Source organism: Vibrio sp. ZF 223 (assembly GCF_003050585.1).
Taxonomy (GTDB): domain Bacteria; phylum Pseudomonadota; class Gammaproteobacteria; order Enterobacterales; family Vibrionaceae; genus Vibrio; species Vibrio crassostreae.
The window spans coordinates 461,372-576,714 of record NZ_PIGB01000002.1 but is presented as its reverse complement, the minus strand read 5'-3'; the positions used below and the strand labels follow the sequence as shown (position 1 = coordinate 576,714).

The following is a 115,343-nucleotide window of genomic DNA, read 5'->3' as shown; positions in this document are numbered from 1 at the left end:
GCTCAAGTACCTATCGATGGCTCGATTTCACCATCAAATCAAAAATGAAATAAAGTTCCCCAATACGACACACCAATAGTGAAAACTTGAAAACCAGTAATAAGTACTGACAGCCGTTCGGGAAAATGGAATGCTTTTAACACACCGATTACATTTTCCCCGTCCATTAAAAAGGTGTCATTATGAAGAAATACGTTCCAATCTTAATTGCTCTTAGTACGGTATCTTCTATGAGCTATGCGGCCACCAGCGAAGATGCTGTTGACTACTTACAAATGCGTAAAGGCGTGGCTTACCAAGTAAACCACTCAAAACCCTTTACCGGTCAATTTGAAGAGAAGTTCGATAACGGCCAAGTCGCGACCCAAGCTCAATTTTCTGACGGCCTAGAACTGGGTCAAGAAACCAACTGGTATCCGAACGGCCAAGTTGCTTCTAAAGTGAATTACGTTAAAGGTGAATTACAAGGCAAAGCAGAAACCTGGTATCCCAACGGCCAGAAGAAAGCCGAGCTCAACTATAAAGACAATGAGCTGTCAGGTGTTGCTTCTCGATGGTATCCAAATGGCGAACAAAGCCTGACCGCTGAATACAGCGACGGACAAAAAGATGGTCTGGTAACGGACTATTACCCTAACGGCAATAAGGCAAGCCAAGCGAAATTCGATGAAGGCGAAGTGGCGAATGGAAAACTAACGCGCTGGAACCTTAACGGAGACAAGGTTGAAGAACTGACCTTTAAAGACCACAAAATCACGTCTAAACAAGTTTGGATGCCGACAGAAAGCTAAATACAAACGGATGAGTGCTCGTGTGACAAAGCACAAGTACTCATCTTCTTTAATCTCAGGTAAGCACCGCATTCTCCATTAACAAGATCTATCGACCTCATCTCCGCCCCCTTCTTCTTCCGGTTCCTTTTACGCTCTAAATAATCACTAATAACAAAACAATCATCAATAGTCATTGAAATAATAAATATTTAACTTGTTAATAATCATTTTATAAAATACTGTTAGCAAACGTTTCCGTTGCGAGTCAGATCTCAATTATCGACCCGTATGCTATCTACACGCAAATAAGAGAAACACGATTATAAATACGTTGTTGAGTCATTTTGTTTTGCTTTGGTGCCCGCCTATGAAAATTAAAACCTCCCTTTTGAGCCTTACTTGCTTGTCGATTATTTCGTTATTGGTTGTTGTGTCATTCACAGAACTGGCCAATCTAAAACTGATCAAACTTGAGAAAACGCTGATCAAAGTAAAGTCACTCGAAGTCTCTATGCTTCAGCTCAATCGAACAGAGTTAGAGTTTCTAATAAGCCACGATAAAACGCTCAAGTCGGTATTTGTCCAAGAGTACTCTCACTTTCAACAACTGATGGGCAGTTTCTCTGTCTTGCTTAAAGAGTCTGATATCGCAGTCCCAGAGTTAGAAAAGCTGACACTTGAAGTAAATCAATACAACAAAGATTTTTCGTTAATGGTCGATGCCATCGACCGCAACCCAGCCAAGGTCGCTGAACTCAAATCAGAAATGAAAATGCTGTTTGAAGATATCATCTCTATATTCATCAACGTTGAAGGCAGATTAGAACAGCAAGTCGAATCGATTCAGCAAACCATTACGACCTTCATTGTAAGCTCCATTATTACCGTCGCTGCATTATTAATGCTGCTATCTTTCGGCATCTCATCTCGCATAGCAAAGAAAATAGCCTCGTTGAACTCGTCCATGATGCTCGTCGCTCAACAACGCGACTTTACCGTAAGAGCCGAAGACAAGGGATCGGACGAGATTGCCGATATCGCAAAGGCATTTAATACAGTCCTCACCGATATTCGTCAGCTTGTCGGCCAAGTTCAGGGCTCTATTAAAGAGCTCGGCAATATTTCGAACCAGCTACAACACGACGGAATGGAAGTTGAGAGCGCTTTAAACAAACAGCAGCAACAAACTGAGAATATTGCGACCGCGATAAACCAGATGGGCAGCAATATTGAAAACGTTGCGACCAACAGCGAAAACGCCTCATCCAACGCACAAACCAGTTTCGCTACGGCGAACGAAGGTCTAAATGATGTGGCATTCACCAGAGACACCATCAATACCCTTTCGGCTGATCTTGTCAGTGCCACTGAAGAAGTAAATCGCCTTTCTGTTCACTCAGAGAAGATTAATACCGTGTTGGAGGTGATTAAAGACATCGCAGAACAAACCAACCTACTTGCTCTTAATGCAGCAATCGAGGCAGCTCGTGCGGGAGAACAAGGCCGTGGCTTCGCGGTGGTCGCAGATGAAGTGAGAACCTTGGCTGGCCGAACACAACTTTCAACCGAAGAGATCTCAACGATAATCCAAGGCGTTCAAGACCAAACACAAATGGTCGTAAATACAATTCAAAGTTGTTGTGAGAAAGGCAACCGCAGTGTCGACTCTTGTGAGAATGCGCATTCAAGAATCTCTTCGGTCATCATGGATATGGAAACCATTCTAAATAACAGTTTGGAAGTGGCGAATGCAATGAAAGAACAAAGCGCTGTTACCTCAGAGATCATTGGAAACGTGAGTACAATTAAGCAGCTAACACTAACCAGTGTAACGGGAGCGTCAAAAAACGCAGCTTCTGCAACGTCTGTGGTCGAACAAACCGACTCATTAGAACGTGCGGTGATTGACCTAAAAACCTAAATCGACTCTCATTGGTTTATTTCTTATAATGGATTAACTTAAATATAGAGTTATGCAAATAGGAAAAGTTGAAGGACAAAACGCACGCTAAATGCGTGCGTTTAAATAACGATGCTGCATATTAAGCTAACTTAGCTCTTGTAGATGACTTACCGAAGCTTGGCGTGCTTTATCACCGTTGCCCTCCATGATCGCTTCATAGTGAGAAAAGATTCGTGACTACATTAAATGAACAACTAGCAAACCTAAAAATAATCCCTGTAATCGCGATCAACCGTGCTGAAGACGCAATCCCTCTAGGGAAAGCACTTGTTGAAAACGGCATGCCATGTGCAGAGATCACGCTACGCACAGAGTGTGCAATCCAAGCAATTCGTATCATGCGTAAAGAGTTCCCAGACATGCTAATCGGTTCTGGAACTGTACTGACTAACGAGCAAGTTGACGCCTCTATCGAAGCTGGTGTTGATTTCATTGTGAGTCCAGGCTTTAACCCACGTACCGTTCAATACTGTATCGACAAAGATGTTGCAATCGTACCGGGTGTTAACAATCCAAGCCTAGTTGAACAGGCAATGGAAATGGGCCTTCGCACTTTAAAATTCTTCCCTGCCGAACCTTCAGGCGGGACAGCTATGCTTAAAGCACTAACGGCTGTTTACCCAGTAAAATTCATGCCAACTGGCGGCGTAAGTTTGAAGAATGTAGATGAATACCTATCTATCCCTTCTGTACTTGCGTGTGGCGGAACTTGGATGGTTCCAACTAATCTTATTGATGAAGGAAAATGGAACGAACTCGGAAAGCTTGTTCGTGACGCTGTTGAATTCGTAAGTAAATAAGTCAGCGGCCTAACCTTCTGGCATTTTAATGTAATTAATATTTAAGATATAAAGCGATCGCTAAGATCGCTTTTTAATACTTGTAGAACTAACAATAGCCGCTGATTCACACTCTCAACTCTTCAATAAACTTTCAACTCCAACCCTTTCCAATGGTTTGATCTCTTTCTCTGATTGTTTCTGTTACTTTGAATGACAACACAAACACAACAGACAATTATAATGAAAAAAACATCACTATTACTTGCTTCCATTGCTCTGGCACTTTCTGGTGTCGCACAAGCTGACCAGTTAGAAGACATTCAAAAATCAGGCACTCTTCGTGTGGGCACCACTGGCGACTACAAGCCCTTCTCTTACTTCGACGGCAAAACCTACTCTGGCTACGATATCGATGTTGCACAGCACATTGCAGAACAGCTAGGTGTCGAATTACAGATTGTTCGTACCACATGGAAAGATCTACTGAGCGACCTAGATGACGATAAGTACGACATCGCGATGGGTGGTATTACGCGCAAAATGCAACGCCAGTTAAACGCAGAACAAACTCAAGGTTATATGACCTTTGGTAAGTGTTTCTTGGTTGCGAAAGGCACAGCAGAACAGTACGACAGCATCGAGAAAGTAAATTTGTCTTCGGTTCGTGTAGGTGTAAATATTGGCGGTACCAACGAGATATTTGCCGACGCTAACTTGCAGAACGCAAACTTCACACGTTACGAGAATAACCTAGACGTTGCGCAAGCCGTTGCGGAAGGCAAAGTAGATGTCATGGTGACAGAAACCCCTGAAGGTCTGTTCTATCAAGTAACGGATGAGCGCCTTGAGGCAGCTCGCTGTGAAACACCGTTTACCAACAGCCAATTCGGTTATCTGATTCCAAAAGGCGAACAGCGCCTATTGAACACGGTAAATTTCATTATGGATGAGATGAAATTGAAAGGCGTGGAAGAAGAGTTTCTGATCCACAACTCTCTTAAGTAACGTCTTTTCAATTTATACAGTGACAAAAATTAGGCCAGCATTGCTGGCCTATTTCGTATTGGTTTAATGCTTCACGTTAACCGTGAGTAATCACGTTCTGCTGTACTAATGCATCCAGAATATCCGAAGGCATAGTGCCACTTAAGGTTAGTTGTGGCGCAAGGTCTTCAACCACAATCACCTGCTCCGTTGTACCTACACCATCAGGGTTGATCGTAAGCTCAATATCATCCCCGTCCACTTTCGCGTCTATCTGCTGCAGTAACGCTGTCATGTCTGGTGAAGTATTCTTCAACTCTGGCAATACTTCTCTTAGGTCGATCTGGTCTCCTTCAGACAGGCTGAAATCAGTGATGGTGTCTTCAACGCCATCTTCGATATTCAGCCATACGAACGAATCCATACCAGCGCCACCAGTCAGGATGTCTGAGCCTCCACCGCCAATCAGGGTGTCGTTACCATCACCGCCAACAAGCGTATCGTCACCCGCTCCACCTACAAGTCGGTCATTTCCTGACCCGCCAGTGAGGTTGGTATCAAAGTCACTCGCTAAAAGTTGCACATCGTCTGTTTCAGAAGACAGATCGAGATCGAGTGGGTTCGCAACTATATTGAGGTTTAGATCAATGTTTTGAGATATCGCAATATCGTTATTGTCCGTTTCCTCAGATACCGCCTCAACCTTCAACGTGTAGTTACCAGGAGTTAACGGCTTACCAGCTGATGGTTGCTCGACGAGTCTGAGACTATCAATCGCATCAGCCGTCGCTATCCAAGTGTCACCTACTAGCGAAACCGTACCCGCATCACTGGCCACATTAACACCATCCGGAACATCACTGATCTTCAACGTTAACTCTTCAGTAATATCCGTCAATGCAGCAACAATTCCGACTAAAGCGACTCCACTATTAGCGACCACTGATGAGCTGGTCGTAATGTTTCTCACGTAGTTAAATGTCGGGTCGATAGACAAGGTTGGCGCATTCGCCACAGGTGTCACTGCAATATCATAGATCACAGGTGTCGTTTCTATTGCGATACCAGAAGGGTTTCCGCTGTCTTTAGCGATGACTTCTAATCCAATACTATTGGTTGGAGATAAACTCGCATCGAGGTAGACACCACTTGGACTGGTTGGCGTATCAATTAGAGCATTCAAATCGTTAAGAGTACCGACTAAGATGACTGAACCCGTGTTGTTGCCGTTAACCATCACCGTCGTCACAGCCGGAAGTGATACATTCAATGTACCGTAATCCACCGTCAGCGTGACTGTCATTAAGTCATCAGAGAATGCATCTACATAATCAGGGTCACTGACATTGATGCCACTCAACAACTGACCGGCGTCTTCATCAATCAAATCGGTGACGTTGTCACCACTTACAATAGGCGTATCGTTAACGCCTTGCACTACAACGCTGATTTCTGCTGTATCCGTTAGGAAGTCATCAGCCCCGTTGGTTGTGCCATTGTCTTCCACTGTGTAAGTGAATTTAACGTCGCCATTGTAATCATCGGCTGCTGTGAATACCCAATATGGGCCATTGATCGAGTTGTCATCCGCACCACCGACATTTTCGAACTTCTGAATCTGTCCCTGACCTTGGTCGATAACGACTCCAGTCACTGTAACAACATCCCCCTCAGGATCAGTCGTCGCTGCAATCAGGTCTTCAGCTTTGATGATCAATTGGCCTTCTTCAAGCATGGTACCCAAGTTAACATTGGTTGCCACTGGCTGATCATTCACTTCAGTTACAACAACGCTTATTTCAGCGGTATCCGTTAAGAAATCATCAACGCCGTTGGTTGTGCCATTGTCTTCTACGGTATAAGTGAACTTAACGTTGCCATTGTAATCATCAGCGGCAGTGAATACCCAATATGGACCGTTTATCGAGTTGTCGTCAGAACCACCGACGTTTTCAAACTTCTGAAGCTGCCCCTGACCTTCATCGATAACAACTCCAGTCACAGTGATCGCATCGCCTTCAGGGTCTGTCGTTGCAGAAACCAGGTCTTCAGCTTTGATGATCAACTGACCTTCTTCTGGCATGGTGCCCAAGTTAACATTGGTTGCTACTGGTTGGTCATTGACTTCTGTTACTACAAGACTTATTTCAGCAGTGTCTGTTAAGAAGTCATCCACGCCGTTGGTTGTACCATCATCGATAATGCTGTAATCGAGTTTAACGTCACCGTTAAAATCATCAGCAGCCGTAAATATCCAGAATGGGCCCGTAATCGCAGCGTTGTCAGCACCACCAGCGTTTTCAAAGCGCTGTAATTGACCTTGGCCTTGAGTAAGGGTCACACCCGTGACGATGAGGTTATGGTTTTCAAGATCTGAGCTTGCTGCAATTAAGTCACCTTCAACGATAACAAGCTGTCCTTCCTCTGCAATCGAGCCTAGATCAACGTTGTTTGCCACAGGAGCGTCATTCACTTCCGTCACCTTAATGGTGAAGGTAGCTTCATTGCTTTGAGCGGTATTCGGGTCACCCGCGTCAATCAGACCGTTATTACCACCGTCATCGAGCGTTGCATTGATCGTGACTAAACCACTCTGGTTGAGATAGTTCTGATCTGGGTCTGGTTTGAAAGTAACAGCCCCATTCACCAACGCGGTATTGATATCGGCTTCTTTACCAGTAATCACCAATGAGCCGTCAGGCTGCAATACAAACGTTACGTCAGGTGAGCTGGTAAACTCAAACACACCTTGCGCTCCCGGCAGTGTTTGATCCACTTGCAACGTAAGAACATACGGCGCATCTGGATTATCAAAATTAGCGTCAACGTCGTAAATACTAAAGTTGTCGATGGCAACACTGATGTCTTCAGATGTTTCAATATTCGTTACGTTTACAAAGATCGGTTGATCGTTGATAGGATCAATCACCAAATCAACATCGAAGGTCGTTGGAGTCCCCAAGTATTCCGTGTTATCAGCATCAGTATCAACAGAGCGAACAGTAATCTGCAGCGGGCCATTGATACCCAGTGCATTGCCTGCATCACTGTTATGTTCACCAGAGTTGAATACGATCTTATCTAGTGACTGTGCAGGAACATCTAGCGTCCAGATCTGCGTCGCAGGATCATAGCTAGCCAAGGTGGTTCCGTCTGGATAGTAGATAGAAGCATCTTGAGGCACGCCAGCCACTTCGACTCGAAGTGTTTCTGGCGCGTTTTCGGTATACGTTCCGTTTCCAGTTGCCGACAGCTCTTTATCAAGAATGGTCGCATTGATTTCGATATCAATGTTTTGGCCTTCATTACCCGTCACAGAATCGGTCGGGTTGGTATCAACATCATCACCCACCGGCACAACATGCAGCTTAAAGCTTGGTAAATTTGCCGCCGCAGTAGGCACACCCAACAAAGATTCTTGAGTGAAGACTTCAACACCAAACTCAGCCGTACCACTGAAGTCTTTAGGCGGTAGGATCGAAATCTCACTCAAATCAAATGACAATCCTGAAGCTTGAGGAAGTTGAACACTCCACTCACCACCACCATTGTTCTTCACTGTATAAGCAGAGCCCGGATCTGCACTCATTAAGAAGCCATCGGGTACACCGGTGAACTTAATCGAAACGAACTGCTCTGAGCCGTCTAGGTCAGTGAGCGCAATGGAGACTGGCCCTGTTCCCGATAGAGAAATAGCTTGATCTTCATTGCCCGTGATCTCAATGACATCAGGATCACTACCCGGCCCTGTTACAAGCACATCATCAACCACAGGGACAACTTCAAAGCTAACACTGGTATTGAACGTATCAGTATCGGTTGCTGTTCCGGCTGGAGATGAGGCGTCATTGTAGGTAGCAGTATCGGTTATTGTTCCGCTGACATTAACTTGTACTTGGTTAATATCGTTACCCGTTGGGTAATTAGGAGCAGGACGGAACAATACATTATCCAGAGCACCAGCATTAATTTCCGCTTCATTGAAGGTCACGGACGTACCAAGCGATACACCCGCGCTTGTGTAAAATGCACCGACACTTGTGTCATCCAAAGTCAGCGTAATAGATGTGAATTTTTCGTCACCACCCTCAACCCCACTGACTTGATCAGTAATGGTTGTGCTGAAATCAAGCTGAATGTAAGTATCTTCGTAACCCACCGGATCTTGTCCAGGTTGACCATCAGTATCGACAGGATTAAATGAATCATCGAGCGAACCAACAACCGTAACATCAATGTCTGGATTACCTTCAACGTCAGGAGCAACTTTAATAACTACATCGGTCACCAAGGTTTTCTCATCACCAGAAAGTGTATCTTTGGTTACTATTGTGATTGGTAACCTAAAGTCGCCAGAATAGTCAGCAGGCAGGTTCAATAATAAACCCGATGAATCGATGGCTACGCCCTGTTCGATTGTCGTCTCGTAAACATATTTCCCGTTCACAAAGTCAACATCACTTGTTCCCGACAGGCTAATTGGGAATGATGTAGTAGCATCAATGACCAGAGTACCATCAATGATCACCGTCACTTGGTCAGTAGAATCATCGCGACCCGTAAAGCTTAAAATGCCGTTTAGTGCCGCGCCGAGATCAAGTTGTGTATCTTCGACCGCATCGATAACACTGTCTGGCACAATCGCAATATCTGCGGCAACTTTGTCAGGAGCCGTCAGCACTTCAGGGTAAGAAAGCGTTACTTCCCCGGTGCGCTGTACTTGGGCTGAAGTTTCATTGTTGGCATCACCTGGATCTGATACTAAGGTGAAAATTGTCATCTTGATATCATTGAAATCAGTAGCCACATCATCCGCATCATTTTCAGGGGTGAAATCTAATCCATTGGGCGCACTGACGCTAAAGGCATCTTCATTGGTCACAACCCAACGGCCACCGCCTTCGTAAGAGGCGCCTGTGACCAAAAGTTGCCCTAAAATATCATCAGATAACGCGCTTCCGTCGGTGTTAGTCAACTGAACAATCACTTCGTCGACTTGCTCTTCTACTGTGCTTAAATCCGTTTCTTGGTATCGGACGACGTATTCATCCGAAATTGATGTGTTATCACTGTTAGTTGTAAATTTAATGACACCATTAGCATCAGCCGTAATCGTAGTGAGATCTCCAGAGCCATCTTCGTTTGAAACGACAATCTTGTTGTCGGCATCGCCAGGTTCAACGACAGGTCTTACACGCACATCAATCGTACCTGTAATCGTCGCGGTAACGATGCCCTGACCAGGATCAGTTGCATCAACATACTCATGATCGCGCTCTTCAATCATGACAACCGTACTAAGCGTAAAGTCGGTGCTCGAATCTTGCTCCGGTGTTATCTGAATAAAATTATTGTTCAGTGCTATCTGAGTGAACGCTTCTGGAGTCTGCCCACTCTTAGGTGTGATGGTTAGCGTTCCGGCTACGGCATCGTAATTCCAAATTACATCACCGTTTACAACCACACTTGCAACACCACTTGGAATGCCACTGATGACGATTGAAGTGAAGTGCTCATCATCGTCAATGTAATCAGTGCCCTCTGGGTGCCAATCAATGTTGATCGCCGTATCTTCGTCCCCACGAGTTACCGTATTGTAGGTTGCTGAGGTATCAATCCTAGGCTCAACTAATATGCGAATTTCCTGATCAAAAGAGAGCGTATGACCATCATTCTCAGTCACGATCACTTTACCCTGGATATGGATATTCTCTGTCGACGAATCAACAGGTCTAATACGGATACCTGAAGTTTTCCCCGCTTCAGTGATGTTCGCTTCGTAGATAGGTTTAGATAGATCAGGGCTACCGCCCGGTCCCGTTTCATAACCAACAAAGTTCAAGTCAATCACGGTACCATCGCCATCTTCCAGAATAACGCCGTCAGGGATGCCTGAAAGAATAACCGTTATCGACTCTGAGCCATCGTCAGGTAATGGTGTTGTGCCGCTATCTGGTCTTCTCTCGCCCGACAATACAGTGAAATCTAGCTCAGCAAAGGTATCACCATTTTGGCTTTCTTGGATTGTGGTTTGAACGCCAGATGTTGTGCCATCAGTAATTGCTGTCCAAGCCGTACCATTCGTTCCACCATAAGGAGTATCGGCAACGCCTTTCACCTCAACGTTCACCGTTTTAGTTCCTAATATCTCCTCATCGACTTGGGCGCCCGTGGATAGATTTGCGGTATCTTTGACCACACCCGTGACATCGAAGGTGAAATTGACATTACTGTGTTTAGTTGGAACAACCTCAACGTTTGCCAAATCGGAATACGCTATTTCTTGGTAATCGATACCATTAATAGTGACTGTTGGAACGACATTCGTGGTACCTAAGAAGTAAAGCTCTGCACCTTCCGTAACATTACTGATGCGCACAAACAGTTCTTCAGAACTGTCAGCATCTACCGAACCTGTCATGGTGATGACTTCGTCTAACGTGAACGCGTCTTTATTGTCTAAAGGCCCGACGTAATCTGGATCATCGATATTGTCTTCGTTAATACGGATTCGGTTAACGCTGAACGAGCCAGGGTCTGCATCGGCAGTCACATCAATGATGATGTTTTGCTCTACAGAGCGAGCGGTCGTTTTGTCCACCCCGCCATTTGCAGAATCATCGTACGGATTACGCGTCTCTTCCGTTATCGCTGTTGCTTTAAACTCTATTTGACCGGAGAAGTTATCGATCGGGTTTACGACCGTACTATTGATGTCTCCAGCCGCAATGATGTAAACACCGTTAGTCGGAGTAAGGACGTTGCCGTTTTGGTCGAGAAGCTCAAACTGGCCATCTCCCTGAACAACTTCAAGTTCATAGGTAATCGTCTCAGTATTACTGTTATCTTGCGACTCTGCGTTCAGCTGCAACGTAACGTTGTCTTCATCTTCGTTAACTTGATACTGATACGCGCTATTCGCATCATCCCAAGTTGCAATATCCGCTACCGCTTCAATCTCAATTCTGAAGTTTGAATTTACTGTATGATCAAGCGTGCCGTTGTTATCAATTTCGAGCTCGTAGTTGATTCGCACACCATTGTCATTCGAACCGTAGTTTTGGTCTGGAACAAAGAACAAGTTGTCGATTGTCGCAATAGTGTCTAATGGTTGATTCGTGTCTGGAGCAAAGCTCTGCTGCATTTGAGGCGGACCAAACAAGATATCACCGTTTGGTTCAGCGACTAACTTGTGATATTCCACGCCATCAAAGTAATAGAACGTCCCTCTGTGATTACCGCTCTGAATCGTCAGTTGGCCGATAGACTCGTTATTATCTTGGTCCTTTATGTTAACCTGCAGCGCAATTTGTGCAGGAGCATCAGGCAAACCGCTTTGATTATCTTGAATATTCTCAAGAGTCGGCTCATCGCCTGTTGCGTAAGGTATGGTTGAGTCTCTACCCGCATCCTCGAAGGTCGTCACTTTCAGCGCGATTCTTGTAGAGTCCCTATCTGTAATCGTAATATCTAACGGTGTTTCAGATGTGTCCAAATCTCCATCTGTCGCAATCACGTTAATAGAGAAATCTATTGTCTCACCGTTATGCTCTAGATAACCGTTAGCTCTAAACTCAACCTCACCATTTGAGTTAATACGCAATCGACCAAGCTCACGAGTATCAACACCTCCATTGGTCTGCTCGTATACTCGAACCTCTTGAATACCATTGTTTAAATCGAAACCATCACTGTAAGGCCCACTATTTCCGGTACGGAAAACGATATCAGCGCCATTGCTGGTAATGCCCTCTATGCGAGTCAGTGCTGCATCATCCGCACCCACATCTGTCGCATTAGCAAACATGTTAACTTTGGAATTACCGTAACCCTGCCCTTCAATTCGCGTTATCGATTGAGTAGTCACCAATGGAACATCATCAGTCACAGTAATAGTCAGATCGATCGCGTTCGACTGGTCTCGGTCAAAATCTTCGGCCACGACAGAGAAATCAAGATCTATGGTGTTTTCATTCGCGCCATCAGGATGCTTAAATGGTTTAAACAGCTCAAATTGATAGCTGTTGTTTGAGGTATCAAAAATGATTTCAAACACAGGCTGATTGCTAGTTACCGTCTGTGCAACATAAGTGAAGGTTGTACCGCTTTGTGAAACAGGCAGCCACTCTAGGCTTTCTCCATCAGAAGTTAAGCCTGCAATCACTAAGTTTTCATCGACCAATTCATACTTAACAACACCATCAGCACCTTCATCAACGGTGAATAGTCCATTAATAATGGTATCTTCGGATTGATCAGAACCAATCCCAGCAAGATCATCTTCATCAACTACCGTCTCACCTGTTGGCGCACTCATTACTGGCACATCATCGAGCACTTCGATCGGCAATACATACTGATTAGAGTCATCACCGTCACCATCAACCGCAACAACATCAAACGGAATCGTTAAGGTATTGGAATTCGGGCTTGTTGGATGGTTTAGAGGACCTAGCAACGTAAAGGTATAAGAGCCGTCATTCGCTAGCGCGAGCGTGAAGATAGGAGTCCCGCTTGTCGTCGTACCTTGATAGGTCGTTGTGTTCGCAGCTCCTGTGACTTCTGTAATAGAAATCGCTTCGGTTCCAGAGTTCAATGTCGCTTCAAGCGCAGAGATATTACGCAGTTCGTAAACCTCTACTTGGTCTGCACCTTCTGTGGTAACAAATGCACCTGTTGCTTGAGACACCACAGATCCAAGATCATCTTCATCAACCACAAATGTGCTGGTCGCTGTCGTGTCGGTAATGACAGGCACATCATCGGTTATAGTAACGGTCAGAGGTTTCATCACAGAATCGGTATTGTCTTGGTCGACCGCGATCACTGGCAGTGTGAATACTTGATCGTTGTTGCCTTGCACAGGCAGATGATCGAGCTCTTCCAATAAAGTGAACGTGTATTCGCCTAACACCACACTACTAAAAGTGATGGTAAAGATATCCGTTTGAACACCTCCACTTTCAACGAAACCAATATAAGTGCCGCTGTTGGCTGGATCTTCTTTAAGCTGAACTACTAGGCCATCCGACTTCAAGTCACCAGACGTATTGAACTGAGTGGTATCAATACGGAAATAACTCACATCATCACTTCCCGCTGTGAAAGTAATGGTTTCAGTTTGGCTCACAGGTAAGCTCGGAGATGAGCCATCCACAAGATTCGCTTCTTCCAATGCAACCGTTGGAACCGTATCAATTACCGGTGGAGCACCATCTGAAATCGTCAGTGTCACTGTCGAAGTAACAATATCGCCATCTTTATCTTCCGATGTCACCGTAATGGTCTTAACGATGTTACCACCCGAATGATCGAGATTACGGTTAGGTTCGAAACGTACATCACCTTCAAGATTGATAAACAGAGAACCTTCAGTGAACACAAATTCTTGCTCACCCGTGTCGGTTTGTACTAGTGACTCTTCAGGTTGGCTGCCATAGGTAAACTTAGTGATTGTGGCGCCATCTGCACTTTGCGCAGGCATCACATCAAATGTCGTTGTGGTAGGTGTGCCCGTACTTGGCTCTGTGATGCTAAGAGCACCAGATTGCATCAATTGAACATCATCACTGATGGTCACAGAAAGCGGTTTAGACTGTGAAATATCGCCATCGGTGTCTTGTGCATATACCGACAAGTCAAAGCTGAGATCGTTGTTTCCTAATCCGTCGACATGATCCAAACGCTCTAACAAAGTAAACGTGTACTCACTCGGGTTAGTGTTATCAAATTCTAGGGTGAAGATAACTTTCTCAACACCTGAGCCGTCCGTTGTGAATGCTACGTAATCACCGGAACCAGCAGGCTCTTCACGCAAGCTCAATTCAAGGCCATCAGACTTCAATACACCGCTGGTATTAAACAACCCTACTTCGACGACAATCTTCTCGATGTCATCACTGCTTGCGAGTGAAGTAATGGTTTGGGTCACGCTGACTGGGCTGCCACTCGGCGTTGAACCATCAGCAAGTAAGCTTTCAGACAAGCTAACACTCGGAACGACATTCAACGTTGGTCCATCACCATCAACGATAGTGAGTGTGACCGTTGAAGAAGAAATATCCTTATCAAAATCAGAAGAAGTAAATTCAATCAGCTTAACAATATCACCTGCAGAGTGGTCAAGATTACGATTTGGTTCAAACCTTACATCACCATCCAAAGTGACAAACAGCGAGCCTTCAGTGAAAACAAATTCCTGCTCACCGCTGATGCTTTGATCCAAAGTAATCGCAGAGCCACCGTCATAGGTGAACTGTGTAATGGTTGCCCCATCAGCACTTGGCGTAGGCAATACATCAACGGTCGAGGTAGTTGGTGTGCCAGTATTTGGCTCTGTGATGGTTAAAGTACCATCTTGCATCTGTTGGAGGTCATCTTGAATGGTGACAACAACATCACGCTTAACTGAGTCATCACCATCAGTATCAACCGCATAAACAGGTAAATTGAAATTAAGGTCGTTATTAAGCGCGCCATCAAGGTGATCGAGAGCCTCAATCAGCGTGAAGGTGAACTGACCTTTATTGACACTATCAAAATCAATGGTGAATACATTGGTTACGTTACCGGCCCCGTCATCAGTAAACCCGATGTAGTCGCCAGGTGAAGCAGGATCTTCTTTTAGCTGAACAACAAGACCATTTGATTTCAGCACATCACCAGGATTGAATTCGTTGGTTGCAATTCTAAAGTGGCTTAAGTCATCACTACCCACGGTGTAGGTAATGGTTTGTGTTGAACTTACCGCAGAACCACTCGGCGTTGAGCCATCTGCTAGGTTCACTTCCGATAAGTTTACGCTAGGAACAACATCGATGACCGGATCAATACCATCTTGGATCGTTAATGTGACATCCGCGGTATCAGTATCGTTATCAAAGTCGCTGGTCGTTACCACAATCGTTCTAACAATATCACCAGCTGAATGATCCAGATTTCGATTTGGCTCAAAACGAACTTCGCCTTCAATCGTGATGTACAGAAAACCATCGGTTACGGTAAACACCTGCTCTGTCGATACATTCGGATCCAAGGTGACAGCAGTACCACCATCGTAAATAAATTGGGTGACCTTTGCGCCATCTGCACTTTGAGTCGGCATTACATCGATGGTTGGCGTAGTTGGTGTGCCTGCCACTAGATCCGCCAATGAAGGCTCAACAATATTCAATGACCCGTCTTGTACACCTTGTACATCATCGGTAATGGTCACTGTCATTGGTGACATCGCAGACTCATCACCATCGGTATCCACTGCTATAACAGGCACATCGAAGTTTAAGGAGTTGTTCTGCAAGCCATCCGCATGGTCTAACGCTTCAAGCAGCGTAAACGTGTATTGCCCTAAATTGGTGGTTGAGAAACTGATTGTGAAGACGTTGGTTTCTACGTTAGCACCGTCTTTTACAAAGCCAATATAGTTTCCAGAGTTCGCTGGCTGCTCTTTAATCTCAACCTCTAAGCCATTCGACTTCAAAGCCCCCGAAGTATTGAACTGAGCAGGGTCAATTCTGAAATGACTAACATCATCACTACCCTCGGTATAGGTAATCACTTGAGTCATCGATACTGGGTTACCCGTTGGCGCAGAACCATCAGCCAGATCGACTTCAGAAAGACTCACGCCAGGAATGACGTTGATGATTGGCAGATCGCCATCGGTAATGGTTAGCGTGACTGTCGAAGTCACCACATCACTATCATAGTCACTTGAACTGACCACTATCGACTTAACGATATCCCCGCCCGAGTGATTAAGATCGCGGTTTGGTTCAAAGCGCACATCGCCTTGCAGCGTGATATAGAGTGAGCCTTCAGCAACCACAAACTTCTGTTCACCCGTGTTGTTCTGGTCAAGCGTGAACACTGTGCCATTGTCGTAATTAATTTGGGTGATAGTCGTGCCGTCAGCCCCTTCTTGATCAAGAACATTGACGGTCGTGGTGGTCGGCGTACCCGCGGCTAAGTCAGCCACTGTCGGCTCTTCAATGCTGAGAGCGCCATCCACCATGACTTGAATATCATCGGTAATCGTTACAGCCAGAGGCGACATCAGAGAGTCATCGCCATCACTATCGACCGCGTACACCGGCAAGTTGAATGTTAGGTCGTTATTACCTTGAATTGGTGTATGGTCAATCGCTTCTATAAGCGTGAAGGTGTATTCACCTAAAGTCGTGCTGCTAAATGCAAGTGTGAAGACCGTGGTTTCTACATTTGAAATGTCCGTTGTGAAGCCGATGTAGTTACCCGAACCCGCAGGCTCTTCTCGAATCTCAATCACTAAGCCATCAGATTTCAGAGTACCGCCAGTATTAAACTCACTCGGCTCAATGCGGAATTTTACAACATCATCACTTTGGTTGGTAAAAGTGATGGTTTCTGTTTGGCTAACCGCACTACCACTTGGTGATGAGCCATCAGCCAGATCAGCTTCTTCAAGTGCAACACTCTGCACCGCATCGATAGTCGGGTTGTCGCCATCGGTTATGGTCAAAGTTACGGTCGCAGTCACCGGATCGTTATCAAAGTCATTGGATGTCACGACTATCGACTTAACAATGTCTTCGCTCGCGGAATGGTCTAAGTTACGGTTGGGCTCAAAGCGCATCTCACCTTGAAGGGTGATGTACAACTCACCTTCTGTGAAACTGAATTGCTGTTCGCCTGCGATGCTCTGATCCAACGTATTAACGATTCCACCAAAAGAAAACTCAGTAACCGTTGCACCATCAGCACTTTGGTTTGGCATTACATCAATGGTATTGGTTGTTACCGTACCATCAGCCAGATTTGGCTCAACGATATCTAACGTACCGTCTTGCATGATTTGAACATCATCGCCGATGGTTACATTGAGTTGAGACACCAAAGAATCATCGCCATCGCTGTCTACCGCATAGACCGGAAGATCAAAGCTCAGATCATTGTTCGCTAGACCATCTGCATGATCTAACGCTTCCAATAAAGTAAAGGTGTATTCACCAAGAGTCGAGGTCGAGAAGCTAATCGTGAACACTGGAATTTCAGCATTTGAACCATCAGTAATGAAGCCGATATAAGTACCTGGATTCGCTGAATCTTCTTTTATCTCGACCACAAAACCATTCGATTTCAGTGCGCCGCCGACATTGAACTCGGTAGGTTCAAGACGGAAACGGGTCACATCATCACTTTGATTAGTAAAAGTAAGCGTCTCAGTTTGACTTACAGCACCGCTACTTGGCGCTGAGCCATCAGCAAGATTAGTTTCAGACAGAGTAACACTTGGCACCGTATCAATGGTCGGGATATCACCATCAGTAATCGTCAGGGTGACTGTCGATGTCACGGTATCCTTATCGAAATCGCTTGAGGTGACCTCGATCTGTTTAACGATATCTCCGCTAGTATGGTCAAGATTACGGTTCGGCTCGAAGCGAACGTCACCTTGAATAGTGATATACAGTGAACCTTCAGCAACTACGAACTTCTGCTCGCCAGTATTATTCTGGTCAAGCGTTAATACAGTCCCGCCATCATAAGTAAATTGTGTGATGGTCGCGCCGTCTGCCCCTTCTTGATCAAATACATTAACGGTCGTTGTCGTGGGCGTGCCCGCAGCCAAATCAGCAACTGTTGGCTCGACAATATTTAACGCTCCATCTTGCATGATTTGAACATCATCACCGATGGTCACATTCAACTGTGACACCAATGAATCGTCGCCGTCGGTGTCTACCGCATAAACAGGAAGATTAAAGCTAAGATCGTTGTTCGCTAAACCATCCACATGGTCTAATGCTTCCAACAACGTGAAAGTGTATTGGCCGAGGGTAGTACTAGAGAAACTGATCGTGAACACGTTGGTTTCAACGTTCGAACCATCCGTCACAAAACCGATATAACCACCTGGTGTGCTTGGGTCTGCTTTTAGTTCAACCACCAGCCCATTTGATTTAAGCGCCCCACCAACATTGAATTCTGTCAGTTCAATACGGAAACTCGCCACATCATCACTTTGATTAGTGAAGGTAATCGTCTCTGTTTGACTTACAGCGACACCACTTGGCGTAGAACCATCACTCAAATTAGTTTCAGATAAAGTAACGCTCGGTACATTATCAATCGTTGGGATGTCACCATCGGTAATAGTCAACGTGACTGTAGAAGTAACAACATCACTATCTGAGTCGCTTGAAGTCACGACTATCGACTTAACGATGTCTCCACTTGTGTGGTCGAGGTTACGGTTTGGTTCAAAGCGCACATCACCTTGCAGCGTGACATAAAGCGAACCTTCAGCAACCACAAACTTCTGCTCTCCCGTATTGCTCTGGTCAAGCGTAAACACCGTGCCGTTGTCATAATTGATTTGGGTGATGGTCGTGCCGTCCGCCCCTTCTAGATCAAGAACATTCACAGTCGTAGTTGTCGGCGTACCCGCTGCTAAATCAGCCACAGTTGGCTCTTCAATCGTAAACGCGCCATCTACCATGACTTGGATATCATCGGTAATCGTCACAGCAAGTGGCGACATTAGAGAATCATCGCCATCGCTATCAACCGCGTACACTGGCAAGTTGAACGTTAGGTCGTTATTACCTTGAATTGGTGTGTGGTCAATCGCTTCTATAAGCGTGAAGGTGTATTCACCTAATGTCGTGCTGCTAAATTCAAGCGTGAAGACTGTAGTCTCGACATTTGAAGTATCTGTGGTGAAACCAATGTAGTTACCCGAACCCGCAGGCTCTTCTCGAATCTCAATCACTAAGCCATCAGATTTCAGAGTACCGCCGGTATTAAACTCACTCGGCTCTAAACGGAATTTCTCCACATCATCACTTTGATTGGTGAAAGTGATGGTTTCTGTTTGGCTAACCGCACTGCCGCTTGGTGATGAGCCATCAGCGAGATCCGCTTCTTCAAGAGCAACACTCGGAACAGCATCGATAGTCGGGGTATCACCATCAGTAATGGTCAGCGTAATGGTTGAAGTCACCGGATCGTTATCGAAGTCGCTTGAAGTCACGACAATCGACTTCACGATATCTTCACTAACGGAATGGTCTAGATCGCGATTAGGTTCAAAGCGCACCTCCCCTTCAAGGGTGATATAAAGCTCGCCTTCGGTGAAGCTGAATTGCTGCTCGCCTGAAATGCTTTGATCCAGTGTGTTTACGACACCGTCATAGGTAAACTGAGTGATCGTCGCGCCATCAGCACTTTGATTTGGCATCACATCAATGGTGTTGGTTGTCACCGTACCGTCAGCAAGGTTTGGCTCAGTGATATCTAATGTGCCATCTTGCATGATTTGGACATCATCACCGATGGTCACATTCAGTTGAGACACCAAGGAATCGTCGCCATCCGTATCAACCGCATAAACAGGCAGATCGAAGCTCAGATCGTTATTATCTAAACCATCCGCATGGTCTAACGCTTCAAGCAGAGTAAAGGTGTATTCGCCTAACGTACTTGTAGAGAAGGCAATCGTGAATACAGGAACTTCAGTATTCGAACCATCAGTAATAAAGCCGATATAAGTGCCCGGATTAGCCGAATCTTCTTTTATCTCAACCGCAAAACCATTCGACTTCAGTGCACCGCCCACATTGAACTCGGTGGGTTCAATACGGAAACTCGCGACATCATCGCTTTGATTCGTGAAGGTAATCGTTTCGGTCTGACTGACGGCACTGGAGCTTGGTGTAGAACCGTCACTAAGGTTAGCTTCAGACAGAGTCACGCTTGGCACGGCATCAATGGTTGGGATATCACCATCAGTAATGGTCAGCGTCACTGTGGATGTCAGTACGTCATTGTCTGAATCGCTTGAGGTCACCACAATCGACTTCACGATGTCTTCGCTAACAGTGTGATCCAAATTACGATTTGGCTCGAAGCGTATTTCACCTTCAAGAGTGATGAATAACTCACCTTCTATGAAGCTAAACTGCTGCTCGCCAGAGTCATTCTGATCAAGTGTTCGTAGTTGACCGTCATAAGTGAACTGAGTGATCGTCGCACTATCGGCACTCTGATTTGGCATCACATCGATGGTATTGGTTGTGATTGTGCCATCTGCAAGGTTTGGCTCAGTGATATCTAACGTACCACCTTGCATGATTTGGACATCATCACCAATGGTTACGTTTAATTGAGACACCAACGAGTCATCGCCATCGCTATCGACCGCGTAAACCGGCAAGTCGAAACTCAAATTATTATTTGCGAGGCCATCTACATGGTCTAGTGCTTCAAGTAAGGTGAAGGTGTATTGGCCTAAGTTGGTATCTGAAAAACTAATCGTGAATACGTTGGTTTCAGCGTTCGAACCATCCGTAATAAAACCGATATAACCACCCGGTGTGGTTGGGTCAGCTTTCAGCTCGACCGCTAATCCGTTTGATGTGAGAGTACCACCAACATTGAACTCAGTCGGTTCAATACGGAAGCTGGTCACATCATCACTTTGAGTGGTGTAAGTAATGGTCTGAGTTGAGCTAACCGCGCTGCCACTTGGTGCAGAGCCATCACTCAGATTGGTTTCTGACAAGCTCACAGTTGGGACATTATCAATGGTCGGGATATCACCATCGGTAATGGTCAGCGTGACGGTTGAGGTCAATACATCGTTATCGGAGTCACTAGACGTCACCACGATTAATTTCACGATATCTTCGTTCAGCGTGTGGTCTAGATTACGATTAGGCTCAAAGCGCACTTCACCTTCAAGCGTAATGAACAGTTCACCTTCTGTGAAGCTAAACTGCTGCTCGCCAGTGTCATTTTGGTCAAGCGTTCGAAGTTGGCCGTCATAAGTGAATTGAGTGATCGTTGCGCCATCGGCACTTTGATTTGGCATCACATCAACAGTACCAGTTGTCACGGTACCAGCTGCAAGATTCGGCTCGACGATATCTAACGTACCGTCTTGCATAATTTGAACATCATCACCGATGGTCACACTTAACGGTGACATCATTGAATCATCGCCGTCACTGTCTACCGCATAAACAGGCAGATCAAAGCTGAGCTCGTTGTTACCAAGGGCATCTTGATGGTCCAACGCTTCGATGAGTGTGAACGTGTATTCACCTAATGTGGTGCTAGAAAAACTCAGCGTAAATACCGTGGTTTCGACATTCGTCGCACTGGTCGTAAAACCAATGTAATTACCCGAACCTTGTGGGTCTTCTCGTAATTCAACGGCTAAACCGTTCGATTTAAGATCATCGTTAGTATTGAACTCCGTTGGCTCAATACGGAAACGAACCACATCATCACTTTGGTTGGTGAACGTGATGGTTTGAGTGGAGCTTACCGCGCTGCCACTTGGAGCAGAGCCATCGCTCAGATTCGTTTCAGAAAGCGAAACGCTCGGAATAACGTCAATCGTAGGGTTATCACCATCGGTGATGGTCAGCGTTACGGTTGAAGTCAGAGAGTCATTATCGAAGTCGTTTGAGGTTACAACAATCGATTTCACGATGTCTTCGCTCACCGAGTGGTCTAAATTTCGGTTTGGCTCAAAGCGCAATTCCCCTTCAAGAGTGATATATAGCTCGCCTTCGGTGAAGCTGAATTGCTGCTCACCTGAAATGCTTTGATCCAGTGTGTTTACGACACCGTCATAAGTAAACTGAGTGATCGTCGCGCCATCGGCACTCTGATTTGGCATCACATCAATGGTGTTGGTCGTGATCGTGCCGTCTGCAAGGTTTGGTTCAACAATATCTAACGTACCGTCTTGCATGATTTGAACATCATCACCAATGGTCACATTCAGTTGAGACACCAATGAATCGTCGCCGTCCGTATCAACCGCATAAACAGGAAGCTCAAAGCTCAGATCGTTATTATCTAGGCCATCTGCATGGTCTAGTGCTTCAAGTAAAGTAAAGGTGTATTCGCCCAACGTACTTGTAGAGAAGGCAATCGTGAACACAGGAACTTCAGCGTTCGAACCATTAGTAATAAAGCCTATGTAAGTTCCCGGATTAGCAGAGTCTTCTTTTATCTCAACGGCAAAACCATTCGATTTAAGTGCACCGCCCACATTAAATTCAGTAGGCTCAATACGGAAACTCGCTACATCATCGCTGCCTGCGGTAAAGGTAATCGTCTCGGTTGCGCTAACTATACTTCCACTTGGCACAGAGCCGTCAGCAAGATTTGTTTCAGATAGAGTAACCGGAGGGATCAAATCAATAATCGGATCTTGGCCATCGGTAATACTTAACTCAAGCGTCGAAGTATCAGTATCGCCATCACCATCTTCAGCTAAAAATAAAAACTGTTTGACGATAGTTTCGCTGCTTGAGTGGTCGATATCACGAGCGACTTCAAAACTGAAATCACCATTCAGTGAGATAGTGACCACACCCTCAATAAAACTGAAGGTCTGATCAGCATCAGGCAATAAACTTTGATCTAATGAATAGTCAACACCGTCGTAGTTGAACGATTGAATTATCGAACCATCAGCGCCTTCGAAGTTGAATAGGTTATACGAAACAACGGTATCGCCCGCTAAGGTCGGCTCGGTGACTGATTCAATCTTATCAACTAACTCAACGACATCGTCTTTAACATTGACGAGAATCTCAGCAGCTTCTGGTGTGCTCGAACCTCCAGACAGTGCAGAACGGTCGCCATCCGCATCAACGGCATAAATTGGCAATGCAAAGGTCAGCAGCGCATCTTCAGCGCCTTGATGTGAAAGGTCTTCATATAGATTTAATTCGTAGCTCCCTAATGAAGGGCTATCCACTTTAACGTCAAAGACCGTAATTCTCGAACCATTGACCTCAACATAACCTTCGTAAGTTCTCACACCGTTGGTTTCATCAATCAACTCAAGTAGCACCGCCTCGCCATTTGAAACTAAGCTGCCACCAGTATTAAATTCTGCTGGTTCAAGTTCATAATGGTCAATGATGTCACTTTCAAAAATGTCCGCGGTGATACTGCCGCTGCCCGACACTGGCGCCGTGCCCTCTTGTGAGCCGCCAACAATGCCCGCTTCATCAACATCGATACTGTCGACATTGTTAATGACTGGTTTATCGCCATCAGAAATAGTGAGGTTGATGGTATTAGTTACGATATCTTGGTCAAAATCGGTAACCGTGATTGGCAAAGAGAAAGAAAGCGAGTCAGTGCCGACTTGCTCTATTGGTCTCAATTGCTCAAATCGATAGGTACCGTCAGTATCTAAGCTAACGGTTAAAATAACATCGCTGCTACCTTGGATTGACAGTGTGATGGCACTTCCATCAGCAGACAAGGATGCAACGGTCGCCTGATTATCACTGAGCACACCATCAAATTGAGCAAGTGCGCTTGAGTCAAAAACAGCTGACTGTAGATTATCACTACCAATATTTGAAAAGGTGCCTGCAATTGCAGCACTGCTTGTTTCAACGTTATCGATAGACACGCTTTCGGCAGACGGATCTACCCCATCAAGGACGGTTACTTGCGCATTAATTGGTGTGACGAGCTGATTACCTGCGGTGTCTTCGCCCTGTATGTCAAAGGCGATGTTAATTTGGTCACCCGTAAAGGAAACCTGTCCGCCACCAATCGACGGAACATGATCTATGGGCTGAGAAATGGTTGTGGTCAGCGATAATTCAATGTCATTTCCAACACTTACTGCTTCAATAGCGATGCGCAGCACTTCATCTGTACCTTGAACACCAATAATCGAATTAGAGGCTGAATCATACGTAAAGGTAACCAGTTGGCCACTAGAGGTAAGGTCGCTATTGAGTTCACTAAGGAGCAAGGCGAGAGAAAGAGTTTCTGGAGCAAACGAACCTGGGTCAAGCGCTAAACTACCCGCAACAACGGTATCTGTAACCGTCACCGATTGAGGGTAGGTATTTCCGGAAATGGAGCCTTCGATCAGTGTTTCAGCGATGGATTGACCACCGAGTGAGCGCGTTAGAGAGTTGGGGGTTTCTCTCTCTTCTACCCTAAAGTCCTTTTCAAGACCAAACGTCTCAAAAACTGTTTCAGGCCGAGTCTCCGTTCGCAATGCCACTATCTTTACGAAACCCCAATTAACCGAACCACCAGCGCTACCAGAGCCAGGAGCCTCAAGTATTTGAGTTGGATCGCCCCCCCCTAAAATGGCCTCTTGAATCGCCGCAAAATCGTCTTCAGTAAATGAATCATCAGCAGCTTGCGCCAAATCGATATTCACCTCTCCGGCGACCGGCACATCTGCCCAAGCCAAATCTTGATCGACACAGCCAACACAATTGCCTTCAATCTCAACAACTCCGCTAGGTACACCTACTAATAGTTCAGCATCATGCGCGGTAATAACAATCTCATTTTTACGGATGATATCACCAACCGAAACTTTTCTGGCACTGCCGTCAGGCTTCACTACAACCACATCTCCACTAGCGGCTTCAACCATAGCAGACTGACGCGAAGATTTGTTATCCATACATCCTCCGATGTCACAAATCACTTCTTAAGAGCGGTGAACATAGTTTGTAATAGTGATCGCAGGCTTTTATTAACTTACATCTCGTTCTTCGGAATATATTCAAACGGTTCATCACAGAGATACAAAAAGAGAATAAATTTCGCCTGTTTTTTATATTTTACTTACCTTTAAGCCTAGTCTTCCCCATAAAAAATGCCATATCTGCGTGAGTAGACCTCTTCTTGCAAATTTGTCTATTTTCCAAGGGTTTCCAGAACACTAGTTAAAAGTTAGTAGGGTGCTGATTTATATGCAAATAAACTCATAGATATATACACCTCTCAATTTCATAAATTTATACCGCAATAAAGTTAACAAATCATTAGCGAAAATAAGGCATTAATTGAAGTGAGCTATGTATCAACAAATAAACAGCAGCTATTCCCACCTTTGAGACAACACGCAGGCTATCGCCCCCGGAAGACCACCAAAATACAATAAAATAAGTTGCATAATGGATATTTGGCAGAAGATTAACCAACCTCTATCGCAAGCGTTGTCACCTTTGCGATAGCTCCGTCAGTCAGGCGGCAGATAAACAAAAAAGCCCACCAAGTAAAACCTGGTGGGCTTTAAAATCAGTATATAACGTTATGCTGTTAGCAATGACACACTACTATTTAGCGAGGCGGTTCGCCGTCCAAACGTAAAGTAGTTCGAGAGCAATCGTCGCACCAGCCAATGCTGTAATCTCGCTTTGGTCATACGCTGGAGAAACTTCTACAACGTCCATACCAACCATGTTGATACCTTGTAAGCCACGGATGATTTTGAGCACTTTATCTGAATTCAAACCACCACACACTGGCGTGCCGGTACCCGGTGCAAATGCAGGGTCCAGACAGTCAATATCAAACGTTAGGTAAACTGGCTTATCACCAACAATGCCTTTCACTTGAGCAATGATCTCGTCCACGCTCATGTCGTTCGCTTGCATCGCGTTAATAACGTTAAAGCCGTGACCTTCCTGCTTATACTCTGTACGAATACCAATTTGAACTGAATGTTCAGGCGAAATTAAACCTTCATTTGGCGCATGGTAGAACATAGTACCGTGATCGTAACGACTGCCCTGACTGTAAGTGTCAGTATGCGCGTCGAAGTGAATCAGAGCCATCTCACCGTACTTCTTACCATACGCTCTTAGCAAAGGCAGTGTAATGAAGTGATCGCCCCCTAAACCTAGCAATGTTTTACCACTATTTAGAATCGCGTCAGCTGCTGCTTCCAAACGCTGAGTTAGGTCTTCTGCATCACCGCAATCAAACACAAGGTCGCCAGCATCAATCACTGAGGTATGTTCAAATACATTGAAGTCCCAAGGGAATTTTTTGCCTTCCCACGCCAGGTTCACAGAAGCACGACGAATCGCATCAGGGCCCATGCGAGCACCCGGACGACCAGATGTCGCCATATCTAATGGCGCACCTAATACAACCACATCAGCATCGTTGTCGATTGGGTTTTGCACCAAAGGACGACGCATAAACGTCATCGCATTGGAGTACAGCGAGTAATCTGGTTTCGTAAATAGATCGTTCATTAAAAATCCTCAAGATAGGTGTAACCCATCAAGCCTTGCTCTAACTCTTCAAGTACGCTTTGCTGCTCTTGCGCTGGTACTTTCGCCGTTACCAATTCTTTGTAGTTTTGACGAATTAGGTCCATATCAATGTGAACGTAACGCATCATGTCTTCGACTGTGTCGCCTTCGTTGATGTAGTCAATGTTCGCTTCTCCGCTCTCATCAACATTCACCACAACACTATGCGTATCACCAAATAGGTTATGCATATCACCCAAGATCTCTTGGTAGGCGCCTACTAGGAAGAAGCCCATCAAATATGGTTCATCAGGGTTCCATGCAGGAACTGGCAGCGTTGTTTCAATACCTTGACCATCAACATACTGATCAATCGTACCGTCAGAATCACATGTGATATCCAATACCACAGCGCGTCGCTCGTCCGCATTATCCAAACCACTTAGAGGCAATACTGGGAACACCTGATCGATACCCCAAGCATCAGGCAATGATTGGAACAGTGAGAAGTTAACGAAGAACTTATCAGCCAAACGCTCGCTCAACTCATCCAAGATTGGACGGTGGTAACGGTTCTTAGTACTCATGCGAGAGCTAAGTTCGTAGTTAATGCGCAAAGACATCTGCTCTGCCCAAGCACGGTGCTGAAGGTTCAGCATGCCGGTCGCAAATTGGTTGTGTGCTTCTGCGATATCACTTTGCGTATCGTTGTAGATCTCAATCAGCGCGCGGTCATCATTGCCTGCGTCTAACTCCAAGAAGTTCTTCCACATGTTGTTTAGCAACAGTGGTGCGTCGGCTTCTGGTGCTGCCATGTCTTCCGGCGAGTAGCTTTCAGTACCAATCACGTTGGTGATTAGCACGGCATGGTGCGCAGTCAGTGAGCGACCAGACTCCGAAATGATCACAGGTTGTGGCTGATTGTAGAGCTTACAAATGTCCCCTACTGTCATCACGATGTTACGAGCGTACTCAAGCAAGCCGTAGTTCATTGAGTTTGAAGATTGGCTGCGTGTGCCGTCGTAATCGACCGCTAAACCACCACCAACATCTAAGAACTTCAGTTGAGCGCCAATATCACGCAGTTCACAGTAGAAACGAGCCGCCTCACTCACACCATTTCGCACATCACGAATATTCGCCATTTGCGAGCCAAGGTGGAAGTGTACTAGCTCTAGAACATCCAGTTGGTCTTCGGCTTTCAAACGCTCAATAACGGTAAGCACTTGTGATGCAGACAAGCCAAACTTCGACTTCTCACCACCACTTGCTTGCCATTTACCCGCACCTTGAGAAGCAAGGCGAATACGTAAACCCAAACGAGGTTTAACGCCAAGCGCTTTCGCTTCAGAAAGAACAAGATCAAGCTCTGACAATTTCTCTAGAACGATAAATACTTTGTGGCCTAGCTTTTCGCCAATAAGCGCAAGACGGATGTATTCTCTGTCTTTGTAACCATTACATACGATCACAGAGCTCGCTTTTTGAGCCAGCGCCAATACCGCTAATAGTTCTGGTTTGCTGCCCGCCTCTAGACCTAGTTGCTTCTGCTCTAATTGAGCTTGGCTCGCTAAGATCTCGTCAACCACTTCTTTTTGTTGATTAACTTTAATCGGGTAAACAAGTAGGTAACGGTTATCGTACTGATATTCGTCGATCGCTTGGTTGAATGCGTTACAGATATTGTGCACACGTTGATGCACTATTTGAGGAAAACGCACAAGAGCAGGTAAACCAATATTTCTTTGCTCTAACTGTTTTACGATCTTACTTAGGGGAACTTGATGATCGGTTTCGCTCGGTGAAACATACACTTCACCGTTGTCATCAATTCCATAAAAACCTTGGCTCCAGTGCTTTACATTATACTCAGCACGGATGCGTTCCAAATTAACCGAATTTTCCAATTCTAGAGACCTCACACTATAGGGCCATCGACAGAAGATACCTCATTGGAATAGCGAGGTATAACCCAACAAAAAACGTTCAAAAACGATTTGTTGGCTGCATTAACCGATATTATTAAGAGTGAGTCCAACCATTGATATTTGTGGTTACGATTACGTTTTTTTATCGACCGATCGACTTAAAATGACAGATAAGGAATTACAAGGTTTTAGGGCAAAAAGCAGGCTGAAGCGCATTAAATATAAAGCACTTTCTCATAAAAAATTAGGTGAATAAAATAGCATTTGCACCTAAAATTCTTGGCTAATTTGGTGATATTAAGTCAGGTTTGTGACAAACATGCGCACTTCCCGATCACAACTCTCGCTATCACCAACACGGCTTGTATCCCTCGATTCGATGCCTACTAATACTTCATTCTTCCTACTAAAAATCGCCCAATTCAATGTTGTAGCCGCTCAATTATTGAACTTTTCTTGCGCGCATCTTGTATTCGGTTGGATATTCTTGTAATTTCAACTGACCGACCAATCGGTCAGCCTTCGAATTTAGGGGATACTATGAGCCATAATCTAGACCTTGAACCAAACACGTCAAGCACCAACGACATGGATCAACTGTTCAACCGACAACAAGATCACTACCGTAACAACGTTAATCCAACACTTGAGCAGAGACGAAATGATCTCTCAGTCTTGAAAAAACTATTAATGCGCTACCAAGAGCAGTTAATTGAAGCGGTATCAGAAGATTATGGCCATCGAGCAAAGCACGACAGTTTAATTGCTGACATCACCCCTTCCCTACACCAGATCAATTACAGTGATAAAAACCTTAAGAAGTGGTTGAAGCCTTCACGTCGAAAAGCCGGCTTGATGCTAACACCAGCCAAGATTACTGTGCATTATCAACCGGTAGGTGTGGTTGGCATCATCGTGCCTTGGAACTTCCCGGTGATGCTCGCTTTAGGGCCTCTCATCACAGCATTGGCCGCAGGTAACACTGCAATGCTTAAGATGTCTGAGTTTACCCCTGCAACCAACCGTGTTTTAAAAGCGATGTTGGCTGAAGGCTTTAGTGAAGATCAAGTGGCGATCATCGAAGGTGAAGCCGATGTTTCCGCGAAATTCAGCCAGCTGCCGTTTGACCATATCCTATTCACAGGCTCAACCGCGGTAGGTAAGCACGTCATGAAAGCCGCTGCCGCGAACTTAACGCCAGTGACACTTGAGCTTGGCGGAAAGTCTCCAACCATCATCGCCCCTGACTTTGATGTGGCTGACGCTGTTGAACGTATCCTGTTTGCAAAAAGCTTAAATGCAGGCCAAATCTGTGTCGCGCCTGACTACATCTTGCTGCCAAGAGAAAAAGTCGATGCATTTATCACGGCTTATAAACGCTACTTCAAGAAGCTGTATAAAGCGGGAATTGAGAGCAAAGACTTAACCTCAGTGGTTAACATGCGTCAGTACAATCGATTAAAAGGTGTGGTTGAAGATGCGCAATCAAAAGGTGCTGTAGTACATACTGTCACCGAACAAGCGCAAGACGACGTGAACCACAGAATGACGCCACACCTTCTCACCGAAGTGAATGACGACATGGTGGCAATGCAAGAAGAGTTGTTTGGTCCTGTGCTTCCTATCGTGCCTTATGATTCTATTGAAGAAGCAATCAGCTACATCACAACAAGAGAACGTCCACTTGCCCTGTACCTAATGAGTCACGACAAACAGACTCAAGACCTATTCCTATCGGACACTCATTCAGGGGGTGTTTGTATTAACGACTCTCTAGTACATGTCGCAGCAGAAGACGCGCCGTTTGGTGGTATTGGTCCGTCAGGCATGGGACACTACCACGGTGTTGAAGGCTTCAGAACCTTCAGCCATGCGAAAACCGTATTGACTCGAGGCAAAATCAATTTCACTAAGTTGATGCACCCTCCATATAACAACCCAATCAAAAAAATGATGTTCAAAGTACTGAATCGATGATTACGAAAAGGCAAAAAATCCTAGATGCTGCGCTCCTACTCTTCTCTCAACAAGGGTTAGAGGGCACATCTACAGGTCAAATAGCGAAAACCGCAGGGGTAGCAAAAGCCACGCTGTTTCATCACTTTGAGAACAAATCTCTACTGATTGATGAACTGTTTCGTGAACTGAAAATAGAGCTATTTTCTACCCTTGTTCAGCACACAGAAATCGCTGAACAAAATCGCTATCAAGCCTTTAAATTCATGTGGATGACAGGGATTGAGTGGGCATTAGAAAACCCAGTCGCCATGAAGTTTTTCACCAATGTGCATTTTGACCCAACGACTCAAACTCGCGAAGTCATTGTCTCGCAGATGTTCGCATCACTCGATGATATCATTTTGAAAGGACAGGAAGCCGGTGAGTTAATGGTGTTAGACATTAATCTCGTTAGGCACTTCATCCACAGCCATTTTTTGATTTGTGCAAACTGGTTGATTGAGCAGAATGAGTTACCACCAGAGCAGTCAGCCAAGTACATCAGCGATAGCTTTGACATGTGTTGGCGAGCTGTCGGCGGACAAAACCTGTAATTTTTACATTATTTGAAGCTCTTGCTTTCAAAGAACACTCTAAAGCACCTCATGGCTATATCTATATAGGCATGAGGCGCTTTAATTATTTGGATACATTTTAATCACACCACCATATTGACTTTAAGCGCTCTCTTTCAGTAACATCCCACCATCATTTCAAAAGAGAATAACGCCATAATGAAGTACTAACATCCTGACATCCGATTTATTTTTATAAAAATCATTTGGACACTCGGGGTTAGTGGGCGTTACTTCGTCATCTATTTTCGCGACAAATCAAGTTCTTAAAGATCCGTCTTTTGACAACATGAATCTTGCAGAACTGTACCTCAAAGACAGAATTCATCTCATCACAGATTTTCTATCTTTGATTGGTCATCTACCTAAGTAACGTCTTTGGCGATTTATTGTTAGAGTCCTGCATTGGAGTCTATGTAGAAAAGCGCCTCACCCCTTTTACTCGTTTACACGTAAAGGGAGGTATTCTTATGCCTACTATATTAGCCAATAATCTCTCATGTCAGCTTGATACTGGCGAGTGGTTATTCAAAGACATCACCTTTAATTTGAGCACGCGCCTTACAGGACTAGTTGGAAGAAATGGGGCTGGAAAGTCACTGCTACTTTCGTTACTCACAGGGCAAACACAGCCAACATCAGGTAGTGTTTCCAGACAAGGTTCGATCGGCTTTTACTCACAATTATCTTCAGAGCTTTTGGATAGCGAAATCAACATTGCTGACTTCTTAGGTATCAACGAAAAGCTCAATGCCTTGCGAGCTATCGAACAAGGTAGCTGCGAACTTGAGCACTTCAATATCGTTGGCGACGATTGGGGTTTGCAAGAAAGCACTCAACAGCTTTTAGCTACATTGAAAATAACCAGTGAGTTAGCCACACCGTGCAACACATTAAGCGGTGGCCAACTTGCCCTCTTGCAACTTCATCGCTTATTTACATCAAATAACGACATACTGATTCTCGATGAGCCGTCGAATCATTTAGACAATGACGGGCGTAGCTGGTTAATAGAACAGTGCCAACAATTTGAAGGCAAAATACTGATGGTTAGCCATGACCGAAACCTGTTGAGGCACATGGAAGGAATCTACCATCTCAACAGTTTGGGATTACGTTTCTATAAAGGAAACTACGATGACTACTTCAAACAAATATCGAGCCAAAATGAAGCATTGGACAAGCAGATTACGCATCACCAATCCGAAAAGAGACGACTTGAACGCCAAGCTCAAGCCAATAGAGAAAAAGCACAACAGCGAGAGGCGCAAGGAAACCGACTGCGAAAGTCAGGCAGCCAACCCAAGATATTATTGGATGCGATGAAAGATAGAGCCGGACGAACGCAAGGAGCATCAGCCATTAGTCAAAATAACTTAAAGGAGCAAAATCAAGATAAGCTTCAGTTTCTTAAAGAACAGCAAGAGCAACTGAAACCTCAGGCCTTGTATCTACAGCAGAGTAATAGCAAGAAAAAGAACGCGCTATTAACAGTTGAAGATTGCCGACTTGAGTATGGGGCTGGTACTACTATCCACTTTTCTCTGTCACAAGGTGAACGCTGTTATCTAACCGGTGCAAACGGTTGTGGTAAGTCGACACTGTTGAAAGCGATTCACAACGAGCACTCGAACTACACTGGCACCATCAAACGCTTAGGAACTACGGTGTACCTTGATCAGCACTTTGGTTTGTTGGACACCAATGACACCATGTTCGATAGCCTGATGGCACATAGCTGCAGCATGACGGAAAGTGACGCACGCACCTTGTTAGCTGGCATTGGATTTAGGCGAGACTCCGTGTACCGCAAAGTAGCTCACCTAAGTGGTGGAGAGAAAATGAAACTGGCGATGTTGATCGTCAGCCATAAACAGGATTCGCCATTACTGCTGCTCGATGAACCAGACAATCACCTAGACATCGACTCAAAGCAAATATTGGCGTCGGCTTTACGTGACTATCAAGGTGCGTTCATCCTAGTCAGTCATGATACCGATTTTGTTGAGGAGGTTGGCGTAAGCCAAAATCACATGCAACTTTAAGCTTCGTAAATTCATTCGCTAAGCTTAGTTAAACGAGCATCGTTCCGGTGCTCGCCTTTCTCACTTGAGACAAGTACACTACGCGCCTCGAACATCTATTCATAAGGCTAAGGTTTGCATACTCTAGAACAATTAAAATCAGGGCAACTAAAAGGTATTAAGCGCTTAAAACTGTCAGAAGGTCTCACCGAGTTTCCATTAGAGATCTTAGAGCTCTCCGATTCGCTAGAGATTCTGGATCTTTCGGGGAATCAGCTATCAGAGCTTCCACAAGAATTAGCACAGCTTACTAACCTGCGTATTATCTTCGCTTCGAACAACCTATTTACGCACCTTCCTGATGTTCTTGGGTCACTTCCTAAGCTTGAAATGATCGGTTTCAAGACCAACCAAATCAAAACAGTGAGTGAAGAGTCCCTACCCGCTCAATTGCGCTGGTTAATTCTGACAGATAATGCCATCGAAGTTCTGCCTAACTCACTGGGTGAAAGACCAAGACTGCAAAAGCTAGCACTCGCAGGCAACCAGCTTCGCGCTTTACCTGAGAGTATGGAAGACCTATCCAACCTCGAACTGGTCCGCTTGTCTGCAAACCAACTGACTGAATTCCCTGAGTTCCTTATTAAGCTACCAAAACTTGCTTGGTTAGCCTTTGCGGGCAATCCATTTTGCAAACACCCGAGCAGCTTAGATAGCGTGCCTGCAGTAAGCTCGCAATGCTACTCATTGAATCAAGTGCTTGGTCAAGGTGCATCAGGCGTGATATCTCATGCTAATTGGTTAAACAGTGATTTTGATTTCCCTCAGGAAGTGGCGGTTAAAGTATTCAAAGGCGAAGTGACAAGCGACGGTTACCCACATGATGAACTAGAAGCGTGTCTTCAAGCTGGTCACCATAGCAACTTAGTGAAGTCTATCGCGCAAGTGGACGAACAAGATTACCTTGCGTTGGTGATGGAGCTTATCCCAAGCTGCCATTACAACCTAGGCTTGCCACCGACACTCGATACTTGCACGCGTGATACTTTCCCAGAAGGTTTCGAACTTCCAATCGCGCAAATCGACAACATCGTTACTCAAATGATTGATGTATTTAATCACCTGCATGAGAACAAGGTTTGCCACGGTGACTTGTATGCGCACAACACCTTGGTTAATGAACAAGGTCAAATGATCTTTGGTGATTTTGGCGCGGCGACTATCTACGGTTACCTGACTGAAGAGCAGCAACAGGGTATTCGACGCATCGAAGTTCGCGCTCTCAAGTGTTTTATTGAAGACCTATTGACAGTTTGCTCTACTGACGACGTAGATTCAGAACTGTACAAGGAACTTGAAAACTATCACGCATAAGGGCTGCCAAGCCTAAGTAGCCAATCAAGGTTCGATCGAAATGAAAAAAGCTAACGTTTGACGTTAGCTTTTTTGCTTTTGGAGCTTGATGAGTCAAATCCGAGTTAACTAGCTTCCACCTGAACAAGCTTAAGGTAGGAGTGAAGCTCTTGGTTTTTATATTCCACCGCCGAGTGGATATTCAAGTCTTTACACGCAACCGCATCAAACTGGTAACGATTGTCACCTTTACTGATTTCAACTTGCAGCAACCCGCTTTTCAACAGCCAATGACCTTGAGTTTCAAACCGATCAAACAAGCGGTATTCCGTTAGACTGCCATCCGAATGAAAGTGAACCTCAGTAATATACCCTGCTGGGCAACTTTTTACCCAAGTACGCCCTAAGACATCTTCTTCAACAAAGTTTCTTTTGCTCTCGCACCACTTTAAATAATCGGCACTCTCGCTCAGTTCACTATCAAGGTCATTCTTAGACAGTAACGTTTGGTCTTGCTGTTCACGACAGTAAAGCTGAAGTAGTGTCTGCTGGTTATTACTCATAAATCGCCATCCCTAGCTAGTCAATCTAATCCAATCTGGCTTAAGCTACCAACTCATAAGAGACAACATACAGCTGAGAAATACCTGGGTAGATGTCTTGAATCACATCTTTCAGAACTTGCAGCGACATGTTCTCTTGCTGAGCATGGAACTCACCTAAGTCATCAAACAGGATTGGTTCAACGCTAATGATCTTAAGATTACAGAATACACGTCCCTGCTCTAGCGTGGATACTTCTACAACACTGCCCGGCTGGTAATCGCGCTCAGATTCATCGCGAATAGTAATGGTCTTTTTGCCTGAAAGGATATCGGTTTCAAAACGTTCGAAGAACGTCATAGTAGTAGGTGCGGTCATTTATCTCGGTCGCTTAACATTTAAAGGTTAGGTAAATGTTTATATATCAGAATGCTTGTTCAAGCGAATAAAAAATTAGATGCGAGATGCGAGATGCGAGATGCGAGATGCGAGATGCGAGAAAATATGGCAAAGCTAAATTACAGGCAATAAAAAAGGAGAACCGAAGTTCTCCTTTTCTTAAACCTTTAAGCTAACTCTAAATTATAGAGATGCTTTCGCTTTTTCAACTAGAACAGCAAATGCTGCTTTGTCGAATACTGCGATGTCAGCAAGAATCTTACGGTCGATCTCGATAGATGCTTTCTTAAGGCCATTGATGAAACGGCTGTAAGATAGACCATTTTGACGAGATGCCGCGTTGATACGTGCAATCCAAAGTTGACGGAATTGACGTTTCTTGTTGCGACGGTCACGGTAAGCGTATTGACCAGCTTTGGTAACTGCTTGGAAAGCTACGCGGTAAACACGTGAACGTGCTCCGTAGTAACCTTTAGCTTGTTTTAGAACTTTCTTATGACGTGCACGAGCTTGTACACCACGTTTTACGCGAGGCATTATGCTTCTCCTAAACTAAACGAATTTATAAACTAAAAAGAATTAAGCGTATGGCATCATACGTAGAACTTGAGCAACTTCACATTTAGGAAGGATCGAGTTCGGACGTAGCTGACGCTTGTTCTTAGTAGTACGCTTAGTCAGGATGTGACGTTTACCAGCGTGCTTAAACTTAATACCACCAGCAGTTTTCTGGAAACGCTTAGCAGCACCTTTGTTGGTTTTCATCTTAGGCATGATGAATAACTCCGCATTGTTGAGTTGTTAATAACATAGTAATTAGGGCGAATAAAACCCCGCAACCTGAGGCTGCAGGGTTCAATTACTTGCAAAGCCGTTAATTACTTCTTTTTAGGGGCCAACACCATGATCATCTGGCGACCTTCAATTCTCGTTGGGAAAGATTCGACAACTGCAAATTCTTCAGTATCTACTTTCAAACGATTAAGAACGTCAACACCGATTTCTTGGTGAGCCATTTCGCGGCCACGGAAGCGAATTGTTACCTTCACTTTGTTGCCGTCTTCAAGGAAACCAGTCAGGTTGCGTAGTTTTACCTGATAGTCTCCAATATCAGTTCCAGGTCGGAATTTAATTTCCTTGATCTGAACCTGCTTTTGCTTTTTCTTCTGCTCTTTCGCAGCTTTGCTCTTCTCGAAGAGGAACTTACCGTAGTCCATCACACGACAAACTGGCGGCTCGGCGTTAGGGCTGATCTCTACAAGATCCATACCAGCTTCATTTGCAGCTTCCATCGCTTCAGCGATTGTTACTACACCAACAGCTTCGCCGTCTGCGCCAGTTAGACGCACTTCACGAACGCCACGAATGTCACCGTTTAAACGGTGCTGGTTTTGTTTGGCCGGTTGTTGGCCACGTCTTCCGCCTTTAATAGCTATTCCTCCAGATTGAGCTTACGGCTTGAAACCTCGGCTTGGATGTATGAAATAAAGTCATCCACTTTAAATTTGCCAAGGTCCTTACCTTTACGTGTACGTACTGCAATTTCGCCGGCTTCCATTTCTTGGTCACCACACACAAGCATGAACGGTACACGTTTCAAAGTATGTTCGCGGATTTTAAAGCCAATCTTCTCATTTCTCAAGTCTGCTTTGACTCTAAATCCACTTTTTTGCAGTTTTTTCGCAATTTCTTGTACATATTCAGACTGTTTATCTGTAATGCCCATAACAATTGCTTGTTCTGGCGCCAACCACGTTGGGAAGAAGCCAGCGTATTCTTCAATAAGAATACCGATGAAGCGTTCTAGTGAACCTAAAATCGCGCGGTGAATCATAACTGGCGTGTGACGCTCGTTATCTTCACCTACGTAAGTTGCACCTAAACGTTCTGGTAATGCAAAATCGAGCTGCACTGTACCACATTGCCATGCGCGGTCCAAACAATCATGCAAAGTAAATTCAATCTTAGGTCCGTAGAACGCACCCTCGCCTTCTTGAATCTCGTATGCAATCTCCATCGCCTCAAGCGCTTGCTTAAGATCGGCCTCTGCACGGTCCCACATTTCGTCTGAACCTACACGTTGTTCTGGACGAGTAGATAGCTTAACAACAATGTTTTCGAAACCGAAAGTTGTGTAAGTATCGTAAACCATTTCAATACAAGCTTTAACTTCTTGCTGAACTTGGTCTTCAGTACAGAATACGTGAGCATCATCTTGAGTGAAGCCACGAACACGCATAATGCCGTGAAGTGCACCAGACGGCTCGTTACGGTGACATGAGCCGAACTCAGCCATACGTAGCGGTAGATCACGGTAAGATTTCAAACCTTGGTTAAAGATTTGAACGTGACCAGGACAGTTCATTGGCTTAATCGCGTATTCACGGTTCTCTGAAGAAGTAGTGAACATCGCTTCAGCGTACTTATCCCAGTGACCAGAGCGTTCCCAAAGAACACGGTCCATCATTAATGGGCCTTTTACTTCTTGGTAATCGTACTCAGTCAGCTTCTGACGAATAAATACTTCTAGCTCACGGAAGATAGTCCAACCGTTGTGATGCCAGAACACCATGCCTGGTGCTTCTTGCTGCATGTGGAATAGATCTAAGTGCTTACCGATTTTACGGTGATCACGCTTAGCCGCTTCTTCTAGGCGCACTAGGTGAGCCTTAAGCGCTTTCTTGTCGTGGAATGCAGTGCCGTAGATACGTTGAAGCATCTTGTTGTCACTGTTACCACGCCAGTAAGCACCCGCTACGTTAAGTAGTGTGAAGTGTTGGCAGAAGCCCATATGTGGAACGTGTGGACCACGACACATATCGATGTATTCTTCATGATGGTACAGGCCTGGACGATCGTCTTTAGAAACGTTCTCATCCAAGATTTCTATTTTGTAAGTCTCGCCGCGAGCTTCGAATGCGTCACGCGCTTCCTGCCAGCTAACTTTCTTCTTAACAACCTGATACTTGGTCTTCGCTAGCTCTTTCATACGCTTTTCAATCTTTTCTAGATCTTCTTGCGTTAGAGAGTGCTCAAGGTCGATATCGTAGTAGAAACCGTTATCGATGGTAGGACCGATCGCCATTTTCGCTTCTGGAAAAAGCTGCTTAATCGCGTGACCTAAAAGGTGAGCACAAGAGTGACGAACGATCTCAAGGCCATCAACTTCATCTTTAGCTGTGATGATTTCTAGGCTTGCATCGTTTTCGATAAGATCACAAGCATCAACACGCTCGCCGTCTACACGACCAGCAATGGTTGCTTTCGCAAGACCAGGACCGATTGATAGGGCAACATCTAGAGTTGATACAGGGTTGTCAAATTGACGCTGACTACCGTCAGGAAGAGTAATAATTGGCATTATTTGTCCTTTACAGTGGTGTTGCACACCAAGCAACACATGAAAATGTTTAATATATGTCTTTCAATCAACTAGTACGCTGATTGGGGATATATGCATAATAAATATACCCACATAGAAGCAAATACAGATGCCCCATTTGTGAGTAGCCAAACATTGTAACGAAATAATATGAAATGACAATGTTAGTCCCGCAGCACCACAAAACTATATGACTGAAATGTCTCTTCTATATAGATCCTTCTAACGCCTAACCCATAGCTCAATCAGTAATTCGTTGGCTTTATCTACAATACAAAAAAACCGAACGTTTAACTTCGGCTATAGAAATCGTACTGTCTTGTCTCTATTAATAGAAAAAGCGACTACTAACAGAAAGGGAACTATGCACTCATGATTCTTGATACAGCGTTGCGAATGTCTGAGTCTGCCGCGTTTGCAGGCAAGCTGAATGAGATGTATTGGTCGCCACGGAAGCTCATTGAGCGATCGATTTCTGCTAAGCAGTGAACCATAGAACCATCTACGATGAATGACAGCTCGATCTCTTTGTTGTTCATGAAGCCGCCGCTGCGAAATTCAATCTCTTGGTAACAGCCAGAGCGTGAAGCAAAGCTATTGCCTTTTAAGAAGCCTTTCTCTACGTCTGCTTTCACCATTGCCATGCCCGATGCTTCTATACCTTGGATGATTTTAGCGACCGTTGGCAGTGGGTGTACGGAGATGAAGTCGCGGTCTTTAGGATCAATCGCGAAGCCGATATCTAGATTGGTTTCGACCCACACATGGCATTGGTTCATTTGTGCGTTCAACGCGGTGACTGGCGTTTCATCATTCAGTTTAAGACGGAATGGAACCAGTTTGGCTTCGCCCGGTTGTATAACGAAAGGCTCTACGGCTTGAATACGACCGAGTGAAAAAGTTTCATAGCTAGTGCTGTCTTCTGTTTCTACTTTTACTTCTGTGTTGAGAACCAAGTTAATCAGGTCGATTTGTTGCTCAACGTCGCCACCAACAATGTGAACATTGCCTGACAACTCGCCACCTTGGAAAACTTCAATATTATCTAAGACGGTATCAACCTTTGCTGCACCAATGCCCAACGAGGCCTTTAATTTCTTAAACATATTATTTCTCTTTCTAATTATCTGATTTACGAATAGTTATTGCGTGACAATTTGCGACACTTGCCTCACAGAATCAAGCAATTTGCCCCATCTATGTTGAATAAGGTCACATTGCCCGAGGAAATGTTGAAATCGTGAAAAATTCCGTTACTCTATTTGTATAGTCAAATAAGGTTTCATTATGTCGAAAGCGCCGCTCTACCTTCAGATAAAACAGTTCATAGATGACAAAATTACCAATGGTCACTGGCCGGTGGGTTATCAAATTACCACCGAACTCGAACTCACAGAACAGTTCAACGTGAGTAGAATGACGGTGAATAAAGCCATTCGAGATCTTGTGTCTGAAGGCAAGCTCATCAGGAAGCCAAGGCTCGGTACTTTTGTTTGTGAGCCCGACGAAAAAGCACAATCTCCGCTACTTGATATCAACAATATCGCGCAAGAGATCAAAGACCGTGGCCAAACGTATACTAGCCAAGTGATCAAACACGATAGCATCAAGGCTGATGAAAGCACCGCCACACGGTTAGGCGTGATGATCAATGCAGAAGTATTCTATAGTGAAATCATCCACTTTGCTGACAATACGCCGATACAACTGGAAGCTCGTTGGGTGAGCTCTCAAGCCGCTCCAAAATACCTAGAGCAGGACTTTTCAATCTCTACCCCCAATGAATATCTTTCAAAAAGCTGCCCGCTAAGTGCTATCGAGCACACGGTTGAAGCCATTATTCCAGACTCTCAAATCAGAACATCACTAAAGCTTTCTGAATCAGAGCCTTGCCTTCTTTTGAATAGAAGAACATGGAGCAAAGAACGCCTCATCAGCTTTGCATTGCTCTATCATCCTGGCTCTAAATACAAATTAAGCTCCAAGATACTCCTAGATTAAAGAACATCATCCTGATCGCTGATCACATTTTTGCAACATCAACTTGATTCAGGTCAGCGTTTAGCCTATTTATTTGTATATACATTTAATGTTTAACAAAGATCTAGGTGATTATGAATTTGATCCTCAAAAACGCACGAGTGGTCTCCATGAGTTCGGAAGCCGATGGTTATCAGCCCTCTTCCCCTCAAAATATCGTTATCGAAAACGGTAAGATCGTGTCCATCTCTTGTTCAAACCACGAGGCACTTGCTTCTGAATTAGAACAAGTAAGTGTTGATGGTTCTTTGGATTACGTCACCTATGACTGCAAAAACAAACTCGTCACCCCTGGGTTAATTGATTGCCACACTCACCTTGTATTTGCAGGTAATCGTGCCAATGAATTTGAACAGCGTTTGAATGGTGTGTCTTACACCGACATCGCTAAGCAAGGCGGCGGTATTCTAGCGACAGTCACGGCCACACGCGCAGCACAAGAGTCTGAACTGGTTGAAATGGCGTTACCGAGACTCGATGGCCTGCTAAAAAGTGGCGTAACCAGCATCGAAGTAAAATCTGGCTATGGTTTAACGCTTGATGATGAACTCAAGATGTTACGTGCGGCTAAAGCGTTAGAAAATCATCGTTGTATTAAGATCACCACTACTCTCCTCGCTGCCCATGCTGTACCACCAGAATATAAAGAACAACCCGATCGTTACATTGACCTGGTTTGCCAAGAGATCATTCCTAAAGCTGCAGAGCAAGGACTCGCCGATGCAGTTGACGTGTTCTGCGAATCTATCGGCTTCAATCTAGAACAAACCGAACGTGTATTTGCGACAGCTAAAGAACATGGGTTAGCGATCAAAGGCCACACAGAACAGCTTTCTAATATGGGTGGTAGTGCGCTTGCAGCGAAGTACGGCGCACTCTCTGTCGACCATGTTGAGTACCTTGATGAAACTGGAGTCAAGGCACTGGCGGAATCAGGCACAGTTGCTACCTTGCTTCCCGGCGCTTTCTACTTCTTAAAAGAGACTCAACAGCCACCTATTGCCCTACTTCGTGAACACAACATTCCAATGGCGATAGCGACCGACTTAAACCCCGGCACTTCTCCTTTTGCTGACTTAACGCTAATGATGAACATGAGCTGCACCCTGTTTGGTACGACGCCTGAAGAAGCACTACGCGGTGTGACTTGTAACGCTGCCGCAGCCATTGGCGACTCACAAACCAAAGGTAAAGTTGAAGTGGGTTATGCCGCTGATTTGGCTATCTGGAATATCGACCACCCTGCTGACCTGAGCTATCAAGTTGGTGTTCCTCATCTTCATAAACGCATTGTTAATGGCGAGGTGTGTCATGACTCAATCTAAGTCCAACGGCATTCAAAAGAACTCAGAAACCGTACATAACTTTGTGTGGACGGGACGTAATGATCTTGAAGATGGTGCACTCGGCACCCGCGTTCATCACATTACCAAGCAAGTGCAACATAATGATTTAAGTAACGAGCTTACTGATGGCGCTATCGCTTTGGTCGGCTTTGCCAGCGATGCAGGTGTTGCAAGAAATAAAGGACGCGTGGGCGCGAAACAAGCACCTAACCTGATTCGCCAAGCGTTGGCGAATATGGCTTGGCACAGTGATGCACACATCGCGGATCTCGGTGATATCGAGTGCAATGATGGTCAATTAGAAGTCAGTCAAAAGCAGTGTGCTTCTTTGATTGCCAATGCCTTATCAACCAACAAAGTGATTACCCTTGGCGGTGGTCACGAAGTGGCTTGGGCCTCGTTCCAAGGCCTCGCTGAGCATTTACATCAAACTGAACACCGACATGAAGCGGAACGCCTTGATAAAGGTCAGCCAGCACACAAGCCTAAAATAGGCATCGTTAACTTTGATGCTCACTTTGACCTTCGTGAATTTGAAAGCGACATCGCTGACGTTAAACCGAGTTCAGGCACGCCTTTTAACCAGATCAGCGATTACTGCCATGCACATCAGTGGCCATTTCATTACGCGTGTCTTGGTGTGAGTGCAGCCAGCAATACTAAAGCACTGTTCAACAAAGCCGACCAACTAGGCGTTTGGTATGAACACGACCGCAATATGACCCAAGTAAACCAAGTCGCTCAATTGGTTAAGTTGCAAAAATTCATCGATGAGTGTGATTACCTCTATCTCACCATCGATCTCGATGTCTTCCCTGCGGCGACTGCGCCGGGTGTCAGTGCACCAGCGGCAAGAGGCGTGAGCTATGAAACACTCGCTCCTTTTCTAGAACAGATTTTTAAACACAGTGAAAAACTCATTATCGCGGACATTGCGGAATATAACCCAGACTACGACGTCGATGGCCAAACGGCTCGATTGGCTGCTCGTTTGTGTTGGGATATTGCCTCTGCAATGGCCAACGACTAATCCAGATATACCGATAACTACAACTACAACTACAACGATATAACGTGAAACAGAAGGAATTCCAAAATGACGGAACACCACAACAGTGACCCTCGTCTCGACACGACTCGCGAAATTCGCGCACCTCATGGCACCACTTTGCGAGCTAAATCTTGGTTAACAGAAGCACCACTGCGTATGCTAATGAACAACCTAGACCCTGATGTGGCAGAACACCCACATGCACTGGTTGTGTATGGTGGTATTGGTCGCGCAGCGCGTGATTGGAAATGTTATGACAAGATTGTTGAAGTATTAGAGCGTTTAGAAGACGACCAAACGCTGCTTGTTCAATCAGGTAAACCTGTAGGCGTGTTCCCGACTCATAAAAACGCACCTCGCGTGTTGATCGCTAACTCTAACCTTGTTCCACATTGGGCCAACTGGGAGCACTTCAACGAGCTCGATAAAGAAGGCTTGATGATGTACGGTCAAATGACCGCAGGTAGCTGGATCTACATCGGCTCACAAGGCATCGTTCAAGGTACTTATGAAACCTTTGTCGCGATTGCGAAGAAACACTTCCAAGGCGAAGCAAACGGCAAATGGGTACTCACAGGCGGCCTTGGCGGCATGGGCGGCGCTCAACCTCTTGCGGCAACAATGGCTGGTTTCTCAATGATCGCGGTTGAGTGTGATGAATCACGAATCGACTACCGCTTACGTACTGGCTATGTAGACAAAAAAGCCACCAGCTTAGATGAAGCAATGGCTATGATTAAAGAGTCAGACACGCCAATCTCTGTTGGCTTATTAGGTAACGCCGCAGACGTCTTCCCAGAGTTAGTCGAACGTAACATCACGCCTGACGTAGTGACCGACCAAACATCTGCCCACGATCCACTGAACGGTTACTTGCCGCAAGGTTGGACAATGGAAAAAGCAGCGCAAGAGCGCACCATTGATGAAGCAAAAGTGGTGAAAGCCGCGAAACAATCGATGGCGATTCAAGTTCAAGCGATGCTCGACCTACAATATCGAGGTGCTGCGACTGTAGATTACGGTAATAACATTCGCCAAATGGCACTGGAAGAAGGCGTAGAAAACGCATTTGATTTCCCAGGTTTCGTTCCTGCCTATATTCGTCCTTTATTCTGTGAAGGCATCGGTCCGTTCCGTTGGGCAGCCCTATCTGGCGACCCAGAAGACATCTACAAAACAGACCAAAAAGTAAAAGAACTGATTCCAGATAACCCACATCTACATAATTGGCTAGATATGGCGCGTGAACGCATTCAGTTCCAGGGCCTACCAGCTCGTATTTGTTGGGTTGGCTTGAAAGATCGTGAACGTTTGGGCCAAGCATTCAATGAAATGGTTAAGAATGGCGAACTTAAAGCACCCGTTGTTATCGGTCGTGACCACCTAGATTCAGGCTCAGTAGCAAGCCCGAACCGTGAAACAGAAGGCATGATGGATGGATCAGATGCCGTATCAGATTGGCCTCTATTGAACGCCCTTCTAAATACTGCAGGCGGCGCAACATGGGTTTCTTTACACCACGGTGGTGGCGTTGGCATGGGCTTCTCGCAACACTCAGGTATGGTGATTTGTTGTGACGGTAGTGAAGATGCATCACAGCGAATTGCTCGCGTACTTCACAATGATCCTGCAACTGGCGTAATGCGTCATGCTGATGCGGGTTACGATATTGCCAAGCAGTGTGCGAAAGAACAGAAGCTTGATTTACCTATGTTGAACGAAGAACTTCGTCGCCTTTAATGTCTGGAGATAACATGTTGAATTTATTACTTAAGCCAGGACTACTAGGCCTATCTGAACTGCGTAAAATCAGCCGTAGCCCTGTGAACCTGTCACTCGACCCTGCAGCTATCCCTGATATTGAAGCGAGCATGCAGGTTGTCGAGCAAGTGATTGCTGAAGATCGCACGGTATATGGCATCAATACAGGTTTTGGCTTATTAGCGAATACTAAAATAGCCCCTGAAGATTTAGAAGTACTACAGAAAAGTATCGTGCTTTCTCACGCGGCGGGCATTGGTAAATTCATGTCTGATGAAACTGTGCGCTTGATGATGGTGTTAAAAATTAACAGCTTATCTCGCGGTTACTCTGGTATCCGCCTCAAGGTGATCAATGCACTTATCGATCTTGTGAACGCTCAAGTTTACCCATGTGTACCACAGAAAGGCTCAGTAGGTGCATCTGGAGATCTTGCTCCCCTCGCCCACATGAGTACCGTTCTGCTAGGTGAAGGCCAAGCACGCCACAACGGTAAGATCATTACAGGTTTAGAAGCGATGCAGATCGCTGGCCTTGAGCCAATCACACTTGCTCCTAAAGAAGGTTTAGCGCTGTTAAACGGTACTCAAGCATCGACGGCCTTTGCATTAGAAGGTCTATTCGCAGCTGAAGACTTGTTTGCGTCTGCAACCGTGTGTGGTGCAATGTCTGTAGAAGCAGCACTCGGTAGTCGCCGCCCATTTGACCCTCGTATTCACCGCGTTCGTGGTCACCGTGGCCAAATGGATGCAGCGCTTGCTTACCGTCATCTGCTCGATCAAAAGAGTGAGATTGGTGAATCACACACTTGTTGTGAAAAGGTTCAAGACCCTTACTCACTGCGTTGTCAGCCTCAAGTGATGGGTGCTTGCTTACAGCAGATTCGTAATTCAGCTGAAATTTTAAATGTTGAAGCGAACTCGGTATCGGACAACCCGTTAGTTTTCGCAGACGATGGCGACATTATTTCAGGGGGTAACTTCCACGCAGAACCCGTCGCAATGGCTGCCGATAACCTTGCATTAGCAATAGCTGAAATCGGTAGCTTGTCAGAACGAAGAATGGCGCTGCTGATTGATAGCGCGCTAAGCAAACTTCCACCGTTCTTAGTCGATAACGGCGGCGTGAACTCGGGCTTTATGATTGCTCAGGTTACCTCTGCAGCATTGGCAAGTGAGAACAAAACCTTAGCGCATCCTGCATCAATAGACAGCCTTCCAACATCAGCAAACCAAGAAGATCATGTGTCTATGGCAACCTTCGCAGCACGTAGACTTAGATACATGGCTGAAAATACCCGTGGGATATTGGCTGTAGAATATTTAGCAGCAGCACAAGGGCTAGACTTCCGCGCTCCGAATCTATCTTCTCCTCGTGTGGAAGAAGCGAAACAGATTTTGCGTGAAAAAGTCAGCTTCTACGACAAAGACAGATATTTTGCACCGGATATTGAACAAGCGAACTTATTGCTCAAATTATCCGTTCATAATCACCTAATGCCAGAAGGCACTCTGTGTAGCTTTTAAAGCAAAAACATTCTGAACAACACTCATTAGAGTGTCATATAAACAAGGGCTATCGATTAGCCCTTGTTGCATTGAGCCAGAGGCCATATCTCTCTTAAAATCGTCACATACCATCCAATGTATTTATCTAATTAACTGATATATAAGCAAAGTTAACTGGATAGACCATTAGAACGAAGTTAGTTAGCTATAATCCACCCCAGATTTGATGACTAATAGCGATACTATGTTTCTGACACCTTACTTTTCTACTGAAGACAATCAATTTCAATTCACTCGTGAACAGGCTAGCCACTTTGCTAAAAAAGTAGCCGCTGACTTCAACCCAATTCACGATGAAGACAACAAGCGCTTCTGCGTGCCTGGCGATCTTTTGTTTGCAGTTCTTCTGCAGAAAGAAGGCATCAGCCAAAAAATGCGTTTTGATTTTTCAGGTATGGTTGGTAACGGTATTGCGCTTAGCGTTGACAACAAGTGTGAAAAAGAAAGCTCACTGGTTGACGAGAAAGGCAAAGAATACCTACACATGTCTTGTGAAGGTGAGAAAAGCCACGATCAAGCATTCATCGAACACGTAGTAACAAACTACGTTAAGTTCTCTGGTATGAACTTCCCACACATCATGGTTCCTCTTATGGAAGAGCAACAGATGATGATCAACTGCCAACGTCCTCTTGTTATTTACGAGAGCATGGAAGTTGAATTTACTCGCCTAGACCTATCCCACCCAGAAGTTGAATTCTCTGGTGCGACTTTTGATGTTGAAGGCAAGCGTGGCATCGTGACACTGAACTTCGATTTCAAAGAGGACGGCGAAGTGGTAGGTAAAGGCGTGAAACGCATGGTAGCAAGTGGCCTTAAGCCATACGACCAAGCTTCTGTCGATGACCTAGTAAACCGCTTCAACGAACGTAAAGAGATGTTTCTAGCTCAGTTCGCAGCTGCCGCTTAAGTAAGCCAACACAGAATTAAAAAGCCCAACTTGAGGTATCAAGCTGGGCTTTTTTCATTCTAAACAATAGATATTAATATAAGTCACCGGTATTTACTGAGTACCTTTCCTCTTCAATGACGAAAGTGACTTACGTATCATCGTGCCACCTAACAGCATCGCCAGCCAATACCAACCCATTGAACCACCTGTCTTTTTGATGATTGGATCTTCCACCAAGCTTAGCTCTTTAATCTCATTACTATAAGCAAAGTTCTTAATGGTCACTCTGTCATGCCCTGCAGAACCCACCTCATCTTTGCTGTACGCAATCATGAAGCTATTGTCTTTAGCTCTCGCCATTGGCAGTTCAACAGTCCCAGATAATTGCCCCGCAAACGCGCCGACTTCAAAGCCGTTAATGTAGATCTCCATATAGTCACGATCTTCTTCAGAAAAGACGGTGAGATCCAAAGACACGGTACCAGCTGGGATTCCGTCAACAATGAATGCGGTGGACTGGCTATTACTAATATCCGGTGAAGCTATCGTATCCCCTTCAACATCCCAAGCTTCTGTGCTGTAAACTGCATTCTTAGGTATCGTGACGAGTGAATTCACTGCATCAGAAACCACATTCGCGCCAATAGCATATGCCTTTGATGTCACCACACCGGCTAATGAGTCGGTTGACAGCTTGATACCAAAATCATGATTACCCACTGAATCTATGTTGTAGCTTACAACCACATCACAGCCTTCATTAGGCGATAGCGTCGTACAACTATTGCTCTTTATGATCGCAGTACCATTGTAGGTTATGGGATCGTCTGTGGCGACAGCTAAAGATACGTTGGTTACTTTAATCTCTTGATCAGATTTGTTCGTAAATTCAAACTTGTGTTCAATTGGGCCCAAAGATCGAGCACCAAGCATCGCTTTGGTTTGGTAACTAAAACCTGCCGTCTTCTTACCTATCCAGTCAGCAAAGTGGCTTATGTTGGTGTAGACACCGTATGCCCTTGGCTGTGCACAACCTTCTCCCCAACTCACAAGACCTAGCTGTTCGTAGTGACCATTGGTGGACAACATGATTGGACCGCCGCTATCCCCGCTACATGAATCGCGTCCGCCTTCTTTGTAACCGGCACAAAAAGCATCAGAGCCAATATCTGAATATCCGTCTCCTTGACCAAGGTTACATTCTCGCTGCCTAACTAACGGAACATTCACTTGATGTAACTGACTCGTGGATGAGTATTGCTCTTCTGATGAATTCTGGTTACCCCAACCTATGACAGTTAACATCTGACCTGTATTCAAGTTATCACGGACATAACCATCGACCAGGTTAACCGCGGACTCCGTGGGCTTATCATTAAGCTCAATAATGGCGATGTCATTACTCGCAGGCTCTTGAGTATAACTTTCATGGGCATAAATTTGCTCAACAGAATAGCGGTGCTGCTCTACGTCGGGCGAAGAAAGATCAGAGACACCAATGACAACCTCAAAATCTTGGTTGCTGCTTGCTTCGATACAGTGCGCTGCGGTGAGTACATATCGCTCACCAATGAAACTTGCGCCGCAGAACTGCCCTTCGTAGGCATCCATGTTTTTTGAAACAAGCGCGACCATGAATGGCCAACTACCTTTTGCCGCTTCGTTACCATTGATAATTTGAGGGGAGATATCTGCCAACACCGGCATTGAAGAGAGGCCAACCGCATAAATACTTAATGGCAGCCATTTTGTTTGGATAACTTTCATTACCTAACCTTTCATTTGTTTTAATAATAACGGACAGGTTATTTGATAAAAAATAAATATAAATGGTAAGCACACCAAAATATGGCTTACCTTGAATAGGTTTCAAACATTAGTGAATAGCTAGCTTATTAACTGCATTAACAAATCAAACCTAGCGCCTAACCTTCTGTTTGTAATCAACATATTCAGCACTGAATAATTGCCTAGTACTCGCTCTTCTGGTTTGATTTGGCACTGATTGAAACCAAGTTAGAAACGGAAATCGGAGTTAGCTATAACCGTGAATTCAGATCAATAAAGCCCAGCTGATTTCATCCAGCTGGGCTTTTCGCGTTTAACTAAAGGTGATAGGTTGGCTATCAGTCTTAAGTTAGCGTCAGTGGTATAGCTTACTGATCACCTTTCATCTTCAGTGGTGAAAATGACTTACGTACAGTCGCACCGCCTAAAAGCACAAATAACCAATGCCAAGACAGAGAGCCGCCGCTACCGCCCCCTGAGCTTTTTGCGTTTTGCGTTCCTTCAGACTTAGATATCTTTATCTCATCTGTATAAGAGAAGTTCTTGACCGTAGCTTTGTCATTTCCGGTGGAACCAAACCAATCTTTCACATAGGTAATCATGAAGCTATTATTGGAATCTCTCACCATCGGTAGGTTGACCGAACCAGAAAACTCACCAGAGACACTATCAAGTTTTTGACCATTAATATAAACCTCAACAAAATCATAATCAGCTTCAGACGATGCAGTTAGGTCAAACGAAACTGTACCAGAAGGAATCCCCTCAACAATAAGCGATGTAGATGTACCGTGGCTAATGGACGGTGAGGACAGCGAATCACCTTCTGTAATCCAAGCTTGTGTGTTGTAGACGCCACTGTTTGGTATGCTTACATATGAACTCACCGTATCCGTTACAGATCTCGCTCCGATTACAGAAGCAGTTGAAGTAACCGTACCTACCAATAAATCAGTGTCAACATTAATACCAAATTCATGTTCACCAATTGAGTTTAGGTCGAAACTAACCACAACTTCACAGCTTTGCCCTGCAGTTAAAATGCTACATCCGTTGTCTGTTATAACAGTATCATTACCTGAAATTGGATAAACACGGTTTACTGCAATGTTTTGATCAGATTTATTTGTGAATTCAAAGGTATGTGAAATAGGCGCCAATAATTTTGCACCAAGCATTTCAATTTGACGGTAACTAAGCCCTGATTGCTGCTCATCAATCCAATCATCAAAGTAGCTAATATTGGTATAGACTCCGTAGGCGTTGGACTGTGCACAGCCTTTACCCCAGCTTACAATGCCCAGTTGCTCATATGTTCCATTTGTCGACACAACGATTGGTCCACCACTGTCACCCTGGCAGGAGTCATAACCACCATCACTGTATCCCGCACAGAATGCATCACTGCCAATTGACGCATAGCCACTGTGAGGAACGCTATTACATTCATACTGATTAACTAAAGGAACGTTGACTTGATATAGTTCACTCTTAGATGCATAACCATCTGATGCGTCCTGATCTCCCCAGCCCATCACCGTTAGCATCTGACCATCATTTAGGTTACCTCGAACATAACCATCAACGAGATTAACCACAGACTCAGCTGGCTTTTCTGCGAGCTCAATAATGGCGATATCATTGCCTGTCGCTGCAGAGTTGTAATATTCATGTACATAAATATTATCAACAGCGTATCTATGTTGTGCGGCTTGAGAGGCAGAAAGGTTTGATACGCCAATCACCACATCTAGATCTTCACGACCATTACCTTCCACACAGTGAGCGGCAGTTAATACATATCGCTCACCAATGAAGCTCGCACCACAAAACTGACCGTCATAAGCGTTCACGTTCCTTGAGACTAGCGCAGCCATAAATGGCCAATTGCCTTGTGTTGCTTCTTTACCGTTGATAATTCGAGCTGAAACATCTGCCAACACCGACGTTGAAGACAGACTCACTGCATAGATACCTAGCGACAACCATTTAGCCTGAACCATTTTTATTACCTAGCCTTTTATATCTTTTAATAATGATGTGCAGGCTATTTTATAAAAACACAATATGAAACATTGGCTATATTTTTTTGTGATGAAGATCAACTAAATGATAATAGTTCTTATCTAATTGCTTAATTGTCTTTGAATCCACATCAGATCCAACGCCTAACCTTTTGTTTGTAATCAACATATTCAGCACCGAACAATTTTTCTAGTGCTCGCTCTTCGGGTTTGATTTGGAACTGAGTCATGTACATTACAAATACAAAACTGAGTAAAACGCTGAACAGGTTTTGGAAGAAGTAGCCAAAGCAAAACAGTAGGATGAATAGCCCTAAGTACATTGGGTTACGGGTGTAACCGAAAATACCGCTGTCCACAACTGCCGAGGCGGTTTCGACTTTGATCGGATTAACGGTGGTGTTCTGTTTTCGAAATTCCAATATGCCTGATATTCCAATCACACCACTCAATACAATCCCGATACCGAGTACAACCATTCCATAAGGCAGTGCAATTGCTCCTAGGATCAATTGCTGCGCACAGAAGTATGAGGCTATAAATACAATAATGAAAAGTGCAACGGGTGGTACTTTTAACTCAAGAAATCTCATAGCTTTCCTTATTAACAATTCCATTGTTAGTTTAGAAAAAAGCCCAGCAATTGCTGGGCTAAATGTATTAAATAATTTTTGCGAGCGCTTGTAGTGGGTGGGCAAGCTTCTCACCCTCAAAACGCTTCACTTGGCTTCGACAGGAATAACCCGTCACTAAGCAACGCTCTTTCGGTAAGTCTTGCATCCTTGGCTTCCAACTTAGACCGTATATGTCTTTCGACATTTGTAGCTTATCGACTTCGTGACCGAAAGTACCTGCCATACCACAACAGCCGACAGGAACGCTGGTTAAAGCAGCGCCAAAGTGTTTGAAGATAGCGCCCCACTCTTTTTCAGCGTTTGGCATTTTGGTCTTCTCCGTACAGTGAGCAAACAAGTACCACATTTCTTCGCTTGCAGAACGCGCTTCAAAATCACCGAGCGACGGCATTAACCATTCATGTACGGTGAGCACATCAAAGTCGCCACGCTTGTCACCTAAAATCTCGACGTATTCATCGCGGTAACAAAGCACAAGAGCAGGATCAACACCGACTAAAGGAATACCAATATCAGCCACCATCGATAAGAAATCAGACGTCGATTTCGCCTCACGAGCGAAACGACTTAAGAAGCCTTTTATGTGCAGCGCTTTCCCATTAGGTTTGAACGGCAGTAGTACCGGTGTTTTGCCAAGCTTTTGAGCCAAAGTGACGAAGTCTTCAATCACCTCTGCATCATAGAAGCTAGTAAACGGGTCTTGGACGATCAACACATGTTGTTTCTTCTCTTCAGAAGAGAGCCCTTCTAGATATTGGATATCGAATAGTTGCAGCTCTTTGCTCGCCAGACGATTCTTAAGCGTAGGGACCGACATAAGCGGTGCATCAACATAACCGACTGTTTTCGCTGTTGCGGATTGAACCCACTTTTGGCCCAACGCAGCGTTCACCACTTTTGGCGCTTTCGCCATCAGTGGCAGCATGGTTTCAATGTTGGCGACTAAATAGTCTTTTGCAGGGCGTTGGTAGCGTGAGTAATAAATGTTTAAGAATCGAGAACGGAAGCTCGGAACATCAACTTTAATCGGACACTGGCTCGCACACGCTTTACACGCAAGACAACCGTTCATCGCTTCGTGAACTTCATGCGAGAAATCGTATTCGTGGCGTTTGTTCATTGTATTACGAACACGTTCCACCATGGTTTTAACCGGAGTATTGTCCTTCAGCGCTTCTTGCTCTAAATCGAGAATATCGACGCCTTGCTCTGTTAACTGGCGTAACCATTCTCTCACCAAGCCTGCGCGGCCTTTTGGCGAATGACGACGGTCAGCCGTGACTTTCATCGAAGGGCACATTGGCGAGCTAGTATCGTAGTTGAAGCACAAGCCGTTACCGTTACATTCCATCGCTTGTTTGAAGCTATCACGAACTTGTACGTCGATCTGACGGTCATAGAAGCCACGCTTAGTATCGGTGACTTTCACCAATTCAGCGTCACTTTCCAATGGCGTACAGATCTTGCCTGGGTTCATCTTGTTGTGCGGGTCGAATGCCGCTTTAACACGTCTTAATTCGGTAAACAGCTCTTCGCCGAAGAAGTCAGGACCATACTCAGAACGGAAGCCTTTACCATGTTCACCCCACATTAAGCCGCCGTATTTCGCCACTAGCTTAACCACTTCATCAGAGACTTCATGCATCAAGGCTTCTTGCATCGGGTCACACAGATCCAATGCTGGACGAACGTGTAATACGCCCGCATCCACGTGACCAAACATGCCGTAATTCAACTCTTTTGAATCGAGTAACACTCTAAACTCAGAGATAAAGTCCGCGAGGTTTTCTGGTGGTACACAAGTATCTTCAGCAAAAGCGACTGGCTTAGCTCGGCCTTTCGCCGCACCTAATAAACCCACCGCTTTCTTACGCATGTTGTAGATTCGGCCAATACTCGCCAAATCGCTACAAACTTGGAAACCGATCACACCCGCGTCTTCGGTTTCTACCATGGTTTCAAGTTGTGCCGTCAGCGCTTGAACTTGTTGTTCAACTTCCGCTTCATCTTGGCCTGCAAACTCAACCATGTTGATGCCAAGCATCTCTTTGTTCGGAACGTCCATCAGCAGGTCGCTCACAGTGTGCCAAACAATGTCTTGCTTCGCTAAGTTCAATACTCTTGAATCAACCGTTTCAACAGACAGTGCTTTCGCTTCCACCATGAACGACGCATTACGCAGCGCAGAATCAAACGTGTTGTATTTGACGTTAACCAGTGTGCGCGCTTTTGGAATCTTGGTTAGGTTTAACTTTGCTTCTGTAATGAATGCTAACGAACCTTCAGCGCCACATAGGACGCGAGTCAGATCAAAGCTGTCGTCTTGTTCGCTTATCGCGTTCTTTAGGTCATAACCTGTTAAGAAGCGGTTCAGCGGAGGGAATTTATCTAAGATTTGAGCGCGCTTGTCTCGACAAACCGCCTCAGTCACCGCAAGTGCATGATGAGCGAATTCACCCTCAACAGGTAAGCCGTGTGATAAATCAGATTCTAGACACGAACCATCTGCGAACACCGCTTGCAGCGACAACACATGGTCCGACGTTTTGCCGTACTTCAATGACCCTTGACCCGAAGCATCGGTATTGATCATGCCACCCAAGGTTGCTCGGTTACTAGTAGAAAGGTCTGGAGAGAAAAAATAACCATACGGGCGAACAGCGTCGTTCAATTGATCTTTAACGACACCAGACTGAACTCTTACCCAGCCTTCTTTCTCGTTAATCTCAAGAACCTTATTCATGTATCGCGACAGGTCAACCACGACACCTTTTGTTAAAGATTGTCCGTTGGTTCCAGTACCACCGCCACGAGGGGAAAAAGTCACTCGTTCGTAAGCGGATTTAGAAACCACTTTACCGATAAGCACAACGTCTTGCGTTGTTTTAGGAAGGATGACCGCCTGCGGCAATTGCTGATAGACACTGTTATCAGTCGCCACAGCCAAACGGCTAGAATATTGAGATTCAATGTCGCCAGTAAAGCCCGCTGTTTTTAGTTCATCTAAAAAGCGTACGACAACTGGATCGACATCAGCATTGAGTTGAAGTCTTGGTAACATTTGCTTCCTGCCCCTACTTCGCTGATCCTATCAGCATTGGGTTATCTGAGATTTTTAATAATTTTCTTTGAATTTCGTCACTTTACTACTATTAAGATCATATAAAAAGGTGATCAAATCAGAATCTCAATGCAAGAATGGAGAAATAGTCACTTTCGTCTTAATTCAGTAGTAATATACTGAATAACATTTTGTTTAAGACATCTCCACGAGCACATCACAATGAAAAAAAACAAAACAGTCACAACTGAAGATATCCTTCTTAAACTATGCCAATCAGTCTCAAGCGTACTTACTTCAGCGACGGCTTCTCAGGTGTCCTATTCAGCCATGGTTCAAAAGATCAACAAAACAAGCCTCAAGCCAGACTTTGGTTGCTTCGTTCTGTTTGACGGCGGCTTTTCTGGTCTTGTTGTTATCAATTTTACGTCCAAAGCAGCGTTAGAGATCTACACCAATTACATGCGCAATATGGGCATGCCTGAAAACGAGCTCGCTGTGCTTCATACTTCAGACGAAGTGGGTGATGTATTGGGTGAGTTGATGAACCAATTGGTGGGTGACTTCACCAATAAAATCCGCAAAGAGCTGCAAACCAACATCACCCAAAACCAACCGAAAATGCTGGCTCTGAACAAGCAAGTAAACCTTTCTGTTGATACTAACCTCGATCGTCCACAAGCTCGTCGTGTGACCTTCTCTACCGCCAATAACAACATCTTCTACCTTGAGCTTGCGATGGATAAGACCGAATTCATTCAATTGGAAGAATTTGAAATCGCAGAAGACGAATGTCCAGATAGCATTCTTGAGGCGACTCAGAAAAAAATGCAAGAAGCGAACAAGCCAGCTCAAAGCTCTGGCAATGATTCTGCAGCAGACCTACTCGATGAACTGGGTATCTAGTTTGCAAATGCTCTAGTCACTTTAAAAAATCGTGTCACTAACGCCATCAATACTCTTGATGGCGTTTTTGTTTTTACCGCCAAGTCGGCTCATGCAGTTCAATGTTCACCGCCTCACTTGTTCATCAAACCAGTTTTGCCTTTCTGTTACCCGCGAAAACATGTAAAATGTTGGACTTTTAAAAATTTGCGGTACTGATTAAATTGTCGATGGATAAGAAAAAAGCCCTAAAGAAAATTGCCAAGTGTCTTGAGCTTGGAAATTCTGCGAACGTCAATGAAGCTGCCAATGCGATAAAAATGGCGCATAACTTGATGCTGAAATATGGTCTCGAAAAAGACGATATTGAATTTATCAAGATGGGGAAAACTCAGTCCAGTCACCTGTTACCTGCAAATATCAGTTCTACACTGCTGCGCGTTATTCGCGGTATCAACACCAAGTTTGGCGTAGAAGCCGTGTTACTGAATCACAAAGGCCTCAAGCGCGTTGAATTCATTGGTGAAGCCGACCGCGCGATCTTCGCAGCCTTCGCTTTCGATATCATTTATCGCGAGCTGAATGAACACACCGGCCAATTCAGAAATAGCTTTGCTGGCTCTGGCACAGGATCATTAGAAGTAACACGCCGCGTGAACTCGTTTGTTTCAGGCTGGGTTGAAGGTGCACTTGAAAAGCTGCCAACCATTACTCCAGACGACGAATCAAACAACAAGATCAATAACTACATTGATAAAGAATTCAAAAATATCGACCGTGAAACGTTCAAACAGCAACTGAGAGAAGCGATGAAAAACCTCACCGCCGATTATGAAGTTGGTTTGAAGAAAGGTCGTAAATTGTCTGTTAATCGACCAGTTGGCGGTACCCAGGCAGCTAAAAAGATAACTAAATCATAGAGCCACTTTACATTACTTCGGCGTATTGATAAAAACCATCAATAAGATTTACAGGACTATGTTTGTCACTCGGATTCATTCGTTTGATAGAAGTACATGATGGAGAAAATACGTTGAAAAAAATCACACTAGCCCTAGCGCTTACTATCGCTTTAACGGGTTGTCAGGCAACTCAACGCCAAAACGCGACAACTGGCGAATCTGAGACTAACTCTGCAACTCAAGGCGCTCTAATTGGTGCACTTGCTGGTGCCGTTGCTGGTGCAGCTACCGGTGACTCTAAAGACCGTGGTAAACGTGCACTTATTGGTGCGGCAGGTGGTGCGGCTGTTGGTGGTGGTATTGGTTACTATTTTGACCGACAAGAAGCAGCCCTTCGTGAAGAACTAATGAACTCTGGCGTTCAAGTAGAACGTGTTGGTGAGAATCAACTTCTACTTCGTCTGGAAAACGGCATTGGTTTTGATTCTGGTTCTTACGCTTTAGAATCAAGCATTCACAACACACTTCGCGGCGTTGCGCGCATCCTAGTTGAATACCCAGACACAAGCCTAGTGATCGAAGGTCACACGGACAGCACTGGCAGTGAGTCGACTAACCAAATCCTTTCTGAGCGTCGTGCTGAATCTGTTCGTGCATTCTTGATCTCTCAAGATGTAGCAGCAGGCCGTGCCATTGCTCGTGGTAACGGTGAGCGTTACCCTCTATGTGACAACAATACCTCTCAAGGTCGTGCTTGTAACCGTCGTGTAGAAATTCAAATCTTGCCGATTAAGTAGCACGATTAAAGCCCAGTCCGTCTTTATCTATTGAATTAACCTCTATATAGTTGTTTATCAGTTATGTTACTCAATTAACGTAATACTAATAACCAACAACCATAAAGCGTATTCATACTGACATATCGACTCTGGGCTTTTTTACGAGACTTATCTTTTGCTTATCCAATCCAACTTTTTGTCATCGTCACTTCTTAGAACTCTATTTCTAGCCCTCGTTTTTTCCTCGATACTGTTGCCCACCCCACATTTCGTGCACGCAGCAAGTAGTAATGAGTTTTCACTACAATCACAACCTCAAGATCCCATTTCTCAATACCAATTAGCGCAAGCGTATGAATTGGGAACGGATGTGCCTGAAAACATCGACGACGCATTCTATTGGTACTCTCAATCTGCAGATAATGGCAATGCAGATGCACAATTTAAACTCGGCAAGTGGTACTTGGCAGGAACAAGTGTCGAGCAAGATAACAAAATGGCCCTAGAGTGGTTCATCAAAGCTGCACTGCAAGGTAACAAGAGAGCTCCAGTGGAAGTAGCAAAGATCTATGAGTCCTCACTTGAAAAGGAACTACTCCAACCATTAGATGCCGCGCAGCTATGGTATGAAGCTGCCTTAAAAGACAACCCTAATGCAGAAGATGGCTACACCCGTGTTCTACAAGCGCAATTCAACCAGCAGCGCGCAAAGCAGATCTCTTCAATAGAACAGCTCGATGACAGCATCGACTCTGAAATCGACAGCAGTCAGGGGCTATCTCAGCAAGTGCAATCTAGCCAAGCGACACGCTCTAAGCTCTCCAGTTCTAACCTAACCAGCTCTGAATATATGATTGGTGCTGCGTTGGCCGTGTTGATTTCAATCATCAGCATTATTGCGACTCTCGTTATCTCAAGAAAAAGACAAGCTCTAAAGTCGGGTGATTCACGACAGCAACAACAATCACTTGAAGCGCAGCTTAGCTCGAAGGACCTTACGATTAGGCAGCAAAAACGACAACTGCACACTATGTTTCACGAATTGAAGAAGCAGAAAAACAGCAAAGGTCTGAGTAATTTGCAGGTCGCTTGTGCTCTATTTGGGTACACACCAAATTCAATACCTGACCAGAAAAGCATCAAAGTTCGATACAAACAACTGTCGAAAATCTATCACCCTGATGGTCATGGATGTGACGAAGAAATGAAACGTTTGAACAATGCGCTAAAAACCATTTTACAAAATGTTACAAAACCGTAAACAAACACACATCTTCATTTTCCTATATCTCAAAGATATCGATTTTTATTGGTGTTGCAATCGATCCCCCTCTCAAAAACGGGTAACAAACTATTAACTAATGGGTCTTACTTGTGTCATAATTTGCGCCGAAAATACACCTGACTTAAACAGGTGAGGAGAGAATATGTTCACAATAGAAGGCGTTTGTGATTGGTGCAAAAAGCCAAGCCTAGTTAAAAAACACGACTACCTAGATGGTAAGTGTCATCATGCATGTAAAGAGTGCAATGATATTGCAACCATTGATGTTCGCCAGTTCAATATTGGTGAAATGGAAATGAGAGCAAAACTCTCCCAAGCGACATTGAGATAAGCAACACCGTGAAATATAAGAAAGCGCCTAAGGCGCTTTTTTTGTGCTTGTGGTTTTCTCTCTTCTCTCATCTATACAGGTATATACAGTACTTTTCTGTCAAAACCACTGTATACACCTGTGTAAAGCTCACATTTTTTCAACTTATGAGACAAAACAGCAAATTCATTCAAATTTAATTTATCAAATAATTTCAATAACTTAATTACATTTCACCCATAATTCCAGACGAAATCGTCCAATAATCCCGCAAAAAACGCTTGATCTTATAAGCAACTAAAACTACTGTATACACATACAGCATGTATATAAGGACAGCAAAATGATTCAAGCACACGTTAAAGCCCAACACTCTAGCCCGCTAGTTCACTGCGCATTTACATCAGTTTCTCGTAAAAGCAAAAATTCAAACGAGGAAGCATTGTTTGCAAGAATGGCGTTGCTGTCCAATCAACACCAGTGGCTACTTTTTACGGCTCAAACACCAAGACCATCGGCTAAGCAGCTTAAGCAACATAATGTTTGCTGCGACCGTGTTATTCATATGAAAGCCTCTCATCAAATGACCGAAGTAGAGACCGTCGAGAAAGCAATCCGCTCTAAGAATGCGAGTGCGATTGTTGCAAGTGCATCGATTGATCAGTTCAGCCAACAGTACCTAAGAACATTAGGATTGCGCTTTCAGTGTGAAGTCTTCTTTATGGATGCAAATTCAGAGCGCATTCACTAATCTAACGTCGCTCAAAAACACAGTCCAAACATACTGCCTTCCCCTGCCCTACAATTCGCCAATTATTCAGCGGATAGTTAGGCGGGGGTTTTTATTTGATCAATAGATTTAGCAATCGTTTGCTTTTTCTCTGGAAGCAAACAGTAGATTGGGTATAATGCCCGTCTAATCATGTGCACACCGCACTTCTCTGTATGACGTTTGATAAAAGATAGGAATGTCTAAATGAGCCTTGCTGATCAAGTTCTTGCCGTAAATGATGACCTACCAATCCGTACTGACAAACCTGTCCACAGTGGCAAGGTTCGCTCAGTCTACTGGTTAACTGAAGAAGATAGCCAACGACTAATTAAAGAGAAAGGCTACGATGTAGCACCAGATGCGCCTTTAGCAATCATGGTGATCAGTGACCGTATCTCTGCATTTGATTGTATCTGGCGTGGTGAAGGGAATCTGAAAGGTGTTCCAGGTAAGGGAGCAGCTCTAAATGCTATCTCTAACCACTGGTTCAAATTGTTTAAAGACAACGGCCTTGCTGACAGTCATATCCTTGATATCCCTCACCCATTCGTATGGATTGTACAAAAAGCTCGCCCAGTCATGATCGAAGCGATTTGTCGTCAATACATCACAGGCTCTATGTGGCGTGCATACGCGAACGGCGAACGTGAATTTTGTGGTATCGAGATGCCTGAAGGCCTAGAGAAAGACAAGAAGCTACCAGAGCTGCTTATCACGCCTTCTACTAAAGGGATTTTGAAAGGTATTCCTGGCGTTCCAGAAGCTGATGATGTGAACATCACACGTAACAACATCGAAGACAACTTCGCAGCATTCAACTTCACTCAGGCAAGTGACATCGCGCATTACGAGAAGCTGCTAAAAGAAGGCTTCAACGTGATTAGCCAAGCACTGGCGAAAGTAGACCAAACCTTTGTCGACACTAAGTTTGAATTTGGTTACGTCAACGATGCTCAGGGCAAAGAAAAACTTATCTACATGGACGAAGTTGGTACTCCAGATTCATCTCGCATTTGGGATACTCAGGAATACAACAACGGCAACATCGTTGAGAACTCAAAAGAAGGCTTCCGTCAGTTCTTGCTTAACTACTTCCCTGATGCCGACATTCTATTGAACAAAGAACGTATGCCAGAACGTGAAGCACTAGCTCGTGACAATGAACTACCTCTTGATTCGCTAATGTCTCTCTCTCGTACTTACCTTGATATCGCTGCGAAAATCACAGGTGCTGAGATTGTCTTGAGCGAAAATCCTAAGCAAGAGATCATTGATGTTCTGCGCGCTGACTATGGGCTAATCGACTAGTCGATTAATTGCTTCTTTATCTCAAAGTAAAAAGCTAGAAAGCTCGTAGACACAAGTTTCAGATACTAAAAGGGCCTCAATATTTGAGGCCCTTTTTACGTGTGCGTTTTACTATTCCTGAGAGAGATTATAGGCGAACTGAAGTTACAGCCTAATCGTGAACTCTTCTCCAGAATTACCCGCAATCACTAAATGACTGCGCGATTCAATATACTCGATCTGCTCTTCTTCAAGAGAATATGGCATCACCACTTTGAGCTCATTGATCCCTTCCAGCTTCGCGAGCTTGAGTAAGGTCACAATATTCGACTCATCACTTTTACGCGTCGACATTGATTTCAATGCCATCTGCCATAAACGATCTTCAGGGCTTGCTAGCTCTTTAATGCTATCTCGCCAGACGGTACTGAACACTGGCGCAATTGTGGTGAGTGCTTCCAGAAAAGTCCATTTTTTACTGCATGAGGCGCCAAGAAATGTTGTGTAATCGAACTCTACACGCGTCTCTTCCTGTTTATCCATGATGTCCCCCGACACTTTGGCAACACAATATACTCAATATCTATCAACTCTTTCTTTATAGCAATAGGATATAGAAGAATAGTCTTTTATGACCTTTTGATTGGTTAAAAAGGCATATAAAAATCAAACTTGTAACAAAATAAGCACTGAAAAATCATATATGCACCTATTTGATTAATATTTTAGAGATAAAACTTATCCATCTATTTGATATCAATTATTCGGCTCGCTTTTTTGTACTGAATGCGCCAGCCTGACCATGTCGGCAGCTCCCAACGTTTTGGCGATAACTTTCGACTACCCGATTGATAGTGAACGTAAATCAGCTTTCTCGCGGGCAAGTATTCTACATCGAGTTGCAAGTCGGCAAGGCTCAATGCAAACGGGTATTTTTCCGAAAATTCTGAATAGAGCCAAGTTGGAATGCCATCGAACGGTATGTCTGAGTGGTCAAACATTTCCAATTCGCTGACATCAGTAACCCCTAACACTTCAAGCTGCTCTATAAACCATAGCTCAAAGTTAATGTTCTCAATTTCTGGTGTGTATTGTGTTTGCTCATCGAGACCGAGTTTCACATACAGCTGCCAATGCTTAATCTCTTGAGTGCGAACCTTTGCAAAACCAGGAAGTTGAGCACCACTTACCACGAGATCGACGATAGGCTTTAATGATAGTTGCCCTTCAGCCGCGACAAGCTTGGTTGTAATCGTGCGGCCTGCGTACATCAACGCCATCTCGGTAAAGACGCCATCATCATTCACAACGGTTTCACCTTGCTCCCAATCTCCTAACTCAGCATCAACTATAAGCTCAAGAGGAATAGGTGCAGTGACCGTCGCTAAGGTCAGTGTTTGCTTAACCCCTCTTCCCGGCAAGCTGTGGGTGTCTAGCACCAACATAGCTTGTGCATTGTCCGGGAAACGGTTCTGGCGACCAAGTACCACCTCTAACACTCCATTAGCAAAGGCCTCTTTCCTTTTCAGCCGGCACACAAACACCAGTTCAGGATGAAGATCCACAATAGTCTTAAGTAGTTCAATGCGTTGAAAACGTGACGCGACTTCTAGCTGAGGAAGTTCAAATACCTCACGCATTTGCTTAGCTAGACCTTGAGCTTCATTCAGTGCCTGTAGGTTTATCTCTAAATGCGGATATTCGCGACCACGCACAATTTGAATCAACAGGCTTAAATCACACCCTTCCTTCTCTTGTTGCGCCAGTGCTTCCAGATGTTCTGCACTGTTCGGTAATTGATACAAGCGAGCAGGCACAGACAACGCCGCTGTGAGATCGACCATCGCTTCTTTGAGTGCTTTGGTTTTGATGCGAGTTACAATGTCTGCATACAAAGCGTCAATCGGCAGTGGATACAGCTTCTTGCCGTGCTCCATAACTTGACCATCAATATTGATCGCTTCCATCGTCAGCAAGATTTGAGTTGCGCTATTTAGCGACTTCTCAGGAATAGGGTCGAGGAAAGATAAACTATCAAGAGTCGCACCACAACATGCCGCCGCCAACATAGGTTCGGTCAGCTCTTCACGCTGCAATTCAGGAGGCGTAACCAATTCTAACGCTGCGTGTTCGCCATACAAACGGACACAAACGCCGTCCATTACCCTACCCGCACGACCCGCGCGTTGTTTGGCACTAGCGCGTGATATGGATTTCAACATTAAGGTGGTTCTGCCGTTGCGTTGAACGGTGCGTCTTTCCAATCCTGAATCTATCACCACGCCAATATCAGGAATGGTTAATGAGGTTTCCGCAACGTTTGTAGCAAGGATGACCTTTCTCAGACCATCACCTTCAATATTGGTATTCCGACCCGATAACGCTAAATCTCGCTCCTTGTCACTGACCGACGCATGCAATTTAACGACTTGGATATCTGGATTTTTCGCTAAAGCTTGTTCACATTGCACGATCTCTTTTTTACCCGGCAGAAAAACCAACATATCGCCATGTGAAGCAATCAGTTGATGATTCACTTCTTCCGCGATGCTCTGTTCTAGATGTCGACTATCAGGCAGTGTTCTGGATTCATTCGCTCGGTGCTCAATCTCCACTTGATAAGTACGCCCTTCACAGCTTATGCGATTCGCATCCAAATACTGAGCAAGGCGCTCACCCTCAATGGTTGCTGATGTGATCACTAAACGATGACTCGCTTTTTGTTTCAGAATCGCCACCAGCAAGTCGATATCCCAGCGCCTCTCGTGAAACTCATCCACCACAACTACATCAAAGCCAGCGAGTCCATCTTCTGATAACCAACGCAGCGCGATACCGGGCGTAACAAAAACAACGTCAGTTTGCTCGTTATATTCCGATTCGAGCTTAATCGCATAGCCCACTTTGCTACCAAGCTTCTCGCCCGATTGTTGTGCGAGATATTTAGCCAGTGAAGTACACGCGATGCGTCTTGGTTCAACCACCAGAACTCGCCCATGTTGGGAAGCCCAAATTGGCAACCGCGTAGATTTACCTGATCCGGTTTCAGCCTCTACTACAAGGTGAGAATTAACGATTTGTTGGTGAAATACATTTTGATAAGCATCGATGGGAAGTAATGACATAAAAAGGGAGCGTCGCGAAAAAGTGTGAGCAAAGTATAACGAATTATCGTGTTGAAATTCGATAAGTGTGGGGCAGAGGTAAGAATATCATTTTGTTTGCTCAGATCGTGGAGAAACTATTTACAATTGAATAACTAAACCGTTATCATTTTTCAGTTACCCTTTCTCCCATATTAGGCATCCAATGAACAACGATAAACGCCCTCTATATATCCCTTATGCTGGTCCTGCTCTACTAAGTACCCCTCTTCTAAACAAAGGCAGCGCATTCTCTGCTGAAGAGCGTAGTTCTTTCAACCTTGAAGGTTTGTTACCGGAAACAACCGAAACAATCCAAGAGCAAGTAGGACGTGCATACAAACAATATTGTAACTTCGAAAGTGATATGGATAAGCATATCTACCTTCGTAACATCCAAGACACTAATGAAACGCTTTTTTATCGTTTAGTTCAAAACCACATCTCTGAAATGATGCCTATCATTTACACGCCAACGGTTGGCGCAGCATGTGAGAACTTCTCAAATATTTACCGTCGTGGTCGTGGCCTGTTTATTTCATACCCGAACCGCGATCGTATCGATGATCTACTGAATAATGCGACAAACCACAACGTTAAAGTTATCGTGGTTACGGATGGTGAGCGCATTCTTGGTTTGGGAGACCAAGGCATCGGTGGCATGGGTATTCCAATTGGTAAGCTAGCACTTTACACAGCGTGTGGTGGCATTAGCCCAGCTTACATGCTACCAATCGTGCTCGATGTGGGTACCAACAACCCTCAACGTCTTGCTGACCCAATGTACATGGGCTGGCGTCACCCTCGTATCACAGGTGCTGACTACGATGCATTCGTTGAAGAGTTCATCCAAGCGGTTCAACGCCGTTGGCCTGATGCATTAGTTCAGTTCGAGGATTTCGCACAAAAGAACGCAATGCCACTGCTTGAGCGTTACAAAGATCGCATCTGTTGTTTCAACGATGACATCCAAGGCACAGCTGCCGTAACGGTTGGCTCTCTACTTGCAGCATGTAAAGCAGCAAACAGCAAACTGTCAGATCAGCGTATTACCTTCTTAGGTGCGGGTTCTGCAGGTTGTGGTATTGCTGAAGCTATCATTGCTCAAATGGTGTCTGAAGGTATCAGCGATGCACAAGCTCGCTCTCAAGTTTACATGGTTGACCGTTGGGGTCTGCTACAGGAAGGCATGCAAAACCTACTTGATTTCCAACAGCGTCTTGTTCAAACCAACGAAAACACTAAAGACTGGGAAAGCGACGGCACTGGTTTCTCTCTACTGGACGTTGTTCGCCACGCGAAGCCAACCGTATTGGTTGGTGTATCTGGTGCTCCAGGTCTATTCAGCAAAGAAGTCATCAAAGAGATGAACCTGCACTGTGAACGTCCTATCGTGTTCCCACTGTCTAACCCAACAAGCCGTGTTGAAGCGACACCAAACGACATTATTCGTTGGACTGATGGCCAAGCACTTGTTGCGACAGGTAGCCCATTTGAGCCAGTAGTTCACAATGGCACGACTTACCCAATCGCTCAGTGTAACAACAGCTACATCTTCCCAGGTATTGGCCTTGGTGTATTAGCTGTGAATGCTTCACGCATCACTGACGAAATGCTAATGGAATCAAGCCGTGCACTTGCAACGTGTTCTCCACTAGCAATCAATGGCACAGGCGCTCTACTTCCGCCATTAGAAGAAATCCACACGGTATCGAAGAAGATTGCTCTTGCTGTTGGTAAGAAGGCGATTGAACAGGGCGTTGCTCTAGAGATCACTGAAGAAGCACTGCAACAAGCGATTGACCAGCACTTCTGGCAGCCAGTTTACCGTCGCTACAAGCGCACGGCATTCTAATAAAGCGTGCTGTACTTTGAATAAAGCGTACTGCGCTTGGAATAAAGAGCGTTAACGACTCTTATATGAGCCTCTGCCATTGCAGGGGCTTTTTTCTTTACACTGTCTTGTCTTTTTAACTGATTTTTCTCATTTTTATTTGGTATTATCGAGCACTCAAAAATTAATGCTCAGTCAAAGGACCATACCGAGAGTGAAATTTGATTCTCACATTATCCGTAGCTACTTAAATAAAGCTTACAAAAAACTGCAAGGTTTTCTGTTTGGCGCTTTCCTCGTGTTCTTAGTAGGCAGCGCTGCGGTTATTGCGATCGATTATTGGGTTTCATGGCAAGCGGAAGATCGCATCATCTACGATATTGATGAAGTGCCCGAGCTTGAGGTCGCTGTTGTGCTTGGCACGAGCAAATATTTGGGTCGTACACTCAACGATTATTATAAGCACCGAATCGAAGCCGCGATTGAGCTCTTCGACCGTGAAAAAGTCGACCAGTTTCTGTTAAGTGGCGATAACGCTCATCGCTCTTACAATGAGCCGTGGACGATGAAACGCGACTTGTTGAAAGCTGGCGTCCCCGATGAACGTATCAATCTAGATTATGCTGGTTTCAGAACCTTAGACTCGATTGTTCGCGCCAAAAAGATATTCGATACCGATAACTTTCTGATCATCACCCAGAAGTTCCACTGTGAAAGAGCACTATTCATCGCCAATTCTTACGATATTCATGCGCAGTGTTTAGCGGTTTCAGGTCCAACCCACCATTCCGGAACCTCAATACGCTTACGAGAAGTGTTTGCGCGTACAAAAGCATTCCTTGATCTGTATATTATGGGGACAACGCCAAAGTTCCTTGGACCTAAAGAGCCGATTCAACCCAGTCCAAAACCGGAATCATTTCCGATTCCAAATCCTATTACTGACCCCACTATAAACCCTGATGTAGACCCTACAGCAAGCCCGATTGCAGGCCCAACAGAGACCGATGTGTAGAAAACTACACATTTTGAATTTGTTGCCTCACACTTCCCCGTTGTTAAGCAAAAACACACCAACACTCCTTTATTAACTTGAGTAACATTCTTCCAACAAAGTCTGACCCTACATCAAGCTATATACCTCGAAAATAATAAGCACGACTCAACGAAGTAGTGCACCAATAAAACGAGGATAAACAAAAGGAGCGCCTTATGACGGCACTTGTTACTACACTGAAACACTGGTTGTTTACCCGCAACAGCATGATATTAATTGGTAATTTCACGCTATTTGCAGTTTTGCTTAATACCCTGCCATTCGAAGCACAAGTGAATACAGGTTTAAGTATTCTCGTGTTCGTTGCCATTCTATGGTTAACAGAAGCGATTCACGTCAGCATCACCGCTTTGCTCGTTCCCCTATTGGCTGTCTTGTTTGGTGTATTCAACACGCCCGCAGCGCTAGCTAACTTTTCGAACCCAATCATCTTCTTATTCATGGGTGGTTTTGCATTGGCAGCCGCACTGAACAAGCAAGAGCTAGACAAAGCAATTGCTGACAAAGTACTGCTGATAGCAAAAGGCAGAATGTCGGTCGCTGTGTTCATGTTGTTCGGTGTGAGTGCGGGTCTATCCATGTGGATCTCAAACACGGCCACCACTGCAATGATGCTTCCTCTTGTTCTTGGCATCATGAACAAAGTCGACCAAAGTGAAGACCGCAACACCTACGTGTTCGTACTGCTGGGTATCGCTTACTGTGCTTCAATCGGTGGTATCGCAACCTTAGTTGGTAGCCCACCAAACGCAATTGCAGCGGCAGAAGTTGGCTTGAGCTTCACAGAGTGGATGGCACTTGGCCTACCAATCTCAATGATCTTACTGCCAATCGCGATGATTATTCTTTACGTGATGACTAAGCCAAAGCTTGACCATAAATTCGAGCTAGACCATGCTCCAGTTGAGTGGACAAACAGCAAGAAAATTACACTGTCTATCTTCCTTTTAACGGTAACGCTTTGGATATTCGGTAAGCCAATCAATGCAATGATCGGTGGCTTCTCGAAGTTTGATAGCTTGGTTGCGATTGGCGCGATTGTATTGCTTGGCGCTTCTAGAGCAGTCGAATGGAAAGATGTTGAGAAGACAACGGATTGGGGCGTATTAATCCTATTCGGTGGCGGTATCTGTTTAAGTAACATTCTTAAAGCAACCGGAACCAGTGTATTCCTAGCACACTCTCTAAGCGGTTTCTTAGAAACAGCAGGCGTACTGCTAACGATTCTAGCGGTAGTAGCGTTCGTCGTATTCCTAACTGAATTCGCAAGTAACACAGCGAGCGCGGCATTGCTTGTCCCTGTATTTGCGACCATTGCTGAAGCGCTGGGTATGTCGCCGGTTATCTTGTCTGCACTGATTGCGGTTGCTGCATCTTGTGCCTTCATGCTGCCAGTAGCAACACCACCTAACGCAATCGTGTTTGGCTCAGGCCACATCAAGCAAAAAGAGATGATGCGAATCGGTATGGTGTTGAACCTAGTTTGTATCCTAGTTCTGACACTGTTCGCTTGGATTTTCTGGTAAGGATAACGCCTTATAGGCCGTGCTCCCCTAGACTGGTTGCAGTTCCCCCGGCTCAACCAGTACAAAAATGCCCGCTCAGTGTGAAGCTTTCTGTTACTTGAAGCTATCACTGAGCGGGCATCCAAAAAAACAATAAAACGCTTTTCCCTTTTGGTGGCTCTTCGCCACCTTTTTTGTATCAGCTCGCCATCAACCTATCATTACCGCTCTAAGACCTGGTTCTCACGCCACACTTGGCACCAAGCGCGTCCAACCTAGCAGCAACATCGAAGCACACAATACCCACACTAAGGTCGCTAACGAGAGTGTCGACACCAAATTGTATCGATAACTAAACACATACACAGCGCCAAGATAAGCCGCGTATGGCACAAGCGAAAATAAGCCAAACAAGGCTGTGGTGCGTAACTCCACCATGGTTTGTTCCGTGCCGACAATGTAGTGAGCAATCAGAGCAAAGGTCGGAAACAGCGGCACTAAACCAGAGATGTAGAAGCTCTTACTCTTCGACAATAGCGCAATCAACAAAACCGCCGCTGCACCCAGCAAGCATTTAAAGAACAGGGAAATCATTTTTGTACATTTTCCAAACAAACTAACAAAGGCTCTAGAGGGTAAACTCATCTAGCAGCCATAAAAACGCCACACGTCACATATGCACGCGTGGCTTATAAACTAATCAAAACAATTTTCAGATTAGTGACTCAAGATCACCTGATTTCGACCTGAATGCTTAGCTTGATATAAAGCTTCATCAGCGCGAGCAATGGTCTCTGTCACTCGCTCTTGTTTCATCTCAGCGATACCAATACTGCATGTCAGTGGATCGCCATGAACCCAAAGGTGCTGGCTAACTAAGAGTCGGATTTTCTCAGCCTTTCTTTGTGCTTCGCCAAGATCAGTCTCCGGGCAAAAAACAATAAACTCTTCACCACCCCACCTCACCAACTTGTCGGTAGCGCTGATCGAACTGCCGACCACCATGCTAAACTCGCGTAAAATATGGTCACCCATTTGGTGTCCGTATTTGTCATTCACGCTCTTGAAGTAGTCAATATCGAGATACAACATACTTAGCTTTCCATGCCCCTGCTTAACCTGCTGAGACTGCATTTTTAGCCAATCACGAATCGCGTGTCGGTTTAGTATTCCGGTCAACTCATCACGGTGTGCCATTTCAGAGAATTCAAAGTTTTGCTCTCTCAGTGCTCGGTTGACGTTCTTAAGGTGATGGTGTCTTTTTTCGGCAATCAGCATACGCTTTCTTGAACTGTTTAATTCAGAAAGCAAGAACACCGTGCCGGTTCCGACCCAAACAAACAGTAAAATAAGGAACAAGCTCTCGCCTGTGATGTAAGAGCCTTCAAACTCGATGCTACGGATAACGATTCTATGATGGCCAAGCTTCGCACCAGATGCGGTAGCAAACTCAACCATATTCACATTCGAATACTCGGGTGCTGAGTGCTCTAGCGCAATGTCGTTATCAGCTAACCACCATGTCATTACTTGCAGGTTTTTGATCGGAATCTCAATCACACCACCATCAACGCCCGGAGAAAACTCCATCCCGTTGTACTTATGTGTGTACTCGTTATCCGGAACTGAATAAGCAGGGTTATAGTTACGTAGGTAGGTTCTCAAACGGCCGCTTGAGTCAGCCTCAGCATGGTAATCGATGTTCACTCTAAAAGTGTGATACTGGGAAAGGTCAAGACCTGTGGTTATATCTGGATCGATACGAATCGATAAGCCGCAGTAAGGCCAAGGATACTCTGATTCCTTTAGCTCACAGTTAAGAACATATTGGCCATTTTCATAGGATAATTGAGAGGTACTGACACCCCTGTCAACTTGATCGCTGGTCGCGATAAACTCATATTTATCTGGCGTAATTGCCGTTATCACACGATTTCCGCTCACACGGTAATACTGCACAATGGCAAGTGTTGCGATAACTAGAAAGATAACAATCTTATGGATCCACTTCACGTCTAAGCTTCCGGCTTATATCCCTAGAGTTGGGATTTTACGATATAAAATAAGTTACGTGAATTAGTGAGCTTAATACCAATAATTCACTAAAAAACGTTATATCACGCCTGAACAAAATGTCATACTATATTTTTATGCTTACATTTCATGCTGATTATTTACGCCGAGAATCAAGTATTATTGCGTATAAAAATAGGCTCCATTTGTTATACTCATCGCATAATCATCGTTAACCGAACAGGCTGCTTACAGAGCATTCGAGTCGACGAAATAATAATCAAAATACAACGAGTAATGTCATGTCTTTATTAGCGAAAGGAACACTCAAGAAGATGAGTGCTTCCCTTGATGGTGCGGTAACCTACCGTTTGCCTGTAGGCGAAGAGTTTGTAGAACTAAACCCTCTGATTGGTAAAACCATCAACCTCACTCACACGGGCAATATTTTTTGCTGCTCGTGTGGCAAGAAAACCAAGAAGAGCTACTCTCAAGGCCACTGCTTTGTGTGCATGAAAAAGCTAGCCAGCTGCGATATGTGCATCATGAAACCGGAGACTTGCCACTACGATGAAGGCACATGTCGTGAGCCTCAATGGGGTGAAGAGAACTGCATGGTTGATCACTTCGTTTACCTATCAAATACATCAAGCCTAAAAGTAGGTATCACTCGTCATACACAGATCCCTACCCGTTGGATTGATCAAGGTGCGACTCAAGGCCTACCAATCTTAAAGGTAAAAACGCGTCAGATTTCTGGCCTTATCGAAGTTGAATTAGCAAAACACATCGCCGATAAAACCAACTGGCGCACGCTGCTAAAAGGCGACGGCGACGATATGGAATTGGTAGAGAAAGCAAAAGAGCTGCTACCACTGGTTGAGGATAAAATCCAAGAGATCAGAGCAAAATTTGGTGACGATGCGATCGAAATTCTAAGTGAGAACATCACTTCATTGAGCTACCCCGTTGAACAGCACCCTGTGAAGATTGTATCGCACAACTTTGATAAGAACCCTGAGGTGACCGGTGTACTTCAAGGCATTAAAGGCCAATACCTTATCTTGGATACTGGTGTGATTAACATCCGTAAATTCGGTTCTTACGAAGTTGAGGTTTCTGCTTAATCAGCTGAGCGCCATCACAAGTGAGATACAAAAATGCCCTGACGCTTTAGCTTCAGGGCATTTTTCATTTCAGATGAGACGATCAGCTTTAATAAAGCAACGTACAAATACTAGAGCGCAACCACATCTCCGTCGACACAATTCTTGCCATTGGCTTTCGCGCGATAGAGAGACTGATCGGTTAAATTCACGAGTGCGTCAATAGTGACACCGTCTTCACAAGCTCGACTATCACTGATTCCGATACTGACACTCGAATTAAATCGAACCTGTTCATCAATTTTGAACTCAACGTGATGGAACTGTTGGCGAATCTCTTCTGACACCTCGTATGCTAGTTCAAGAGACGCATTTGGGATAAAGATAATGAACTCTTCACCACCCCAACGGCCTGCGACTCCACCCACTCTATCGGCATTGCGCTTGGCAATATTAGCCAAAGCACAAATGACCTCATCACCGACCATATGACCGTAAGTGTCATTAATCGACTTAAAATCATCGATATCCAACAACATACACACAAGGTAATTTTCAGAGATAATATGCTCTCTTAGCCATTCATAAATAGCCCTACGATTGAGCAAATCCGTCATTTCATCGTAATTAGCTTGGTGAACCAACTGCTTTTCCAACATCACCTTTTGCGTCACATCTTCGAGCACAACCTGAACCGCAGGCTGACCTTTCCACGTAATCGCATTGTCGTAAATATTGAAAAATCGATGCACACCGTCAAACCCAATGTTTTCGACCACAGTGCTCGTTCCAGACAACTCACCAGACATAAGCGCATGATAGTGCTTATTGATGCCATCAGTGTTCTGCTTGGGTACCAACTCAAGGATCGAATCCAGCGCTAATACTTGCTCTATGGACGATCCACCTTGTAATTTGACCCACGATTGATTGACCATCAAAGGTTTAAAATCTCGGTGAACCAAGATTCCCTGCCCTGATTGCATGATCATGTCGTGATACATCTTATCTTGCTCACGCACCGCATTTTGCAGCTGAATCGCAGGGGAAAGATCGATAACCGTGACTTGCAGTGCAGGCCTTCCCTGCCACTCCGTCACATGGTCGATAGAAAACACGGTGAACTCTCTGCCGTTACGATCAACATTGGTATAGGTATGAACCTGAGGGTCTCGTTGACCACTCACCGTTTCAAGGTAATTTTGATAGGCTAGAACATGGCAATCTTCTGAGATTAAATCTAGAAAGCTATCGATATTAGAAAGTAGTTCTTCGGGCGATTGGTATCCATAGATGCGAGCATAGTTAGCGTCAACACTAACTACATTCATATCTTGAATAGTTATCACACCGTACGTGGATTCGAAATTTATTGAAGACATTGCCAACTCCGCACTCTCGCTACACTTCATAAACTGGAGCATAACAACACATCCTGCCAACGCTTCCACAGAATCTTTCACGCGTTAGGGACATTAATATGGTATCTAGTATATCGTACTGTTGCGGGCTTCTCTACAATTCAATCACTAACACGAGTTATCAAAAGTAGACAAGCATCTCAATCCTATTACGCGCGTCAAAAAACAAAAAAAGATAACGTATATCTATGTAAGCATTAACTTTTCTGTTTTCGGCTTTAAAGTGCGTAGCTAGAGTTAATCACGACTCTTTTCAAATCCCGTTCAGTATTAACTTCTGTCTTGTTGGCTGCCAGCTTGAAACCTTGTCGCTTATTCATTCCAATCCGAAAAGTATGCGACTAAGAAGTCGATCGCCAGTCGTGCTCTTTGGGGTAAAAAACGACGGTTTTGGTATACGACCCAACTGCTGGTTCCTGCTCCCCAATATTCTTCAAGCACCGGGACCAGCTTTCCATTAGTCAGACCGCCATTGAAACTACTTTTAGGAAGATAAACAATCCCAAGTCCCTCTTCACATGCTTTGAGTACTGCGCTCGAATTGTTACTGCGCCAGCGCCCATGTACTCGTACTGCATTTAACGATTTTCCCTCTTTCTCAAATAACCACTGATCACTGTTAGCGATAATACAGCTATGCATTTTCAACTGCTCTGGATGAGTAGGCGAACCAAATTGCTTTATATAGTCTTTACTGGCTGCAGCCGCCATTGGACGATCGACCAACTTTCTTGCCACCAGCCCTGAATCGTCTAATCGACCATAACGAATGGCAAAGTCGATACCATCTTCGATAAAGTTCACCATCTTAGTATTGAAGTTCATTTCTATGGTGAGTTCAGGATGATCTTTGGCAAATTCCATCAGCGCTGTCGCAACATGATTTTCTGCAAATGCACCCGCAGCACTAACACGTAATGTACCGCTAAGCTGAGTTTGTTGAGACGTGACTTGTTCATTCGCTTGTTGCAGCCCAATGACCAAGTCTTTGCACTGCTGATAATAGGTATGACCCGATTCGGTCAGGCTCACCATCCGTGTTGAACGCGCAAGCAACGCCACGCCAACTCTCTCTTCCAACCTTGAAACTTGGCGACTGACATGACTAGTACTGCAACCCAACTGTTTTGCTGCTGCAGAAAAGCCGTGACACTCGGCTACCGCAACAAACTCATTAATACCTTCAAAGCTGTCCATACTTAATCTACCCGTATCTTATCTTTGCTATATAGCAACAATGTTTTGCCTGTTTAGTATATTATCACCTAATTGGTTTGGAACTAGTATTAGATACAACAAGACGGCGATAGCTAAGTAACAACACGATACCTAGCGCTTAACGAAAAGCGTCAGCATCTAATTACAGGCATCGTTTCTAAATAAAAAAACAGCAGCTCAAAGGGATGAATCATGAAAAAAATACTAATTCCAGTAACTAACCACGCAACACTTGGCGATACAGACCAAGCGAACGGTACTTACGCTCCAGAACTAACCCACGCTCTGAAAGAGATCATGGCTGCTGGATTCGAATACGACATCGCTTCTATCAATGGTGGCAAAGCCCCACTCTACGGAACGGATATTGAAGGAGATGTGGTTAACGCTGATATCTTGGCGGATGATGACTTCCAGAACCGCATCAACAATACGATTCCAGTAAGCCAAATCAATACTGAAAGCTACGATGCTATCTTCTACCCAGGTGGATTCGGTTTGCTTTCAGATTTAGCAACAAATGAACAGTTCGCTAGCATCGCAGCAAAGCATTATGAAGATGGTGGTATTGTCGCGGCAGTATGTCACGGCCCTGCGGCGCTGCTTCCGATTGTTCTGAGCAACGGCGAGAAGCTACTAAGCTCTAAATCGGTGACTGGCTTTACACGTGAAGAAGAGATCGACTTTGGTACGATCAACGACATTCCATTCCTACTGGAAGAGTCGCTTGCTCGTAGCGCAGCACGTTTCAACAAGGTTCAACCTTGGCAAGAGCTTGTGATTGTTGATGAGCGAGTCATTACAGGTCAGAACCCAACCAGCGCACACGCAGTGGGTGTAGCTATTGTTGAGCAGCTGTCTTGATTAAAAGCGGTCTTAATCGAATCACTGGCGTTACGTAAATAAGTAATAAGCGCTGTGAAACGAAAAAGAGCATACTTCCTACTCAATGTTCATGAGAGAAGTATGCTCTTTTCTAATTCTTTAGCTATTAAGTGCTAGTGACTGCTTGCTAATGGCTTCGCAAGATCCCTTCAAGCACATTGAACAGCAAGTCGATCTCTTCAATCGAGTTGTAATGCATACAACCAATACGCACCACGCCCTGCTCTTCGATACCCAGCTGCTTCACCAAACCTAGCGCGTAGAAGTGTCCATTCCACACACAGATATTATGCTCGCCCAGCTTCTTAGCGATAAACTCTGGAGAGTGATTATCAAAGGTGATGGCAAATGTTGGCGTTCTTAGATTCGAGTCAAACTCTGTTTTCCCGTAAAGCTTTGCCCCTTCGAGATCAGACAAGCGTTTAAGGAAGTACTCACTAAGCTGGCTTTCATGCTTGTTATAAAGCGCGTAGCTTTGCTCTAAACGAGAACGCAGTGAATCTGTTGGCTCACCAAACTGCGCCAAGTAATCAACCGCCGCAATTACACCGGCAAGGCCTTCAAAGCTTTGCGTACCCGTTTCAAATCGGCCTGGGCCAATGTTAGTGGCAGGCTCTACCTTGTATGGCTTTAACGTATGCAGCCATTGAGGTGCAATGTAAGCAATACCTACATGCGGGCCGAAGAACTTATAAGCCGAACACGCTAAGAAGTCACAATTCAGTTGTTGAACATCGATCAAGTGATGAGGAGCGTAATGCACAGCATCAACATAAACCTGCGCACCATGCTGATGTGCAAGCTCAATAATTTTCGCCATATCAACAATCGAACCCGTGGTGTTCGAAGCAAACGTCACCGCGACAAGCTTGGTTTTCTCGTTAAGCAGCGATTCAAAATGCGCTATGTCTAGGCTGCAATCCGACTCGTCGACACGAACTTGTCGAACAATCGCACCCTTGTCGTCTGCCGCTTGCTGCCAGCTCGACACGTTCGAATAATGATCTAAAGCAGTGACGATAACTTCATCGCCCTCTTTCCAATCGCGACTGATCGCTCGGCTCAGTTGGAAGGTCAATGACGTCATATTCGCACCGAACACAACGTTGCCAGAAGACTCAGCATTGAGTAGCGCTTGTGCCGCTTCTCTCGCTTGCTGCATTAAGCTTGTAGTCTTTTGGCTAGAAAAGTAATGACCGCCTAGGTTTGAATTAAAGTGCCCTAGGTATTCCGTCATGGATGCTAAAACATTTTCAGGAACCTGAGAGCCACCCGGCCCATCAAAAAAGGTCACCGGCTTACCGTTATGGTATTGGCCTAGCGCGCTAAACTGCTGGCGCACATTATTAAGAGTGAAGGACATTACGCGCATCCTTAGCCGTTAGAACAAACACATCCATGTAGCCCATCTCATCGTGGTCTATGGTACGAATCGGCTGTGCGTTGTGCCAAAGCTTGCTATCGGCCAACATTGCGACTTCACCGTCTTCAAGCACTTTTCTAAAGAATGGCGCTTCATGGGAATCTTGGTACAGCATGATTTCGCCACCCACAATGTTATGACGGTTAACACCAATTAAAGCGATGTGGTCGAAGCCGTCTTGGTGAACACCTTCTGGCGCAACCTGTGTCTCTTCAAAAATGGCAGCGATACGGATTTGGTGGATTTCGATTTCTTGTCCGTCTTCAAGCCCATTGGTTTCAATAAACAGTTCACACATCTCTTGCATGCCTTCGCTGCTTAAGATTGGTGCTTCAATTGGCTCGAATTGGCGAACAACGTCACCTTGAAAGTGATTAATGTCTTCAGACTGAACAAAGTTATGTTTGTCTAGCTCTACGACTTGTCCATTACTGAATTGAACCACCGAGTACCTTCTCAATCGAAACTGACCATCCGCATGCTCTGTGCTTGGAAGCTTAGAGAATGACGGTGACAACTCCTCAACTGCGTGGTTACTGAGGTGGGTAATATGTAGGGTATTTTCGTGAGCATGTAACATCATCGACTCCTTAATGATTGTTAATTAACTTTCGACATTTAACGTTTTGTTTACATAAAGGATACTTGAAGATCTTGCCAAATCAACATTAAACAATCATTTATCCCGTCAGATTTAATAATTCAGATACTAAATCCAACTTTAAATTCAAAAGCAGTGTATTACACCAGAATAAAAGATGACCAACTCTTAAAACTAGCACACTCCACTAGCTAGTTATAAATCCCTGAAAATTTAAATTTAACGATATTATTAACTAGCAAGTGGTGTTTCATATTGTGTCAGCCCTTTCGCTTCAATACGCCAGCCTCCTTGCATGAGTTCAGGCATTACATTCACCATCATTCATTTCTATACTTTTGCACAACGAAATACGACCTACCTATCAGTTGGCAAGCTATTGATCATTTACACAACAAACTGAAATTGGTTAATTTATGAGTACGCCAGAAACCAAACGCCTTTGCTTGCGCGTCTGGAACAGGTCGAGTTCGGGGGGAACTCGGCCGCCCCAAATGGTTTACTTCTTTTAAAGAACCAAGTTGATCACTCTTTTAGTCTAGAGAGTGTTTGAAGTGGGACGTTACAGGGATAATTTTGGAAGCAGAAGTACAAAGCATTTGAAATCCACTACGGAAATGGATGTAGCTTCGAGACAAATGGTACATGTTTACAAGCGTCAGATGCTCTTCTCTAACACGTTTGTGCCCCATTACTATTTAGTGCTTCTATTCATTCACATCCTGTTCATAGGGTTTGCCCTACCAAAAGTTATCCGAATGTAGATCGTGAGAGTATACGCCTCAAATCAAATTGATTTTAGTTATCTTGCATAGGCAAACCGGCTAATCGCGATGATGACCAATACACAGATTCAAGTTGAGTATTAGTTAACACTCCCCCTCATAAAAAGCCCAACGACCTCTTTAGATAATCGATTGATGGGGGAATATTCTTTGTCGCTGAACATCCAGTGGCACTTGTAACGATCACATTTAATGACTCCCCTCCCACAATTAAGAAAAGATTGAAGATGTAAACGACCAATCTGACACTTACAAAGAATGTAAATCATCATCAAACCTTTAAAGGTTAGAGTAATAACTCTATTGAGAGAGCTTAGTGCCAAATGTTAGATTGATGTTACGCGCTAGTTAACTCGCAATGCTGGCAAATAAAATAAAATAAAATAAAATAAAATAAAAATTATAAAGGCTCTCTATGAAAAACCGTACAGTTGGCATCATTGGTATTGGCCCTCGTGGATTAAGCGTGTTAGAGCGTATAATCGCCCTCTCAATGGATACCCCCCACCAACCATTAGATATCAAAATCTTTGACCCAAACCTCCCAGGCTCTGGATGTCATGATGTCAAGCAACCGAATCATTTACTCGTAAATACGGTGAGTTCTCAAATTACGATGTTCGCCGACGAGAGTGTTAGTGAAGCTAGAAATGTGATTTCAGGGCCTACTTTTTACCAGTGGTTGTGTGAAAGGCCACAAGATGAGTTGAGTCCTAAAACAATATTGCCGAACGAATACTATTCTCGTTCTCTTTTTGGTGAGTATCTGAATTGGGTATTTCACTACCTTGTTGATGCCTCCCCTTCACATATCATAATAAACTATTCACCTTATGAAGTTATTGATATCGATAAGTTGGATGACTATTCCTGGAATTTACGAGATGACCGAAACACTCTCACCAATGTTGAATACCTTTACTTAACTACAGGGCATACGAAAGCCAAATATATCAAACCTGACACCGCACAAGAAATATCCAATCCATACCCAGTAAAAGAAAAACTAAAATATATATCTTCAAATCAAACTGTCGCTCTCCAAGGTCTTGGATTGACGGCGAGCGACATTCTGTCAGAGCTGTCTATTGGACGTGGCGGAAAGTTCATCCGTACTCAGGGGGGTAGCCTTGAATACTCACCTTCAGGGAACGAGCCCCAGATCATAGCGTATTCTCGTACTGGTCTACCTTTGTCCAGTAGAGCAGAAAATCAAAAAGGAGCATCTGAACAGTACCATGCTAAGTTCCTAACACCTTTAAAGGTAGCAACATTTAGAGAACAAGGGGCCATCAATTTTATAAAAGATGTACTGCCTTTACTTATAAAAGACATGGAGTATGCGTACTACGAAAGCTACCTAAGCCAAAAGCAAGGACTAATAGCTGCACAAAAATTCTGTAATCAGTTTCTCTACTCACACCCGAATGAACAGGAAATTCTAGTTACCGAAACAATTCCGATTGGAGATAGGTTTAGTTGGGAGATACTCGCAGCACCAGTTCCAAGCTATGCGTTTCAGTCTCCAGCAGTCTATATTACTTGGCTGATAGATTACCTTGAAGCAGACATTACAGAAGCCCAAAAAGGAAACATAAGTAGCCCAATAAAATCTGCTAGCGATGTGTTACGTGACTTAAGAGACATCATTAGAGATGTTATCGACTTTAAAGGCCTTACCGAAGAGTCACATCGTTGGGTTGATTCTGTGTTTATTCCTTTGATGAATAGAATCGCTGTAGGTCCACCAAAAGAAAGAATAGAAGAGATGGTCGCGTTGCTAAAAAGTGGTGTACTAAAGTTAAACCTTGGCCCCTCGCCAGAAGTAATGAGTTGTTCGAGTACTAATTCGATCACTCTCAAGTCAACGGTATGGCCTGAACTACGAGAGCAAGCCGACATAAGAATTCATGCCAAGGTGTCGATGCACAGCCCAAAGGACGATGGCACACCACTCTGGGAAAACCTTTTAGATAAGCAATATACAAGACTGTACTTCAATGGTGACTACCATCCAGGTGGTATTGATGTAACATCGAACATGAATGTGATCGATGCCTACGGTATGGAACAAAATAACATTTGGGCATTGGGTATGCCTACAGAGGGAAATAAATTTTACACCTTCATAGTACCTAGGCCTGGTGTTAATTCTACGGCAATCGTCGACGCAGGTAGAGCTGTCAATGCGTTGTTTAAACAGTTGTCTTGTACCCAAAGTGAAGGTGAACAATATGTCACAAGTTAAACTCTTAAACCGCAGCACCTTCGCTGGGCTCGCAGCAACATTAGTTGGTAACGGCATTGGTCGTTTTGCTTACATAGCGTTAATGCCTGTGCTCATTCAAAGTGGGTGGTTCTCAAGCGAAGATGCTTCCATACTTGGCGCTGCGACACTGGTTGGCTATATCTTCGGAGCTCCTGCTTCGAGCTTTTTACAAAGATATTATTCAATAGGCACACTCATACGTGCTTCTTTGTTATTAAGTAGCTTTAGTTATCTTGGTTGTGCCTTAAAATCTGCCCCCTTTGAATGGTTTTTAACACTTAGAACGATTGCGGGTGTATCGGGAGCCGTACTCATGGTACTAGCACCACCAGTGATCACTAGCCTTCACCCGCAAGAGATGAAAGCAAGAATCAGTGGCGTCGTATTTTCAGGAATTGGTCTAGGTGCCATGATTTCAGGAACTATCATACCTTTGCTTATCTACCAAAGTGTTGAAAGTGCATGGTTAGGTATGGGGGCGATAGCTTTCCTCGCAACAGTCCTGACTTGGAACGCGTGGGCTCTTGAGGTTAAGCCAAACCATTGCGATACAAGTCCATCGACGTTTGATGCCTTATCTAAGAATGAGCGCATCAGTGTTAGCTGCGTACTTTTAGCCTATACCTTTAACGCTATTGGTTATTTACCTCATACTCTTTTTTGGGTCGACTATATTGTTCGAGAGCTACAAATGAGTTTTGCGAGCGGTGGTTTTTACTGGGCTGTTTTTGGTATCGGAGCAGCGATTGGGCCAATAGTAACCGGTATACTAGGTGATAAGTTTGGACTTAAAAAAGCACTATTAGCTGCATTTTTTTGTAAAGCTGTCGGGGTTGCTCTTCCGCTATTAAGCACCAGTGAAACAGCACTTTTTGCTTCATCTTTATTGGTCGGTATGTTTACTCCAGGCACCGTAACACTGGTATCAACCTATACCTTAGAAATCGTTGGGACACAGCTCCATACGAAATCTTGGGGAGCAATGACAATGGCTTTTGCTATCTCTCAAGGCGCCGTTGGTTTTGTTATGGCTCATTATGCCCCGCAACTCACCAGCTATAACATCCTATTTATGATCAGCGCGAGTGCACTCATCTTATCGATACTCTGCATTGTGTTTACATCAACTAAACAGCAGACATTAAACACTGCTCAAATAAATTCTTAGCAAAGGAATCGCTCATGAAACTGTATTTAAACGACACCTCTCCATTCTCCAGAGCAGTGTTAGCCACGGCCTATCTGTGTGATGCTCCAATAGTTCTTGAATGGATCGACCCGTGGCAAACGCCCAACACATTGGTCACAATCAATCCATTCAGTACCATTCCGGTTCTAGAAACCAGTGATGAGGTTGCACTAACAGAGAGTTTAACGATCTGTGAATTTCTCATGCAAGCTTACCCAACTGAAAAACTAGCAGCGACCAAGGCTAGCGACACTCAACGCATGTCGTTATTGGGAATGAGTAAAACGCTGATGGAAGTGGCATTTCGGTGCGCAGCACTGAGCCGCTTCGAAGCTGAGCAAAACGTGCTAACGATTAGGGGAAAGGAAGGTATTCAAAGAAGCGTTAAAGCACTTATCGGGCAGTTGAATAACAATCATGATTTGCTTAAGCCTGACTTCTCAACATTGTACCTACACATAGCATTAGATTACGTTCTATTCAGGCACGCTAGTTTGCTTTCAGCAGAAGAGCACGACATCCTCACCACTGCCTTACACGACTCCCCTTTCAAAGACACTATGGCAAGGTTGAGCCTCGAGTCGCTTTCCAAAAAACCGTGCTTTAGTGAATACAAAGCTACTTAACCGCTTTCATCAAACTTTTATAGAACGATTCAAGCATTAACACCTCCCCTTCACAAAAGCATATTGATCTCTTTAGATTAACGGCTGATGGGGAGAACATTCTTTGCAGCTGCACATATAATGATCGTATTCAATTCCTCCCCTTTTCTATGCTCAACAAGAAAGCGAAGATGTAAATCAAGTGGAGAACAAGGTTTTATATCGAGAGCTGCTCCCTACTGAATACTAAGTCGGCTGGATGCATGTTATTACTTACTAAGTTGACTGAACCTCGGAAAACGAATAACAAACTTTGCCATACCAGTGGTTATTCATGGATGACTAATGCTCACTTTTACGTAACACACTTTTGTCCAAAAGTGAGTTTTAATTCAAGGAACTTGAAGGCCTGCTAACAAAGAAATAAATCGTCCTTTTTCGCCCTTTAAGCTTTCGAAATATAGTTGGTCTAACTCTTCCACCTGCGCTATTGCGTTTATTGCTAGAGCTTCCCCAGTTTCCGTGAGTCTCAGAGAAAAGCTACGTGAATCTCTAACACCTTTATCTTTAGAGATAAGATTAGTCGCAACCAGCGCTTTCATCGACTTTGATAATGTCATCTTATCCAAGCCTGTAATATTGACTACTTCTGTTTGCGTGGTTTCGTTTTTGTTCTTGTTACACCATAGTATTGAAGCGAGTATAACGAACTGAGTATGGTTGATGTTTAGCGGCTTAAGGAGTTTCATTACCTCTGAATGCCATTTATTGTAAGCGACCCAGAGCTGTAGCCCTACGCTGTCCGATGGGAGCTCATGCTTAAACATTGTTCTCTGCCCTTTTTTTTAATCCTTCAAGAGTAGACGGTAGTCCATCATAAATTTTCTTACCCACGACTTTCCCAAACAAAAAACTGGTTAACCCCGAAAACTTAACTCTATGAGTTACTTCCGTTATTTCTCCTTTAACCTGTAACTGGTGCTCAAATGATAGAAGGCAGAATGGCAGTTTGCTCATGACAGTAAAGCTCTTATTTGGTGTAGCATCCGTAATTACTATCTTTGATTTAGGTCCATTGGTCGGCTTTATAATACCTTTCACACCAACCTCGAATACCCCCAGTAGCCGAGAGTAGACCACTTCTTTATCCCATTGATTCCAGTTTTCTACATCGACATATAGCGAATATATGTCTTGAGGTGATGCTTCAATACAAATACGTTCTTCAAAAATCACTTTTCCCATCCTAGCTGATTGCAACTTAGTAAACTAGTTTACGATAATTTATAATAGGTACATTTGCAACATCGATTTCAGCCACGAAAACGTTTGTCTCGATTAAGTTCTAACGTATAACGATTAATTACACTTCTCCCCTTGTTTAACCTTTTATTGCCTCCATATTTTCCATACAATCCTAAGCGATTATAAATAAAAACAATTTCAATTTCGGAGTCCTCATGAGCGACGTAAAGCACTGTAATTTATTGATTCTTGGTTCTGGCCCTGCTGGCTATACAGCTGCAGTTTACGCTGCTCGTGCAAACCTAAACCCAGTACTTGTTACGGGTATGCAGCAAGGTGGTCAGCTTACAACCACAACAGAAGTGGAAAACTGGCCAGGTGATGCTGAAGGTTTAACGGGTCCAGCTCTAATGGATCGCATGAAAGAGCACGCAGAGCGCTTTGAAACAGAGATCCTGTTCGACCACATTAACGAAGTCGACCTTTCAAACCGCCCTTTCCGTCTTAAAGGCGATTCTGGCGAGTACACGTGTGATGCGTTGATCATCTCAACAGGCGCATCGGCTAAGTACCTAGGTTTAGATTCTGAAGAAGCATTCAAAGGCCGCGGCGTATCTGCTTGTGCAACGTGTGATGGTTTCTTCTACCGCAATCAAAAAGTAGCGGTTGTGGGTGGTGGTAACACGGCTGTTGAAGAAGCACTTTACCTGTCTAACATTGCGTCTGAAGTTCACCTAGTTCACCGTCGTGACACGTTCCGCGCTGAAAAGATTCTAGTTAAGCGTTTAATGGACAAAGTAGAGAACGGCAACATTGTTCTTCACACTGACCGCACGCTAGACGAAGTTCTAGGCGACGACATGGGCGTAACGGGCGTTCGTATTAAAGATACTCAGTCTGATAAGACAGAAGATATCGAAGTAATGGGCGCGTTCATTGCTATCGGTCACCAACCGAACACTGAAATCTTCAAAGGCCAAGTTGATATGAAAGATGACTACATCATCGTTCAGTCTGGTCTTGAAGGTAACGCGACACAAACCAGCATCCCTGGCGTATTCGCTGCGGGTGATGTAATGGACCACAACTATCGCCAAGCAATCACTTCTGCTGGTACAGGTTGTATGGCTGCACTGGATGCTGAACGCTTCCTAGATGGCCTTAACGATAAGTAAATCTGAGATTGCAGATTTGATTATCGGTGCTCTCGCCTCAGTAGATGCAGGGCGTCATCACATTTTGTTGTAAATCCCTAGAGCCCAGTGGTATATCCACTGGGCTTTCTTTTGTATACTAGCCGCCCTCAACAAATAATAATTATCATTAAGCCTTCATAATGGATAAGAAAAAACAACGCAGCTTGAACAAGTGGCTTAAGCAACAGAGTAAGTTAGCGAAACGCTGGCTTATGATTGCGATTAGCCTTGGCGTACTTTCAAGCGTGTTTTTAATTGCTCAAGCAGCTCTTCTCGCCTCTATTCTTCACCAACTGATCATCGAGAATGTCGATAAGTCTGAACTGGTTGGTCATTTCGCAGGCTTGGCATTATCGGTCGTTGGCCGTGCTGGCTGTACATGGGGTCGTGAAATCGCAGGTTATCGCTGTGGTGAACAAATCCGTGTCTACATAAGGCAACTCATCCTAGATAAATTACGTGAGCTAGGCCCTGCTTACATTAAAGGTAAGCCTGCAGGTACGTGGGCAACCTTATTGCTAGAACAAGTTGAAGACATGCAAGACTTCTTCTCTCGTTACTTACCTCAGATGTCTTTGTCGGTAATGATTCCGTTCATTATTTTGGTCGTAGTATTCCCTGTAAACTGGGCAGCAGGTCTGATCTTCTTGATTACTGCGCCACTGGTGCCGATGTTCATGGCATTGGTTGGTATGAAAGCAGCCGATGCAAACCGTAAAAACTTCAAAGCGCTTCAGCGTCTTTCAGGTCACTTTTACGACCGTTTGCAGTCAATGACAACCATCCGTCTATTTGATCGTACCAACGCTGAAACAGAAGTATTGAAAGGTGCATCTGAAGTGTTCAGAACGCGTACTATGGATGTATTGAAGATCGCTTTCTTGTCTTCTGCTGTGCTTGAATTCTTCACGTCTATCTCTATTGCGATGACGGCAGTTTACTTTGGTTTCACCTACATTGGTGAGCTGAACTTTGGCCACTACGGTGCAGGCATTACGCTATTCGCTGGTTTGTTTATCCTTATCTTAGCGCCAGAGTTTTACCAACCTCTACGTGACTTAGGTACTTTCTACCACGCGAAGCAACAAGCGGTTGGCGCAGCCGAAAGTATTGTCGAGTTCCTAGAAACCGACATCACTAAGGTTAAATCAGGCGACACTCAACTCGATCCGGCTCAAGGCATCAATATTGAAGCTCAAGATCTCAAAGTGTTAAGCCCTGAAGGTGTTCAATTGGTTGGTCCTATCTCGTTCGCGCTTAACACTCGACAGTCGACTGCGTTAGTTGGCCCAAGTGGTGCGGGTAAAACGAGTTTGATCAACGCTATTCTTGGTTTCATGCCTTATGAAGGAAGCTTGAAAATCAATGGCATTGAACTGCGTGATTTAGACTTGGTATCTTGGCGCAAGACGATCAGCTGGGTTGGTCAAAACCCATTGTTGCTTCACGGCAGTATTCGTGACAACGTCACTCTGGGTAAGCAAGATATCACTGACCAAACTGTTCAAAACGCACTTGAGCAATCTTTTGCTAACGAATTTGTAAACGAGCACGGCTTGGATTACATGATCTCTGACCGTTCAGGTGGCCTATCTGTTGGTCAATCTCAGCGTTTGGCCTTGGCTCGTGCAATGATTCAAGACGGCCAATTCTGGTTGTTAGATGAACCCACTGCCAGCCTAGACACTCGCAGTGAGCAGCTCGTGATGAAAGGCATCAACAGCAACATCGAAAGTCGCACTGCCCTGCTTGTGACGCACCAACTTGCTCCTCTTCAATCGGTCGATAACATTCTGGTTATGCGCGATGGTGGTCTTGTGGAACAAGGTCATTACTCTCAGCTCTCGACTGCGGGTGGTTTATTCGAAGAGATGCTAAACGCGAACTTAGCTCAACAAGACAATAAGGGTAATTTAGATGCGTGATTTACTGCCTTACCTGAAACTCTATAAAAAGCATTGGTTTGGCCTATCGCTAGGCATACTATTGGCTTTTGCTACTCTGTCGGCTTCTATCGGCTTGTTAACGCTATCGGGTTGGTTCATTTCAGCTTCTGCGGTTGCTGGTCTTACGATTGCGCGTGAAACCTTCAACTACATGCTACCGGGCGGTGGTGTACGTGGTTTGGCAATGAGCCGTACTGCTGGTCGTTGGGGTGAACGTGTTGTGAGCCACAATGCGACATTCAAACTACTGACGGATCTGCGTATCTTCTTCTTCAAGAAGCTGGCTCCGCTGATCCCAGGTCGTATTTCAAACCTTCGTGACGCTGACCTACTTAACCGCTTGGTTGCTGATGTCGACGCAATGGACCACGTTTACTTGCGCTTAGTCAGCCCTGTAACGGTTGGTGTGTTTGGTATCTTCTTCCTGACTCTGTTCTTGATGTGGTTCGATAGTTCGCTTGGTTTAATCTTGGGTTCTATCCTTCTGATCATGCTGTTGGTTTGGCCAATCTTGTTCTACAAGCTGGGTAAACGTAACGGTGGTGAACTGACACAGAACAAAGCGGATCTTCGTGTCACTACGCTAGATTGGATTGAAGGCTACAGCGAGCTAACTCTGTTCGGTGCTGAAGAGCGTTACCGCAATGCGATTCTAGAAACCCAACAGAAGCTTATGGCGAACCAGTTTGTGAACGCTAACCTAACCGGTATGGCTTCAGCAGCGCTAATGCTTTTCAATGGTTTGACGCTTGTTCTTATGCTTTGGCTTGCGGCTGACGGTGTGGGTGGTAATGCACCAGACCCGTTCATCGCGCTAATGGCGTTCGCTACTATGGCAAGTTTTGAACTGCTGATGCCAATTGCAGGTGCGTTCCAGCATTTAGGTCAAACTCTGTCTTCAGCACGTCGCTTGAACGAGGTTATTCTGTCAGAGCCTGAAGTTCAGTTTGCTGAAGAGAAACTCGACATCAACAAGCCGCTTGATATTACGTTCTCAAACGTGACCTTCAACTACCCTGACTCTGAGCGCAGTGTTCTGAACGCTGTCGACCTAACGATCCCTGCAACGAACAAGGTTGCGATTGTTGGTCAAACGGGTTCTGGCAAATCGACATTGATTCAGCTTCTAACTCGCTACTGGGATCCGAAAAAGGGTTACATCTCTATCGCGGGCATTGAGCTGACACAATGGAACGAATCACAACTGCGTGAATCAATCAGTGTGGTCAGCCAGCGTGTCGACATCTTAAATGGCACGTTGCGTGACAACTTGTTGATTGCAAAACCAGACGCCAATGATGATCACCTAGCTAACATCCTTAAAGACGTTGGCCTAGAAAAGCTGCTTGAGAATAACGCACTTGATAGCTGGTTAGGTGACGGCGGTCGTCAACTGTCTGGTGGTGAGAAGCGCCGTATTGGTATTGCACGTGCTATTCTTCATGATGCCCCTATCCTGCTTCTTGATGAGCCTACAGAAGGCCTAGATAAGCAAACTGAGCAGAGCATCATGGCGCTGTTCGAGAAGCACTTTGAAGGCAAGACGGTTATCTTCATTACGCACCGTTTGATTGGACTGGAATCGATGGATTCTATCGTTCTGATTGAACAAGGCGAGATTGTAGAAAACGGCTCTCACGAGACACTGTTGAACGAAGAAGGACGCTATTTCCAACTTCGTCAGGCAATCTAGCTTCTCCTTAAGCTATAAAGAAAACCATTCAAAGCCCGAGTTTATGCTCGGGCTTTTTGTTTGTCTGTGATTCTAGTTTCGAGCAGCTCAAACAGATAACCACCGCCAATCACTTATTGCTTATTTGTAAGCACTATTAATACATTACTTACAAAAGCTTACTAAGAGCAAATGCCATTTCTTGTAACATGCTGGCTTTATAGCTTGCAGATAACTTGGTCCCCTATGGTATACAAACTCACTATTCCAACTCTTGTTTTTACAGCGATGCTTACCGCTTGTGGCGGAAGCAACGACGGTAATAACTCCAACGCATCAAAGAGTGTCATCGACGCATCAAGCGCTAGCTCAGTGGTTAGTTTAGGAAGCAATTACTCACTACAATTCAGCGTGAAATCGATTGCTGCGGGTACAGACAAAAACGTGAACATTGATATTACTCAGTATGGTAATAATCTAAAATCTAGCGGCAGCTTCGCACAAGTTCACGGCATTCCTGAGCGCAATTATAAAACCCAAAGCGATGCAGATATCACCTTCTCTGTAACGGCAACAAACTCAGCGGGTAAAACGTTCGACGTTGACAATTTCAGTATTTACTACGAAAACTTTAACTCAACGAGCACTCTTGAAAAGCTTGCTATTGCAGAAGTTGAAAACAATATAAACAACGTCATTCGATGGAAAAAAGCGGATACCGTGACCATCAATAAGCAGTTCATTATTGATGCTACTGGCGACAAATTTAATATCGATCAAATGAGACCGATGAACCTTTACGTTCGTGTTGGTAACACGCTTAGTAACGGTATTCAATTTGTTCCATCCTTCGCGCAAAGTACGTCAGGGGCGTTTGCAAGAGTCCCAACGAGTGATTGCTCTGTTATCTCAAACACGACAGGTGATTTGCTCGACAATGGCATCAAACAACGCACCTGCGTAGAAGCACACGGTTATAAAATTCCATTGTTGATTGAAGATAAAACTGTAAACAATTCGGAAGCAAAGGTCGCACACGTTAAGAACATCATGCAGTATTACCTTGATAGCTTCCCTGCAGAAGTCACCAAGGCCATTTACGATAGTAAAGCTGCGATGGCATTCTTTTACGATGAAGATTGGGCTGATGGCCCGAATAGAGATGCAGGCGAATATTTAGATGAGAATTACCGTTTCCAAGATTTGTTCGCGACTGAAACCACAACCACGACAACAGGCGAGAACAAGCCGGACTTGGCAATGAAAAGAGACGCTGCGTTTGAAGAGATCATCCACTTTGTACACGATTACGGTGTGATGAATTTAGCGGTACAGTCATCTTCATCGAAATGGGGTGTGATGCAGAAAGAGTTAGATGAACTGAATGAGAAAGCGATTCTTGCAGGCTCTTACTTTCCAAACGGTAAAGACTCAACAATTGTCGAAGCTGATCTAGATGCTGAGTCTTACGATCAAGAGTACTTAGCTTACTCTCTGTATGCCTACTACGACGTGAACTATAAAGGCTACCGTGCTCAAGAGTTAAGTTCTGCGACGTTCACAGAGCTACAAGCAAACGACCCAGAGATGGTTAAATTTATGGAGCAGTACTTCCCTACTCGCGCAGCACTTAAAGCTAAATTCCCTGGTTATCCGAACAACTAGTTTGGATCACAACTCTAACTAGCACGCACAAAAAAGCCGAATGTGACAATCACATTCGGCTTTTAAATTACGAGTTAGCGCTTACAGCTTGAAGCGGCTGATTTCGCTCTCTAGCTCGTGAGACAGCTCAGAAAGTTGCGCGGCTTGCTCTGCAGCTTGGTGTGCTTCGTCTGCTAGCTCGTTAGATACGTCACGGATTCCTTCAGTGTTACGAGTGATCTCAGACGTTACAGACGCTTGCTCTTCTGCAGCAGAAGCGATCTGTGTTGCCATGTCGCTGATGCGTTCAACAGCTGCATGAATTTGCGTTAGGCTCGCTGCTGCTGAGTTAGCATCATCAACACTGGTTTCAGCAAGTGTACGGCTATCGTTCATGATGTTAACCGCTTTGCCTGTTGTACCTTGTAGCAACTCAATCGTTTGTTGAATTTCTTGCGTTGAACCGTGTGTACGTTGGCTCAGAACTCGAACTTCATCCGCTACTACTGCGAAACCACGACCTTGCTCACCGGCACGTGCAGCTTCAATAGCGGCGTTAAGTGCAAGTAGGTTCGTTTGTTCTGCAATACCTTGAATATTAGACAAGATAGCGTTGATGCTGTTGCCGTGCTCTTCAAGTTCTAGAATCACGTTGGTTGCGATTTGAACTTCTTGAGCAAGGTTTTGAATAGAGCTTTGAGTCTGTGTCACTTGACCAGTACCGTGCTCACACGCGCCAACCGCTTCAGATGAGTTCTGTGCAGTGTGGTCTGCGTTACCTGCGATCTCTTGTGTTGCTGCAGCCATTTCGTTAACGGCTGTTGCTACCATGTTGATCTCGTCTTGTTGCATTTGGATACGAGCACTACGTTCTTCTGCTTGAGAAGCCGTTTGACGAGCTTGGTTGCCCAGCGCAGCAGATACTTCGCTTAGCTTGATCACCATGGTGTGCATGTTGCCCACAAAACGGTTGAAGTTTGCAGCAAGCTGACCAATTTCGTCGTCGCTCTTAGGCTCAAGACGTTGAGTAAGGTCGCCCTCACCTGAAGCAATTTCTTCAAGTGCCGCTGAAACGCGGTTTAGGTCGCGGAATAGGAAGCTCACTAACCAAGACACGAGTACGATTACGATGAGCGTAATAACGACAGCAGTGATGATCAGCTGAGTAAGTAGCGTTGAGTGGTTCGCTTCTTCTGTTGCTTTGTCCATCTGAACCGCGAAGATCCAGTTAGTGTTAGGCACCTTCGTGAAGTAAAGCAGCTTGTCAGCGCCGCGCTGTTTGATGATCTCGATGCTACCCGTACGCACTGCGTTTTCGATAATAGGCATAGAGATATCGTTTGAAAGCTGGCTTACTGGCTTCAAGCTTAGTGCTGAATCTGGATGCGCTAGGAATGTGCCGTCAGAGGCATCAATTAGCATTGCGTAAGCGTTGTCACCAACATCAAGGCTGATGACATCGTTAACCAATTGGTCGATAAGTACGTCTGCACCAACAATACCAACAAGTTGGCCGTTGTGGCGAACAGGCTCTGCGATCGTTACTAGTAGTGCTTTCGTGATTGCATCTTGATAAGCCGTGGTAATGATTTGCTTACCTGCAGCGTTTGCTTCTTGGTACCAAGGACGTTGACGAGGATCGTAATCTGCACGATTACGTTCAGGATGTGAACGGTACATTCCGCCTTCAGGAGTACCTAAAAAGATATCGTCAAAACCACCCGCTACACGAGCTTGCTTAAGGAAAGGAACAACATCACTTTCTCGTGAAAACTCATTAAATGCTGATGCGATATCGGTACGGATATCAATCCAGTTTTTAATACCTTCAGATGCTGCTTCAGATACGCTTTCAGCTCGTAGGTATACGCCATTACGAGTCTGTTCAAATAATTGGTTTGCTGACAACCAAGTCAACGCTGTAGCCATAACGACAACAGCAGATAGGCTAGCACCTATCAACTTCTGCTTTAGTGTTAGTTTCATGTCAAAGTTTCACGAGTGGTGGGAAATCTCGCGCATACTACCCAATATCAGTATTAAATTCGAGCGATTTCACAATTTAATATTGGAATATAATTTTAAGCAAACCATAAGCTTAAGTAATGTCAAATCCTTGGCTTGCCGCCAAATTTAAGGCGGTATTGTCTCTACGGTTATTAGATTTTTTATCGCACCAAACACGTTAAAATAGACAAAAAAACACGGTAAATTGAAACAAAAAAGGCAGAAGAGTTTCCTCTTCTGCCTTCATAGTATTTAACGTTCTACTGCGTATAAATTGCAGTAGATTTCAGCTTAAAAAGCCTAGCGTTTTTCTGTACGCATACCCATTAGCAAGCTCACACACATCAGTAAGAGAATGATGGTGAATGGCAATGCCGTCGAGATTGCACCCGCTTGTAGAGCTTGCACTGCTTCAGTACCACCAACCCACAATAGAGCCACAGCAATCGCACCTTCAAGGAACGCCCAGAACACACGTTGAGGCACAGGCGTATCAACTTTACCACCCGCGGTGATGCTGTCGATTACTAGAGAGCCTGAGTCAGACGATGTAATGAAGAATACTAGAACCAATACAACCGCAATGATTGAAAGCAGAGTACCGAACGGCAGTGCATCAAACATTTGGAACATTGCTAGTGATACATCCGTTAGGCCGTCTTGACCAAGAATACCAACGTTATTCACGATTTGGTCAATCGCCATGCCACCGAATACTGACATCCAAATGATAGTCACTGTAGTCGGTACAATCAGTACTGCTGTGATGAACTCACGAACGGTACGACCTTTAGAAACACGTGCGATAAACATACCTACGAATGGAGACCATGAGATCCACCAAGCCCAGTAGAATACAGTCCAACCGTGCATCCACGTTTCATCTTCACGACCGTGAGGGTTACTTAGCGGAATGATGTTTTCAATGTATGCCATCAATGTTGTTGGGATAGAACCTAAAGTCACCGCATAGCCGATTAGAGCCACTAAGATAAGCAGTAGGAAAGCAACCAACATGTTGATGTTACTGATAACTTTAACGCCACCATCAATACCACGAAGTACGGATACTACCGCCAATAAAGTTACCGCTGTAATCACAATAACTTGCAGCCCTAAGCCCGCTTCAATACCGAATACATGTTGAATACCACTTGCCGCTTGTTGTGCACCTAGGCCAAGTGATGTCGCCAAACCGAATAGGGTTGCAAGCACTGCAAGAATATCAACAATGTGACCTGCCCAGCCCCAAGCTCTATCGCCTAAGATTGGGTAAAAGATAGAACGAATTGAAAGAGGTAATCCCTTGTTGTAAGAGAAGAAAGCCAGTGACAATGCCACTACACCATAAATCGCCCAAGGGTGCAGTCCCCAGTGATACATGGTTGCACCTAGTGCTAGCTTAGCCGCTTCTGGTGTATTCGCTTCAACACCTAACGGAGTCTCATACAAACCGGTGTAATATGCTGCTGGCTCAGCCACACTCCAGAACATCAAGCCGATACCCATACCTGCGGCAAACAGCATCGATAGCCAAGACATAAAAGAATAATCTGCCGTCGCATCAACACCACCAAGGCGGATTTTGCCGTACGGAGAAACAATCAAACCTAAGCAGAAAATTACGAAAATATTACCCGACCAGATGAAAAGCCAATCAAACGAATTGATAATCTGGCCTTTAACGCCATCTAGTGCAGCCTTTGCCGAAGCGGTATCTGTAATAAGAACACCGATCAGGAACAAAGCGATAAGTCCCGCACTGATACCAAATACTGGGTTATGAACATCAAAACCCCATTTTTGGACGTTATCTTGACCAACAGTGTAATCCGTACTGTCGATACTGTATTTATCTATACCTTTAGTCATTATCCCTCTCTACGGAATACTCATAAGGTCTATTGACCTCGTATCCCTTACTTACCTGTGACTTAATTACAAACTCGAACATACAATCCAAGTAGTACAAGTTGTTGTCACAATAATTCAAATACTTGGATGTCTGAAGTTTAGCAGGTGAACTTATTGTTTTCAGTAAACCTGAATCAGTTCGATGGGTTTTCATCCAATATTCACGTAATTACTCAAATTGCTGGCGAAAAAAAGGCCGAACAAGTCGGCCGTTGTTTCAATAATACTTTTAACTCAAAGCATTTTGGTGCTTAACCAATTGATTTTCAGTTCGTAAACCAAGCAATAAGCTTAGGCACATAAGCAATAATATGAATGCAAATGGCAGCGCCATAGAGACCGTTCCAGCTTGTAGTGCTTGAATAGATTCCGTGCCACCAACCCACAGTAGAACCGCTGCAATTGCACCGCCCATCAACGCCCAAAATACACGTTGTGGTACTGGCGCATCGACTTTACCGCCCGAGGTGATGCTATCGATAACAAGCGAGCCAGAATCAGATGAGGTGATAAAGAACACCATGATCAAACCAATCGATACTACAGAAAGCACAGAGCTCATTGGCAGCGCATCGTAAGTATGGAAAAGAGAAAGTGTAATATCTTGCAGACCATTCACACCAATTTCCCCCACCTTGTTCGCCACTTGATCAATCGCGATACCACCGAAAATTGCCATCCAGATGATGATTACTGTCGTTGGAATGAACAATACAGCAACGATGAATTCACGAATCGTACGACCTTTAGAGATACGAGCGATGAACATACCTACGAATGGAGACCAAGACATCCACCACGCCCAGTAGAATACCGTCCAACCTTGCATCCACGTTTCATCATCACGGCCATGAGGATTACTTAAAGGAATGAAGTTTTCAATGTAGCCCATTAGAGCGGTTGGGATAGCTTTAATACCCGCCATGCCACCAGCGATGGTTACGAAGATAAGCAAGCCCAAAGCAACCAGCATGTTCACGTTACTTAGTACTTTTACGCCACCATTGATGCCACGAACAACGGACATTGTCGCTAAGAAAGTGACCACTGCGATAACAACCAGTTGCATGCCAATACCGCCATCGGTACCAAATACATGGTTAATACCACTTGTTGCTTGCTGAGCACCTAAGCCCAATGAAGTTGCAAGACCAAACAGTGTTGCAAGCACAGCAACGATATCAACAATATGACCAAACCAACCCCAAGTTCTATCACCTAAGATAGGGTAGAAAATAGAGCGGATTGATAAAGGTAAACCTTTATTGAAGGTGAAGAAAGCAAGTGCCAGAGCAACAACTGCATAGATAGCCCAGCCGTGTAAGCCCCAGTTATAAATGGTTGCGCCTAGCGCTAATTTAGCGGCTTCAGGTGAATATGCTTCGACACCTAATGGCGTTTCATACCAACCCGTGAAGTAAGCCACTGGCTCAGCCACACCCCAGAACATCAAACCAATACCCATTCCCGCGGCGAATAACATCGACATCCAAGATAGGTTGGAGTGCTCTGCTTTGGCATCATTGCCACCAATACGTATCTTGCCATACGGGGAGACAATGAGGGCAAGACAGAAAATAACAAAGATGTTGGCTGCCCACATGAAGAAACCATCGAAGTTACCGATGACTTTCCATTTGATTCCATCAAGCGCCGCTTTTGCGGTATCAGGATCTGCGACTAGAAGTGCCAGAAGGAAGACAATGATCGCTCCTGCACTGATTCCAAATACTGGGTTATGAACATCGAACCCCCATTTCTGAACGTTATCTTGTCCTACTGTATAATCGGTATTTTCAATACTATACCTATCTTTTACAGGCTCCATGCTTCCTCTCTAATTTGCAGCGCACTGTTTGCAACATTGCATTCGGCGCTTAAATTTCGAAAAGAAGAATATCAACCTGTCGCAAAAATACTAAAAAAACCTCCATAAAGGAGGCCTAAATTACACATTTAGTAATTAAATTACACATTTAATGTAATTTAGCGTAAGATCAGTCCACAAGCCCGGAGCTGACTGCGTATTTAGCGAGCTCTGCTGTAGAGTGAATATCTAGCTTATGCTTAATATTTTGTCTATGGGTTTCGACCGTTCGATAGCTGATATTCAGTGCCTTCGCGACCTCTTTACTGCTCTCCCCTTTCGCGACTAATTTCAATACCGCTTCTTCACGTCTGCTCAATGGATTCTTCACAGATTGCGTCGGAGTAATTGGCTGAGTAAACAAATTCTGCGTTACTTTTTCACAGAAATAGGTCGAGCCTTGATTGACGGTTTTGATTGCCTGCACCATTTTTTCAGCCGAAATCTCTTTCAACATATAGCCGACCGCACCCGACTGCATCACCTTCATGATGTATTCACGGTTGTTATGCATGGTCAGCATCAACACCTTGGCTTCAGGGTCTTCTTCTTTAATCAGGTGGGTCGCATCAATACCATTCATGATAGGCATGCTAATATCCATCAGCACCACATCAGGGCGCAGCGTTTTCACTGTCTCAACCGCTTCTAATCCATTACTGGCTGTGCCTATCACGCTAATATCAGGCTCGAGTTCTAATCTCGCCATAAAGCCATCCAGTACGACTTGGTGATCGTCAGCAATCACAACTCGAATAACTTCACTCATTCACTAATCCTTCTAGTGTCAGTAACACTGTAATTTCCGTTCCGAAACCAATCTCACTCATCAACTCAAAATCACCGCCGATGAACTCCACTCGCTCTCTCATGTTACGCAGTCCGATCCCTCGTTTCTCCATCGCTTTATAGGTATTGAAACCAACACCGTTATCTTGGATAAGCAGTTGCAACACGTTGCCAATTTGCTGAGCGATAACCGTTACCTTGGTCGCTTGCGCGTGTTTCTCTATGTTGTTCAATGACTCTTGCACCACTCGATACAAGGTCGTTGCGGCTTCTGATTTTAACTTACCCGGTTGAGTGCTAAATAAAGTTTCCACCTCAATACCGGAGTGCGCCTGAAAATCTAATAACAACGAAGACAATGCCGCTTCTAAGCCTATGTCATCCAGTGAACTTGGGCGAAGTTGATGTGAAATGTGCCTCACCTCTTCAATCGCTCGCATCAGTGAATGCTGTGACTTATTCAAATGTGCTTTGAGATCCTCACTCTGTAGCTTATTACCGAGTAGCTCTAAGTGACAACGACTCGACACTAATAATTGGTTAATACCATCATGTAACTCACGTGCTAGGTGTTTCTTCTCGTCTTCTTGGAACATCACCGTCTTATGCGCCAGTTCTTTGAGGTTGTTATCGGCAATACGATGTTCATGCATGTTGATGGCTAAGGTAAGCACGATAATAACCGCCACCGTCACACTCAAAATCACCACAATAGAAAAGAACGTGGTTTCAATATTCTTGTTTATCTCAGCCTGCATTGAAGCCACTTCTTGGTGCACATCTTCAATATACAAACCGGTGCCAATCATCCAATCCCAGCGTTCTAGCCATGCGGCGTAACTCAACTTAGACACCACCTCACCCGTCGATGGCTTTTGCCATAAATACTGGTGAAATCCTCCGCCCGTTTGTGCCTCTCTTAGCAGGGCTTCTATCAGAAAGTCGCCATCCTCGTCTTGCAGTTCAAGTAGGTTTTGACCAATCAATTCAGGCTGAATCGGATGAACTAAATTGGTTCCGTGGCGATCGTAGGCAAAGAAATACCCGTCCGACCCGTATCTAAGTTTAGACAATATGGCTCGAACTTCCGTTTTGGCTTGAGCTTCTTGGATGTCAGGGTCGTTGTAGATGTGCTCAATGGCATCGAATGCTAGGTCTACTGTGTCTTTGAGGGCGTTTTCACGTGACTTGATTAAGCTGTCTCTGAAGATTTCGACCTCTTTCGCGCCCAACGTTTTAGTTTGGTGTAACGAGATCCAACTAATACTCGCCGTTACCAGTAGCAACGGGAGCAGCGTCAGCAAAATCAGCTTGGCTTTTAGAGGCATTCCTTTTCCTCACAAAAAACGGCTTACTGAACATCAATAAGCCGTTTTATTTTAGCAATTTATCGTTAACCCTTGAAACATATCATTCACATTCTTGGCTTCACTCACATTCCATAGAAGGCTGGAAATGCGAGAAGTGATCCAAGTACGAGGATCTGAATCAGAATGAATGGCATCACACCTCGGTAGATATCCTTCGTAGTTACGCCTTTTGGTGCCACGCCTTTTAGGTAGAACAGGCTGAAACCAAACGGCGGTGTTAAGAATGAGGTTTGCAGGTTCATCGCAATCAGGATAGCAAACCATGTCATGTTAATGCCCATCAACTCAGCAACCGGCGCAATGATTGGCACGATGATGAAACAGATCTCTACGAAATCGATGAAGAAACCCAGAATCAAAATCACTAACATGGTGATGATCAGGAAGCCCCACTTCTCACCCGGAAGCTGTAGCATCCACTCTTCAACCAGATAATCACCACCGGTATAAGTGAACGCCATCGAGAACGCAGTCGCACCCAGCAAGATAGCAAATACCATCGCCGTTACTTTCACCGTCTCTTTCGATGCGTCATACACCATCGACCAACTAAACTGACCGTAAAGCAGTGCTAATACCATCGCACCCGCGCCACCTAATGCAGCAGACTCTGTTGGCGTAGCCACACCCGCAAAGATTGAACCCAGTACGACAATGATTAACGCAAGAGGCGGAAGAATCGCTTTAAGTGCATCCAACACCTCTTGCTTACGGCTGATTGAATCGTCTCGCTCAATCGGTTGAGCCGCTTCAGGGTGTAACTTGGCATATATCAAGATGTAGAGGATATAAGCACCAACTAACATCACGCCCGGCCAAATCGCCGCTTGGAACAAGTCACCTACTGGCACACCTAATACGTCACCTAATAAGATTAATACGATGGATGGTGGAATGATTTGCCCTAACGTACCAGACGCACAAATGGTGCCGCACGCTAAGCCTTTGTCATAATTGTACTTAAGCATTACTGGCAACGAGATAAGTCCCATTGCAACCACAGAAGCACCAACCACACCAGTAGAAGCCGCAAGCAGTGAGCCTACTAAGACGGTTGAAATCGCGATACCACCACGAACGCCACCAAACAGTCGTCCCATCGACTCAAGCAACTGCTCAGCAAGCTTGGTCTTTTGTAGAACAAGCCCCATGAAAACAAACAATGGAACGGCCATCAGCACCGTGTTTTCCATAATGGATTGAATTCGATATGGCATGAAGGCAAACATTTCAATGCCCTCAGCCCAAACACCAAAGATTAACGCGATACCACCAAAGGTGAACGCCACAGGGAAGCCAAGTAGAAGCGCAAACAAGGCTACGAAAAACATTACTATTCCAATCATGTTTAGCCTCTATTTGTTATTGGCATGGATAAGATGGGGATTAAAAATCTTGTTCAGTGAATGCAGGATCAAACCTACGCCACTGAGTGCCATTAAGAAGAATGACAGTGGGATCATGGCTTTGATGATCCAGCGATACGGCAGGCCACCGGGATCGCCTGAGGTTTCACCCAGTTCATAGCTCTCTTTGGCAACATCGATACCAAACCAAGCCACCAGCAAACAAAACGGCAGTAAGAAGATAAGTGTGCCTAGCAGGTCAATTATCGCTTGTGCTTTAAAGCTCAGTTGCTCGTAGAACACGTCAACTCGAACATGACCACCAGCCTTAATGGCATAAGGAACACCTAATAGGAAAACGGCTGAGAAGAGGTGCCATTCCATTTCTTGGAAAGCGATTGAGACATCATTGAAGGCATATCTCATGACAACGTCATACACAACGTTAGCGATAAGTAGAATAAACAACATACTGGAAAGCCATCCCAGTGCATCACCGATACGATTAAACACGCGTTCAATATAAATTAGACTTCGCATTCCCGACTCCATGGAATTTGAAAAGACATCTTGCAGTACAGCTAACCCAACTAAAAACGATTCAGTTTATAGCTAGCAATAGGCACGACGTAGAAAGGGTTCTTGAGCATTTAATTATTATGTTTTAAATGAACCCGCCACTTGCTCACTCTTAGCTGCCTAATATGGGAAGCTTTGGGTTCATTTAGATTCAGTTCAACAACTGTCGACTATTTCGCTTGGCTATTTAAGTAAGCTCTATGTGAAATATCCGTCCATGAACGAACTTGCTCTAGGTAGCTTGCTTGTGAAGCTTGAATATCTTTTGCTAACTCATCTTTCTCAGCATGTGCAGCAAGTAGGCGATCGTTCGCTTCTTTCAGTGCAGACATAACCTCTGGCGGGAAATCTTTCACTTGTACATCTGGGTATTCTGTCTTCATTGAAACCCAGTTCTTACCACTTTCGTGCGTTGCTTGTGTGTACATGTCGTAAGCCGCAGTACGCATTGCAACACGCAAGATTTCTTGTAGGTCTTCAGGCAGCTTGTTCCATGTGCGTTTGTTCACTAGGAATTGAAGCTCTGAACCCGGCTCATGCCAACCTGTGTAGTAGTAAGGCGCGATTTTGTGGAAACCCATACGTAAATCCAGTGATGGACCTACCCACTCTAGTGCATCAATCGTTCGGCGCTCTAGAGACGTGTATAGCTCACCTGGGGCAATGTTGGTCGGCTTAGCGCCTAGCTCTGCAAGAATCTCGCCTGCAAATCCTGGGATTCGCATTTTCAGACCTTGTAGATCTTCCACGCTGTTGATCTCTTTTTGAAACCAACCGCCCATCTGGATATCCGTGTTACCACCTGGGAACGACATCAAGTTGTGTGGAGAGTAAACCTGCTCCATCAACTCCATACCACCACCGTGATAGAACCACGCGTATTGTTCTGCTGGCGTCATACCGAAAGGCATAGAAGTGAAGTAAAGAGTGTTTGGAACTTTACCTTTCCAGTAGTAAGAGCCTGAGTGACCCATGTCGTATTGACCAGACTTAACCATGTCAAAAACGCCAAGAGGGGCTTTGTGTTTGTTTGCTGAATCGATTCTGATTTGCAGTCGACCATTCGACATCTTCTCAGCCATCGCCGCCATGTTCTTCGTAGCATCACCGAAAACTGGGAAGTTTGGTCCCCACGTTTCTGCAAGCTTTAAACGGTAAACCTTATCAGCGGCTGTAGCACCAGTAGCGACCAAAGCTAAACAAGCCGCAGCGGTTACTGCAACGTTTTTAAAAACTCGTGTGAGGGAGTTAGAAATGAGACTCATGTTCACGTCCTTTGTTGGGTTAACACTCTTTCTATGAGCATTTTTTATGATTCAACATAAGAGTGCACCGTGATGAGGCAACAAGATATCAGGGAGAGCACGCACGCATGGCGTGAGCAAAGTTACGTATTAGACCAAAGGATTAAGTAGAACTACGTAGGAGATGATTGAATAGTGTCGATTTTAAAGGAGTTTGGATATTCACCAAGGGAATGCGTATTGATAAATACCTAAGTAGTTATAATGAACCGCGATTAACAATTGATTCCCATTTCGTGATGAAGCTCTATCCATTGCTGCATTTTAGGGAAAGTCACCCGCGCTTTTTAGTAAGGCGCCCTACTTTAGGGCTTGCTGATGAGAAGCAAAGCTAGAAGTTAAAGTGAACAAGTTAAACGGTAGATTGGAATGGGAATAACCAGTAAATGAGAATAAGCGATAAATGAAGTTTATGACAGATACAAAAAAGCCTCGATAATCGAGGCTTAAAAACTTAACGAAGCGAATATAATCCCGCGGGATTAGATAGCTTTGTAGATAACCTTGTTACCTGCAAGTTGCTCTTTCGCTACTAGGTTTTCTTCAAGAAGTTTTTTCAATGCGCCTGTTGCCCATGAAGCTGCTTTCGCGTCTTCTTGACCAGCTGCTAGGCCGATACCTTTAGGGTTAATGCCTTCAGCATTGCTAACAACGATGTCTAGAACTTGTTGTTGCTTAGGAGTCAGTGCTACTGCAACTTCTTTAGTTGCTGCTACTGTTTTCTCTACCGCTGGTTTTGCTGCTACAGTTTTTTCTGCTACAACTTTCTCTGCGACAGGCTTCGCTTTTTTCGGCGTTGCCACTGCTTTAACTACAGCCGCTTTAGTGCGTTTCTGCAGTTTAGCCTGCACCTTACGCTTATGAGCAAGTCTCATTGAATATTTCTCCAGTTCACTGCTCTTTTCGCAGTGGTGAAAATTTGAAGCGCGATTTATACCAAAAAACAGGAGCTATTTGTAGAGTGAAGCGTCGAAAGTCGACGAAAAATACCGATATTGTCTACTAGCGTCTATTATTTAAACATCGACTTATCAATTCAGGGTCATATACACTGGTTATCCATCCAGACAAAAATATGAAAACTTGGTGTTGCCTATGGACACTCGTCACCTAACAAATTTCTCTTTGCCCTCGTTCACACGTTCGTACCGTATTCTCGCCGTTATTTTAGGCTTCGTTTGCTTGATCATTGCACTCTACAGCGACAATCCAAAGTTACTGATCGTGGGTGCATTTTGCATTATTGCCCTACTAGGAACTGGCTATTATTTAATGTTGCGCAGCAGAGTGATGTTCACCCTCACACCGACTCATTTTCAACAACATTTTTATAAAGGGGGCTGGGTCTTAAAGTGGAACAACATCCAAAAAATTGGCCTTTGCACCTATGAACAAGATGGTTGGCACCAACCTCTGCCTTGGATTGGTATCAAGGTTAAAGATTACTCGCCCTACCTCGATTCGATCTGCCCCAAAATCACCTGTGAGTTATTGCTGAGCCAACGAGCACTTTTGTATCTAGGTGCTAAACAAGCGGGAAAAGAGTCAAACTTTGAAGATATGGTTTTAGACTCATCGCACTACCACACTCGTTGTACCGAAAACGGGTGTGTTGAATTGAGCCAATATAAAGAATCAAAGAGTAATGACGAGGTGCATTTCAACGCTCAACAAGCACAAATGGATACGGATTCACACGATGAAGCAAATAATCAAAATGCGATAATCAAAGACTATTCAGGGTTACAGGCGATGCTCGCCAACAGGATGAAGTACCAAAGAGGCTTCCACGGTTATGACATTTTCATATCAACCCATGATTTGAATATTAGTGGAGAAGAGTTTGTTGGCCTGGCTCGACGCTACTTAGCCGCTGCCGAGCGCCTCTCTGATTAAAATCAAACCGGTTCATAAATAAACTCGCACCCAATAAAAAAAGCTTAGCTTTCATAACAAAAGCTAAGCTTCATTTTCAATCGTTCTTTTACTAGGTCAGAGGCTTAGTAGAGTGGCATTTCATCTGCGACGAACGGGTTTGATGCACGCTCACGACCGAATGTCGATTCAGGGCCATGACCCGGAACGAATGTTACGTCACTGCCTAGCGGCCAAAGCTTAGTCTTGATTGAAGCGATAAGTGTATTGAAATCACCTTGTGGGAAATCAGTACGGCCAATTGCACCGTTAAACAACACGTCACCTACAAATGCTATACGTGCTTGCTCACTGAACAGTACAACGTGACCTGGCGTGTGGCCCGGCGTGTGAATCACATCGATAACTTGGTTACCAAAAGTCACTTTGTCGCCCTCTTCTAACCAAGTGTTTGGTTCAAAGGCTTTACACAGTGGGAAACCAAACATTTGGCTTTGATTCTCTAGGCCTTGCAACCAGAAATTATCAGCCTTATGTGGGCCAACAATTTCAACGTTCAACATCTCTGAAAGTGGCACCGTACCACCAACATGATCTAAGTGACCATGAGTCAGCACCAAGTTCACCACCTTCACACCCAGCTCTTCAATGATCGCAGCTAGCTGTTGGATGTCGCCACCTGGATCAACAACGATGCCTTCCATGGTTTCATCACACCACACAATCGAGCAGTTTTGAGCGAAAGAGGTAACAGGTACAACTTGATACTTAAGAGACATATACAAACCTTAGAGGGCAAACTGAAATTTGGGCAAACTATGACATTGGATGTCTACTTTGACAAGTGCCTACCGCTTCAGTTCACCACAGAGCCTAGAGCTACCAGCTTCGTACTGGACCAGTATCAATATGGATAAAGTTGCTACGCGCATAATAACCCACACCACCTGCGTTCAGGCTTTTAGCTACGTCTCTCAGCTCTTTCAGATCAACACCATCAATACGGAAGTCGATTGCTTTACCTAACATATGGTAACTCTTTTTAGCCACACCACTCGACTTAGAACGAAGTGCTTCATTGGTCGCTGGAGAACGGTAACCAGAGATGATCTGAACTTCTTTTTGAATACCCAACACGTTTTGAATCTGAGTGATCTGATCAAACAGGTTCTTGTCCATTGGGTGAATTTCATTACGACGGAAATCGCGACATAGTTTGCTAAGGCGTGCCATTTCGTCACCGACATAGTTAGTGCCATCGAAATAACAAGTCTCTAAACGTTCACCAGTGTGAAGATTGTTCATGCTAATCGTTCTTGGTTGATCAGGGTATGAAGCAAAAGCGATAGAAGGAGTAAGAGAGGCGACAACAGCAGTACCACCAGCGTAAGTCAGAAACTGACGGCGTGAAAATAAACTTTGAGACATACAGCAAAAAACCAATTAGATCGAACGAAAAATGCACGATACATAATGGTATTTGCTGCGTCAACGTACAAAAACCGCGCAAAACGTTAGTATTTGTAACCTTTGTACGGTTAGTTATTGATACTCATTATAATTTTATCAATATAAGCTTGGTTGTCATTTTTTGGTCAAGATCACCTTAGTTGAACTCATTTCAATCAACCACCCTCTTTATCATATTGGTAGATATCACCGCGGTACTGTATGCCGCCCTCTTCAAACAACACGGTTTGATAGATGATATGCACTGGAATCCGCTTCTTGAGGCGAACCTTAGTATTCGGAGCGAGGTCAGCATTTTGGTTCGGGACTTTCCTTACCTTAGTGGCAAACAATAACTCAGCCAGTTCTTCTGCGTGTTCAACACGTATGCAACCTGAGCTATAAGCACGGAAGTCGTCATTAAACAGGCCTTTACTTGGTGTATCGTGCAGGTAAATGGCTCGCTTATTAGGTGTGTTGAACTTATACAAACCTAATGCATTTCGCGAGCCAGCCTGCTGACGCATCCGATATGGAAACGAATTGAAGTTGATTGTCTGCCAATCGATCTCTGTGGTGTCGACCGTTTCCATTGAACGCCAACCGTCAATCACTTGGAAGTTGTTCGTTTCAAGGTAGCTTTCGTCCGCTTTTACTTTAGGCAGTATGTCTTTGACCATGATTTTCCATGGCACATTCCAAGTCGGGTTTAGAATGACAGAATCTAGGTTTATCTCTAAAAGCGGTGTTTTTCGCGATTTTCTTCCCACGACGACTTTAGACTCAAACACCTCTTCGCCATCTTCCCAGTACTTCATGTCAAAACTCGGCACGTTAACGACGATAAGAGAGTCTCTGTCTCTTGGCCACAAACGAACACGTTCAGCATTCAGAGCCAATGAGGTTAATCGATCATCAAAGCCCATGTTGATCCACTTTATCGTGTCAGGGCCGATGATCCCATCGTCTGTAAGACCGTGCATACGCTGGAAGGACTTAATCGCCGTTTGCAGATCTCGATCGAACTTAGGGAAATCGACCGCGATCATCGAAGTATCAACACCGACCAAGGCAATACGTTCAACAAGAATGGCTTTATCTGAAAGCTGGTCGCCCAAGCGTTTCAAGCCTTTCTGTCTGTACCGATCAATCTTGAGCTCGGACGCGGTTTCTAATACTGAATAAGTCGCCTTGAATTGGTCGAAATCCCCCACTGGCGGTGCGTAAGACAACACCATCTCCAATAAGTAATCATTGGCGACACTGCTTTTCAGTCTCATCAGAATATGGGGCGAAGGCGCTGGTAATTTGGAATGTAGCTTACCCGAAAAGTACCACTCCTTACCGGCAAGTGGCGCATTTTCAACGTAGCTTAGGTAGTAGATAAAGGTATCGGTAAGTAATATGTCCAACTCTTGCCATTGAGCGTAGGATTGATAGTGACGGATTTGCTTAAGTTGTCGTTCAAAGAGCGGTGCCATTTGAGCTTGTTCGAGAAGCGACAATTGAAATTCAAACGCTTTAACCAGTTCTGGCGAATCCCAAAGGATAGGAAGAGAAGTGTCTTGATAAATACTCTGGGTAAGCTCTGGATAAATCAGCATAAAAGAGAGCTCTGAATCAGCCGGAATGAAACGGCTCTCGTCAGAACTCGTATAGCTCCATGCGTGCACAGAAACTAACACCAATAATCCACAGAAGTATTTCGCTAACATGCTTAACTCCATCCCCATAATCTAATAAGTATGGCAAAGAAATTGGAGTAAGCATGTTAATTTTTAAGGTGCTATATGCATCAAATTGACGACCAGTGGTTATCCCACTGAACCGTAGATTGCTGGGTCGATTTCTCATGAGGCTTTCGCTGGCTAACCACACTCCCCGCCCCAGAGCTGAGTCGAAACTCTCCATCAAGTAACACGGCACCAGAGGCATCAGATAGCGCAGAAAGTTCGACTAACTCTTTACTCTCTTTGGACCAAATACCGTAGCAGTTGCCTCTTGGCGAAGTCGCAATAATCCAATCATCTGACGCCGCAATACTGGCGATATAGTGATTGAACCTTGCCCATTGCTCTGGCTCTGCGTTCAGTGATTCAAACTGCCCGCCTTTAGTATGCATCGCCAATAGCGAAGGATACTCATCTGGTTCACCACGATATTGCTGGCCACAAAGCACGGTTTCAGCACCATCATGGGCTAAGTGTCGAATGCTCAGCTTCTTATCCAACAATTCAACCTGATCAAGCAGCGCACCTTCAGGAGAAATATAACTCAAGCTCGGCTGCATCGAATCTAGGTTTTTCGGTGTTCTACCATCAGTATGAACGCCACCAACGCCGATCGCGAGATTACCATCCGGCATGATGATCACTTCATGAGGCCCAATACCAAAACCGCTGAACTCTTCGACCTTACGATAGCCTTGCGCGACATCGTAAACGCCAATCACACCTTGGCTGCTGTCCGTTTTCCCTTCAGTGGCATACAGTAACTTACCATCTAATGAGTAAACGCCATGACCATAGAAGTGACGGTTCTTACCTTTCACGACCATTTTGATCTGCTGACCGTTTTTATAGTCAAACACCATAAAATAGTCACCAGGACGACGAGCAAAAACCACCGCATGTGATGAGGTTGGGCAAATCGCGACGCCATGACCACGATCTGGAATCGGCAGTTGACTCAATGGCATTCCATATTCGTCAGCCACAACCGCTGAATATTGACCTCGCCCATTCAGCGCACATCCTATCAGCTGAGGATCATTAGATGAGCTCACAGCACCAGAACGACTAGCGCAGCCAAACGGAAGCAATGGAACAGCTGCACAACCCAGTGCAGCCTTGAGTAGCGTTCTTCGCGTAGTATCAGTCACCATCGGTAGCATTAAATCCTATTACCACGCCAAGCTCTATCGCCACTTCTTCATGAATCAGGTACTTCAAACGTTCTAGTTTGTTGTATTGAGTCAGCACATCTCGGTAGCCCTCTTTACTCTGCAATAACTCAAACAAGCTTGAGTCTGTAGGCCAAGTATCTAGCGTCAATGTGAACTGGTCAGCAACACGGTCAGCAAGGTCGTTTAAGCCCTTCTCTCTCAACAAGCCGTCTAGGCCATTGCCATCGGCAAGGTACAAATTCTGAAGTGCTGCTACATTGGCTTTTAGTTGAGTCATCGAGGTTTGTGCACGCCATGATTCTGAGAAGTAAGGACGCGGATGACCAATTTTCGCCATCGGGCGACTCAGCTTTTTCATGCTGTAATCAAGCTGGTTAGTCAATAGAGCGATGTATTCAGATTCCCAACGCATCTCGTCTAGCGCTAGCCACGGGTTAACCTGCCAAGCTTCAGCAATAGAGGCCGATTTCATTGCCAAGTTTTGTGCGATAGCTGGTGAAGATAGACAGCCTGAAGCTTTGTCTTGAAGCAGTGGAGATTGCTCGTCGTACAGAGACCACTCCAAGGCGCCAAGCCCCTGAACGGTCACACTTTGCTGTGCAATTTCGTCTTGTGACCAAGCTTTATCTTGCTGAGTCAGCTGACGCATCTTTAGACCTGTGGTGTTCTTTTTGTCTGGCCAAAACTGAACATTCCAGCTCTCTTCCAGTGCCGCTGTTGGGCCTCTTTCTTGACCTTGTAGTGCCATCCAACTGTTCATTGTAAGCTGCCACTGAGCTTTCAACGTATCAAGCTCAACACTATTGGTTTGGCAGTAACCCTGCATCAAGACTTCTAGTTCACTGGCTTGCTTGGCAAATAGAACTGCAGAATCAAACTCTTGTTGATAGACACTGCGACTAATATGACTTGCCGTGTCGGCTTGATAGGACACACCGTTAACCTCAGATGAAGCAGTCTGCTCACCCGATGATTGACAGCCTGCCATGATTAATACCGACAAAGGCATTAACAAAAATTTATGTGTCATGCTGTTACCTTACTTCCTAATTTTTCTTTTAATTATATGAGTTCACTAAATATGAAACGACCGCTGAGCTCGTATTCCTACAAGTTCAGCGGTTGTGTTCTTTAGGTTAGCTGAGTAGTTAAAACGCTAAATCTCAGTCCGACTACAGCGAGTTCAAAAACGCCAGCAGTGCTTCACGCTCAGTCGCATTCAAAGACAGTACGTTTTGTTTTGCCATTTCTGCTTCACCGCCATGCCAAAGTACCGCCTCCATAACGTTTCTTGCACGACCATCATGAAGCAGGAACGTATGACCATTCACTTCTTTGGTATAACCTAACCCCCACAATGGCGTGGTGCGCCACTCTTGACCGTTAGCCAGATACTCTGGGCGATTATCCGCTAGGCCTTCACCCATATCATGCAGCAGCATATCGGTGTATGGGCTAATTAACTGATTAGATAATGCTGGCAGACCTTCTCGCTCTGCCGTGCGGAACTCAGCTTGATGACAGCTTTGACAGCCAACGTCTTTGAACAGTTTTTTACCTTGCACGACAGCAGGGTTATCAACGTCACGACGAATAGGTACTGCTAAGTGCTGCGAATAGAACTCAACAAAATCTAGGATGTTGTCGCTGACTTCTGGCTCACCGCCATTTGGGAAATCATCACAAGTCGATTGTGCAGATGTGCAGTTTTCGTTCGGGAATAAGCTGCTTGTTAGGCCTAAGTCACCATTAAATGCCGCTGCATTTTGCTGCATTAGATTTGGCTGTCCGGCTTTCCAACCGAAACGACCCAGTGCTATTTCGTTTGTGCGAACATCAAGAACGTAATTGGCTTTACCCGATACGCCTTGGTTATCCGCTGCTTGTTGCTTAGCGAAACCAAGAATCGTCTCTTGAGGAATACTCTCGAGCAGACCCAAACCGATCATTGGCGGAGCAACACGAGCTGAGAATTCAGTTTTAGGGTGCATCTCACCGAACGCAAGCTCAGTAATTTTTAAAGTGGGTTTACGCAGAGTAACAACCGTGCCGTCTTTAAATTCAACAGGAACATCGGTATAACTGATGTTCACTTTCCCCTCAGGTTTAACACCTTGAAGTGCGAAATCTTGTAGCTGGCCACCGTAAGTCGGTTCTGGGATGCCACCATCGCGAATAAAGGCTTGTCTTTGCTCTGGCGTTTCAGCCGGAATGCTCAAGCGAACCAACATGGATACCGCGTTCTCATCGCCCTTTTCTGGCGCGTGACCACGACCATCTTTGATGTGGCAGTTTTGGCAGCCGTTGGTGTTAAATAGTGGTCCTAATCCATCACGAGCATCAGTTGATGACGGTGCGGGAACCCAAGGGTTTCTAAAGAAACTGTTGCCTACGCTGAAATCTAAGCGTTTACTCATTGGTAGGTTGGCTGCGGGAAGGGAAAAAGCGTTCGCCCCCTCTTTCTTAACGGTCGTTTTGCCGCCAGAGTAAGTTTCATGGGCATGTAATGGCGATAAGACAAACAGTGCGGTTAATAGTGAGGCTGATAGATACGACTTCATACATTGCCTTGCTGTGTTTTTTGGTTTTAGTTTTTATGTGGGTGTGGCTTTCTTGAGGATCAAACAATTAAGGGCTCAATGAGAGCCCTTATATTTATTTTTGGCTCAGGTTCTTAGAACTCGTGATCCGCTGTGTCTGGGTTCAGGCTATCAATGCCAATCACACCCGCAGCACGCTCAATTGCAGCTGTTTGCGACACTAGCGCAACAATCGTTTTGTTTACTAGTGCATTACCTGCAGCGTTGTCAGCAGCGATTAGCTGATCGAAGTGCTGGTTGTTTTTCTCAGCAGACATTACCAGTTGGCCTACTTGTGCACGTGCTAGGTCAAACTGCTTTTGAATCTCTTTCGCAGCTTGCTCGTCTTTTTGCTCAACTAGGTCAAACAGGCTTGGACCTGAAAGCAGAGTGCCGTCTTCACGCTTATATAGACCCGTGTAAACGTTGTAGATGCCTTGCTCGTTGTAGTAGTGAGAGTTGTGCGTGTTATCAGAGAAACAATCGTGCTCGTCTTCAGTAGAGTTTGCTTCTAGTGCAACCTTCATACGCTCACCCGCTAGTTCACCTAGAGACAGTGAACCCATGCCGAATAGCATTTTACGTAGGCCATTTTCGCTAGATTCAGAAAGCAGTTCTTGACGGTAGTTACCTTTCTCACCTTCAGCCCACTGCTTTTCCATCCACTCTAGGTCTTGGATAAGCAGCTCAGCAGATGCTTTTAGGTATGCGCCACGACGGTCACAGTTACCGTTAGTACACTCAGCACCAACAACGAAATCAGTGTAAGCACGCTCACCTGCGCCGCTGTTTGTACCGTTTAAATCTTGGCCCCAAAGTAGGAATTCAATTGCGTGGTAGCCAGACGCTACGTTCGCTTCAGAACCGCCGATCTCGTTCAAGTCTGCGATTAGCTCTGGAGTAATGTTAGTTGCATCAACCGTAGTCTGACCAATTTGGAAAGTCTTATTAGCCACGATGTTTGCGCTAGCGCCTTCGTTACCAAGCTCATATTGGTAATCAGAAGATACGTAGTCAATCAGACCTTCATCTAGTGGCCATGCATTCAGTTGGCCTTCCCAATCATCAACAACAACGTTGCCGAAGCGGAATACTTCTGACTGTTGGTATGGTACGCGAGACTCAAGCCAAGCTTGTTTTACTTGTTCGAAGTTGCTAGCAGAAGGAGAAGCTAAAAAGGTATCAATAGAAGAGTTCAACGCTTTTGCTGTAATTACTGAATCGGCAAACACGGCATGAGCAATATCTGCATAGTGTTCTACAACTTGATCTTGAGTTACTGCTGCAAAAGAAGAAGCAGAGGCAAAAATGAGTGACGAAGTTACTGCTTTTGTCACTAAAGATTTAATGGTCATGAAGCATCCTTGTTGAGCTTTAAATTATTATTCGTAGTAATAGTGCAAACCATTATCATTTGCACTACGGATTGGAATAATACAAACTTACAATTTTATTGCAAGATAAATACAAAAAAACCTCACATATGTGAGGTCTTTAAACATTTTTATGTTAAGCGCAACAAGTAAGCGAATCAGATATCCAGGTTATGCTTACCGTGTGAGACTTTCGCCTTCAGGTAGCTCTCATTACCCGATTTGATATGAGCAGAGGTATTCACCACTTCTTCAATCTCAATACCAAAGGATTTAAGTTCATTGATTTTCTTAGGGTTGTTGGTCACCAAACGGATTTTTGTGGTACCTAAAGCGCGTAACATTTCTGCTGCTTCAGTAAAATCACGTAAGTCATCACCAAAGCCTAGGTGGTTATTGGCTTCGTAAGTGTTCATACCTTCGCTTTGCAGGCGGTATGCATCGATTTTGTTATATAAACCAATACCACGACCTTCTTGGCGTAAGTAAAGAATCACTCCACCCGTCTCACCCATAATTCTAATGGTTTCGTCTAGCTGCTCGCCACAGTCACAGCGAGATGAATGGAAAACATCACCAGTCAAGCACTCAGAGTGCATACGAACAAGAGGTATATCTTGTGTCTTATCTGCTGATTTAAATATCACAGCAACATGCTCTTTGTCTGTTTTCAATCCATGAAAAGACAGAAGTTCAGCATCAATACTGCTTGTTACCCCTACTTTGAAATCTATTCTGGCACGCACTTCCGCCATAACTATACTCACTTGAAAATTCGATGTATTTAACAACACTACATTATATGTCTAGGCAATATTTTGTAGCTAACTATCTAATGATAGACACTATGAGGCTGTTAACAATTTTTTTCAAGGTCGACCATGCTCAAATTGTTATATTATAACAATAATTTTTCAGGTAACAAAAAACCCCACATTGGAATGACCAACATGGGGTTATAAATTAATCAGTTGCGGCTGAAGTTACGATTTTTACAGAACGTTCAGCTTACTTGGGTTTGCTTCCAGATGACAAGTTGAACCCAAGCGTTCTCTAATTCAGTTAACTCTTCTTGAGTAAGCGTAGAAATGCTCGATTTTGCACTGTATTTTTCTGCCCATTTGTCAGATCGGACATGAGTATGGAACTCTTTTTTTAAATTTGAGATTACGTTATCCACAGACACATCCTTATATAACAGTGCTTAGCCTTTATAATCCTTTAATGTTACAAAATACAGGTCAATTGGTAAACAGTAATACATAATTTTTATGAGCTCTTTCTAACACTTTTTACTGATAGATATATAAATAAGAGAAATAATAGGCTTGGAAGTAGCCAAAGTAATAAGTTTGAAACACTCATTGCAGGTTTATAGAGCACAAATTCACCGAACCTTTCTGTCATATATTGAGTGATTTCATTATTACTCTGCCCTGCTTTCACCATTTTGAATACAACGAGACGTAAGTCTTTTGCTATCGGAGAGTTCGACTCAATCAAGTTTTGGTTCTGGCATTGCGGGCAACGTAGCGTTTTAGCCAATGTAATTGCGCGCTGCTGCTGCTCAGGGTTTTCAAACTCGAATAGTTCAACTTGAATACTCGTGTCTTTATTACTGGCTGTAAACAGGTCTTCCGCCAAAGTCGGAAAACTAACAAACATAAGTGTAGACAGCATAACGAGTGTTTGTATTAAAGACTTCATCATCCATTCGCACCATCAAAATACATCGCAAGTTCTTCTTGCCATACAGATTCATTGACCACGCCCAGTAACTTCTTAATGATTTGGCCATCAGCGTCGACCAGATACGTTTCAGGGGTGCCGATTACGCCCAACTCTAACGCTAGCTTACCTTGAGGATCACTGATCACAGTAGAGTACGGATTGCCATCGCTCAATAACACATTGATTGCTGCCGCAGAGTTATCTCGATAATTGAGCCCAATAATTGGAATACCTTTATCATTAAGTTTGAGTAAAAAAGCATGTTCGGTTTTGCAGATACCACACCACGACGCCCATACATTCACTAGTTGATAAGGGTGCTGAGTGACATCAGTCAACGTAATTTCCTGTTTGCTACTGATGCCTTCACTATTGACTAACGCAGCAGACACGAATTCAGGAAATGCCCTCTTCTGCTCCGACACAGTCGTAGATTGCTGCTTATTATTGAGTGCAAAGACAAAACCCAACACCATCACTAATGCCAAGACAATTAACGTGATGAGCTTGTTACGAACGCTGGTATGCATACTGTGACGCCTTAAAGGTTTTCTTTCTACGATGAGTTAATGAGAGTAAAGCGCCGAGAATGGAGAACAACCCACCAAACCAAATCCAGCGCACATACGCTTTGTACTGAACACGGAATGCATAGGCTATTGAGTCTACTTTCTCTCCCATGGTGATATAAACATCGCCATGCCAGAACCACTTCATTGCAGGCTCACTCATGTTCATAACACGAACTTGGTAGTGTCTTCTTTCTGGCGCGATGGAAAAGCTTTGCTCGCTAGCATCTAATTCGAGTATCGCTTTTTCTGCAGTAAAGTTGGAGGCGACATAGAGCTCGGTATCACGATGAGAAAGCGTCCAATCCATGAATTCCACCTGTTCACCTGGGCTTAATTTATAGCTACGCTCAAACGAGTGGTAACTGTTCATAGCAGCACCGACAGACAATACCGCTACTCCAACATGCGCAAAGGTCATCACCCATACTTTACGTTGGAACTTGGATCTTCGCGTAACCACTAAACCATAAACGTGCGTCAATAAAACCCAGAATGCCAGCCCCCAAGTCAGCAGCACCATCACTTGTAGATGTCCCTGTTCCACTTGCCAAGAATAACAAATGTACCCAAGCACAAATGACACCACAGCTAACGAGGCAATCACGCCTTTAGTTGCTTGAGGTTTGATACTGAGCAATGGAGCTAAGCCAACCACGCCAAGGGCGAGTAACGCTAAAGGTGCAATCAACAGATTGAAGTAAGGCGCACCGACCGATATGTTACCCAATCCAAGTAGTTCAAATACCATTGGATAGAAAGTGCCGAAAACAACCACGGCTGTTGCCAGCACAAAGATAAGTACCGCAACTAAGCTCAAAAAGCTTTTGCTGGCGAAGCTGGTAATCGGATTAGATTCAAAAGATTCACCTCTGACGATAAGCAGAGAAAATGAACTTACGAGTAGCAGAACTAATATAAGCAGCAGTGCAATACCTTTAGTTGGGTCGACAACAAAAGCATGTACCGATGTTAGTACTCCAGAACGAACAATAAAGGTGCCTAAGATACTCAGGCAAAACGTAATGAAAGCAAGGCTGAGAGACCATTTTAGGAGCTGTTGTTTGCCCTTTGCAACACCTAGGCTGTGCAGTAATGCGGTCGAAGTAAGCCACGGCAACAAACTGGCATTTTCAACAGGATCCCAGAACCACCAGCCGCCCCAACCTAATTCGTAATACGCCCACCACGAACCAAGAATGATCCCTGCAGTTAAAAAGATCCAAGCGACGAGACACCAACTGCGACAATGGGAAACCCAATCAAACTCAATAGGATCAACCAATAAGGCCGCAACAGCAAACGCCAGCACCACAGAAAAGCCGACATAGCCAAGGTAAAGTAATGGAGGATGAAAAATCAGGCCGACATCTTGCAGCATTGGGTTTAGGTCACGCCCTTCTAGCGGCAAAATCGAATTCATTTCAAATGGGTTTGATGCGAATAAGGTGAACCAAGCAAATATCGCGAGCAGTAGATTCATTACCCACAACACACGGCTTTGGTATTCATTCGAATAGTGTTTTTGTAGGGCAATCACGCCAGACCAAACGCTAATCGTAAGTACCCAAAATAACAAGGAACCTTCATGGCCAGCCCATACGGCTGCTAACTTAAAAAATGAGGGTAACTGAGTATTTGAATGTTCAGCGACGTATAAGATAGAGAAGTCATCACTGACAAAGGCATAACCAAGCAATACGACAGAAGTGAGAGAAAACAGCGCGCTTGAAAGAGAGAAACTGCGGATTAAACCTAGATTTTGCGTCCGTTTGTTTAGCATTTGATAAAACGAATGCACA

Annotated in this window: 78 protein-coding genes and 2 pseudogenes (1 of these 80 cut by a window edge); 35 read left to right on the top strand and 45 right to left on the bottom strand. The window is 44.6% G+C overall.

The genetic code is table 11. The features are described 5' to 3' along the window. Positions 1–182: 182 nt before the first annotated feature. From CWO13_RS07120 to CWO13_RS07105, 4 genes are all read left to right on the top strand, one after another. Positions 183–791: a toxin-antitoxin system YwqK family antitoxin gene (locus CWO13_RS07120; protein WP_102433390.1), complete on the top strand. Its 609-nt coding sequence runs from the start codon at positions 183–185 to the stop codon at positions 789–791. A gap of 349 nt (positions 792–1,140) precedes the next feature. Further along, entirely contained in the window at positions 1,141–2,694 is a 1,554-nt protein-coding gene (locus CWO13_RS07115; protein ID WP_108082684.1) for a methyl-accepting chemotaxis protein, read from the top strand. Positions 2,695–2,909: 215 nt separating this feature from the next. Then, positions 2,910–3,536 carry a bifunctional 4-hydroxy-2-oxoglutarate aldolase/2-dehydro-3-deoxy-phosphogluconate aldolase gene (locus tag CWO13_RS07110; RefSeq protein ID WP_108082683.1) on the top strand — a complete coding sequence of 209 codons (627 nt, stop codon included), beginning with the start codon at positions 2,910–2,912 and terminating at the stop codon, positions 3,534–3,536. A 222-nt stretch (positions 3,537–3,758) separates the two neighbouring features. Then, positions 3,759–4,523: a transporter substrate-binding domain-containing protein gene (locus CWO13_RS07105; RefSeq protein WP_108082682.1), complete on the top strand. Its 765-nt coding sequence runs from the start codon at positions 3,759–3,761 to the stop codon at positions 4,521–4,523. A 76-nt stretch (positions 4,524–4,599) separates the two neighbouring features. On the opposite strand, the gene CWO13_RS07100 is transcribed toward CWO13_RS07105, so the two are convergent. From CWO13_RS07100 to speA, 3 genes are all read right to left on the bottom strand, one after another. Then, complete coding sequence (locus CWO13_RS07100; RefSeq protein ID WP_108082681.1) at positions 4,600–24,954, bottom strand: retention module-containing protein; 20,355 nt, start codon at positions 24,952–24,954, stop codon at positions 4,600–4,602. 658 nt (positions 24,955–25,612) lie between these two features. Then, a complete protein-coding gene (speB, locus tag CWO13_RS07095; RefSeq protein ID WP_017105806.1) occupies positions 25,613–26,539 on the bottom strand; it encodes an agmatinase in 927 nt (308 codons plus the stop codon). After that, positions 26,539–28,446: an arginine decarboxylase gene (speA, locus tag CWO13_RS07090; RefSeq protein WP_032500248.1), complete on the bottom strand. Its 1,908-nt coding sequence runs from the start codon at positions 28,444–28,446 to the stop codon at positions 26,539–26,541. The genes speB and speA overlap by 1 nt, the downstream gene beginning before the upstream one ends. A gap of 561 nt (positions 28,447–29,007) precedes the next feature. Here speA and CWO13_RS07085 point away from each other — a divergent pair. The 4 genes from CWO13_RS07085 to CWO13_RS07065 all read left to right on the top strand — a co-directional run bounded on the left by CWO13_RS07085 (position 29,008) and on the right by CWO13_RS07065 (position 34,438). Then, on the top strand, positions 29,008–30,444 hold the full coding sequence (locus CWO13_RS07085; protein WP_102431645.1) for a coniferyl aldehyde dehydrogenase: 1,437 nt from the start codon (positions 29,008–29,010) through the stop codon (positions 30,442–30,444). Continuing rightward, a complete protein-coding gene (locus tag CWO13_RS07080) occupies positions 30,441–31,019 on the top strand; it encodes a TetR/AcrR family transcriptional regulator (protein ID WP_048663537.1) in 579 nt (192 codons plus the stop codon). Before CWO13_RS07085 ends, CWO13_RS07080 begins: the two co-directional genes overlap by 4 nt. Positions 31,020–31,510: 491 nt before the next feature. Next, positions 31,511–33,085 (top strand): ABC-F family ATP-binding cassette domain-containing protein, encoded by a 1,575-nt coding sequence (locus CWO13_RS07070; RefSeq protein WP_108082680.1) that lies wholly within the window; start codon positions 31,511–31,513, stop codon positions 33,083–33,085. A 114-nt stretch (positions 33,086–33,199) separates the two neighbouring features. Beyond that, positions 33,200–34,438 carry a leucine-rich repeat-containing protein kinase family protein gene (locus CWO13_RS07065; RefSeq protein WP_108082679.1) on the top strand — a complete coding sequence of 413 codons (1,239 nt, stop codon included), beginning with the start codon at positions 33,200–33,202 and terminating at the stop codon, positions 34,436–34,438. Between the two features lie 104 nt (positions 34,439–34,542). Here CWO13_RS07065 and CWO13_RS07060 read toward each other — a convergent pair whose 3' ends face one another. The 7 genes from CWO13_RS07060 to CWO13_RS07030 form a co-directional block, all read right to left on the bottom strand. Next, positions 34,543–34,980, bottom strand: a complete 438-nt coding sequence (locus tag CWO13_RS07060) for a hypothetical protein (RefSeq protein WP_048663542.1) — start codon at positions 34,978–34,980, stop codon at positions 34,543–34,545. Positions 34,981–35,020: 40 nt separating this feature from the next. After that, the gene (gene yqfB, locus CWO13_RS07055; RefSeq protein ID WP_102480633.1) at positions 35,021–35,338 is read right to left on the bottom strand and encodes a N(4)-acetylcytidine aminohydrolase; all 318 of its coding nucleotides are present in this window, start codon (positions 35,336–35,338) and stop codon (positions 35,021–35,023) included. Positions 35,339–35,542: 204 nt separating this feature from the next. Next, entirely contained in the window at positions 35,543–35,896 is a 354-nt protein-coding gene (gene rplT / locus CWO13_RS07050) for a 50S ribosomal protein L20 (protein ID WP_004733517.1), read from the bottom strand. 42 nt (positions 35,897–35,938) lie between these two features. Next, positions 35,939–36,133, bottom strand: coding sequence for a 50S ribosomal protein L35 (gene rpmI / locus CWO13_RS07045; RefSeq protein WP_004738430.1), 195 nt, complete (start codon positions 36,131–36,133; stop codon positions 35,939–35,941). 104 nt (positions 36,134–36,237) lie between these two features. Continuing rightward, complete coding sequence (gene infC, locus CWO13_RS07040) at positions 36,238–36,789, bottom strand: translation initiation factor IF-3 (RefSeq protein WP_077680304.1); 552 nt, start codon at positions 36,787–36,789, stop codon at positions 36,238–36,240. Between the two features lie 2 nt (positions 36,790–36,791). After that, positions 36,792–38,720 (bottom strand): threonine--tRNA ligase, encoded by a 1,929-nt coding sequence (gene thrS / locus CWO13_RS07035; RefSeq protein WP_029223062.1) that lies wholly within the window; start codon positions 38,718–38,720, stop codon positions 36,792–36,794. A 383-nt stretch (positions 38,721–39,103) separates the two neighbouring features. Then, on the bottom strand, positions 39,104–39,847 hold the full coding sequence (locus CWO13_RS07030) for a sporulation protein (RefSeq protein ID WP_102530446.1): 744 nt from the start codon (positions 39,845–39,847) through the stop codon (positions 39,104–39,106). 181 nt (positions 39,848–40,028) lie between these two features. Between CWO13_RS07030 and hutC the strand changes: the two genes are divergently transcribed. The 6 genes from hutC to CWO13_RS07000 all read left to right on the top strand — a co-directional run bounded on the left by hutC (position 40,029) and on the right by CWO13_RS07000 (position 47,417). Then, positions 40,029–40,742 (top strand): histidine utilization repressor, encoded by a 714-nt coding sequence (gene hutC, locus CWO13_RS07025; RefSeq protein WP_108082678.1) that lies wholly within the window; start codon positions 40,029–40,031, stop codon positions 40,740–40,742. Positions 40,743–40,855: 113 nt separating this feature from the next. Further along, positions 40,856–42,106 (top strand): imidazolonepropionase, encoded by a 1,251-nt coding sequence (gene hutI, locus CWO13_RS07020; protein WP_108082677.1) that lies wholly within the window; start codon positions 40,856–40,858, stop codon positions 42,104–42,106. Beyond that, on the top strand, positions 42,093–43,157 hold the full coding sequence (gene hutG / locus CWO13_RS07015; RefSeq protein WP_108082676.1) for a formimidoylglutamase: 1,065 nt from the start codon (positions 42,093–42,095) through the stop codon (positions 43,155–43,157). The genes hutI and hutG overlap by 14 nt, the downstream gene beginning before the upstream one ends. A gap of 66 nt (positions 43,158–43,223) precedes the next feature. Continuing rightward, entirely contained in the window at positions 43,224–44,918 is a 1,695-nt protein-coding gene (hutU, locus tag CWO13_RS07010) for a urocanate hydratase (RefSeq protein ID WP_048615115.1), read from the top strand. 14 nt (positions 44,919–44,932) lie between these two features. Continuing rightward, positions 44,933–46,465 carry a histidine ammonia-lyase gene (gene hutH / locus CWO13_RS07005; RefSeq protein WP_048669282.1) on the top strand — a complete coding sequence of 511 codons (1,533 nt, stop codon included), beginning with the start codon at positions 44,933–44,935 and terminating at the stop codon, positions 46,463–46,465. Positions 46,466–46,691: 226 nt separating this feature from the next. Then, positions 46,692–47,417: a DUF3581 domain-containing protein gene (locus tag CWO13_RS07000; RefSeq protein ID WP_010438254.1), complete on the top strand. Its 726-nt coding sequence runs from the start codon at positions 46,692–46,694 to the stop codon at positions 47,415–47,417. Between the two features lie 93 nt (positions 47,418–47,510). Here the strand turns inward: CWO13_RS07000 and CWO13_RS06995 are convergent, their stop codons facing one another. The 4 genes from CWO13_RS06995 to ydiJ all read right to left on the bottom strand — a co-directional run bounded on the left by CWO13_RS06995 (position 47,511) and on the right by ydiJ (position 54,907). Further along, positions 47,511–49,166: a S1 family peptidase gene (locus tag CWO13_RS06995; RefSeq protein ID WP_108082675.1), complete on the bottom strand. Its 1,656-nt coding sequence runs from the start codon at positions 49,164–49,166 to the stop codon at positions 47,511–47,513. A gap of 389 nt (positions 49,167–49,555) precedes the next feature. Beyond that, positions 49,556–51,190, bottom strand: coding sequence for a trypsin-like serine protease (locus CWO13_RS06990; RefSeq protein ID WP_108082674.1), 1,635 nt, complete (start codon positions 51,188–51,190; stop codon positions 49,556–49,558). Between the two features lie 152 nt (positions 51,191–51,342). Beyond that, the gene (locus CWO13_RS06985) at positions 51,343–51,804 is read right to left on the bottom strand and encodes a methyltransferase family protein (protein ID WP_048659535.1); all 462 of its coding nucleotides are present in this window, start codon (positions 51,802–51,804) and stop codon (positions 51,343–51,345) included. Positions 51,805–51,871: 67 nt separating this feature from the next. Then, a complete protein-coding gene (ydiJ, locus tag CWO13_RS06980; protein WP_108082673.1) occupies positions 51,872–54,907 on the bottom strand; it encodes a D-2-hydroxyglutarate dehydrogenase YdiJ in 3,036 nt (1,011 codons plus the stop codon). A 222-nt stretch (positions 54,908–55,129) separates the two neighbouring features. Here ydiJ and CWO13_RS06975 point away from each other — a divergent pair, with 222 nt between their 5' ends. The 8 genes and pseudogenes from CWO13_RS06975 to CWO13_RS06945 all read left to right on the top strand — a co-directional run bounded on the left by CWO13_RS06975 (position 55,130) and on the right by CWO13_RS06945 (position 61,148). After that, positions 55,130–55,813 (top strand): DUF3334 family protein, encoded by a 684-nt coding sequence (locus CWO13_RS06975; RefSeq protein WP_017059770.1) that lies wholly within the window; start codon positions 55,130–55,132, stop codon positions 55,811–55,813. Positions 55,814–56,022: 209 nt separating this feature from the next. Continuing rightward, positions 56,023–56,712, top strand: a complete 690-nt coding sequence (locus tag CWO13_RS06970; protein WP_017059769.1) for a DUF2786 domain-containing protein — start codon at positions 56,023–56,025, stop codon at positions 56,710–56,712. A gap of 113 nt (positions 56,713–56,825) precedes the next feature. After that, complete coding sequence (locus CWO13_RS06965) at positions 56,826–57,491, top strand: OmpA family protein (RefSeq protein WP_108020596.1); 666 nt, start codon at positions 56,826–56,828, stop codon at positions 57,489–57,491. A gap of 157 nt (positions 57,492–57,648) precedes the next feature. After that, a pseudogene (locus CWO13_RS23800) lies at positions 57,649–58,216 on the top strand (tetratricopeptide repeat protein); the annotation flags it as partial. Between the two features lie 83 nt (positions 58,217–58,299). After that, a pseudogene (locus CWO13_RS23795) lies at positions 58,300–58,734 on the top strand (hypothetical protein); the annotation flags it as partial. A 166-nt stretch (positions 58,735–58,900) separates the two neighbouring features. Continuing rightward, positions 58,901–59,089: a hypothetical protein gene (locus CWO13_RS06955; RefSeq protein ID WP_004733419.1), complete on the top strand. Its 189-nt coding sequence runs from the start codon at positions 58,901–58,903 to the stop codon at positions 59,087–59,089. A 322-nt stretch (positions 59,090–59,411) separates the two neighbouring features. Further along, complete coding sequence (locus tag CWO13_RS06950; protein ID WP_017055178.1) at positions 59,412–59,819, top strand: SulA-like leucine-rich domain-containing protein; 408 nt, start codon at positions 59,412–59,414, stop codon at positions 59,817–59,819. Positions 59,820–60,044: 225 nt separating this feature from the next. After that, positions 60,045–61,148: a phosphoribosylaminoimidazolesuccinocarboxamide synthase gene (locus tag CWO13_RS06945; protein ID WP_017055177.1), complete on the top strand. Its 1,104-nt coding sequence runs from the start codon at positions 60,045–60,047 to the stop codon at positions 61,146–61,148. A gap of 144 nt (positions 61,149–61,292) precedes the next feature. On the opposite strand, the gene CWO13_RS06940 is transcribed toward CWO13_RS06945, so the two are convergent. Beyond that, entirely contained in the window at positions 61,293–61,670 is a 378-nt protein-coding gene (locus tag CWO13_RS06940) for a hypothetical protein (RefSeq protein ID WP_019821854.1), read from the bottom strand. Between the two features lie 203 nt (positions 61,671–61,873). After that, positions 61,874–64,252 (bottom strand): helicase-related protein, encoded by a 2,379-nt coding sequence (locus tag CWO13_RS06935; RefSeq protein ID WP_108082671.1) that lies wholly within the window; start codon positions 64,250–64,252, stop codon positions 61,874–61,876. A 184-nt stretch (positions 64,253–64,436) separates the two neighbouring features. On the opposite strand from CWO13_RS06935, the gene CWO13_RS06930 reads away from it, so the two are divergent. The 3 genes from CWO13_RS06930 to CWO13_RS06920 all read left to right on the top strand — a co-directional run bounded on the left by CWO13_RS06930 (position 64,437) and on the right by CWO13_RS06920 (position 68,687). Next, positions 64,437–66,125, top strand: a complete 1,689-nt coding sequence (locus CWO13_RS06930) for an NAD-dependent malic enzyme (protein ID WP_019821850.1) — start codon at positions 64,437–64,439, stop codon at positions 66,123–66,125. 193 nt (positions 66,126–66,318) lie between these two features. Further along, positions 66,319–67,119, top strand: a complete 801-nt coding sequence (locus tag CWO13_RS06925) for a SanA/YdcF family protein (protein ID WP_055319824.1) — start codon at positions 66,319–66,321, stop codon at positions 67,117–67,119. Between the two features lie 197 nt (positions 67,120–67,316). Next, complete coding sequence (locus tag CWO13_RS06920) at positions 67,317–68,687, top strand: SLC13 family permease (RefSeq protein WP_048607137.1); 1,371 nt, start codon at positions 67,317–67,319, stop codon at positions 68,685–68,687. A 222-nt stretch (positions 68,688–68,909) separates the two neighbouring features. On the opposite strand, the gene CWO13_RS06915 is transcribed toward CWO13_RS06920, so the two are convergent. Both CWO13_RS06915 and CWO13_RS06910 read right to left on the bottom strand, forming a co-directional pair. Further along, entirely contained in the window at positions 68,910–69,260 is a 351-nt protein-coding gene (locus tag CWO13_RS06915) for a GlpM family protein (protein WP_048663603.1), read from the bottom strand. Positions 69,261–69,383: 123 nt separating this feature from the next. Next, positions 69,384–70,679: a GGDEF domain-containing protein gene (locus tag CWO13_RS06910; RefSeq protein ID WP_048659547.1), complete on the bottom strand. Its 1,296-nt coding sequence runs from the start codon at positions 70,677–70,679 to the stop codon at positions 69,384–69,386. 302 nt (positions 70,680–70,981) lie between these two features. Between CWO13_RS06910 and CWO13_RS06905 the strand changes: the two genes are divergently transcribed. After that, on the top strand, positions 70,982–71,806 hold the full coding sequence (locus tag CWO13_RS06905; protein ID WP_017063586.1) for a DUF2797 domain-containing protein: 825 nt from the start codon (positions 70,982–70,984) through the stop codon (positions 71,804–71,806). Positions 71,807–71,916: 110 nt separating this feature from the next. Here CWO13_RS06905 and CWO13_RS06900 read toward each other — a convergent pair whose 3' ends face one another. Both CWO13_RS06900 and CWO13_RS06895 read right to left on the bottom strand, forming a co-directional pair. Further along, positions 71,917–73,209 (bottom strand): sensor domain-containing diguanylate cyclase, encoded by a 1,293-nt coding sequence (locus CWO13_RS06900; RefSeq protein WP_108082670.1) that lies wholly within the window; start codon positions 73,207–73,209, stop codon positions 71,917–71,919. A 309-nt stretch (positions 73,210–73,518) separates the two neighbouring features. Further along, positions 73,519–74,403, bottom strand: coding sequence for a LysR family transcriptional regulator (locus tag CWO13_RS06895; protein WP_107898982.1), 885 nt, complete (start codon positions 74,401–74,403; stop codon positions 73,519–73,521). Between the two features lie 213 nt (positions 74,404–74,616). On the opposite strand from CWO13_RS06895, the gene CWO13_RS06890 reads away from it, so the two are divergent. Continuing rightward, positions 74,617–75,288 (top strand): type 1 glutamine amidotransferase domain-containing protein, encoded by a 672-nt coding sequence (locus tag CWO13_RS06890; RefSeq protein ID WP_048669269.1) that lies wholly within the window; start codon positions 74,617–74,619, stop codon positions 75,286–75,288. 148 nt (positions 75,289–75,436) lie between these two features. On the opposite strand, the gene CWO13_RS06885 is transcribed toward CWO13_RS06890, so the two are convergent. Together CWO13_RS06885 and CWO13_RS06880 are read right to left on the bottom strand one after the other, a co-directional pair. Further along, positions 75,437–76,672 carry a cysteine desulfurase-like protein gene (locus CWO13_RS06885; protein WP_108082669.1) on the bottom strand — a complete coding sequence of 412 codons (1,236 nt, stop codon included), beginning with the start codon at positions 76,670–76,672 and terminating at the stop codon, positions 75,437–75,439. Continuing rightward, positions 76,656–77,312, bottom strand: a complete 657-nt coding sequence (locus CWO13_RS06880; RefSeq protein ID WP_029405418.1) for a 2OG-Fe dioxygenase family protein — start codon at positions 77,310–77,312, stop codon at positions 76,656–76,658. The genes CWO13_RS06885 and CWO13_RS06880 overlap by 17 nt, the downstream gene beginning before the upstream one ends. A gap of 1,221 nt (positions 77,313–78,533) precedes the next feature. Between CWO13_RS06880 and CWO13_RS06875 the strand changes: the two genes are divergently transcribed. From CWO13_RS06875 to CWO13_RS06865, 3 genes are read left to right on the top strand one after another with little or no spacing between them, the layout of a single operon-like run. Further along, positions 78,534–80,366, top strand: a complete 1,833-nt coding sequence (locus CWO13_RS06875; protein ID WP_108082668.1) for an FAD/NAD(P)-binding protein — start codon at positions 78,534–78,536, stop codon at positions 80,364–80,366. Then, positions 80,353–81,555, top strand: coding sequence for a YbfB/YjiJ family MFS transporter (locus CWO13_RS06870; RefSeq protein WP_102432326.1), 1,203 nt, complete (start codon positions 80,353–80,355; stop codon positions 81,553–81,555). The genes CWO13_RS06875 and CWO13_RS06870 overlap by 14 nt, the downstream gene beginning before the upstream one ends. A 14-nt stretch (positions 81,556–81,569) precedes the next feature. Then, positions 81,570–82,202, top strand: coding sequence for a glutathione S-transferase family protein (locus CWO13_RS06865; protein ID WP_102432327.1), 633 nt, complete (start codon positions 81,570–81,572; stop codon positions 82,200–82,202). Between the two features lie 371 nt (positions 82,203–82,573). Here the strand turns inward: CWO13_RS06865 and CWO13_RS06860 are convergent, their stop codons facing one another. After that, complete coding sequence (locus tag CWO13_RS06860; RefSeq protein WP_017107991.1) at positions 82,574–83,008, bottom strand: MarR family winged helix-turn-helix transcriptional regulator; 435 nt, start codon at positions 83,006–83,008, stop codon at positions 82,574–82,576. Beyond that, a complete protein-coding gene (locus tag CWO13_RS06855) occupies positions 83,001–83,426 on the bottom strand; it encodes an SRPBCC family protein (protein ID WP_240493330.1) in 426 nt (141 codons plus the stop codon). The genes CWO13_RS06860 and CWO13_RS06855 overlap by 8 nt, the downstream gene beginning before the upstream one ends. 215 nt (positions 83,427–83,641) lie before the next feature. Here CWO13_RS06855 and trxB point away from each other — a divergent pair, with 215 nt between their 5' ends. The 4 genes from trxB to CWO13_RS06835 all read left to right on the top strand — a co-directional run bounded on the left by trxB (position 83,642) and on the right by CWO13_RS06835 (position 89,905). Beyond that, entirely contained in the window at positions 83,642–84,601 is a 960-nt protein-coding gene (gene trxB, locus CWO13_RS06850) for a thioredoxin-disulfide reductase (protein ID WP_004733400.1), read from the top strand. A gap of 161 nt (positions 84,602–84,762) precedes the next feature. After that, the gene (gene cydD / locus CWO13_RS06845; protein ID WP_108082667.1) at positions 84,763–86,547 is read left to right on the top strand and encodes a heme ABC transporter permease/ATP-binding protein CydD; all 1,785 of its coding nucleotides are present in this window, start codon (positions 84,763–84,765) and stop codon (positions 86,545–86,547) included. Beyond that, positions 86,540–88,261, top strand: coding sequence for a heme ABC transporter ATP-binding protein/permease CydC (cydC, locus tag CWO13_RS06840; protein WP_108082666.1), 1,722 nt, complete (start codon positions 86,540–86,542; stop codon positions 88,259–88,261). Before cydD ends, cydC begins: the two co-directional genes overlap by 8 nt. Before the next feature lie 225 nt (positions 88,262–88,486). Further along, positions 88,487–89,905 (top strand): hypothetical protein, encoded by a 1,419-nt coding sequence (locus CWO13_RS06835; RefSeq protein WP_108082665.1) that lies wholly within the window; start codon positions 88,487–88,489, stop codon positions 89,903–89,905. Between the two features lie 81 nt (positions 89,906–89,986). Here the strand turns inward: CWO13_RS06835 and CWO13_RS06830 are convergent, their stop codons facing one another. From CWO13_RS06830 to CWO13_RS06790, 9 genes are all read right to left on the bottom strand, one after another. Beyond that, a complete protein-coding gene (locus CWO13_RS06830) occupies positions 89,987–91,870 on the bottom strand; it encodes a methyl-accepting chemotaxis protein (protein ID WP_102432400.1) in 1,884 nt (627 codons plus the stop codon). A 321-nt stretch (positions 91,871–92,191) separates the two neighbouring features. Then, complete coding sequence (locus CWO13_RS06825; RefSeq protein ID WP_102432399.1) at positions 92,192–93,763, bottom strand: BCCT family transporter; 1,572 nt, start codon at positions 93,761–93,763, stop codon at positions 92,192–92,194. Between the two features lie 271 nt (positions 93,764–94,034). Beyond that, the gene (locus CWO13_RS06820; RefSeq protein ID WP_102432398.1) at positions 94,035–95,633 is read right to left on the bottom strand and encodes a BCCT family transporter; all 1,599 of its coding nucleotides are present in this window, start codon (positions 95,631–95,633) and stop codon (positions 94,035–94,037) included. A 169-nt stretch (positions 95,634–95,802) separates the two neighbouring features. Next, a complete protein-coding gene (locus CWO13_RS06815; protein ID WP_048659561.1) occupies positions 95,803–96,441 on the bottom strand; it encodes a response regulator transcription factor in 639 nt (212 codons plus the stop codon). After that, on the bottom strand, positions 96,434–97,789 hold the full coding sequence (locus tag CWO13_RS06810) for a cache domain-containing protein (protein WP_048664744.1): 1,356 nt from the start codon (positions 97,787–97,789) through the stop codon (positions 96,434–96,436). Before CWO13_RS06810 ends, CWO13_RS06815 begins: the two co-directional genes overlap by 8 nt. A 104-nt stretch (positions 97,790–97,893) precedes the next feature. Then, entirely contained in the window at positions 97,894–99,177 is a 1,284-nt protein-coding gene (locus CWO13_RS06805) for a TRAP transporter large permease (RefSeq protein WP_048664743.1), read from the bottom strand. Between the two features lie 9 nt (positions 99,178–99,186). Further along, the gene (locus tag CWO13_RS06800) at positions 99,187–99,717 is read right to left on the bottom strand and encodes a TRAP transporter small permease subunit (protein ID WP_240699185.1); all 531 of its coding nucleotides are present in this window, start codon (positions 99,715–99,717) and stop codon (positions 99,187–99,189) included. A gap of 209 nt (positions 99,718–99,926) precedes the next feature. Further along, positions 99,927–101,021 carry a TRAP transporter substrate-binding protein gene (locus CWO13_RS06795; protein ID WP_102428058.1) on the bottom strand — a complete coding sequence of 365 codons (1,095 nt, stop codon included), beginning with the start codon at positions 101,019–101,021 and terminating at the stop codon, positions 99,927–99,929. Positions 101,022–101,542: 521 nt separating this feature from the next. Beyond that, positions 101,543–101,935 (bottom strand): hypothetical protein, encoded by a 393-nt coding sequence (locus CWO13_RS06790; protein WP_004740184.1) that lies wholly within the window; start codon positions 101,933–101,935, stop codon positions 101,543–101,545. Between the two features lie 220 nt (positions 101,936–102,155). Here CWO13_RS06790 and CWO13_RS06785 point away from each other — a divergent pair, with 220 nt between their 5' ends. Next, positions 102,156–102,956, top strand: coding sequence for a DUF2982 domain-containing protein (locus CWO13_RS06785; RefSeq protein ID WP_108082664.1), 801 nt, complete (start codon positions 102,156–102,158; stop codon positions 102,954–102,956). 104 nt (positions 102,957–103,060) lie between these two features. Here the strand turns inward: CWO13_RS06785 and CWO13_RS06780 are convergent, their stop codons facing one another. From CWO13_RS06780 to CWO13_RS06730, 12 genes are all read right to left on the bottom strand, one after another. Beyond that, on the bottom strand, positions 103,061–103,714 hold the full coding sequence (locus tag CWO13_RS06780; protein ID WP_102432395.1) for an MBL fold metallo-hydrolase: 654 nt from the start codon (positions 103,712–103,714) through the stop codon (positions 103,061–103,063). Between the two features lie 100 nt (positions 103,715–103,814). Then, positions 103,815–104,363 carry a YcbK family protein gene (locus CWO13_RS06775; protein WP_102432394.1) on the bottom strand — a complete coding sequence of 183 codons (549 nt, stop codon included), beginning with the start codon at positions 104,361–104,363 and terminating at the stop codon, positions 103,815–103,817. 197 nt (positions 104,364–104,560) lie between these two features. After that, a complete protein-coding gene (locus CWO13_RS06770) occupies positions 104,561–106,099 on the bottom strand; it encodes a L,D-transpeptidase family protein (RefSeq protein WP_102530454.1) in 1,539 nt (512 codons plus the stop codon). Between the two features lie 80 nt (positions 106,100–106,179). Next, on the bottom strand, positions 106,180–107,268 hold the full coding sequence (locus tag CWO13_RS06765) for a DUF1513 domain-containing protein (protein WP_107898973.1): 1,089 nt from the start codon (positions 107,266–107,268) through the stop codon (positions 106,180–106,182). Further along, entirely contained in the window at positions 107,258–108,319 is a 1,062-nt protein-coding gene (locus tag CWO13_RS06760; RefSeq protein WP_055319797.1) for an imelysin family protein, read from the bottom strand. Before CWO13_RS06760 ends, CWO13_RS06765 begins: the two co-directional genes overlap by 11 nt. A gap of 142 nt (positions 108,320–108,461) precedes the next feature. After that, on the bottom strand, positions 108,462–109,850 hold the full coding sequence (locus tag CWO13_RS06755) for a di-heme oxidoreductase family protein (protein WP_102480658.1): 1,389 nt from the start codon (positions 109,848–109,850) through the stop codon (positions 108,462–108,464). Positions 109,851–109,963: 113 nt separating this feature from the next. Next, positions 109,964–111,223 (bottom strand): imelysin family protein, encoded by a 1,260-nt coding sequence (locus CWO13_RS06750; protein WP_102530457.1) that lies wholly within the window; start codon positions 111,221–111,223, stop codon positions 109,964–109,966. Between the two features lie 176 nt (positions 111,224–111,399). Then, a complete protein-coding gene (locus CWO13_RS06745; RefSeq protein WP_009848836.1) occupies positions 111,400–111,996 on the bottom strand; it encodes a GTP cyclohydrolase II in 597 nt (198 codons plus the stop codon). A gap of 248 nt (positions 111,997–112,244) precedes the next feature. Continuing rightward, a complete protein-coding gene (locus CWO13_RS23410; protein ID WP_017063565.1) occupies positions 112,245–112,421 on the bottom strand; it encodes a hypothetical protein in 177 nt (58 codons plus the stop codon). An 89-nt stretch (positions 112,422–112,510) separates the two neighbouring features. Next, on the bottom strand, positions 112,511–112,951 hold the full coding sequence (gene nrfF, locus CWO13_RS06740) for a heme lyase NrfEFG subunit NrfF (RefSeq protein WP_048669252.1): 441 nt from the start codon (positions 112,949–112,951) through the stop codon (positions 112,511–112,513). Then, on the bottom strand, positions 112,948–113,502 hold the full coding sequence (locus tag CWO13_RS06735; protein ID WP_107898969.1) for a DsbE family thiol:disulfide interchange protein: 555 nt from the start codon (positions 113,500–113,502) through the stop codon (positions 112,948–112,950). The genes nrfF and CWO13_RS06735 overlap by 4 nt, the downstream gene beginning before the upstream one ends. Then, positions 113,483–115,343, bottom strand: the 3' portion of a protein-coding gene (locus CWO13_RS06730; RefSeq protein WP_108082663.1) for a heme lyase CcmF/NrfE family subunit. 62 nt of this gene lie beyond the right edge of the window; only the last 1,861 of its 1,923 coding nucleotides appear in the window; the start codon falls outside the window, past its right edge; it ends in the stop codon at positions 113,483–113,485. The genes CWO13_RS06735 and CWO13_RS06730 overlap by 20 nt, the downstream gene beginning before the upstream one ends.

Coding starts and splice junctions, on each gene's coding strand:
- CWO13_RS07120 (WP_102433390.1), top strand. CDS start 183: ATGAAGAAATACGTTCCAATCTTAATTGCTCTTAGTACGGTATCTTCT.
- CWO13_RS07115 (WP_108082684.1), top strand. CDS start 1,141: ATGAAAATTAAAACCTCCCTTTTGAGCCTTACTTGCTTGTCGATTATT.
- CWO13_RS07105 (WP_108082682.1), top strand. CDS start 3,759: ATGAAAAAAACATCACTATTACTTGCTTCCATTGCTCTGGCACTTTCT.
- CWO13_RS07100 (WP_108082681.1), bottom strand. CDS start 24,954: ATGGATAACAAATCTTCGCGTCAGTCTGCTATGGTTGAAGCCGCTAGT.
- speB (WP_017105806.1), bottom strand. CDS start 26,539: ATGAACGATCTATTTACGAAACCAGATTACTCGCTGTACTCCAATGCG.
- CWO13_RS07085 (WP_102431645.1), top strand. CDS start 29,008: ATGAGCCATAATCTAGACCTTGAACCAAACACGTCAAGCACCAACGAC.
- CWO13_RS07080 (WP_048663537.1), top strand. CDS start 30,441: ATGATTACGAAAAGGCAAAAAATCCTAGATGCTGCGCTCCTACTCTTC.
- CWO13_RS07070 (WP_108082680.1), top strand. CDS start 31,511: ATGCCTACTATATTAGCCAATAATCTCTCATGTCAGCTTGATACTGGC.
- CWO13_RS07060 (WP_048663542.1), bottom strand. CDS start 34,980: ATGAGTAATAACCAGCAGACACTACTTCAGCTTTACTGTCGTGAACAG.
- yqfB (WP_102480633.1), bottom strand. CDS start 35,338: ATGACCGCACCTACTACTATGACGTTCTTCGAACGTTTTGAAACCGAT.
- rplT (WP_004733517.1), bottom strand. CDS start 35,896: ATGCCTCGCGTAAAACGTGGTGTACAAGCTCGTGCACGTCATAAGAAA.
- rpmI (WP_004738430.1), bottom strand. CDS start 36,133: ATGCCTAAGATGAAAACCAACAAAGGTGCTGCTAAGCGTTTCCAGAAA.
- thrS (WP_029223062.1), bottom strand. CDS start 38,720: ATGCCAATTATTACTCTTCCTGACGGTAGTCAGCGTCAATTTGACAAC.
- CWO13_RS07030 (WP_102530446.1), bottom strand. CDS start 39,847: ATGTTTAAGAAATTAAAGGCCTCGTTGGGCATTGGTGCAGCAAAGGTT.
- hutC (WP_108082678.1), top strand. CDS start 40,029: ATGTCGAAAGCGCCGCTCTACCTTCAGATAAAACAGTTCATAGATGAC.
- hutI (WP_108082677.1), top strand. CDS start 40,856: ATGAATTTGATCCTCAAAAACGCACGAGTGGTCTCCATGAGTTCGGAA.
- hutG (WP_108082676.1), top strand. CDS start 42,093: ATGACTCAATCTAAGTCCAACGGCATTCAAAAGAACTCAGAAACCGTA.
- hutU (WP_048615115.1), top strand. CDS start 43,224: ATGACGGAACACCACAACAGTGACCCTCGTCTCGACACGACTCGCGAA.
- hutH (WP_048669282.1), top strand. CDS start 44,933: ATGTTGAATTTATTACTTAAGCCAGGACTACTAGGCCTATCTGAACTG.
- CWO13_RS07000 (WP_010438254.1), top strand. CDS start 46,692: ATGTTTCTGACACCTTACTTTTCTACTGAAGACAATCAATTTCAATTC.
- CWO13_RS06995 (WP_108082675.1), bottom strand. CDS start 49,166: ATGAAAGTTATCCAAACAAAATGGCTGCCATTAAGTATTTATGCGGTT.
- CWO13_RS06990 (WP_108082674.1), bottom strand. CDS start 51,190: ATGGTTCAGGCTAAATGGTTGTCGCTAGGTATCTATGCAGTGAGTCTG.
- CWO13_RS06985 (WP_048659535.1), bottom strand. CDS start 51,804: ATGAGATTTCTTGAGTTAAAAGTACCACCCGTTGCACTTTTCATTATT.
- ydiJ (WP_108082673.1), bottom strand. CDS start 54,907: ATGTTACCAAGACTTCAACTCAATGCTGATGTCGATCCAGTTGTCGTA.
- CWO13_RS06975 (WP_017059770.1), top strand. CDS start 55,130: ATGAAAAAAAACAAAACAGTCACAACTGAAGATATCCTTCTTAAACTA.
- CWO13_RS06970 (WP_017059769.1), top strand. CDS start 56,023: ATGGATAAGAAAAAAGCCCTAAAGAAAATTGCCAAGTGTCTTGAGCTT.
- CWO13_RS06955 (WP_004733419.1), top strand. CDS start 58,901: ATGTTCACAATAGAAGGCGTTTGTGATTGGTGCAAAAAGCCAAGCCTA.
- CWO13_RS06950 (WP_017055178.1), top strand. CDS start 59,412: ATGATTCAAGCACACGTTAAAGCCCAACACTCTAGCCCGCTAGTTCAC.
- CWO13_RS06945 (WP_017055177.1), top strand. CDS start 60,045: ATGAGCCTTGCTGATCAAGTTCTTGCCGTAAATGATGACCTACCAATC.
- CWO13_RS06940 (WP_019821854.1), bottom strand. CDS start 61,670: ATGGATAAACAGGAAGAGACGCGTGTAGAGTTCGATTACACAACATTT.
- CWO13_RS06935 (WP_108082671.1), bottom strand. CDS start 64,252: ATGTCATTACTTCCCATCGATGCTTATCAAAATGTATTTCACCAACAA.
- CWO13_RS06930 (WP_019821850.1), top strand. CDS start 64,437: ATGAACAACGATAAACGCCCTCTATATATCCCTTATGCTGGTCCTGCT.
- CWO13_RS06920 (WP_048607137.1), top strand. CDS start 67,317: ATGACGGCACTTGTTACTACACTGAAACACTGGTTGTTTACCCGCAAC.
- CWO13_RS06915 (WP_048663603.1), bottom strand. CDS start 69,260: ATGATTTCCCTGTTCTTTAAATGCTTGCTGGGTGCAGCGGCGGTTTTG.
- CWO13_RS06905 (WP_017063586.1), top strand. CDS start 70,982: ATGTCTTTATTAGCGAAAGGAACACTCAAGAAGATGAGTGCTTCCCTT.
- CWO13_RS06900 (WP_108082670.1), bottom strand. CDS start 73,209: ATGCTCCAGTTTATGAAGTGTAGCGAGAGTGCGGAGTTGGCAATGTCT.
- CWO13_RS06895 (WP_107898982.1), bottom strand. CDS start 74,403: ATGGACAGCTTTGAAGGTATTAATGAGTTTGTTGCGGTAGCCGAGTGT.
- CWO13_RS06890 (WP_048669269.1), top strand. CDS start 74,617: ATGAAAAAAATACTAATTCCAGTAACTAACCACGCAACACTTGGCGAT.
- CWO13_RS06885 (WP_108082669.1), bottom strand. CDS start 76,672: ATGTCCTTCACTCTTAATAATGTGCGCCAGCAGTTTAGCGCGCTAGGC.
- CWO13_RS06880 (WP_029405418.1), bottom strand. CDS start 77,312: ATGTTACATGCTCACGAAAATACCCTACATATTACCCACCTCAGTAAC.
- CWO13_RS06875 (WP_108082668.1), top strand. CDS start 78,534: ATGAAAAACCGTACAGTTGGCATCATTGGTATTGGCCCTCGTGGATTA.
- CWO13_RS06870 (WP_102432326.1), top strand. CDS start 80,353: ATGTCACAAGTTAAACTCTTAAACCGCAGCACCTTCGCTGGGCTCGCA.
- CWO13_RS06865 (WP_102432327.1), top strand. CDS start 81,570: ATGAAACTGTATTTAAACGACACCTCTCCATTCTCCAGAGCAGTGTTA.
- CWO13_RS06860 (WP_017107991.1), bottom strand. CDS start 83,008: ATGTTTAAGCATGAGCTCCCATCGGACAGCGTAGGGCTACAGCTCTGG.
- CWO13_RS06855 (WP_240493330.1), bottom strand. CDS start 83,426: ATGGGAAAAGTGATTTTTGAAGAACGTATTTGTATTGAAGCATCACCT.
- trxB (WP_004733400.1), top strand. CDS start 83,642: ATGAGCGACGTAAAGCACTGTAATTTATTGATTCTTGGTTCTGGCCCT.
- cydD (WP_108082667.1), top strand. CDS start 84,763: ATGGATAAGAAAAAACAACGCAGCTTGAACAAGTGGCTTAAGCAACAG.
- cydC (WP_108082666.1), top strand. CDS start 86,540: ATGCGTGATTTACTGCCTTACCTGAAACTCTATAAAAAGCATTGGTTT.
- CWO13_RS06835 (WP_108082665.1), top strand. CDS start 88,487: ATGGTATACAAACTCACTATTCCAACTCTTGTTTTTACAGCGATGCTT.
- CWO13_RS06830 (WP_102432400.1), bottom strand. CDS start 91,870: ATGAAACTAACACTAAAGCAGAAGTTGATAGGTGCTAGCCTATCTGCT.
- CWO13_RS06825 (WP_102432399.1), bottom strand. CDS start 93,763: ATGACTAAAGGTATAGATAAATACAGTATCGACAGTACGGATTACACT.
- CWO13_RS06820 (WP_102432398.1), bottom strand. CDS start 95,633: ATGGAGCCTGTAAAAGATAGGTATAGTATTGAAAATACCGATTATACA.
- CWO13_RS06815 (WP_048659561.1), bottom strand. CDS start 96,441: ATGAGTGAAGTTATTCGAGTTGTGATTGCTGACGATCACCAAGTCGTA.
- CWO13_RS06810 (WP_048664744.1), bottom strand. CDS start 97,789: ATGCCTCTAAAAGCCAAGCTGATTTTGCTGACGCTGCTCCCGTTGCTA.
- CWO13_RS06805 (WP_048664743.1), bottom strand. CDS start 99,177: ATGATTGGAATAGTAATGTTTTTCGTAGCCTTGTTTGCGCTTCTACTT.
- CWO13_RS06800 (WP_240699185.1), bottom strand. CDS start 99,717: ATGCGAAGTCTAATTTATATTGAACGCGTGTTTAATCGTATCGGTGAT.
- CWO13_RS06795 (WP_102428058.1), bottom strand. CDS start 101,021: ATGAGTCTCATTTCTAACTCCCTCACACGAGTTTTTAAAAACGTTGCA.
- CWO13_RS06790 (WP_004740184.1), bottom strand. CDS start 101,935: ATGAGACTTGCTCATAAGCGTAAGGTGCAGGCTAAACTGCAGAAACGC.
- CWO13_RS06785 (WP_108082664.1), top strand. CDS start 102,156: ATGGACACTCGTCACCTAACAAATTTCTCTTTGCCCTCGTTCACACGT.
- CWO13_RS06780 (WP_102432395.1), bottom strand. CDS start 103,714: ATGTCTCTTAAGTATCAAGTTGTACCTGTTACCTCTTTCGCTCAAAAC.
- CWO13_RS06775 (WP_102432394.1), bottom strand. CDS start 104,363: ATGTCTCAAAGTTTATTTTCACGCCGTCAGTTTCTGACTTACGCTGGT.
- CWO13_RS06770 (WP_102530454.1), bottom strand. CDS start 106,099: ATGTTAGCGAAATACTTCTGTGGATTATTGGTGTTAGTTTCTGTGCAC.
- CWO13_RS06765 (WP_107898973.1), bottom strand. CDS start 107,268: ATGGTGACTGATACTACGCGAAGAACGCTACTCAAGGCTGCACTGGGT.
- CWO13_RS06760 (WP_055319797.1), bottom strand. CDS start 108,319: ATGACACATAAATTTTTGTTAATGCCTTTGTCGGTATTAATCATGGCA.
- CWO13_RS06755 (WP_102480658.1), bottom strand. CDS start 109,850: ATGAAGTCGTATCTATCAGCCTCACTATTAACCGCACTGTTTGTCTTA.
- CWO13_RS06750 (WP_102530457.1), bottom strand. CDS start 111,223: ATGACCATTAAATCTTTAGTGACAAAAGCAGTAACTTCGTCACTCATT.
- CWO13_RS06745 (WP_009848836.1), bottom strand. CDS start 111,996: ATGGCGGAAGTGCGTGCCAGAATAGATTTCAAAGTAGGGGTAACAAGC.
- nrfF (WP_048669252.1), bottom strand. CDS start 112,951: ATGATGAAGTCTTTAATACAAACACTCGTTATGCTGTCTACACTTATG.
- CWO13_RS06735 (WP_107898969.1), bottom strand. CDS start 113,502: ATGCATACCAGCGTTCGTAACAAGCTCATCACGTTAATTGTCTTGGCA.